Here is a 115,343-nt window from a genome sequence, read left to right as displayed (position 1 = left end):
GCTTATTAGACAAACAAATAATGTCGAGATTTTTCCATGGGACATAGTAGATTTTGTTGACTATTCACAGAATGTAGTGTCTATTAGAGATTATAAAGTTATTAGAGACTATGCAAAGCCTCAAATTATGCCTAAATATAAAAAACATACAAATAGGCAAGAATAATGTTATAATCAAGAAAAATAAGGTTAGAAAAATAGTAAATGAAGTACTAAATAGTGAAATGGTTGACAGATTTTATGAAGCAAAAACTTTAATTAGATAATGGGAAATTTTATAAATTTTTTTGACATTATTATCTATGATTTTGTGTGGACTATCATTTTAGTATATTTCCCTACATCGCCGCTAAAATCGCCGCTGTTTCGCCTGTTCATAAAAGAATAAGGAAATAAACAAGAAAAGATACAAGATAAAAAATAAACGTTTTGTATTTACGTTACAGCATCGTGGTATATTCTACTAACGTACTATCTACAAAGTAAATTCAGTTTAGAGTTTTAATATACTATTTATCTCAATACTAACACAGTAGGCAGAATATAAAGACAGGTATTACTTGCTAACGTACGTAAGCAGTAGTACACGAAGCAAAATTTTAAAATATTTTGAAACTGCCCTTGATATAACAGGGGCAGTTTTCTTTTGCCACGAAGCAGGGAAGTGATTACAAAACAGCGTTTTAATAAGTGGTGCAGATGGCTTTCCTTTTTAGTCTGTCCGGAAAAAGAAAAACTCACTGCTTATGCAGTGAGTAAGTAGTGTACTGAATTTTGCTGTTCAGGTAAATCATGCAGGGCAAGGTGCTTAATGTCCGTGGTGACTATGGCTACCGCAGCCGTGTTCCTGTTCGTGGTGGTCGCATTTTACTGCCGGGTCATAGTTTAGTTTATTATTGAGCAAAGCATTTACTGCATCATCGGCTTTGCCGGTAACACCGCCATAAAGCTTGATACCTGCTTGTGACAATGCCATTTGGGCGCCGCCGCCGATACCGCCGCAGATCAGAGTATCGACGCTGTGTTCGTGCAGAAATTGTGCCAGCGCGCCATGGCCGCTGCCGTTGGTGCTGACGATTTCTGTTTTGACTATGTCAGTGTTTTCGATGTCGTAAATTTTAAAGAATTCGGTGTGTCCGAAGTGTTGAAAGATGTCGCCGTCCTGATAAGTAACTGCGATTTTCATTGTTATACCGCTCCTTTACTGTGATTGTTATGAGTTTGCGACATATGCCGTAAACATTTTTAGCATAGCACTGTTCGCAGCCTGTGTCAATAAAGTCGGGGATGACATAGTACCTGTTAAAATAAAAAGGCTCGCCGCCGTTGCCGACGCGAGCAGAAGAAGCTTGACTGTGAGAGATATTTTGATCTGTTTGTGCTTAGGTCGCCGGTCATCGATATGTCAGTGCAGTGGCTGTCGTTTACGCTGGCGACGCGTAAAATATTTTGCCAGTCGATAGGCGACGGTACGGTATTGTGTGGTCAGATAGACGCCGCCGAGGATAAGTGCGCCGCCAATAGCCTGGGAGATGAGCAGTTGTTCGTCAAGAAACAGCACCCCGCAGATGATGCCGACCAGCGGCATGATATTCATAAATACGGCTGCCTGACTGGGACCGACGATGCCGGTACCTTTGTTCCAGAAGATCATGGCAATCAGCCCGCCGGCAAAAATGACGAACAGATATGAACCAAGAGCCAGCGGTGAAAGCAGCGAGGGAAGTTCGAAATGACCAAAATAAGCAGCGCCGGCTGCCGTGGTAAGCGAACCTAACAGACCCGACCAGGCGACGATGGCAAAGGGGGAAACATCGTCGATGATGCGCACGACGATGATAGAATACAGTGCCCAGGCGACCTGACTGGTAAAAAAGAGTACGTCGCCGATATTAAAGCTCAGCGTCAATATGGCCGCAAGCGAACCGTTGCTGAGCAGGTACAGCGCGCCGCACAGGCTGCTGCAGATGCCGAGCCATTGCAGGCGGTGCAGACGTTCATGGATCAGCACAAAGCTGAGCAGAGCCGTCACGATGGGCGTGAGTGTGGCGATAATGGTAAAGTTGGTGACTGTCGAATATTGCAGCCCGGTAAATTGGGTAACGTTATTGATGCAGACGCCGAGGATGCCCATGGTAAATAAGGCCGGCCAGGTCCTGCGTGGCGGCAGCAGCTTTTCGCCGCGCCAGGCAAGCATAGCAAACAGCGTCAGGGCTACAATAGTGTAGCGAATGCTGACCATAGGTATGGGTGACATTTCCCTGACGACGAATTTGGCGAACATCGGTTGAATGCCCCAGATGATACAAGTGCAGATCAAAAGTGCCGAGGCGGTAAGCTTGTTCGTTTGCATTGCAGTGCTGACAGACCTTTCGATGATGATTTATAAAGTGCCGGGCATCTGCCCGTAACTTAAAAGCTTAACAGTCGTTCAATGATTTCTGCCGCCGGCGTTTGACCAGATATCTGGCCAGTTTATAGGCCAGCAGGCGGTACTGCGTAGTCAGATACACACCGGCGATGATAAGAGCGCCGCCAACTGCTTCAGAAGTATAGAAGCTTTCGTCGAGAAAGGCGATGCCGCAGATGATGCCTACTAACGGCATCAGATTCATAAACACGGCGGCCTGACTGGGGCCGATAACGCGGATGCCTTTGTTCCAGAACAGCATACCGACCAGGCTGCCGATAAAAATAACGTAAAAATAGGACCCCCAGGCTAAAGCGGAAAGGTCATAGGGCAGTGCAAACTGCCCGGTCAGGATACTGTAAGCAGCCGTAGTCAGCGAGCCAAGCAGCCCGGCCCAGGCTACAGCGCTGTAGGCAGATACATATTTACTGACCTGCGCGACAAGAATGGTATAAAAAGCCCAGGCGACCATACTGACGCAGAACAGGATATCACCGAAATTAAAGTTCAGGTTGATAATCGTTGAAAGCGAACCTTTGCTGATCAGGTAAACGGCGCCGATGATACTGGCGGCGATACCGAGCCATTGCAGCTTATGCAGCCGTTCATGCAGCAGCACCAGACTTAAGAGTGCGGTCACGGCAGGCGTCAGCGAGGCAATAATAGTAAGGTTGGCTACGGTCGAGTATTGCAGGCCTGTAAATTGCGCAACATTGTTGCCGCCAACGCTGAGGACGCCCATCAAAAACAGCGGCAGCCAGGCCTTGCGTGGTGGCAGCAGTTTTTCGCCGCTGTAAGCCAGCGCTGCCAGCAGCACTACGCCTACTGTAAAATAACGGATACTGACCAGAGGGATCGGGTCGAACTCGCGGACGACAAAAGTGACGAACATCGGCTGTGCGCCCCAAATGATGCAGGCGAATAAAACCATCAGTGTTGCTGCGGAAATATTTTTGGGCATAGGAACGCCTTCTTCGCTGTTTATTTTACCAGCTGCGGTGTAAAACCCTGCGTGTCACAGCTGACAAGCTTATAGGTGATGCCGTTGCGGATACCTTCAAAAACCATGCTTGCATCGCTGCCGTGGATATGGCCGAAAACGCAGTGCCTGACGCCGTAACGCTCCAGCAGTTCGGCAAAAACAGATTCATTTGCAGCGTCATAAAGAGGCGGATAATGCAGTGCGGCTATGATATCGCTGTAGCCGGCTTGTCTGGCAGCTTCCAGTGAAGCCTCTAGGCGCAGTCCTTCACGGCGGTAGATAGCGGCATCGTCCGCGTTAAAATTGTCAGATGAAGGCAGGAGCCAGCCACGACTGCCGCAGATGGCAGTCGTGCCGCAGGTAAAAAAGTTGTTTTGCAGAAAGCTGAAATTATTTTCTGTCGCAGTCTGCATCTTTTTTAAAGATGACCACCAGTAGTCATGGTTGCCGCGCAGAATGATTTTGCGCCCGGGCAGGGCGGCGATCCAGTTCAGGTCGGTCAGCGCGTCTTGCAGGTCCATGGCCCATGAGGTGTCGCCGCAGATGATGACGGTATCGTCGCTGCGGATAAGTTGATGCCAGTTGGCTGCAACCTTGGCGGCGTGGTCTGCCCAGTGTTCGCCGAAGATTTCCATAGGCTTGGACGGAGGCTTTCCGGAAAGGTGCAGGTCGCCGATAGCGTAAATTTTCATGAATTATGCTCCATTTTTGCTGCTTAATGTTAACTTAATGTTAGCTTATTTTAAGAAGGAATGCAAGGAATTGCTGACAGGGTTGACCTCGGCGCGAGAATAAATGCCTGTGTTTACTACCAAAGTTTGATTAATCCGTTTAATATAGATATGAAGGCTGAATTAGGATGCTAGAATCTTTTTCCTTTCTATCTCTGGTTGCTGTTGCCGCTTTCAGCATTTTTATACAATGAAAGTATCAAAACGCAGGGGAGGGGCAACTATGACAAAGCAGCAGGATTTCAGTATGTGGTCAGTGAATTTTATTTTGTTTTGCCTGGCTAATTTTTTGTATTATGGAGCTTTTTATTTGTATATTCCGGTATTGCCGCAGTATGTGGAGATGTTGGGCGGTACACCTGCCGATATCGGGCTGGTTGGTGGCGCTTTCGGCCTGTCGTCCTTTATTATACGGCCGTATTTGGGTAAACTGGCCAACGAATGGGGTCGTAAGCGTATGATGCTTCTGGGTACGATTTCTTTTGCACTGTTGTTTCTGCTGTTCGGCAGAGTTACCGGCGTGGTGCCGCTGGTCGTACTCAGGCTTGCGCATGGTGTTTGTCTGGCGATGTATCTGGCGGCATCGGCTGCCTATATAGCCGATTATGCGCCGGTAGACAGGCGCGGCGAGGTGCTGGGGATTTATCAGACCTGCAGTGTGGTTTCTATGGCTGTTTTTCCAGCAGCAGGCATTTGGATCCTTCAGCATACACAAAGTTATCCTTTTTTGTTCAACGTGACTTTTGTTACGGCATTAGTATGCTTTTTCGTGTTACTGCCGCTCAAGGAAACGAATCCTGTTTATGATCAGGAACAAAAACTGGATCTGCTGCCGATTTTCAGGCGGCGGGTAATTTTTATGTCTTCGCTGTGCCTTTTGGGTGCATCACTGGTCTATGGAGCGATTCTTACTTTTTTACCGATTTATGCGCAGCAGCGGCATATAAGTGATTATGGTATTTTTTTCGTAGTCTATGCTTTGGCGACGATGGGCAGCAGGGTCTTTGCCGGTAAGCTGTCCGATCATGTCGACAGGCGTCTGGTGATTTTGCCGTTTTCACTTTTGGTTGCACTGGCGGCTATGTGTTTCTTTATTATGGATAACGTTTGGACGCTTGGGCTGATCGCAATATTATTCGGACTGGGATATGGAGCTTTAGTGCCGGCGCTTACTGCACTGGTCGTTGATGTTACCCGGCCGGAAGAACGTGGACCGGCACTGGGTTTTTTTACTGCTTTTATTGAAGTCGGCATCGTCGTCGGCGCTATGGGTCTGGGGTTTATTACCGAGATATTGGGCTATGCCAATATGTTTGCATTGTCAGGTATCATCGTACTGGTGATCACACTGGCATTTTGGCTGTTGGTGCAGCAGCGTCATACTATTAAGCTTGAGGGAGAGTAAGCAGGCTCCAGATGAGCGCAGAGCATTAAAAGCCGCCTGCAGTGCGTACTAGGCAGATGGGGAAGAAAAGACTTGAAACTCCGCGGATTTGTGATATAATGGTTAAAGTATTTGCAGAATGAACAAATTCGGTGAAGCGGAGTAGTAACCACAGATCCCTGTTGCAGAAAGTTGACGGCAGCTGCGAGTCAATACGGGAGCAAGGTGAACTCGCCGCGGAGGAGCCGCGTCAAAAGCGCGGACGCATAACTGGCGTTACAGTTTCGAGTGGCCGAGATTTTTTTCGGCAATCAGGGTGGTACCGCGAAAGCTATTTCGTCCCTGGCCTAACAGCCGGGGACTTTTTTATTTGCCGCGCTGCGGTGGTAAGAAAATTTTAGGAGGTTATGAGAAGAATGATCGAAGAAAAGTATACTCCCCATGCCATAGAAAGCAAATGGCAGAAATATTGGGAAGATAACAAGGCATTTAAAACTGATATTGATGCAGGCAAACCCAAGTCTTATGTGCTGGAAATGTTCCCGTATCCTTCGGGCAACCTGCATATGGGGCACGTACGCAATTATTCCATCGGCGACGTAGTTGCCCGCTTCCGCAGTATGAACGGTTTTAACGTGCTGCATCCGATGGGCTGGGATTCTTTTGGTATGCCGGCTGAGAATGCCGCGATCAAACATGGTATCCACCCTGCTAAATGGACGATGGAAAATATCGCCAACATGACCCGTCAGCAGAAGGAACTGGGACTGTCCTATGATTGGGACCGCGAAGTTGCCACCTGTAAGGAAGATTACTATAAATGGACCCAGTGGTTCTTTGAGCTGTTTTATAAGCGCGGTTTGGCCGTCAAGAAAAAATCTGCTGTCAACTGGTGTGGTGAATGCAACACTGTTTTGGCTAATGAGCAGGTTATCGACGGACGCTGCTGGCGCTGTGACCATGAGGTCGTCAAAAAAGATCTGGAACAATGGTTCTTCAAAATTACCGATTATGCGGAAGAACTTTTGGATGATTTGAAACTTTTGAACGGCTGGCCGGAACGCGTTAAGACGATGCAGAAAAACTGGATCGGGCGCAGTGAAGGTCTGGAATTCAGCTTTGACGTGCCCTGCATCAATGCTAAGCTACCTGTTTACACTACCCGTCCGGATACGGCATTTGGCGTTACCTTCGTGGTCCTGGCTGCCGAGCATCCAATGGTAGAGCAGTTGTGCCGGGATAATCCGAAGGCAGACGAGATCAGGGCTTTCTGCGCCCGTGTGCGCAACCAGTCCGATATTGAACGTACTTCCAGCGAGTCGGAAAAAGAAGGTATCTTTACCGGGAAATATGCTGTCAATCCTTTCAATGGCCGCCAGGTAGAGATCTGGGTCACCAACTATGTCCTGTACGATTATGGCACCGGAGCTGTTATGGGTGTACCTACAGGTGATCAGCGCGACTGGATGTTTGCCGATAAATACGGTCTGGATAAGATCGTTGTCGTTACTCCTAAAGACCAGGAATTAAAAGTTGAAGATATGACTGCCGCCTATGAAGAAAAAGAAGGCGTGCTGGTAAATTCAGGCAAGTTCAGCGGCATGGAGATGCATGCTGCAATCAAAGCTATTATGGATTATGCGGAAGAACAGGGCTTTGGTTCCCGCCATGTCAACTACCGTCTGCGCGACTGGCTCATCAGCCGTCAGCGTTATTGGGGGGCTCCGATCCCGATTATTTACTGTCCTGACTGCGGCGAAGTTCTTGTGCCGGAAGCAGAGCTGCCGGTACGTTTACCGGAAGACGTCAAGTTTGATGCGGGCAGCGTTTCACCGCTGGCAACCAGTGAAAGCTTTGTTAACTGCACCTGCCCCAAATGCGGTAAGCCGGCCCGCCGCGAGACCGATACTATGGACACTTTCCTGTGTTCTTCCTGGTATTATCTGCGGTATACCGATCCGAAAAACGATATTGCTCCATTCAGTAAAGAAGCTGTTGATTACTGGGCTCCGGTCGATCAGTACATCGGGGGTATCGAGCATGCGATCCTGCATTTGCTGTATTCACGTTTCTTTATGAAGGTATTGCGTGACGCAGGCCTTGTAAAATACGACGAACCATTTACCAACCTGCTGACTCAGGGCATGGTCATTAAAGACGGTGCGAAAATGAGTAAATCTTTAGGTAATGTCGTTTCTCCGGAAGAGATCATTTCCAAATACGGTGCCGATACTGCTCGTCTGTTTATTATGTTTGCTGCTCCGCCTGAAAGAGAGTTGGAATGGAGCGATCAGGGCGTGGAGGGTTCCTTCCGTTTTATCAACCGTGTCTGGCGTGTCGTCAGCCACTTCCAGGGTGAGCTGGCCCAAAAGGTCACCGGCTATGATACTTCAAAACTGGATGAAGCTGATAAAGAGCTGCGCCGCGTGCTGCATAATACGATCAAAAAAGTTACCGACGATATCGAGCAGCGGTTTAATTTCAATACTGCAATCAGTGCGATGATGGAGTTGGTCAATGCTTTATATGTTTATAAGGAAGCTCAGAAAAATTACAATGCCGGTCTGGTTTATGAAACCGTTTCCGCTTTGCTGCGGTTGCTTGCTCCTTTCGTACCGCACGTAACCGAAGAATTGTGGCATGGCGTCATCGACGCTGACAGCAGCGTGCATGCACAAAGCTGGCCTAAAGCCGAGGCAGAGGCCATGAAGGTCGATAATGTCGAGATCGTGCTGCAAGTCAACGGTAAGGTCAAAGGCCGTTTGGTTGTACCTGCGGAAGCCGGCAGGGAAGAACTGGAAAAACTGGCTTTGGCGGATGAACATATCGCTGCTATGGTCGATGTCGGCAAGATCGTGAAGATCGTCTGCGTACCCGGACGTTTGGTCAATATTGTTGCCAGACCTTAAATCGCAGAAAAAAATTAAATAGCTGTATCAGTAAGATCAAATCATAAAGACGCTATGGCAGAGTTCCTAAGGTATAACGAATTTATTGTTGACCTCAGGAACTCTGCTTTTTTGCGTTTTAAAGGGGCTGGATAGCGATGATGGAACGAGGGCTGAGAGGAAAAGTAGCAGCTTTGGGGGCTGCCGTAGTTTTATGTGCCGGCGGCAGTCTGCTGGGAAGCAGCCCGCAGGATACTGCTGCTGTTGTGCCTGTACCGGCAGCTGGTATCAGTGCGGTACAGACTCGGGGAGTTAAGGTATATGTAAGCGGTGCGGTAGCAAAGCCGGGTTTATATGAAATCCCCGCAGGGAGCAGAGCTACTGCGGCTATCGCCGCTGCCGGAGGAATGACACTGGAAGCTAATCCCGATAAAGTTAATTTGGCAAAGCTGCTGAAAGATGGTATGCAGGTAAATGTGCCGCGGTTAAGTGCCAGGCAATTGCGTGAGCAGACTGCGCCGGTAAATGCAGGTGCAGCTGCTGAGGCAGCAGGCGCAAATACTTTGGTCTCGGTAAAGACTGCTGCTGAGAGTGGCAGGGGCACAGCAAAAGCCGGCGGCAAGGTACATTTGAATACGGCTACGGCTGCCGAACTGACAGCGTTGCCTGGGGTCGGTGATATTACCGCGCAGCGTATACTTGAGTATCGGGCGGCGCATGGGTTTGCCAGTATCGAGGATGTTATGAAGGTCAAAGGGATCGGTAAGGCCAAGTTTAGCAAAATGCAGCCTTATCTGGAGCTGTGATGCAGCGTCAGCTGGAACAGATCATTGTCGCCGCCACACTGGCATTTCTGCTTGGCTGCCACGCAGGGCTCAGTAAGCTGTTGCCGTTGATACCAGCATTGATACTGGCGGCACTTTTTCTGCTGCTGCTTGCCTGGTGCTGCCGCCAAAAGGCTGGAGTAAAGTTGTTGGCCGCGGCAGGTATTGGTTTGTGTTTTTGTTGTGGCGCTGCCAGCGGCAGCGGGGCCATGCGTCAGCCGCAGCTGCCTTTGCAGACTTTTACCGGTCAGGAAGTACGTATTTTCGGCAGAGTGGAAGCTGGCAGTGTCAAAGTAACGCCGCAGGGAACCAGTCTGGTGCTTGCCTGTCAAGCGGTGCAGACAAATAGTGCGGAACTTGGCAGCTCTTTACCCGATACAGCAATCGCAGTATCTGGTAAAGTACGTGTGTTCGTCCAAGGGCAGGATCTTAGCGAGAAAATAACCGGTGGCGTTATTGTACAGGGAACGCTTAAACCAATGACTGATTTCGCCAATCCGGGTGGTTGGGATAGCGGGCTGTGGAACGAATTGCAGGATTTACAGGGGCGAATGTCTATAAAAGGCAGTGAGCTGTATTTGTCCGGGGACGGACAAAGTATCAGGCAGTATATCGGCGGACTGGCTGCAGGGCTGCGTTCAAATCTGCAGCATACTGTACCGGGACAGGCCGGAGCTGTTTTAGCCGGTATGACTTTAGGGGGGTACGACGGTATCAGTGCGCAGACGCGGGAAGATTTTGCTGCTGTGGGATTGGCGCATCTGCTGGCTGTATCTGGTACGCATATAGCAGTGGTGACAGGCTTTCTGCTTGTACTGCTGCGGCGCCGTAACCACTGTACTATGGCGCTGCTGGCAGGGATTTTATTTTTTTATGCGGCTTTGTGCGGGTTCAAACCGCCTGTACTGAGGGCTTTGCTTATGTCGCTGGCACTATTTGGAGCCGGCGTTAGCGGCAGGCTGCCGCAGCGCAGTAATATTTTCTGTGCTGTGGTCATACTGTTGCTCTGCTATGAACCGCGCTGGCTTTGGGACGCAGGTTTTCAGTTATCATTTACCACAACAGCAGGGCTGCTGTATTTCTACCCGGTACTGAGCGGCCTGTGTACCCGTTACTTACCTGTGGGGATTGCCGAGATCCTGGCAGTATCTTTAACAGCACAGCTGGCGGCTTTGCCGTTTTTGATCCATTATTTTCATCAGCTTTCACTGAGTGGGCTGGCAGCTAATCTGCTTCTAGTACCGCTGCTGGAACTGGCACTACTGCTGACACTGGCGGGATATGCCCTCCTGCCGGTATTTGGGTTGGGAAAGCTGCTGTTTTTACTGGCAGGGCTTTTACTGCACCCCTTGCTGAATATCATTCACTGGCTGGCATCCGGCGGCTGGGCAACTGTCACTGTTGGCAGCTGGCCTCTTTTATGCGGCGCTGTCTATTATTTACTGTTGTTGCTGCTTTTCGGCAGCAGCGACTGGGATGATTTCACTGCTTGCGAAAGACGGTTGCTGATCGGTTTATGCTGCTGTATGCTGGTGGGGATCGGGCTTTATGATAAATTCAGGCCGCAGCCTCTGACCGTACATTTTATCGACGTGGGACAGGGGGATGCGGCACTGGTCGTAACACCGCAGCGTCAGACGCTGCTGATTGATACCGGTGGTCTGCGTGGTGACTATGATACGGGCAGCCGTATCGTTCTGCCCTATCTGCGTTACCTGGGGATTCGCAGTCTGGATATGCTGCTTTTAAGCCACGGACACCACGACCATGCAGGAGGAGCGGCCGCAGTAGCTAAAAATATACCTATACGCAGGCTCATTATGCCTCAGGAACAGCCTTCAGCAGATATACAGGCACTGCTGAAGAATACCAAAGCGCAGCTTATATATGCCGAGAGCGGCACAAATTATTCCCTGGGCAATACTGCAATACAGATCATCAGCGCGCCTGTCGGCAGCGCTGACAGCGATGCAAATGAAAGCTCGCTGATCGTGAGGGTTGTATCTGCTGACGGCAGCATTGTTTTTACAGGTGATGCAACAGAAACGGAGGAACTGCTGGCAGCGGGGCAGATTCAGCCCGGTCAGGTATTGAAGGTCAGTCACCATGGCAGTAATGCTTCTTCTTCAATGCCGTTTTTAGCGGCAGTCAGTCCGCAGCTGGCGGTTATCTCAGTCGGTGCGGCCAACAGCTACGGCCATCCTGGCAGTGAAACGCTGCAGCGTCTGGCAGCCTGCGGGGTTCAGGTGCGGCGTACAGATCAGGACGGAGCGCTTAAAATCACTTTTGACGGCAGCCAGGTAAAATGTTATAGTTATCGGTATCAGAAGGAATTTTTTTAGTGGCTTGAAGGAGTACAAACATGGAAATCACGGCAGAAAAAATTATGCAGCAATTAAGTGCCGGTACACAGGTAGCTGGTGTAATCGCAGTGTTCGGCGAAGAAGGCTATTATAAAGATAAAATAGCCGCCGCTTTACCGCGGGCTGTTTTTGGCGACGCCGCGCCGGAAGACAGGGAAATAACTGTTTTTGAGCGTGATACGGATATAAAGGAAATATCTGCTGCTGTCAATACCTACCCTTTTTTCTCAGGACGCAGTCTGGTTATCATTAAAGATGAAAAGCTGTGGGGAGGTAAGGATGGCGGCGAAAAACGCAAACAGCAGCAGGAAGAGCTGGCAGAACTGCTGGCTGATGTACCTGAACATTGTCAGGTACTGCTGTTAGGCGAAAAAATCGATAAACGCGGTAAACTTTATAAAAGCCTGCTTAAAACTGCTGCGATGGTGGAATGCAAGTCTCTCAAATCCTATCAGCTGAAGCCCTGGCTGGACGAACAGGCTGCGCTGCGCGGCTGCCGTTTTGATTATGAAGCGTCACAAACGATCATGGAATATCTGTCGGTAACTGACAATGCGCCGCTGCTGCTGCTGGAACAGGAAATCGAAAAACTATCGGTTTACGCCGGTGAACGTAAGATTTGGACCAAAGATGATATCGAGCAGACTTTCGCTGCGTTGCCTGAAGTTTCGCGCTTTGCGCTGCTGAACGCCATTGCCGAAAAGAAGCTGGGGCAGACTTTGGAGCTTTTGGGTGAAGAACGTAAGCACGGTAATACTGTGCTGGCGCTATGCGGCCTGGTTTCGTTCCAATTGCGACGTCTTGGACGTGTCAAAGAACTTCTGGAAGGAAGGGCCTCGCAGGCCGAGATCGCTTCAGAGTTAAAAGCCGCGCCTTTTGCTGTAAAAAAAATGGCGGAGCAGAGCCGCCGCTTTGGCTTGGGTGAACTGGAACGGGCACTTTTGGAACTATCACAGCTCAATATCGAAATCCGCTATGGCGGCCGGCAGTTTGAAAAGCTGGAAGAAATATTGATCCGGCTTTTGAGCAAGTGATATTTGGTGTTTGGTTAAAAAAAGTGTTTAAAGTTTGTTTTAAACACTGGACAAGCCTGACTGTTGTTTGTTATAATGATGGCGATAGATCAATGGGGATCTTTCTATTTTATTGCTTAAAAATAGGAAGGTCCTTTTTATATTTGTATTTCAGCTTCAGCATTGGGAAAGGAGCGCGGCACAGTGCCGCAAGTGATTGCTATGATGAACAAAGAAATGTTGTATTACATTAACCCTGAACAGCAAACCCCGGAGGAACTGAAGGCTTTGCTGGAAATGCACCCGGAAATCAAATTTGTTTCTTTTATGGGTGTGGACTTTGCCGGTAACGATACCGACGAAAAAGTGCCCATCAATTTATTTATCGAAGATATCAACAGCTTCCTGGAAGGTATGGCTGCTCAGACTGATGGTTCTTCCGTTGTTTTGCCGGGCATTGCTACTTTAAATAACGCCCGCGTCGATATGAAGGTCGACAAAAGTGTCAACTGGTATATTGATTATAATTACGAGCATTTTGATGCTCAGACAGGTAAAATGGTCGGAACCCTGCGCATACCCTGTTTCCTGATCCACAACGAAATCTTTGTTGATTCCCGTTCGATCCTGCAAAACAGTCTGGATTATGTGGAAGCACAAATGCTGGAAATGTTTAAAAAACATCCGCAGATCGCAGGTCTTGAGCATGTTGACCTGTCTCAGATCGAAAAACTGGTCTTTACCTGTGCTACCGAGCTGGAATTCTGGGTCAAATCTCCGCGTGAAGACGCACCGATCGAAGCCCTTTCTTCTTCGCAGATGATGCAGGAGCAATACTGGCAGCGTACCCGCGGTAACGTGCGTACCGCTTTAGAACAGACTATAGAAATGATGGAAGCTTATGGTCTGGAACCGGAAATGGGCCATAAAGAATGCGGCGGCGTACGTGGACAGATCGACGGCGCAGGTCATATGACGCATGTTATGGAACAGCTGGAAGTAGACTGGAAATTTAACGTCGGGCTGCAAACTGCTGATAACGAACTGCTGGCCCGCATTATCGTTAAAGAGGTTTTTCGGATGAACGGTCTGGAAGTTTCCTTCCAGGCTAAACCGATCCCCGGCGTTGCAGGAAGCGGAGAACATACCCATGTCGGTATTGCCGCAAAACTCAAAAATGGTAAAATGGTCAATCTGTTTGCGCCCGGCGATATGAAAGCGGATTTTCTGTCTGCTATCGGTTACGGTTCAATGATGGGCCTTTTGAAGAACTATGAGGTCATCAATCCTTTTATTTCAGCTACGATCGATTCATTGAACCGCTTGAAGCCAGGTTTTGAGGCCCCTGTCTGTATCGTTACCTCTTTGGGTATCAGTCCGCAGGTCCCTTCCCGTAACCGTACGATTCTGGCAGGTTTGATCCGCGATATCGACAGTCCGATGGCGACCCGTATAGAAATGCGTTCGCCTAATCCTTATACTAATACCTATATTGCTATCGCTGCTTTCTATCTGGCAATGTGGGATGGAATCAAGGCTTGTGTGGAATCAGGCAAAAAATTGAAGGAACTGGAAGCCGAATTGTCCAAAAAGGCCGGCGTTGAAGGCTTCTATCTGGAAAAAGACCGCGAATACCGCAGCGAAGATGATGTTTTTGAAGACTTCAGCGAGGAAGAACGCAGCCGTCTGTTTGGTAAACCGCCTGCAACTGTGTGGGAAAATATGTGCGGCTTTAATAAATATCCTGAAAAGAAAGCTGCTCTTACCAGCGGCAATATCCTGCGCGCAGAATTTATCGATTCTTTTGCCAAAGGTGCCTTGGTTCGCTGGCAGACCGAGCTCTTAAACAGGATCATCCCCGAATTCCATGCTGAGATCGTGGCAATGAAATGTCTGCATGACACTGGCTTCTATAATAAATGTGACGATGAGCTGTGGGAGAAGATCGCAGCGCTGCGTGTTATGTTGGCTAAAGATTCTGTCGAGGCTCCGTGTATCTTTACTATGATCCGCGATGCTTTTAGCCGCGGCGATTTTGATGCCGCCTCCAAGTTAAAGCTGGAAATGGTAAAAACAATGGAGAAGCTGAGAAGCTGTTATCACGATTACAAGCAAAATATCATCGACTGATAAAGCATATACGTTTTGGATCCGCCGGAAAATATTATCGGCGGGTCCTATTATTTTTCACAAAATGTTTTCTTGACTGGAGCGCAGACCAGACCTATATAATTTAAACAAGGAAAAAGAAGAGGGCGCTGTTGTCGTCCTTTTCCGCAATGATATCAACATTTTTTACGGAACTGCTTTTTATGCGGCAGGTAATTACGGTCTTTTGGGAGCGGTATAGCTTGGCATAAAACAGTATGGTAGCGGGAGAGAGGGGAAAAAATGAGATGGAGTAAAGCTTTTTCAAAAACTGGCCTGCTGGCATTGATGCTTGCCGTGGTCGGGATCGGTATCTTTTTTTATGAACGTCAATATTGCGGCGCCGAACAGCCTGCGCGTTACGAGCCGCAGCAGCTGCGGCAGGTGATTACTGCCGACAGTAAAACCTCGCGGACTATTATGTGGCAGACGCATGCGCCGGAAAGCGATGCCTGGGTGGAATATAAGCTGCAGGGCGAAAATGAGCTTCACAGGGTGCGGGCGCAGGGCAAAGAATTTGCAACAGATTCAGGGACGGTTTATCAGCAAAGTGTGACGCTGACAGCTTTGGAGCCGGGAACTGTTTATGAATACAGGGCTGGCGGCGGCAAAGAATTTTCTGCCTGGCAAACGTTGAAAACAGATACCGGAGGCGCTTTTACGGCTTTGATCTTCGGCGATTCGCAAAGCCTTGATTATAATGTCTGGCGTAAGACTGCCGTTTATGCTTACAGTCACGATCCGGAAGCCGCCTTTTTCATCAATATGGGCGATCTTGTAGATAACGGCGAGCAATACAGCCAGTGGCGCAGTTGGTTCCGTGGAGTGTCCGGGCTGTTGCCGCAGATTCCGGTTGCTCCTATCAGTGGCAACCATGAAAATTATTCGCTGCAATGGAAACCTTACCGCGGCGATTTATATCTTAATTTGTTCGATCTGCCCCTGAATGGGCCGGAGGGTTTGCAGAAGCAGGCTTACAGCTATGATTACGGCGATGTACATTTTTCTGTAATCGATACGCAGCAGGAGGAATTAAACGAGTGGCAGCCTGAACTGATCGCAAGTCAGGTGAGCTGGCTGGAGCGCGATCTGGCCGCCAGTGATAAGAAATGGAAAATCGTGTTGGTGCACCGTAATCTGTTCCGCTATCAGGACGGCAGACCCAATGAATTGGGTGCGGCACTTTTACCAGTTATTGACCGTGGCAATGTCGATGTAGTTTTTTCTGCTCATAATCATACCTACGGCCGTTCTGCTCCGTTTAAAAACGGTAATGTGGCATCACAGGGAACGATCTATATTTCTTCGGGCCGCAGTGGTGATAAAACCTGGGCCGGTTCGCGTTCCAAGCCGCAGGAGGTCGCTTTTGACGGCGTGCTTGACCAGCCTAATTATATGAAGCTGACTGTTAATGACGGTAAGCTGACAGTGACCAGCCTGAAGCAGGACGGTAAGCTGATCGATACGGTGACGCTGACGAAATGACAAGCTCCCGATTTTTTGATATAATGTTATTATTAACAAATCAATGAATGGAGTGACATCATGGCTAAAGACAGTTCTTTTGACGTTGTATCGCAGGTCGATATGCAGGAAATGGACAATGCGGTCAATCAAACGAAAAAGGAGATCGCCCAGCGTTATGATTTCCGCGGCAGTGATGCCAGCATCGAATTAGAAGAAAAATGTATCAAATTGGCAGCTGAAGACGAATATAAGCTGAACGCTATCATCGATATGCTGCGTGCCCGTATGGCTAAACGCGATATCCCGCTGCGCTGCCTGGAGCTGGGTAAGGTAGAGCCGGCATCCAAAGGCACAGTTCGCCAGACACTTACTATCCTGCAGGGTATACCGAAGGAAAAAGCCAAAGCGATCGTAGCCGCGATCAAAGCGACTAAATTGAAAGTCAATGCTCAGATGCAGGACGATCAGGTACGCGTCAGCGGAGCTAAAAAAGACGATCTGCAGGCTGTTATCCAAATGCTGAAAGCAGGCGACTTCGGCGTAGATTTACAATTCATCAATATGCGCTAAACTGGATTTTGATACTTCCTACGTAACGTAGGAAGTATTTTTTTATTTTATTGTTTTTGCCAGAGTTTGCCTATATAATAAATATAATCCATATTGCAAACTTGCAATAAATTTGGTGACAAGGAGCTGATTTGTTGAATTGGAGAAAGAGGTAAAGAGATTAAAGCTACATGGTTTCAATAATCTGACGAAAAGCCTGAGCTTTAATATGTACGACATTTGCTACACTAAGACGGTAGCAGACAGGGAGGCTTACCTGCAGTATATCGACGAGCAGTATAATGCCGACCGTCTTACGGAAATTTTAACAAATGTTTCCAACATTATCGGAGCAAACATTCTGAACATCGCCAAGCAGGATTATGAGCCGCAGGGCGCCAGTGTCACTATCCTCATTGCCGAAGGCTGTCTGCACAGCGTTGGTGCTGAAGATAACAGTTCCGCTCCGGGCCCTTTACCGGAAACAGTTTTAGCCCATCTAGATAAAAGCCATATCACGGTGCATACCTATCCCGAATATAACCCTATCGGTGGTATCAGTACCTTTCGGGCCGATATCGACGTATCTACCTGCGGTGAGATCTCACCGCTGAAAGCGCTTAATTATCTGATCCACAGTTTCGATACCGACATTATGACTATCGATTACCGTGTGCGTGGTTTTACGCGTGATATTACAGGACATAAACTGTTTATAGATCACAATATCACTTCAATTCAAGATTATATCCCTGAGCTGGTAAAGGAACATTACCAGATGATAGACGTGAACGTGTATCAGGAAAATATTTTCCATACCAAGTGTAAGCTCAAAGATTTCGACCTTGATAACTATCTGTTCGGGCTTAGCAAAGAACAGCTGCATCCAGGCGAAGTAAAACGGATTGAGGCCAAGCTGCGTCATGAAATGGACGAGATCTTCTACGGTAAAAATATGGACCGCATCAATCTTTAAGGAGGAGTAAGTATGCTGGATTTATGGTTTTCTGAATTTCACGCTCCCGACGCCAAACTTTCGATTTTGGTCAAAGAGCAATTATATAGCGAGCAGACTCCCTTTCAGAAAATAGACTTTTTTGATTCGGAAACCTTTGGTAAATTTTTCACTTTAGACGGGCTGATTATGATTACCGAAAAGGACGAATTTATTTATCATGAAATGATCAGTAATGTGCCGATGGCAGTTAATCCGGACATCAAAAAGGTCTTGATCATTGGCGGCGGTGACGGTGGTACTGCACGTGAGGTCTGCCGCTTTAAAACAGTAGAGCAGGTAGATATGGTCGAAATCGATGAACGTGTCGTACGTCTGTGCCAGAAATATTTTCCACAGACTGCTTGTGCGCTGGATAATGATCCGCGGATCAATCTGATTTTTGGCGACGGGTTAAAATTCGTACAAGACGCGCCTGAGGGTGCATATGATTTGATACTCGTCGATTCTACAGATCCGCTTGGACCTGGCGAAGGTCTTTTTACGACCGAGTTTTACCGCAATTGCTACCGGGCGCTGAATGATAAGGGTATCTTGATCAATCAGCACGAATCACCTTACTATAAAGAATATGCGTATGAAATGCGCCGGGCGCATAAAAAACTTGCTTCGGTATTTTCCATAGCAACAGTTTATCAATTTTATATGCCTACCTATTCTTCTGGACACTGGTTGTTCGGGTTTGCTTCGAAAGGTCTTGATCCAGTGAAAGATGCTGACTTTAAACGCTGGTCTGAATTTGGGCTGCAAAATCGTTATTATAATCCCGGGGTACATCTCGGTGCTTTTGCTCTGCCTAATTATGTACAGGAAGAACTTCAAAAAGAAGATTAATGATTCGTAACAAGGTATTCAGGTTTGTCTGCAAAAGCGGCAACACATTTATTGTGTTGCCGCTTTGTGATTTTATAACATAGATGGCTTTGTTTGAAAAATGTGTGATAAGATTATTTTTTTGTAATTTTATTTTAACAGTATTGCTGGATATATGTATGTGTGTTATGATTTATTTATAAAAATACAAGCAAAACTTTAAAGTGTATTTGCATAGTATTTTTGCTGTAAGAATAATAATTGGGTGAAGTTTTTTACCTGTAGAATTAAGAGGTGATAAATTATCAGATACAGTAAAGAATTTATGGAAGTCCATAAAAATAAGAATGGTGGGATAATGGTGAAGAAAGTAATTTTGTATTTATTAACTATGATCTTTGCACTCAGCACAGCTACGGCACTTGCTGCAGAACCTGCTGACGCTCCTGTGTCTATGCGTGAAAGAATGGAAAAAATCAGGGTGGAGAGCGACCCGGTATATCAGGCAGAAAAAGCCAAAAGAATGGAAAATATGCCTAAAGTAGCTGTGCTTTATGTAAATAATGCCGAGACTACTTATAATGACGAAGTAGATGGAGTGGTTTTAGGCAATTTGGAAAAATGCATCAATGATGATAAATATATTTATATCAATGGTGAACCATATATCGAAAAGTTAAACAAAGTTGGTATTGTTGATATTACTACGGCTGAAAGAGCCGATATAGTTGATGCTTTTGAAGGTGAAGATGTTGATTATGTCGTTTTTATTGAAGTGCAGCCGTTTATAGCAAGAGACAAAGTGACGTTCTTTACAGTTGGTAAAGATATAACGACTACTGTACCATTGAAAATCATTGATTTGGTAAATGGTAAATATTTATATAATGGCAAGTTTACTGAGAAAGCTTCCGACAGAACAATGATCGGCGGCATAGGTAATAAATCGGTTGCCATGAAAGCCCTGAATAAGATCAACGAACAGATCACTTCTGTTTTAACTGTCAGATTGCCGGAAGAAAAATCTGTTGCGGTAGCTGCTGATAAAAAATAGGTTCTATAATGAAAAAATATTTTGATAAAAGGCTTATGGGGGTCTTTTTAATGATATTTGTATTTTTTACTGCGGCCTGCGAAGCTGAAGCGGCTAAAAGCTTGCGACAGAAAAGCAGCGTGCTTTTGGTGTTTAACAATATCGCCGGAACACGTTATGATGAAAAGCTTACCCAAATAGCATTGGAAAAGCTGCAGAAGAAAATCGAAGGAATTTATCTTGAAATCGATGCTGAACCTTATGGTGAAAACTTCAAAGAAAAGTCATTCGAAAAAGCTTCATTTGCAGAATTGACGGCGCAGGTTGATGGCTGCGGGGCAGATTATTTTGTTTATACCGAGCTGCAGCCCATTACAAAAGAAACACATTTTAATTTTATATATTTTGATAAAAATGTGGAAACCGGGCTGGTTTTGCGGATCGTGGATTTAAAGAATGATAAAGAACTTTATAATAAAAAATATTTGATAAAAGCTGAAGATTCTACTGACTATTTCTTTATCGGCAGCGGATCAGTTGCACAGAAGGCGTTAGATACCATACTGTTCAGAGCTGGCGAAGCGATTTCAGTCAAGCTTCCGCTTTAAAAATAATCTTTAACAGCCTCCAACAAGTTTTATTACTTGTTGGAGGCTGTTTTTTGTAAAACAGTTCGTTTTACAAACTTTACATTGATTTTACAAAACTGCGCTAACGGATTTTACTTTGCTGGGATATGCTATAGCCATAGTCAGAAAACTAAAAATAAATCATAAAAATTTTGGAGGCTATAGTGATGAAAATGAACAAAAAAGCAGCAGGTATTTTATTAGCAGCAATGAGTACGATTATTTTTACCGGCTGCGGCAGCAGTGAATCGGAAAAGAAGGCTGATAATGCGGCAGCAGGCAGTAAGATCGTTGTTATCTCCCGTGAGGATGGAAGCGGTACACGCGGTGCCTTTATAGAATTGTTCGGTATTGAGAAGAAGGATGCTGACGGCAAAAAAATCGACCATACTACTGATAATGCTGCCATTACCAATAATACTTCGGTCATGATGACTACTGTCGCCGGTAATAAAGACGCTATCGGCTACATTTCACTGGGCTCTTTAAATGATACAGTAAAAGCGCTGAAAATCGATGGTGCAGAAGCAAGTGCAGCCAATGTAAAAAGCGGTGCTTATAAAATCGCCCGTCCGTTCAATATCTGTACGAAAGATGGTTTGAGCGAAGTTGCCCAGGATTTCGTTGCTTTCATTATGTCAAAAGAAGGCCAGGAGGTAGTAGCTAAGGCCGGCTGCATCGGCGATGACAAAGCTGCGCCTTATAAAGGAACCAAACCGGCAGGTAAAGTAGTTGTAGCAGGTTCGTCTTCCATAACTCCGGCAATGGAGAAACTGAAAGAAGCGTATATGAAAATCAATCCGGCTGCTAATATCGAGATCCAGAGCAGTGATTCCACTACCGGCGTTAAATCTGCTGTCAGCGGTATATGTGACATTGGTATGGCTTCACGCGACTTGAAGAAGAGCGAGCTGGAACAGGGCTTAAAAGCAACTGTTATCGCTACTGACGGTATTGCGGTAATCGTAAATAAAGATAATAAAGTCGGCGATCTGAAAAAAGAACAGGTCGAAGCGATCTTTACCGGCAAGATTACTGAATGGAATAAACTGTAAGCAGATAAAACTGAACACTGTAAACTAACGGCTGCCTCTAGGGGCAGCCGCCTGTATAATGTGAGGGAGTATGGAGAAGCGTAAAGAAGAAATAATGAAGTTTGTTTTTCTGCTGGCGGCGTGTGCCTCTATCGCTACAGTAGCTATGATTTGTCTGTTTTTGTTTGCCAACGGGCTGCCGACTATCGGCAAAATCGGCGCTGCAGATTTTTTCTTAGGAGAAAGATGGCGTCCTGCCAACGATGTCTACGGCATTCTGCCGATGATCCTGGGCAGCTTGTACGTTACGCTGGGAGCGATCGTCGTTGGAGTTCCGGTCGGGATTTTGACGGCTGTCTTTATGGCGCGTTTCTGTCCTGAGAAAATATACAATGTGCTGAAGCCTTCTGTAGAATTGCTGGCTGGTATTCCTTCAGTTGTCTATGGTTTTTTCGGACTGGTAGTGATGGTCCCGTTTATCCGTGAACATATCGGCGGTACCGGCAGCAGTATGCTTACGGCTTCACTGCTTTTAGGCATGATGATTTTGCCGACACTGATCAGCGTCGCTGAAGCCGCGTTGCGTGCGGTGCCTGACAGTTATTATGAAGGGGCTCTGGCTTTAGGAGCAGGGCATGTCCGCAGTGTATTTTTTACAGTCGTGCCGGCTGCCAAGTCGGGGATTATGGCGGCGATCATTCTGGGAATGGGACGGGCCGTCGGCGAGACGATGGCTGTAATTATGGTCGCAGGCAATCAGGCCAGAATGCCTATAGGTATTTTAGAAGGCGTGCGCACGATGACAACAAATATTGTCATTGAAATGGGATATGCTGCGGATCTGCACCGTGATGCGTTGATTGCAACGGCTGTCGTTCTGTTTGTATTTATCCTGATTATTAATTTGACTTTTTCGTACCTGAAAGGTAAGGTGGTGCAGCAATGACGGGTTTAAAAGCGCAGCTTAACCGTAAGCTGCATGAATGCGGACGCGATCCGCTGTCGTTGTTTTTACTGGGCTGTGTGATTGCTGCAGCGCTGATTACTTTCATGGTGTTGAGTTTTTTACTGGGGTATATTTTGTGGCAGGGGCTGCCAAATATAGAAACAGGTTTGTTTGCTTTGCAGTATAATTCAGAAAATGTTTCTCTGTTTCCTGCTTTGGTTGATACAGTGCTGATGGTAATAATGGCGCTGGCTATTGCGACTCCGCTTGGTATATTTGCGGCGGTCTATCTGGTCGAATATGCCAGCCGCGGCAACAGGCTGGTAAGCTTGGTACGTGTAACTGCTGATACTCTTGCCGGTATCCCTTCGATTGTATATGGTTTGTTTGGTATGCTGTTCTTCGTTACTTATTTGAAATGGGGCTATTCCTTACTTGCCGGCGCCTGTACTGTTGCGATCATGATTTTACCTCTTATCATGCGCACGACAGAAGAAGCATTAAAAGCGATCCCTGACAGCTACCGTGAAGGCAGTTATGGCTTAGGGGCAGGCAAGCTGCGGACCGTTTTTGCCGTAGTTCTGCCTTCAGCGGTTCCCGGTATTCTGGCGGGCGTTATTCTTTCCATTGGCAGAATCGTAGGCGAAACGGCAGCGCTTATTTATACAGCCGGTACGGTGGCGGCACTTCCTGACGGGGTGCTGTCGTCAGGACGAACTCTGGCAGTACATATGTATGTGCTGGCCAGCGAGGGTTTGTACATGAAACAGGCTTATGCGACGGCTGTAATTTTAGTTGTGATCGTTGTTGCTATCAACGCTCTGTCGAGCAGACTGGCAAAACAATTGATGAAGGGAAAATAATATGGATACGAAAATAGCTATTGAAACTTTGGATTTATATTACAGTGAATTCCATGCGCTAAAAAATATCAATATGCGGATACCGGAAAAAGAGATTACTGCATTTATAGGTCCTTCTGGCTGTGGCAAATCAACACTGCTGAAATCTTTGAATAGAATGAACGATCTTATCGAAGGCTGCCGTATTACAGGCAGGGTTTTGCTGGACAATGATGACATTTATGCCAATGACGATGTTAATTTGCTGCGTAAACGTGTGGGCATGGTTTTTCAAAAGCCGAATCCTTTTCCGATGAGTGTGTATGATAATATTGCTTTCGGACCTCGAACACATGGCGTCAAAGGCAAAGCTAAGCTGGATGATATGGTGGAGGAGGCTTTGCGTAAGGCGGCAATCTGGGATGAAGTCAAGGACAGGCTTGATAAAAGCGCTTTGAGTTTTTCTGGTGGTCAGCAGCAGCGGCTCTGCATTGCCCGCGCGCTGGCGGTACAGCCGGAGGTTTTGTTAATGGACGAGCCTACTTCGGCACTGGACCCGATTTCGACCCTGAAAATAGAAGATTTGGCATTGGAATTGAAGCAAAATTATACTATCGTGATTGTAACGCATAATATGCAGCAGGCGGTGCGTATTTCTGATAAAACAGCCTTTTTTCTTTTGGGTGAAGTGGTAGAGTTCAACGATACTGATAGTTTGTTCTCGAACCCGCAGGAGAAAAAGACTGAAGATTATATTACAGGGAGGTTTGGCTGATGGTAAGGAGCAGATTTGCGGCTCAGATGGAGCTTTTGAACACAGAACTGATCGTAATGGGCACTTTGTGCGAGAATGCTTTGGAGCATGTGATGCAGGCTTTGCAGGAAGATAATGATGCTTTGAACAGAGAAATTATTATTTTAGGCAAACGCACAGAGGAAAAAGAGCGGGAAGTAGAGAATATTTGTATAAATCTGCTTTTGAAGCAGCAGCCTGTCGCTTCTGATTTGCGTCAGATTTCAGCGGCGCTGAAAATGATTACGGATTTGAGCCGTATCGGCGAACAGGCGGGCAATATTGCTGAGATTTTAGGCAAGGCTGAATTTGGCAGGGATTACGATACAACGCTTTTGCAGCAAATGGCGACAGCGGCGAAAAAGATGGTCAGTACCAGTCTGGACGCTTTTGTGAAGGGCGATCTGCGCCTGGCTCAGCAGGTAGAGCGTGACGATGATGTCGTTGACGAATTGTTCAGCAGGGCAAAAAAAGAATTGATCCAGGTCATACGCAGCACGCAGGATAGCGGAGAGCAGGCTATTGATTACCTGATGATCGCCAAGTATTTTGAAAAAATCGGCGACCATGCGGTAAACATTTCCCAATGGGTGCTGTTTATGATTACAGGAGCACATGAGGAGGATACTGTGCATGATCTTTTGCGTGGAGGACGATCCTAATATTCGTGAATTAGAAGTTTATACATTGCAGTCAGTTGGTTTTAAAGCTCTGGGCGTAGGCAGCGGTGATGAGTTGTTCAAAGCGCTGGAATGCGGCAAGCCGACTCTGATTCTGCTGGACATCATGCTCCCGGGTGAAGATGGCCTTAGTCTGCTGAAGCGGCTGCGCAGCGATAAACGGACCGCACAGGTGCCGGTGATCATGGCAACAGCCAAAGGCTCAGAATTCGACAAAGTTCATGGTCTTGATAATGGGGCTGATGATTATATAGCCAAACCTTTCGGCATGATGGAAATGGTGTCGCGGGTCAAAGCCGTACTGCGGCGTTATAAGCAGGAGGATAAGCAGAGCAGGCTTACTGCCGGCGAGTTGGTAATGGAGATCGATAAACACCGCGTGATGGCCGGTGGTCAGGAGGTAGTTCTGACATTTAAGGAATTTGAGCTTTTACATAAGCTGTTAGAGCGGCCGGGACAGGTTTTTACGCGCGAACAGCTTTTAACTGATATCTGGGGTTATGATTTTGCCGGCGAGACACGTACTGTCGATGTTCATGTGCGTACGCTGCGGCTGAAACTGGGCGAAGCAGGAGCATTGGTAGAAACTGTACGCGGCGTCGGTTATCGTATAGGAGCTGGCTATGAGAAATAAAATTTTCAGCGGTCTGCTGTTTTTGTCAACGGCGGCTGTTATCATTGCTTCCGTGCTGATTGCGGTTATTATGTACCAGGGGTCGATGACCACAATGCAGCGTGATTTGAGACAGGAAGCAACTTTTATAAAAATGGGTCTGGAACAGAGCGGGAAAAGCTATCTGCAGGCATTGACCATGGAAAGCGGTAAGCTGACTCGTGTTACTTTGATTGCTCCTGACGGCAGGGTCATCTATGACAATCATGTGGCAGCCGAAAAAATGCTCAATCATAAAGATCGTGAGGAAGTACAGGAAGCGTTAGCAAGTGGAATTGGTTTGGCCGAGCGTATGAGCGATACTCTGTCAGAAAAAACTTTTTATTTTGCGCTGCGGTTGGATAATGGTGATATACTGCGTGTTGCAAGAACGACAGACTCTGTTTTTGCGACGGTGGCCGGCAGTATTCCCTATATGATCGCGGTAGTGCTGGTGGTGGCTTTGGTGGCTATGCTTCTGGCACGGCGGATTACTGATAAAATGGTTTTACCGCTGGATCAGGTGGACCTGGAAAATCCACTGGAAAATGATACTTATGATGAACTGGCACCGTTTTTAACACGGATCGCCCAGCAGCAGAGGCAGGTTTCAGAAGGCTTAAAGCAGCTGCGGCAGAAGCAGAATGAACTGGCGGCTATTACTCAGAGTATGAATGAGGGTCTGATCCTTTTGAATGACCGGCAGAATATTTTATCGATCAACGACAGTGCCGCCAAATTATTTGGTTTGCAGGATCATGAAGTAGTTGGTAAAAATATTCTGACTTTGGAGCGAGGCCAGGAAGTGCAGGAGCTGCTGCAGAAGGTAGCTGTGGGCGGCAGCGGTGAAAGTCTGTATCAGAAGGACGGGCGCTTTTATCAGCTATGCGGCAGCAGTGTTGGCGGTAAAGGCAGCGTATTGCTGATTTTTGATGTTACTGAAAAGCGTGCAGCAGAAACACTGCGGCGTGAGTTTTCTGCAAATGTTTCGCATGAACTGAAAACACCGCTGCAGTCGATTTTGGGTTATGCTGAGATTATGAAAAACGGGTTAGTTCAGGAAGGAGATAAGCAGCGCTTCCTGGAAAAAATCTACAGTGAGGCCGGGCATCTGATTGTGCTTATCGATAATATTATGAAACTGTCGCGTTTAGACGAGTCGGCGAATAATATGAACAACCTGGAAATTATCGAATTGAAAAAGCTGGCTGAAGGTACAGTTCAGCGTCTGCAGGAACAGGCTGCCGGAAAAAATGTCGCAATAAGCGTCAGTGGCTGTGAAGCTGAGGTAGAAGGAGTACCTGCAGTTTTGAGCGAGGTTATTTATAACCTTATTGACAACGGGATCAAGTATAATCGTGAAAACGGCAGCGTTGAGATTACAGTAGCCGTAATTCCCGGTGAAGCAGTACTGACATTTAAGGATACCGGCTGCGGTATCGGCAGTGCTGATAAAGAGCGGGTTTTTGAACGCTTTTACAGGGTTGATAAAAGTCACTTTAAAGAAACCGGCGGCACAGGTTTGGGACTTTCCATAGTCAAGCATGGGGTGATGTTCCATAAAGGTCGCATTGAGCTGGAAAGTGAACTGGACAAAGGGACTACTATAAAAATCTTTTTGCCGCGTAAATAATTTAAACACCCTCCACCAATAATTATTTGATGGAGGGTGTTTTGTTTTTATTGTAAAATTAATAATAAAACTTATATTTAATTGCTCAAAAGATATAATTTTGTTAAAATGAATATAAATATTAAAAAACATAATAAACAAGCTTGATTGACAGGAAAGATAAGGTAGCAATTTTCATATGAAGCTTCTTAAAAGTACTTTTGTTTGGTTAGCGATAATAATATCTATTTGTGCCTGTGTGACTGCAAATGCTGCAGAAACACAGGCTAAAAAAGTTTTAAAGGTGGCATTCCCTGAAACACGCGGTATATGTGAGACATACGCAGATGGCACACGTGGCGGTGTTGTCTATGAATGGTTAGTTGAAATCGCTAAATATACAGGTTGGGAATATGAGTTTATTGGAGATTCCATTAGCCAGTCAATAAAAAATATGGAACATAATAAATATGATCTTATGGGTGCTGTGTTAAAGTCACCTGGATTTGGTGAAAACCTGTATTATCCTGAACATCTGATGGGTTATAGCTACAGTTTGCTGATTTATAACAAAAATGACCAGAATATCAAGGGATTTGATATCAAAAGTCTGGAAGGGAAAACGATTGGTGTTTTTGCCAAGGCTACTGATAAAATAAAGCGCTTAAATAATGTTTTAGAATTCAATGATATAAAAAGCGATATCAAATATTACGGTACTTCTGATGAATTTGAAAGTTCTTTGGATAATGGTGAAGTGGATCTGCTTTTAGTAAGCGATCTTTTTAACAAGCTGGCTGATTATAATGTCGCATTGCGTTTTAATTCTGAACCTTGTTATATCGTTGCCAGAAAGGACGATCCGGAAACAAGTGCGCAGCTGAATGAAGCTATAAAAAAGATTTATGCAGTCAATCCGAATTTTGGCGAAGCCCTGTTTCAAAAATATTTTCCTGTTAATTACAGTAACACTGCTGTATTCTCAGAACAGGAAAGTACGTTTATACATAAAAATGGCCCATTTAAGGTAGCTGTAGTAAAAAACAATTATCCTTTTTATTATATTAAGGATGGTGAACCTAAAGGTATCGTTCCTGAAATTTTTGCATTGATTGCTGCTCAGATCGGAGCGGAGTTTGAGTATATAACGGCTGCTTCCTATGGGCAGACTTTGGAATTGGTCAAAAGCGGTCAGGCAGATATCCTTGGTTATTATATCAATGAAAATGACGCCTTTAATCCTGATGGTTTAAATATCACCAAAAATTATATGATGCTTAATTCTATCATCATGCGTAATAAGTATACACCTTTCCCAAATGATAAAAATATTGCTGCAGTCATAAACGGCAGCTGTGCATCGCGTAATATCAAACATACAGACGTTGCGCATTTTGATACATATGAAGAATGTCTGAATGCAGTAGATTCGGGAGAAGCTTCTTATAGCAGAATACCTGTCGTTGTTTTGGAAGATCTGTATATGAGTGATTATTATACTAATATCATTCCTGTTATAGAGAGTCCTGAGATATATTTGTCTTTGGGGATCAGCAGCAGTAATGATATACAGCTGTATTCTATTTTGAATAAAAGTCTGGTCAACCTGTCCAATGAGCAGACTGCGCAGATTTTATCCAATAATACCTTGATGTCTGGCAAGAAAGAAATGTCTTTCAAGGCTTTGGTTTATTCTAATCCAGTCATATTTTCTCTGATCATAATTGGGTTTATTTTACTTGTGGTAACGATTGTTTTTATGTATTTTTGGTTTAAAATGAAAAATCAGGTCATTTATTTTAAAATGAAAAAAGTAGAAAACATCAGCAAGGTGCGTTCAGAGTTCCTTTCCAGGATGTCACATGAAATAAGAACTCCTTTGAATGCAATCATCGGATTGGCTAATCTGATGCGGCTTTCCGGTGAAGGGGATCCTGTGACGCAGAAAAATATTTCCAAAATTGATTCTTCTGCTAAATTTTTATTATCGATCGTCAATGATATCCTTGATATGTCAAAAATAGAAAGCGGCAAGATCCAGATCGAAAGCAGACCTTTTTCTATGGATAATCTGCTGCGGCAGCTGAGCAATATTTTTCTGGTGATGGCGGAAGAGAGGAAAATCAAATTACAGTTTAAATGCTGTTTTACACATAAAAATTTTGTTGGAGATGAGCTGCGTTTAAAACAGGTTCTTATTAATTTGCTCTCCAATGCCCATAAATTTACAGAAAACAATGGCGAGATAACGGTGACGGTTCTGGAAAGTGCTGCTGAAGAAGGGGTTTTTGAGCTGCGTTTCAGTGTTTGTGATACAGGCATTGGTATTCCTGAAACAGATCTGGAACGTATTTTTGGATCGTTTGAGCAGGTTTTCCGAAAAAGCCGCAGCAATCAGCAGGGAACTGGGTTGGGGCTGGCTATCAGCCGCAATTTGGTAGAATTGATGGGCGGTATTTTAAGTGTACGCAGTGAGGTTGAAAAAGGTTCTGAATTTTTCTTTACTATCAAGCTGCCTGTTTACGAAAAACAGTTTGATGAAATCCTGGAGAATAATAACGAAGTCAGAATACATAGTTATTTAGCGGGTAAAAATATTTTGTTGGCAGAAGATAATGATCTTAATGCCGAGATTGCCGTAACGATGTTGGAAATGCAGGGGGTACACGTTGAACGCGTTGTAAACGGACAGCAGGCTGTAGACAGGTTTCAGGAAACTTTGCCAGGCACTTATGACCTGATTTTAATGGATCTGCAGATGCCGCTAAAGGGCGGGCTTGAAGCTGCTGCAGAGATCAGGTCTTTGAGCAGGGACGACGCACAGGAAATACCAGTTATCGCTATGACCGCCAATACGCTGCAGGAAGATCGTGAGAAAGCGCTGGCTGCGGGAATGAATGCTTTTATTCCCAAGCCGTTCGATGTGGAACAATTGTATAAAAGTATTGAAAAGTTTCTGCATTAGCTGATAGTATTTGCTGAAGTCATAACAAAAGAAACTTTTATCAAGGAGAGGTTGCTTTGCAGCAAAAATATTTGTGTTTCTTGGCTATATTTTACCTGGTGCTTTTCTCAATGAAAACCGCGGCTGCAGCGGGTGAAGCGGAATTTTATTTGGAGCCGATGATAGTTACGGCCGCGCGTTATGACAATAGTGCAGGTAAACCAGGTTACTATAAAGTTGATGAAAAGAAGCTGGAAAACGGCAATTATGATAATGCTTTGGATGTGATTCAGCAACTTCCGGGTGTTACTTTGATGGCAAGGGGCGCCAGCGGTGGTATGAATGCCTATAGTAAGATTTTGCTGAATGGTTCTGATCGTTATTTGGTAATTATTGACGGTGTGCGTTCTAACTGGAACGGCAGCAGTTATAATGATTTTGATTTCGGTGTACTGCCGGCGGGAATGCTGGAAAGTGTAGAGGTTTTGCCGTCAGCGGCCGGAAGCGTTTACGGTAATGCTGCTAAAGGCGGTGTGATCAGGATAACTACAAAAAAAGCTGTTGAAGGTGTTAAAACCAGTATCAATCTGGAAACGGGCAGTTATGGACGTGAGCAAGAGAATATTTTACATTTAGGCAAAAGCGGTGAATGGAGCTGGTCGGTTTATGCCCGAAAAAGTATTATGGGCGATTACAGTAGTGCAAGGAAGAATATACCTTCGTACGAAAATGTTGAAAATGCTGGTATCAAATTGACCAAAGCCTGGGGTGAAACTGCTGATCTGACTTTAAGCTACAGCGTTTTCAGCGGCAGGTATAAATCAAAGATCTTCAATTATAAGAATACGGAACCTGATGAAACTAAGCCGCCAAAGTTAGTTAAAAATATTTTTATGACCGATGCCCGCAAGACAGAAGATAATCTAACTCTGGAATATGAGCGTAAATTTTCGGATACAGAAAATAATATTGTGGGTATTTACAGACGCAGCAGCAATGCCGCCTATGATAGAAGTTTAAATGTTGAACGACCATGGCTGCTTGATTTACAGACGGAAGGTTTTTTTGACCGTTACAGTAAACAGTGGCACCCCAAACATACTTTGACCGGCGGTGTGGAATATTACAAGGATCAGGTCCTTGATTATCAGGATCTGGCAGCAAAATATAGTGACGGAACTGTGATCAGTAAAGCTGTTTATCTGCAGGATGTCTGGCAGCTGGCTGACAGCGTCAAAGCTGTCGGCAGTCTGCGTCAGGATTGGAATTCTTATGCAGGGAGCAAGCTTTCTCCTGCTTTGTCGTTGGAATATCAGCCCTCTGAAAAGGTATTATATACTTTGGCCTATACAGAATATTTTGCGCCGCCCAAGCAGCTGCAGATATTTTCTCCTGATTATGGTGACGAGGCGCTGAAGCCAGAAGAAGGTAGGGTTTATGAAGCGGGATTAACTTATGTACCGAATGAGTCTTCGTCATTAAAAATGAATGTTTTTCATCGTGATGCAACTGATGTCATTGCAGTAGATATAAGTTTGCCCAAATATCTTCGTCGATATGCCAATATTGCGCATGAGAAAGCAACAGGATTTACTGTTTCCGCATCGAAACGGTTTTCAGAAAAGTGGCGTTCTCTGGTGGCTTATACACAGACGAAAGTGGATACGGAACGTAAAAACTCAAGCCCTGTAAGTACGATGATACCTCACGGTGAACTGTTGCTTGATTTGATGTACGAATATGATAAGTATAGTGTGCTGCTGCAGGGGCGCGGAGTTTTTGATCAGGCTAACGGCCGTGGTGAAAATCGTTTTGCCAATAATAATTACTGGGTATGGAATGCTTCATTGAACTATAAACTGCAGAAAAATACCAGGCTTTATGTCAAGGTCAATAATATTTTTAATCAGTTTTATTCCAATTGGGACAATGAAAGCGGCGGATTTCTTGGATTTGATGAGTGGTATGCCGAACCTGGGCGTAACTATCAAATTGGTATAAACTACAGTTTTTAATGCTTCAGGAAAACAGCAAAAGCCATCTGTGTATTTGCAGATGGCTTTTCTGTATTGTGGAATTCTGGTGCTCAGCTCAAAGTTAAAGAAAGAGAGATGTTTAGATTAAATTTATTAAATGTTTATCTACAAGTTGCTGATCGGTATGCAAAAAAAATCAGAAGACATCCGATGCAGATGTTGATTAATTGCTGTAGTGAAGGTGACAATAGAGGTGCGCTGCTGTTACCTAAAAAAGCAAGCATACAGAGAAATAAGAACGTTGCACTTATACAGCCACAGGTGAAAGAAAGAAGCTGCTGTCTGTTGAGCCGGTACTGGGAAACTTGTGCTGAAAGCATACCTAACCAGAAAATAATCGTCAGGGGATTGCTGAGCGTAAGCAGTCCTGCAGCGTAAAAACTGCTGATTTGTGGCAGCATAATAGTGGCAGTTGAAATCTGTGGATGAAAAACATCAGCTAAAGCAGTAACTGCAAAGTAGAGAAGCACGGCAGCACCGCAATAACGGTATGCCCGGATAATTTTTCAGGCAAGTTCCTAAACCATATAATGCCAGCAGGATATAGAAAGCGTCAACCAAAACTACTGCCAGTACGGCTTTCAACGCTTCGGTTATTCCCCGGGCAATAGCTGTTTGCAGAATAAAAAGACAAACCGGACCGATTGACAGCTGTAAAATTATACCAAGGCGCAGACCGCGTATAAAAGAGTTCAGCAATTTAACTCTTCCTTTAGCGTTGCCAGAGTAATAAAGGTATTAGAACTGCTGACGCCGGTGATTTTTTTTAGCTTATTAGTAAGAAAGCTTTCCAGAGCATCGGTATCGCTGACGCTTACTTTAAGCAAATAGTCGTAAGCTCCGGCAAGATGATGACATTCAAGTACACCCGGAAGAACGGTTATCTGACTGCGGAAAGCATTGATATGCTCGGTTTTATCAATATTTACAAAAATAAAAGCTAAAAGTTTTTGCCCGGTCTGCCGGCGGTCGAGCTTGATTGTATACTTTTGAATAATCGAATTTTGTTCGAGTTTACGTATTCTTTCGGCAACAGCAGGAATTGACAGTTTTACTTTTTTACTTATCTCAGAAGCGGTGACGCGCCCATTTTCCTTTAAACAGTCTAGAATTGCAGTATCAATATTGTCCATAAAAACCTCCTTAAGTAAATAATATAGCAATTCTTTATTAAAAGTAAATAATTTATTGAAAAACGATAAATATTTAAGTAAATAGGCAGATAATATAAAAAAATACCGTTGGACTAAGTTGTTCAACGGTATTTTAAGACAGTTATTTCTTTTTATCTTTTTTCAGTTCTACATCAATTTCAAAAAGTCTGTTCCAGGGGAAAGAAATATCAAAATTACTTTTTTCTGTAAATTTATAACGTCCTGATAAATCTCGGCAAACGCCTAAAGCCAGATCGTGAACTGGTTTCTGATAAGGGCCGAGAAGGTAAACTGCATTTTTTTGATTTTTGCTTTCCAAAAATGCAGTAGCACTGCGTCGGGCATTGGCCTGATAATACCAGTCGTCTATAACTCTGATACGCATCAGTTTTTCAGCATCCGGTTTTGACATCTGCGGAGTCAGTATACCCTGACAAATGGCGAATCCAACGGTATTGTCCGCAGTATTCCAGCCATTATAGGCTGTCAGCTGTTCCAACTGCCCTTGTTTAGCCAGTTCGTTCATAAAACCATTATCAGCTCCGTTAGAATAAGCTACGTCGGCCAAAGATACCCGGTAGCCGTTATCCATAAGCTGCTTGAGCTGTTTGATATAGGCACGGTTTTGCGGTGAAGAGAAAAACTGATTGGAAGGAGCGGTAGAATCCATCATTATGCCGTCAAAGGGCGTGTTTAGTGCCAAAACAACGTCTGCGTTAGCGGCACTGGTAGCAGTACGTCCGTCTACTGCTAAAATCTGCTGTGGCACTGATTGCCCCAAGGTCATATCAGAATATTGCGGCAGCGTTCGCGGTCCCCAGCCATCTGCATAATAGGCGTAAACACGTGGCTGATAACGCTTCAGTTCGTTTCCGGCTCTGGTCAGCAGCAGCAGCCCGAGCTGGTCGACACCGGGGATTATCTGAAAAGTTCGCTGCGTAAGATCATAGGTTTCCTGAGTGAGCTTGCGTGCTTCCATATGGGTATGCGATAACGGAGCATTATCGTCCTTGCCGATTGCGAGAAAGTGAAAACGGTTGCTGCGGGTCATTTCCGTCAGCTTGCTGTTGATATTGAGATTTTTTTGGCGGCGTTCCAGCCAGTCCTGCAAATCTGCTTTAGGCAGGTTGGTAGACAAAGTTTTTTTCGTTAAAGCATCTTTGAGGCTGAGTCCAATCAAATCTTCGGAGTCACAAAGCTCGGAATAACGAAAAATAGCCGGACCGATTTTCGAATAATATGGAGGCTCAACAGCGCCAAAACTGGCGCGCGGAGTTCTCATCAAGGTAGAGAAAGCATAAAGCCGTACTGGGAACTGATCACGCAGTGTTTCGAGTCGCTGCAGACGCTGCTCTAAAACTGCCTGCGGTTCGTGATGAGTACGTGATGCAACCAGACCGCCGTAGATCAGACTGTCTGTGGAAATGACGGCAGCGTCTGCCTGAGGCGCACGGCTGACGAGCCATTTCCATAATTCATCAGGACTGCCGTTTCGATTATATGAAGCCAGATATTTATCAGGCGGAAGCAGCACTTTGTAACCCGCTGCTTCCATTGTTTTGGCAACATAAGAGGAACAGACAGGACGGTTATCCAAAGGTAAAAACAACAGAGTTTCTTTTTTGTTTTCTTCTGCCTGAGCCGAACTAAAAGATAGAAGCAGCAGGGAAAACAGCAGTATTTTTCTGAATGGATTATTCCAGATCTTCATCGGGGCATCTCCTAAAACTATTACTAATCTTAATATAATTATAAGGTAACGATATAAATTTGGCTACAAGAATTTTACAAATCAAAATTATTGACAATAATTATTGTTAAGTTTATAATTAATCATAGTCACATAATCAATCGGTTATGCGAAGGAAGAGGCTAACATATCTTTCCTGCAGAGAGAGGCGCCCTGGCTGTAAGCGCTTTGGAAAAATGATAGACCTTACCACCTTCAAACCACATTGCGGAACCTCTGCTCTGGCAGTTAGTATGCAGTGTCGTATGCCGGCGTTAACGGTACCGAGTGGACTTGCCAGCGGCAGGTCAATTAGGGTGGAACCGCGGTCAACTCCGTCCCTTTCCAGGGAACGGAGTTTATTTATTTTTAGGAGGCTAGTAAAATGGCAAATGTTAAAGTAACCTTAAAAGATGGCAGTGTAAAAGAAGTTGCTGCCGGAACGACATTGCTGGAAGTAGCAAAAGGTTTGTCGCAGAAACTTGGCAAACAGGCGCTTTTGGCTGTGGTAGACGGTGTGAATAAAGATTTGACAGATAAATTGGAGCATGATGCATCAGTTGAATTTGTTGTTCCTGAAATCTCTGAAGGACTGCATGCGATTCGCCATACGGCGGCACATATCATGGCCCAGGCAATTCAGCACTTGTTCCCCGATACTAAATTTGCTATCGGACCTGCTATTGCTAATGGTTTTTATTATGATTTAGACAGCGAGCATGTTTTTGTCCCGGAAGATCTGATTGCTATTGAAAAAGAAATGGCTAAGATCGTTAAAGCCAATCTTCCGCTTGTACGCAGTGAATTGCCGCGCAGTGAAGCGTTGAAAATGTTTGCAGACAAAGATGAAAAATATAAGGTCGAACTGATCAATGATCTGCCTGAAGATGCAGTTATCAGCACTTATACGCAGGGGGATTTCACAGACTTATGCGCAGGGCCGCATTGTCCGTCGACCGGCAGGGTAAAAGCTTTTAAACTGCAAAGTATTGCCGGCGCTTACTGGCGTGGTGATGAAAAAAATAAAATGCTGCAGCGTATCTACGGCACCGCTTTTCCTAGTAAGGAAGAACTGGACGCTTATCTGCATATGCTTGAAGAAGCTGCCAGACGTGATCATCGAAAACTTGGCAAAGAGCTGGATCTGTTCAGTATCATGGAAGAAGGTCCTGGGTTCCCGTTTTTCCATCCCAATGGCATGGTAATCCGCAACGAGCTGATCAATTATTGGCGTGAAGTGCACAGACGTTATGGTTATCAGGAAATCAAAACTCCGATGATCTTGTCCCGTAAGTTATGGGAGACTTCTGGACACTGGGACCATTACCGTGAAAATATGTATGTTACTGAGATCGACAACGAAGATTACGCTATCAAACCCATGAATTGCCCCGGTGGTATGCTGGTCTATAAAACTCATCCGCATAGCTACAGGGAATTACCGATCCGTGCCGGCGAGCTTGGACTGGTACATCGTCATGAATTGTCCGGTGCTTTGCATGGCTTGTTCCGTGTGCGCTGCTTTACGCAGGATGATGCTCATATTTTTATGATGCCGAGCCAGATCAAAGACGAGATCCAAAATGTTATTCGTTTATTTGACGAGGTTTATGCAACCTTTGGGCTGAAATATCATGCCGAGCTTTCGACCCGCCCGGAAGATTCAATGGGTGATGCCGAAACCTGGGAAACTACAACTAATGCTTTGAAGAGCGCAATGGAAGATTTTGGACTTGAATATGTGATCAATGAAGGCGACGGAGCTTTCTATGGCCCTAAGATCGACTTTCATCTGACAGATTCTATCGGTCGTACATGGCAGTGCGGCACTATTCAGCTGGATATGCTGCTGCCAGAAAAATTTGATTTGACCTATACCGGCGAAGATGGTTTGAAGCATCGTCCAGTTATGATCCATCGTGTGGTTTATGGTTCTATAGAGCGTTTTATCGGTATCCTGATTGAGAACTATGCCGGTGCTTTTCCTGCCTGGCTTGCTCCCTGCCAGGTGCGTGTAATGCCGATTACCGACAAGCATTATGAGTATGCTAAAAAATTGAGTGATGAAATGTTTAAATTGGGGCTGCGCGTTTATCTTGACGATCGTAACGAAAAAATCGGTTATAAGATTCGTGAAGCACAGCTGCAGAAAGTTCCGTATATGCTTGTTATCGGTGATAAAGAAGTTGAAGACGGTACAGTTGCTGTGCGCCGCCGCGGCGAAGGAGATATCGGAGCTATGAAGCAGGAAGATTTTATTGCCATGCTGCAAGAAGAAATTGCCGATAAAAAATAATCAGATATGAATGTCGTGCTAGATAAGTGGCAACGGAAATAGATAATAATTATTGAAAAAACGAATGAAAAGTGTTATAATATACCCAGTAAAAACGGCATTTTAAGCTGTTAAGGAGGATGTTATCATGAATAAAAAAGTTTATAAGGTTTTTAATGAACAAGTCCAGGCTGAATTGTATTCTGCATATATGTATCTTGCGATGAGCCTGGATATGGAAGCTAAAAATTATAAAGGTATGGCTAAATGGCTTTATCTGCAATATGAAGAAGAACGTGAACACGCTTTGCGCTTTGTAAAATTTATGCAGGACTGCGGTGTGCAGCCTCAGCTTCTGCAGATTGATATGCCGGCGGCTGATTACAGTACCCCTCTGAATTTGTTCAAAAAAGTTTTAGAGCATGAAAAATATGTTACTTCCCGTATTTATGATATGTATGAAGTAGCTTTGAAAGAAAAAGATTACGCGGCTCAAAGTTGTCTTAAATGGTTTATCGATGAGCAGGTAGAAGAAGAAGCCAATGCTTCTGAGATTGTTGAAAAGCTGGAAATGATCGGCGATAATATTTCCGGATTGTTTTATCTTGACGGACAGCTGGGAGCAAGAAAAGGTTAATAAATATGTTGACACAAAGTTAACATTATGATATTATATCCAAGTAACAAAGCAGAAGCCGCTCGCTTCTCACCTTGCAGCAAAAGCTCGACAGGGTCGGATATGATTTTCAGCGCGGGCAGTATTATCTGCTCGCGTTTTTTATTTAATTTTGGAGGTGAACGGTTATTAGCAAAGAAAGCTTGCGTATCAATGAAGAAATTCGGGCACGGGAAGTGCGCGTTATTGCCGGTGAAGGCGAACAGCTGGGTATTATGTCCGGTCGTGATGCTTTGCAGCTGGCGCAGGAAAGACATCTTGATTTAGTGGAGATCGCTCCTACAGCGAAACCTCCGGTGTGCCGGATTATGGATTACGGCAAGTATCGTTACGAGCAGCAAAAACGAGATAAAGAAGCTCGTAAAAAGCAAAAGACCTTTGATATCAAAGAAGTCAAATTGCGCCCCGGTATTGAGGATCATGACTTCGGCGTCAAATTCAAAAATGCAGTGCGATTCCTGGAAGACGGCGACAAAGTAAAAGTCACCATCATGTTCCGTGGCCGCGAATTATCGCATCCTGAGCTTGGCGAAGTGTTGCTCAAAAAAATGGCTGAACAGCTCAAAGACATGGCTGTCATTGAGCGTGCACCTAAATTAGAAGGCAGAAACATGATTATGATTGTTGCGCCTAAAGCTACCAAATAAGGAGGACTTAACAATGCCTAAAATGAAAACCCGCAGAGCTGCTGCTAAACGTTTTAAAAAGACTGGTACCGGTGAATTCAAACGTGCTAAAGCTTTTAAAAGCCATATTCTTGAACATAAATCTCCTTCCCGCAAGAGAAACTTGCGTAAGGCTGCACTTGTTCACAAAACTGATCATGAACGCGTAGCAAAAATGCTGCCGTACGCATAATAGATAAGGGAGGCTGACTATAATGGCAAGAATTAAAGTGGGCGTTACTGCTCATCGTCGTCATAAAAAAATCTTAAAACTGGCTAAAGGCTATCGCGGTTCTAAACATTTGCTGTTCAAAAAAGCTAATGAAACTGTTATGAAAGCTTTGAGCTATGCTCGTCGTGACCGTCGTGCTAAAAAACGCGAATTCCGTCGTTTGTGGATCGCTCGTATCAACGCTGCTACCCGTGCTAACGGCATGAGCTACAGCCGTTTCATGAATGGTCTGGCTAAAGCTGGTATCGAAATGAACCGTAAAGTTTTGGCTGATATGGCTATTTATGATGCAGCTGCTTTCACCAAACTGGTAGAAGCTGCTAAAGCTGCTCTGTAAGAATTACTGCTTACAGTACAAATGAATTGAAGTGCTGCTGCGGCGGCAATAAAAAACAGTGTAAGTCTTAGGACTTACACTGTTTTATTTTAAGTTGTTATTTAATGTTATTAAGGATAGTAACTAATTCACCAGCGCTGATATCACCGGCAACAGGAGTAATAATACCTTTGCCTGCGATTTTTACAGTGCCGCCCTCAGCATAGGCATTTTGAGTATTCTGACCTGCATGATAGATCGCTGCAAGATTGCCTGCTACGAAGTAAGAACGCTGCATACCGCTCATATTGCCTGCAGCAGCCGGTGTCATAAAGGTCTTTCCGTTAATTTTCACTTCGCCGCTGTTAGCGTCAACAGTAACTTTGCCGTTACTGTATTCGGTAAGCTTTTTGGAATAATTATTGCGGCGGTCGCTGTCTTTCGGATGAGTAGACGGGTTGAGTATGTCGCTGAGAACATCTTTTTTAGAGCTGTCGCTGGAGCTTTCGATAACTGCCTGCCAAACAGCTGCAGGAGCGCCTACATTATAACCGGCATCAGCCATATAAGTGAAGGCGATATTGTCAGCTTCCCATTCGTTGGGTTTGGTAACGCCGGTGTTTTTGGCATGGACTGCTACTACTTGTGCTGCCAGACCGTTAGCACCGCCGATTTCAGAGCCTACAGTTTTCATCACGAAGTCAACGGACATCTTTTTCTTTGCGCCTTTGATTGGATGTTCTTTCTGACCGTGTACAAGCTCATGGGCGATAACGGCAGCCAGTTTATCTTCATTGTAGTCCAGGAACCAGAAAGCGCCGATATTTACGGACATATTGTGCCCTAATGCACAGTAAGCATTGAAAAATTCCTGATTATTAACGAAATAATTATATGGTTTACTATTGATGGTTGCGTCGCTTTTGGCGATGGCCGGGGTCATACGCTGCATAATGCGGCCAAGCATGGCATTGGCATTATAATCGCTGTTGACGCCGTCTTCCTGTTTCAGGGCTTCGAACAGCTCATGGCGGCCTTCGTTATCATAATAATTCAGTGCCTTGTTGATTTCCTGCTGTTCCTTGGCGGCGCCTACGGCTTTGCCGGCAATACTGCCAAGGTTGATGGCTTCAGCCTGCTGTGGCAGAGTAAAGCTCAGTACTGATACGGCTAAAAGAGCCGCACCTACTATTATTTTAGATTTTTTAAACATTGATATCCCCCTTTGTGTATATTCTGTGAACTATTATAGCAAACAAAATGGTAAAAGCAAAGTTTTGTTTAAGGAATATTTTTAAGATAAAAAGAATTTTGCTTAATTTTTACGTCAGCAGTATAATTTAAGGTGAGTTTTTTATGAAGCAGTAGATAAAGACAAGATCTCTTTTGATGAAAATGAGGGAACCATATGGAACAGGTTTTAACTAAGGCACTGGCGTTTGTAGCCGTTATTGCCTTAGGTTATTTCTTAAAGAAGCGCGGCTTTTTTAAACCGCATGACTATGAACTTATTGCCAAAATAGTCTTAAATATTACGCTGCCATGTGCCGTTATTACCAGCTTTGCAGCTTTTAAAATGGATTATACGCTGTTTATATTGACTCTGATCGGTTTTTGTGGAAATTTGCTGATGATTGCCTGGGGATTTATATTGACGCGTTATCAGACGAATGCGGCAAAGATTTTTTACGTATTTAATCTGGCCGGTTATAATATCGGCTGTTTTACTTTACCGTTTGCACAAAGCTTTTTGGGCCCTTTCGCTGTAGTAGCTACTTGTATGTTTGATGTGGGTAATTCGATTATGTGTACTGGCGGAACTTATGCTCTGACCAGTGGGCTGGTGCATACGGGTGAAAAATACGAGCCTGTGAATCTGCGCAGTATAGCTGCTAAACTGCTGGGATCTGTGCCTTTTGTTGTTTATATGCTGATGTTGGTCTGTGCGGTACTACAGCTGCATTTACCTCAGCCTGTTTATACTCTTACTGGTCTTATCGGCGGTGCCAATACTTTTTTATCGATGCTGATGATCGGAATGATGTTTGAAATGACGTTGGATTTAGATAAGCTGAAGCAAGTGCGAGAGGTAGTGCTGTACCGTTATGTTTTTGGAATTGCCCTGGCATGGCTGTGTTTTTATCATGTGCCGCTGAGTGCAGAGGTCAAGGAAGTACTGACGCTGGTTTTTTTGGCGCCTTCTACGGCTATCGGCCCGATCTTTATTGCCAGAATGGGCGGTAATGTGGAACTGGCCGGTTTTGCTAATTCCATAACTATTGTGCTCAGTATTATTTTGATGACGCTGTTTTTTACATTTCTGCACATTTGATTTGTAATTAAATAAAGCGGTCTTTTAGTAAGCAAGTAAAATTGACAAGCATAAAGTAATGAGAGTAAACTTGATTTATATTCAATAAGTAATATTTAGCGGCTTTTGTCGGGATGGTGAAAAATTTGTTGTTTTTGATCAATTTATTGCACAAATGGTTAAAGCTGCTTAATCGCAGTTTGAATGGCAGCCAGATGGTGGCGTTTACTTTTGCCATGCTTATCTTATGCGGTTCCCTGCTGTTGATGCTGCCAATGGCCAGTGCTGACGGCAGTAGTATGCGTTTTATCGACGCTTTGTTTACAGCGACCTCTACTTCATGCGTAACAGGACTTGTTGTTGTAGATACAGGGCATTATTTTTCCTGGTTTGGAAAATTAGTGATGATCGTTCTCATCCAGATCGGTGGGTTGGGCATTATGACTCTGACCACCTTACTGAGCGTGGCGGTTGGTAAAAGGATCAATCTGAGAGAAAGGCTGTTTATTCAGGAATCGCTTAATCTGAATGAACCTTCCGGGGTAGTACGGTTGTCGTTAAATGTTGTTAAATACGCTTTGACGATCGAATTTATTTTTGGGACTATTCTGGCCTGGCATTTTTATTCTGCTTTGGACATGGGGCTTACAGGTATTGCCTGGGGTTACTGGCATGCTATATCGGCTTTTTGCAATGCCGGGTTTGACTTGTTTGGAGATTATGCCAGTCTGACAGGGCATTATAACGATATAACTCTGAATTTGTGTATTATGGCGCTGATAACCATCGGTGGTATTGGTTTTACGGTTTTGGATGATCTGCGTCGTAACCGGAAATGGAAGAAGCTGCGTTTGCACAGTAAAATAGTGCTGACGGCCAGCGCGATCCTGACTTTTGGCGGTACGCTGGTGATCTTGGCTTTGGAATATACGAATCCGGCTACTCTTGGCGGCATGCCCAACGAATTGGACAAATGGATGGCGGCTGCTTTTCAGGCGGTTACCTGCCGCACTGCCGGATTTAATACGATCGATTTGACTGATATGCGGGCCAGTTCTCTGTTTTTTATGGTTCTTTTAATGGGGATCGGTGCTTCGCCGACGTCTACTGGCGGTGGTATGAAAACGACAACTGTGCTCGTTCTGCTGGTATCGACGTGGGGACTTCTGCATGGCAGGCGTGATACGGTGCTGTTTGACAGGAGGATAGCTTCGGAAACAGTCGATAAAGCTTATAATGTTTTTACAGTTTGCCTGTTGTGGATGCTTGGAGCGTATTTTCTGCTCCTGATCTGCGATGGTGGGCTGCATCGGGCGGATTACGTTTTATTTGAAGTGGTTTCTGCATTTGCGACTGTTGGTCTGGGAGTTGGGATTACGCCAGACTGGAACGACTGGGGCAAACTGATTCTGGTTTTGACTATGTATGCCGGACGTATCGGCGTGCTGACCTTTGTTTTATCCTTCCTTCATTCTAAAGATGATAAGATCAGATATCCTTCGGAAAATATTATGATTGGTTAAAGGCGGTAACGATAATGATTAAAAAACAACGTGAAAAACAATATGCTGTTTTCGGGTTAGGACGTTTTGGTACGAGCGTAGCATTGACACTTAACGAACTTGGTTATCAGGTCATGGGTGTTGATACTGATGAAGATAATGTTCAGCGTCTGGCACATGAGCTGACTCATGTTGTAACGGCAGATTCTTCTGATGAACGTACGCTGCGTTCTTTGGGCGCTCAGAATTTTGATGTGGCAGTCGTGGCGATCGGGGATTTGGAAGCGAATATGCTTACGACCTTACTGCTTAAGGAAATTGGTGTTCCTGTGGTTGTCGTTAAAGCTATCAATCAGGTTCATGGAAAAATGCTCAAAAAAATCGGCGCTGATAAGATCGTTTATTCGGAACGTGATATGGGACAGCGTGTAGCGCATAACCTTATTTCCAACAGTATCGTCGATTATATCGAACTGTCTGATACCATCAGCTTGATGAGTATCACTGTGCCGCCAAGTCTGGCAGGGAAAAACCTGATCGAATCCAATCTGCGCAGCCGCTATAATGTCAATATCGTGGCGATTAAGCACGGCAGTGAAACTCTGGTCAATCCCGATCCCAAAATGGTACTTAACCTCGGCGATGAAATGATCATTATCGGTGAGCATAGTAATATTAAAGCACTGGAGGAAGTGGTCTGATGAAAGAACTGAGCAGCGTAAGTAATCCGATCGTTAAAGCTGCCGCAGAGCTGAAACAAAAAAAATATCGGACAGAACAGCAGGCTTTTTTAGTGGAGGGAATGCGATCGGTGGAGGAAGCTGTAAACTGTGGCATAGTGAAACAGCTTTTTGTGCTTAAAGGAAGTAAAACTGCTTCGGCAAGGCAGACCGCTATTATAGCAGCGGCTGCGGCAGAAGGAGTTGAATTGTATGAGGTTACCGAACCTGTAATGAAAAAAATTGCCGATACAGAAACGCCGCAGGCTCTGACTGCCGTTGTTGCCAGACAAAGTGCGGCCTTAGAGGAACTGGCTGCTGCCGGTGGTATTGTGCTCGTATTAGACCGCATCGGCGATCCTGGTAATCTGGGAACGATGATTCGTACTGCTGATGCGGCAGGTATCAGCGGCGTAGTACTACTGGCTGGCTGTACTGATATTTTTGCACCGAAAGCAGTACGTTCTACAATGGGATCACTGCTGCATATACCGGTAGCTGAAGGTATATGCGAAGCAGACTTTATCAGCTGGGCACGTAAGAACGGTTATGAAATAACGGTAACTTGCCTGGAAAATGCAGACAGTTTATATCAAACAGATTTACAGGGCCCGGTAGCAGTTGTTGTCGGCAGCGAAGCAGAAGGTGTTTCAGACGGCTTGCTGGAAGCAGCCGTAAAAAAAGTTTTTATTCCGATGGAAGGGCAGGCCGAATCGTTGAATGCTGCTGTGGCAGCTGGAATCGTTATGTTTGAATGTCTGCGGCAACGGCTTGCAGGTAAAGGCAAGTTGTGATAAAATAAGTAACGTCAATTGAATACGCCCCATTTTTTCGACACTATGACCGAGAGAGTACGCCAGACGTGCGACACAGAGAGCGAGGCCACGGCTGCAAGCCTTGCGATACACTAAAGCGGAAGTTCACTCGTGAGTGTTTGCGCTGAAGGCTTTGGTTTGTAGGCGCAACGTCAGTCGCGTTAAGACAGCAGAGTACAAATTAGGGTGGTACCGCGGAAGCATAACTTTCGCCCCTTACCAGGGGCGGGAGTTTTATTTTTTTATAGGAGGAAGAATATGAGAGAAGAATTGCAGGCACTTAAGGAACAAGCGCTGGCAGAGCTGGGAGCAGTAACGACTCCAGACGAACTCAAAGATTTGCGCATCAAATATTTGGGTAAAAAAGGCCCGATGACAGAAATTCTGCGCGGTATGGGCGCACTGCCGGCAGAGGAAAGACCGAAAATCGGACAAATCGTCAACGAAGTAAAAAGCGCCTTGGAAACGGCTATCAATGCCAAAACCGAGGTTTTAGAAGCAGAGTCCTTAAAAGCAAGGCTGGCAAATGAAAAAGTGGACATTACTTTGCCTGGACGCACACAAAACTGCGGGCATCTGCATCCGGTGACACTGACACTGCGCGAGATCAAAAAGATTTTTATGCGGATGGGGTTTGATGTTATGGAAGGCCCTGAGATAGAAAGCGATTATTATAACTTTGAAGCTTTGAACCTGCCGCAGGATCATCCGGCACGGGATATGCAGGATACATTTTATATTACTGAAAAATTTTTGCTGCGTACCCAGACTTCACCTGTGCAGGCTCGTACAATGCAGGCCTGTGAGCCTGACACACCGATCAGGATGATCGCCCCTGGAACAGTTTACCGCAACGATTATGATGCTACTCATTCTCCGATGTTTCATCAGGTAGAAGGTTTGGTACTTGGTGAAAATATCAGCCTTGCTGATTTAAAGGGTACGCTGGAAACCTTTTGTAAAGAGATGTTCGGCGGCAGTGTGGAGATACGCTTGCGTCCCAGTTATTTCCCCTTTACGGAACCAAGTGCCGAAGTAGATATTTCCTGCGTTATCTGTGGCGGCAAAGGCTGCCGCGTCTGCAAGAATTCAGGCTGGCTCGAGATTTTGGGTTCAGGTATGGTTCATCCCAATGTGCTGCGGATGAGCGGTTACGATCCGGATAAAATTAATGGTTATGCTTTTGGAATGGGTGTTGAACGCATCGCTATGCTTAAATACGGCATTGACGATCTGCGCTTATTCTTTGAAAATGATTTGCGGTTTATCCGCCAGTTCAAATAAGGAGGAAGATTATGTTAGCATCTATTGACTGGTTAAAAAAATATGTTGATATTAATGTCACTCCTGAAGAGTTGGCTGAAAAACTGACACGCGTAGGTTTGGAAGTTGAAAGTGTGAACTATCTGGGAGCGGGGTTGGAAGGCGTTGTTACCGGCAAAGTAACACAGATTGAGCGGCATCCTAATTCTGATCATTTGTGGATTTGTATGATGGATTACGGCAGCGGTGAGATCGTACAGATTCTGACTGGTGCGCAAAATGTCCATCAAAACGATATCGTACCGGTTGCAGTTGTTGGGTCGCAGCTTCCCAGTGGGATGAAGCTTAAAAAAGCAAAAATGCGCGGGCTTGATTCTTTTGGAATGTTGTGCAGCGCTGAAGAGCTGGGCATTGATGCTAAGCTTTTGTTGCCGGAACAGCGCAATGGTATTTTCATCCTGCCGCCGGATACACCGATTGGCGTGGATATAAAAAAGATTTTGGGACTGGATGACGTGGTGTTGGATATTGACCTGACCGCCAACCGCGGTGATTGTACAAATATCATTGGTCTGGCACGTGAAGCTGCTGCTGTTTTGGGTACGGAATTCAGAATGCCAGATATGAGCGTACAGGAAACTGCCGGCGGCAATGCTGCCGAAATGGCGAAAGTAGATGTGCAGGCGGCAGATCTGTGCAGTCGTTTTGCTGTGCGGATATTGAAAAATATTAAAATCGGTCAGTCGCCGGAGTGGATGCAGAAACATCTGCGTGCCTGCGGTATGCGCCCCATCAGTAATGTTGTCGACGTGACTAACTATGTAATGCTTGAATTAGGGCAGCCGATGCATGCCTATGATTATGACAGGGTCAGTGGACATACGCTGATCGTTCGGCGTGCTGCTGAAGGTGAGAAGCTGGTGACGCTGGATAATCAGGAGCGGAGTCTTGATTCCAGCATGATCACTATTGCTGATACTGAACATGCGGTAGGCCTGGGCGGTGTTATGGGTGGTTTGGAAACAGAAGTTACTGTCGATACCGTAAATGTTATGTTAGAGGCCGCTACTTTTAACGGACCTTCGATTCGCCGTACTTCGAAAGCATTGGGATTACGCAGCGAAGCGTCAGGGCGCTTCGAGCGCGGTGTTGATACCGTGCTGACTCATAATGCGCTTAATCGTGCAGCACATTTGCTGGAACAGATGGGTGCCTGCGAGACTGTCTGCGGTATCGTAGAAGCTTATCCGACTGAGGCGCAGCCGGCTGTTGTTAAAGTTAATCCGTCTGCTATCAATACCCGCATTGGTGTAGAGATAGAGACAGGGGAAATGATTTCTATTCTGCAGAAGCTTCAGTTCGAAGTACATGAGGAAGGAGAAGATCTGATCGTTACAGCGCCCAGCTGGCGTTATGATGTGACCTGTGATGCTGATATCAGTGAAGAGATCGCGCGTATGCATTCGTATGACAAGATTGCCTCACATATGCCTGCGCTGCCTTTGGTACAGGGGCGTCAGGATGTGATTGAGGACGTACGCGACAGTGTGGAGGATTATTTGGCTTCGGTCGGACTGAGTGAGGTTATGACTTACAGTTTTATCCATCCATGTTCTTTTGACAAGCTGGAATTACCTGCAGATGATGAACGCCGTCGGTTTATTGAAGTAATGAATCCGATCAGCGATGAATTCAAAGTTATGCGCACTACTTTAGTACCAAGCATTTTAAGTACAGTTGCTTATAATTTGGCACGTCAAAGTGAAAGTGTCAAAATTTTTGAAGTCGGGCGCACTTATCTGCCGAAAGCGCTGCCTTTGACAGAGTTCCCGGTTGAAAAGCGTGTATTGTGCGCTGCAATGAGCGGTAAACGTAATGTGTTAAACTGGACTGAGGGAAAAGATAATGTAGACTTTTATGATATGAAAGGTGTCGTAGAAGGGCTTTTGAGCAAATTACAGGTCACTGATTACAAGCTGATACTGGCAACACAGCCATATCTGCATCCGGGAAAGAGCTGCGCAATCGAATATCAGGGAGAGCTGATTGGTTATTTCGGTGAAGTGCATCCCACGGTTGCTGCTAACTTTGAACTGAGCAGTGAAACCTATGTTCTGGAGCTGGCAATCGAACCTTTGGTCGCTGCTGCTGTTAAGGTGCCTAAATATAAACATCTGCCTAAATTCCCCGGTACTTCGCGTGATATAGCTGTCGTTGTACCGTTGGAAGTAAGTATGCGCGAGCTTGAAGGCGTGATTCGTGCTAATGCAGGCGAGCTTTTGGCTGATGTAAAGGTGTTTGATGTGTATACCGGTAAGCAGGTAGCAGGCGGCTGTAAATCCATGGCCTTTAATCTTACTTTCCAGGCCGGTGATCGTACCTTGACTGATACGGAGATAGATACGGTAATTAAAAATGTAGTTGATAAAGTAGGAGAAGAATATAAAGCTAAATTAAGAGCCTGATAAATGATTTTTTAACAGCCCTTTATAAATAAGGGCTGTTTTTTCGTAAATAATAAAACTGCATCGGCTATCGTCAAAGGTGTTATAATGGAATTGTATGAAAGAAGGTGCATTTTATGAAAATCATTGACGCGCATATGCATTATTATGATATAGACAAGTTTTATGAGGTCGCAGAAAATGCAGGACATGAAAATACTGCGGCTTGTTGGCAGCAGATATGCCAAGAGAATAATATTGTTTTTGCTGTGGCGATGGGTAATTCTGAAGATGCGCCCAGTCGTTACGGCGGCAGTACACCGAGACTGATTAATCTAAGTGGTCCTTTTGATGAGAAAAATTATAACCAGCCTCTTTCAATGGGGTATTGTTTAGGCGTCAAAAGTGAAGATATTACACTGGCAAATGCTGAAAAAACAGCTCAGGAATTTGAGCACTATCTGAGTGATCCTCATTGTCTGGGCATAAAGTTTTATCCAGGTTACCGGCCTGTATTTATTTATGATGAACGTCATTATCCGCTGTTTGAATTGGCCCGGCATTATAATGTGCCTGTGGCAGTGCATACAGGCGATACAGCAACGCCTGCTGCTAAACTGCGTTATGCCCACCCGTTGACGGTGGATGAGGTAGCTGCGGATTTCCCGGACGTGCAGTTTGTTATCTGTCACTGCGGAAATCCATGGCTGCTTGACGCAACTGAGGTGGCTACGAAAAATGATAATGTAGCTGTAGATCTGTCCGGTTTACTGGAAGGAATACCGGGGCCGCATTTTTATAGGCAGAATCAGGGTTATTTTGATTATTTGGGTATGTGGCTGCGTTATATGAACCGCTGGGACAAATTGATGTATGGCAGTGATTGGCCGTTAATCAATATTCCTGATTATATAGCGATAATGCGTCAACTGATCCCGGAAGAACATCAGGAAGCATTTTTTTACAGCAATGCTTTGCGGGTTTATAGTCGTATACAGAAAATTTTATAAAATCTACAAAAATCCTATTTGCGTATGCAAATAGGATTTTTTTGTATTAACGTAGATTTTACAAGGGTTTGTTAATATTTATGAGTGCTAAATTATGAAGAATGTGGTATAATATATACGTTTTTTTATGAGCTTTTTTGAGTTTTGAATGTGAGGTAGATGGGAATGGAACTTATATATATAACGCTTGCTGTGTATGGTATGGGTGCCGCTACGGCACTGTTTCCTAAAAAAATGGAGATGGCGGCACATTACTGTGCGGTTTTGGCAGCAGTATTTGGCAGCGGAGCTCTGCTGTATCAGTCTGCGGCTTATCTGATGCAGGGAAGTGGGAGCCTGCTGAGCGGCAGCTGGGCATTTTTTACTTTCAATGCTGATCGGTGGAGCGCAGTTTTTTTATTGATTACGGGCTTGGCAGGAACAGTGACGAGCATTTATGCTTGGGGTTATGCGAAAAGCTATCTGGGTAAAAGGCTGAGACTTTTGGGAGGACTCTGGAATGCATTTTTGCTTTCTATGGTGCTGGTTTTACTGGCTGCTGATGTTTTCAGTTTTTTACTGGCTTGGGAGCTGATGGCCGTAGTAAGCTTTCTGCTGGTCAACCACGAAGCTGAAAAAAAAGCTGCACATAATGCAGCGTATCAATATTTGGTTATGACCCATATCGGAACAGCGGCAATCATGATTGCTTTTTTGATGATAGGCAGTCAGGCAGGGTCTTTAGATTTTGCTGTGCTCGGTCAGGGAGTGTTGAGTGATAATGTTCGTAATGCGGCGTTTATCACTGCTTTTGCCGGTTTTGCATTAAAAGCGGGGTTATTGCCGCTGCATGTGTGGCTGCCTAATGCGCATCCTGCTGCACCAAGTCATGTTTCGGCGCTGATGAGCGGCGTTATGCTGAAAATAGCCTTATATGGTTTCGGACGTTTTGTTTTTCAGTTTCTTGGCCCGACAGAATTCTGGTGGGGGGCTTTTGTGCTGGTGGTAGGTCTGCTATCAGCAGTTTTGGGTGCTTTATATGCACAGATGGAAAAAGACATCAAAAGGATCTTAGCATATTCATCTGTAGAAAATATGGGGATTATTTTCGGAGCTTTTGGTTGTGGGATGGTACTTATGACAACGCCACGGCATGACTATGCATTAATTGGTTTTTTGGCCGCTGTTGTACATTCCTTGAACCACTCGGTGATGAAATCACTGTTGTTTATGTCGGCAGGGGCTGTAATGCATGCTACCGATAGTAAGGATATTGAAAAAATGGGTGGCTTGGGTAAATTGATGCCATGGACTGCGGTTTTTACACTGGTAGGTTCGATGGGCTTGTCTGCCCTGCCTCTGACAGGTGGTTTTGTGGGGGAGTGGCTCGCACTGCAGAGTTTTGTTACTTTGGCCGGCAGCAGTGAAGGACAGGGGCTGCGGCTTTTAGGAGCACTGGCTTTTGTTCTGTTCGGTTTAGCAAGTGCTTTAGCAGTTGGTTGCTTTGTGCGTCTTTATGGAGTAGTTTTTTTGGGCCGGAATCGAAGCAGGCTCGTAGAACGTGCTCACGAAAGCGATTGGTCGATGCGTTTGGGAATGGGGTTGGCGGCAATATTGGTATTGCTGCTTGGTATTGTCCCGGGGCCGGTAGTTGCTGTGCTGCAAACGGCAGTGCAGAACCAGCAAACTCTTTGGCGCAGTTTTGCAGATATGCAGAAGGTTTGGTGGTTTGGCAGCGGAAGTTATGCAGTTTATGCACCGTTACTGCTATTGACAGTATTGTCGGTTGTTTTACTGGCTGTGGCCCTTATGACCTGCGGCGATAAAAGCTTTGTTCATCGTGAAGTTACTTGGAACTGCGGTACTTATCCTACAGCGCGCCAGCAATATTCAGCTACTGGTTTTTCCAAGCCGCTCCGCCGGGCTTTTGATTTTTTGCTGAAGCCAAAGCGAACGGCAACCTATCTGAAAAAGGGTAATCCGTATTTTGGGCGGCAGCTGGAATATAAATTATCGATCCCGGATCAGTTTACAGAAAAGCTATATGTACCGATTCAGCACTATATGGTCTGGTCTGCTTCTTTTCTGCGTCGTATTCAGCAGGGCAGCGTACGTCTGTATATCAGTTATGTAATGGTGGCTATGCTTTTGGTTTTGATTTGGGGGGCGATGTAAATGGCTATGCATATTTATGATTTGGGCTGGATGCTGGCACAAGTGTTGCTGCTTTTGTGCAGCGCTCCTTTAGTTGCCGGTATCATAAAAAAAGTGAAAGCCTTGCTGCAGAATCGTATCGGTTCCAGTATTTTCCAGGAATATTTCGATCTTTATAAATGGTGGCAGAAGCCTACAATACTTACGCCTTATACCAGTCTGGTTTTTATTATTGCGCCGCTGGTATATTTTGCCAGTGTAGTAGTGGCAGCGGCGATGCTGCCTAACTTTTTTGGAACTCAATTCAGTTTTGGAGATGTCTTTGTTTTTATTGGCGTTCTAACGCTGGGGCGCTTTTTTATGACTTTATCGTCTCTGGATACGGCTACGGCGTTTGGCGGCATGGGCGGATCTCGTGAAATTTATATTTCTGTTTTAGCAGAACCTGTAATTTTGCTGGCTGTACTGGTGAATGCGCTGCGCAGTGGCAGCACAACTTTAGCGGGAATGGCGCTTGATTTTCAGGCGGTTTATTTAAGCGTAGCCAGCGTGCTGACATGTATTGCTTTCTTTTGCCTGCTGCTGGCTGAGAATGGAAGAATTCCTGTCGATAATCCTGATACGCATTTGGAACTGACAATGATTCACGAGTGTATGCTCCTTGAATATTCCGGACGGTTGCTGGCAGTGATCCATTGGGCAAGCATGCTGAAAACATTAGTATTTTTGGTCTTGTTTTCGTTGTTGTATCTGCCGCTTTCACTGCCGCTGGCAGTGAAAGTGCTCTTGGCAGCGACAGCGGTAAGTGTTATGGAAACTCTGAAGAATAAAATGCGTCTGTTCAAAGTTCGCGTATATCTGGCCGCAGCCGGTATTTTACTGCTGCTGGCAATTGTAGCGCAGTAAGGAGGGGTATGATGAATTTTTTGGTAATCGTCTTATTGTTCGTTGTCTTTTTGCAGACCCGTATTATGGACCTGCGCCAGGCAATCATCTGCCTTAGTGTTCAATCGGCTGTTATTGCTCTTGCCTGCTTTATTTCCGGTATTGCGCATGGCGAGGGTATTCATATTTATGCTCCGGGACTGCTGACAATTATCGTAAAAGTCCTTTTAGTGCCTTATGCAATGCTGCGGCTTGTCAGTAAGCTGGCTGATGAGCGTGAGCTCATTTCAGAGATCAATGTTAATTATTCAACTGCCGCAAGTGCAGTTTTTCTGGTTCTGAGTTATCTTATTGTTGATAAAATGCTGCCCGGAGTGGAAGGTCGCGATATTCTGGCGCTTTCCATCGTAATGATTTTGACTGGTCTGACGTTGATCGTTATGCGCAGCCGAGCTATTATGCAGATGGTAGGCTTGATAACAATGGAAAATGGCATTTACCTTTTAGGGATGGCGATGACGGAAGGTCTGCCTCTGGTTATAGAAATGGGTATCTTTTTGGACGTGCTGATTGCTGTCATGGTACTGGTAATACTGACTAACCGTCTGCGTTTGTCGTTTATGACGACAGATACCAATGTGTTGAGAAAGCTGAAGGGGTGACGGGATGCTGGAGCTGATTTATATAATTTTTGCTTTGCCGGTGGTTTGTGCGGCTTTAGCTATCAGCGGCGTTTTAGGCAGCGGCAGTTTGCTGCACTGGCTTAATCGATTGACTGCTGCTGCTGTAGGCGTTGCAGTTATTCTTTTAGCACAGAGTTTTACGCCAACACAGCCTTTTAACAGTGAATATGTTTATCTGGACGCGCTTAATGTCTGGGTAATACTGATCATTACAGCTTTATATGTAGCGGCAGCATGGGTTTCCAAGTCATATCTGCTGCGCGAGCACAGCCGTGGCTATCTTAGCCGTACGCCTGGTTTGATTGGCCGTTATTATGCTTTGTTCCAGATGTTTGTTTGGACTATGTTTCTGGTACTGATGGTGAAAAATCTGGGATTGATGTGGGTCGCTATCGAGGCGACAACGTTGGTGTCTGCTTTTCTGGTATCATTTAAATTTACCCGCAGTGCTCTGGAAGCGACCTGGAAATATGTGATGGTTTGTACTGTTGGTATTTGTCTGGCACTTTTGGGAACAATGATCCTGTATTATGCGCAGATTTCGGCACTTGGGGCTGAAAAGGCTTTGAGCTGGCTGTGGCTGACCGAACATGCAGAACTTCTTAACCCGTCGCTGACAAAGCTGGCTTTTTTATTTATTTTTATTGGTTATGGTACTAAAATCGGTATGGCTCCGATGCATACATGGCTGCCTGATGCTTATTCAGAAGCTCCGTCTCTGACCAGCGGCCTTTTATCCGGAGCTTTATGTACCTGCGCTATTTATGTATTGCTGCGTAACATAGTAGTTGTGATACCGACTGTAGGTGTAGAATTTATCAGTACGCTGTGCCTGGCATTTGCGGCACTGACCATTGCTGTAGCTGTACCGTTTGTAGTAGTGCAGCGCGACATCAAGCGTATGCTGGCTTATTCCTCAATGGAAAATATAGGTCTGATGATAGCGGGTATCGGTGTTTTCAGCCAGCTTTCTATTGGCGCGACCTTAGTGCATATGTTTAATCATGCACTGATCAAATTTGTATTGTTCTATATAGCTGGTACTATAGTGCAGGAATATCAGACTAAAAATATGATGCGTATTCATGGAATGATCGGTGATGTACCTCATACTGCGACGTTTTGGCTTCTGGGTATTATTGGAATTTTAGGTATGCCGCCGTTGGGTTTGTTTTTTAGTAAATTTTATATTTTATACAGTTTGTTTTTAAGCGGGCACTATCTGTTGGGTATAGTGATCATTGTTCTGCTTGCCGGGATACTGATCGGTATTTTGTACCATGCCTTACGAATGCTGTGTGATAAAGCTAAACGAAAGCCTGTCGGAGACTTGCTTGAGCATGCGGATACGCCGTTTCTGGCAGCGCTGCTTTTAGGCAGCGTCATCATAGGTGCCGGAATCGGTGAAATACCTTATTTGGAAAAACTGCTGGCTCAGGCGGTACGGATAGTAGGAGGCGGTCAATTTTGATGAAGGTTAAACCAGAAGGCCTGCGGGGGGCTGCTAATATTTGTTCACGCGGTGGCAGGCATCCGCTGACAGCAATGTTCGGGGCCGATGAAACCAGCTTCGGCGGCGGGTATGCTGTTTACTGTCTGTTTGAAAATAAAGAAAAGCATGATATAGATATCTTAAAGGCTGAATTTGATGCAGGCAGTGATCTTCATTATCCAGCATTAACACCTGTTTTACCGGCTGCTGCCTGGTATGAACGTGAACTGCATGATATGTTCGGGTTTATACCGGATGATCATCCGGATCTGCGGCCGTTGGTTTTGCATGAAACTTATCCTGAAGATTTTCATCCGCTGCGCAAATGTGTTGATATTGATGCTGATGTGCGTGGAGAGCGAAAGTATGAAATGGCTGTTTCGCACGGCGATGGGCTGTTCGAAGTACCTGTCGGTCCTATTCATGCAGGTATCATTGAACCGGGGCATTTTCGATTCAGCCAGGCCGGTGAAGCTATTCTGCAGTTAGATGCCAAGTTGTTTTTTACTCATCGGGGAATCGAAAAAGCAGTAGAAGGTAAAACTCCAGAGGAAGCACTGCTGATTGTAGAACGGATTTGCGGTGCCTGTTCTGTGGCCAATACCTTGTCGTATTGTCAGGCACTGGAAAAGCTGTCCGGTCAGAATGTACCCAGGCGAGCCTGGCTTATCCGTACAATAGCTGCAGAGTTGGAACGTCTTTATAATCACATCGGCGATACAGGTAATATGTGTGCCGGAGTCGGATTTGCGCCTGTTATCAGTATGGGCAGCCGCTTGAAGGAAATACTGCTGCGCTGTAATGAGGCGATAGCCGGCAATCGTTTTCTGCGTGGCCTGATAGTTCCGGGCGGTGTAAAATATGATTTAACTGAGTCTTTATGCACTGAACTAACAGTTGCTTTAACTAAAGTTGAAAATGAATACAACGATATTGTGCAGATCATTGCCGAGCAGGACGGATTTTTGAATCGTGCTAAAACTACTGGTATTATCAGTAAAAATGTAGCGCTTGACCTGGCGCTGGTCGGAGTTGGAGCCAGAGCTTCGGGTGTGGACTGTGATTGCCGCAGGGATCTGCCATATGGTTTATATGCCGAATTGCCTTTTAATGTAATTACGAAAACCGACGGCGATGTCTATGCCAGGCTGCAGGTACGGATGGGTGAGGTTGCCGAATCGATCACTTTGATTAGAAAAGCATTGAAGCTGTTGCAGCAAGACGATTCGCAGCTGCATTGCGGTGAACTGGCGTATAAAACTCTGACTGGCAGCTGGGGGATCAGCGAATCAGCACGTGGCAGTAATCTGCATTGGCTGATGCTGGATGCAGACGGATGTATCGAAAGATTATTTATCCGTTCAGCTTCCTATCCTAACTGGCCGGCGCTTACCATAGCTGTGCAGGGAGATATTATTCCGGATTTTCCGCTGATCAATAAAAGCTTTGAATTATGCTATGCCTGTCTGGATCGTTAGGGAGGAACAATAATGCTTAAATTGTTACAGGGGATTTTGGCCAATAAGATAACAACAGAAGATGTAACGACCAGCGGTGCTCCAAGAATGCGGGGACAACTGACTTGTGGAACTGACTGTAATGGCTGTGCAAAATGTGCGGCTGTTTGCCCGACTGGTGCTGTTGCGCTGTGTGATGGCAAACCAGTATTGGATTATAAACGCTGCCTTTTTTGCGGTAAATGTGTAGAAGCGTGTGCTGCAGGTGCGCTGCTGCATACTGATATTGATACTTTGCCGGAGATATTGACAGATGTACAGATGACCATAGAACGAGAGATCAGGGCCAAGCTGGGGCGTTCACTGCATGTACGGCATTTGGATGCCGGCAGCTGTAATGCCTGCGATTTTGAAATGGGTGCTTTGAGTAATCCGCTGTATGATCTGCATCGTTTTGGTATTGCTTTTGTGGCTTCACCGCGACATGCTGATATGATAATGGTTACAGGCGTGGTAACACGTAATTTGGCGCAGGCAGTGCAAATGACTTATGAAGCAATGGAAGAACCGAAGCTGGTAATGGCCTGTGGTGCCTGTGCTGCCAGCGGAGGAACGTATGGGTCTACCTATGCTATTGTCGGTGCATTGGATAAAGTATTGCCGGTAGACATAGCTGTGCCAGGCTGTCCGCCAAGACCGTCGGCTATGCTTATTGCTTTGACAGCGGCTGCCGACTTGCTAAAAAAACGCTTATAAAAATATATTGTGTTTACGGCTCAATAATGGTAATATTGAGAAAATACAAAATGAAAGGAGTGCGCCCATGGTTATTTATCGCTCTGCTACTTTTGATGATGTAGAGAAGCTTCATAAACTGCTCAATGATTATGCTGCCGAAGGCCTGATGCTGCCGCGTTCGCGTAATTCCATCTATGAAAATCTGCGCGATTACGTGGTGGCCGTTGAGAACAATCATGTGATTGGCTGCGGCGCACTGCACTTTGTTTGGGATCGTCTGGCTGAGATTCGTTCTTTAGCTGTTGATCCTGAACGTAAAACACAGGGGATTGGACGAAAAATGGTTGAACTGCTGGAAGCTGAAGGCATTGAACGCGGAGTGAAGATGTTCTTTACCCTTACTTATCAGCCGGGATTTTTTGCAAAATGTGATTATATCGAAACGGCGAAAGAAAAGCTCCCGCAGAAGGTTTGGAAAGAATGTGTATATTGCCCGCAATATCCGTATTGCAACGAATTGGCCTTTGTCAAAACGACCGTTGATTATGAACCCGGCGACATAATGTTCTAGATCAGGTATCGTTTGCTGCAAGCTGAAGGTGCTGCGGTGAACAGGAATGCAGAATTTTCCGGAGGAAGTCGACATAATTATAAAGGCTTTTTGGTGAATAAATACTGCTATTTGTGTTTGCATATTATAGGCTGCCGGAGCGGCAGAATTTGATATTGGTTAAATGATGAGAATGTCGTGATGGTAACTTCTGTCGCGGCATTTTTTATAATGTTAACTGATGTGCAGGGAGGAAACTATGGAAAAAGCAAGGTTTAAGTGGGTGCTGCGTGAGCGCAACCGGAAAATTGCAGCGAAAACGGAAGTTTTTACTGAGCAGCAGGCACGTCGAGTGCGGAGTTTTCACAGCAGTTTCAAAGAGTATAGTCCAACACCGCTGATAGAACTTACCAGTCTGGCGCAGCATTTGGGTATCAAAAACCTTTTTGTCAAAGATGAATCCTATCGCTTTGGACTCAATGCTTTTAAAGTTCTGGGCGGCAGTTTTGCTATTGGTAGTTATATCGCTAATGAATTAGGTGAAGATATAGATGATTTACCTTATATGCGTCTGGTCTCAGATGAGGTGCGCAGTTTGTTGGGGAGCAAAACATTTATTACAACTACTGACGGTAATCATGGGCGTGGTGTTGCCTGGACAGCCAACAGATTGAAGCAGCAGGCTATAGTTTATATGCCTCAGGGCTCTGCGGCAGAACGTCTGGCCAATATTCGTGCCGAAGGTGCGCAGGCCGAAATCACAGATATGAACTATGACGATACAGTACGATATACCAGTGAGCTGGCACAGAAAAACGGCTGGATCATTGTACAGGATACAGCTTGGGATGGGTATACAAGGATACCTCTGTGGATCATGCAGGGCTATATGACAATGGCTTTGGAAGCGTATGAGCAGCTGCCGGTCAAGCCTACGCATATCTTTTTGCAGGCCGGGGTCGGCTCTTTGGCAGGTTCTGTACAGGGATTTTTTGCTGATATTTATGGCAGTTCCTGCCCGCTGACTTTTATAGTTGAACCCAAAGGGGCAGATTGCCTTTATCAGACAGCCGCGGCAAATGACGGCAGCTTGCATAGTGTAACAGGCCGTCTTGAGACGATTATGGCTGGACTGGCCTGTGGAGAGCCAAACAGTATTGCTTGGGAAATACTTGGAAATTTGAGCGATGGTTTTATCAGCTGTCCTGATTATACCGCTGCTCAGGGAATGCGTATTTTGGGAAATCCGCTGGCGGGTGATACGAAAGTCAGTGCAGGTGAAAGCGGTGCGGCGACCGTGGGACTGGTGGCAGAAGCCATGCGCGACGAGCGCTTAAGTGATCTGAAACAGGCCTTGCAGCTGGACGAAAACTCGGTGGTGTTGTGCTTCAATACCGAAGGCGATACTGATAAAGAAAATTATCGTCGTATCGTTTGGGACGGAGCATGGGGGAGAGAATAAATAAAACATAAAGTTTTTTCTTTCTAATTTTATCAGCCTTTAGTATAATAAAAGCAGCCAGATTACTAAGCAGATAATCATTCATTTTGCATATCAAAAACTATTGATATGACAGCGTTAAAATATTGTTCTTATTACATTGTTTTGCAGAACTTGAGGAGGTTTTATGGAACGAACTCATCGTATCATGTTTGTTTGTCACGGTAATATCTGTCGTTCGCCAATGGCAGAATTTTTGCTGAAGGACATGATCAAAAAAGAAGGGCTTGCGGACAGGTTTGTGATTGCATCGGCAGGTACAAGCAGGGAAGAAATAGGTAATCCTGTGCATCAGGAAACACGTAAAAAACTGGCGCAGGATCATATCAGTGCGGCGGGTAAATATGCTGTGCAGCTTACCAAAGAAGATTATGAAAAATATGATCTTATTTTGGGTATGGATCGTGCCAATATCAGTAATATTCTGCGGATCATAGGCAGTGACCCGCAGGAAAAGGTGCATCGTCTGCTGGATTTTACCGAGTTGCCGCGTGACATTGCTGATCCCTGGTATACTGGTGATTTTGAAATTACGTATGCGGAGATCAAAGCGGGATGCGCAGCATTGCTGAAGCACTTGCGCCGATTTTAAAAAGTTAAAGGCTCCCGAATTTTCGGGAGCCTTTTGTTTTTTTAGTTAAACATTCTGGGGCAGACAGTCTTTGATAAAATCACTGACTGTTTGATTGAATTTTTCTGCTTCTTCATAAAAGAGCATATGACCGCTTTCTGTAAAAGCTACAAATTTACCATTGGGGATTAGAGACGTCAGGTAAGTGCCCTGCTTGATTCCCCAGGCAAAAACAGGTCCGTCGGCGTTGACGACCAGCGTGGGAACAGTTATTGTTGGCAGAACGTTAGTGAAATCTGTTGCAATATAGTCGCTGTAGATGGCTGCTGAGAGCCAGGGCGGCAGCTTGCGGAATTCTTCAATTACCCAGTCTGTGCCGGCTGGTCGTTTGCCGTCTTTAAAAATTGCGTTTGCAAAAAATTCAAAATATTCTTCCCGTTCGTTGACCAATCGGTTGACCTGTGCATTGAACCCTTCCATATTGTAGTTGCGCAAACCCTGACTGTTCCATTCCTCAGGACTGAAAGGGAATGGCGTCATATCTATCAGCCCCAGACCGATCAGATTGCTGTCGGTTTTATATTGCTGCCAATAGGAAAGCACTGTAGGTCCGCCTAAAGACCAGCCCATGAGGATAAAATTTTTCAGACCCAGAAATTCAGAAAGTTCGCGGATATCCTGTGCGTAACGGGCAACGATTTGGCCCTGCAGACCTTTGGAGGATTTGCCGTGCCCGCGGTTATCCATAACTATTACCTGAAAGTGCTTGGAAAGTTCTGGAATATTGTGCTGCCAAAATCTGGAAGAACACTGCCAGCCATGTACAAGAAAAAGTGGCTGGCCTTTACCATGAACTTCATAATAAAGATGCGCCTGGTCTGAGGTAGTAAAAAAGCCGTTCGTCTGTGTCATAATATCACACTCCTTTTCTTTATTATAACTCTTTTCCTGCTTGATAGATGCTGTTTTATTTGTGAAATAAAAATGCGCAGTTAAAAAAACTGCGCATAAATTTGAAAATGGATTATTTAGTTTGTGCTGGAACCAGAAGTTTCCAAAGCAATCCTAATAAAGCGCCACAGACTGAAGGTACGATCCAGCCGAAGCCGTCGGCATAAAGGGGGATTGTGTTGCCAAGTATGGTTTCTAAGGCTGAAAGTTTGATACCTGCTGCCTTTAGTCCATCCAGCAAGGCAAAAATAGTTGTAAAAAACAGGCAGCAGCGATAAACTCGCTTATCGCCATGGAAAAGCTTAGAGGTTACTCCCAGCAGAACTAAAGCAATAATAATCGGATAAAGGGCGCAGAGAATAGGTATCGAAAAAGAGATGATATTAGTCAGACCAACGTTGGAAACAGCAAAGCTGAAAACACAGATCGCCACTACAAACCTCTGGTATTGGACCTGTTCGTGTGTTACTTTGGTAAAATAAGAGGCTGCAGAAGCTGTCAGGCCAATACTTGTGGTCAGACAGGCAAAAAAGATCATTAGACATAAAACAACATTGCCGGCCGCACCAAGATAATAGTTGGCGATATCAGCTAAAGCTACACCGCCGTTAGGAGAGATTCCAAGAATGCTGACGCTGGTAGCGCCGGTATAAGCCAATGCTACATAAATAAGAGCTAGGAAAAATGCTGCGATCAAACCGGAGTAGACACAGATTTTTGTCAGCAGACGGTCATCGGTGATACCCTTGAGTTTAATGGCATTGATGACGGTTGCGCCGAAGAGAAGCGTCGCCAGAAGATCCATTGTGTTATAACCATCCTGAAAGCCGCTGAGAAAAGGAAGGTTTATATAACTGCCTGTTGCCGGCTGCATAGGACCCATTGGAGCAAGCAGAACGTTGATGATAAGTACAGCCAGACTTAATAGCAGCATTGGCGTTAAAACTTTTCCAAGCCAGTCTACCAGTTTAGATGGATTTATAGATAAGACATAGGTTACGATGAAAAAGAAAAGCGAATAAATAGCCAAACCTGCGGTATAGTAGTCTTCAGGGACAAAAGGTCTGATACCGACGTCATAAGACACCGCACCTGTACGAGGAATCGCAAACAACGGGCCGATCGTCAGTACTGCCAGCATAACTATGATTTTGGCAAAGTCCGGATGAACAGGATCTGCCAGGGCATTGGGGTTATCGTTTTTAGTTAGTGCCATAGCAATAATACCCAAAAGCGGCATACCTACGCCGGTAACGCAGAAGCCAATCGCAGCTGACCAGAAATGGTCGCCTGCGGCTTGGCCTAATGCCGGTGGAAAGATTAGATTGCCGGCACCGAAAAAGGACGAAAAGAGCATCAACCCTACTGGTAAGATTTCCCAAAACGTCAGGTTCTGTTTCATAAAAAGTCTCCCATCGTGAATAGATATAAAATTCTGATAATTCTACTATTAAGTAAAGGCTGCCCTCAGGCAGCCTTTAAATTACTGGATGATGAGGCGGAAATACTTCTTTTTACCCTTACGGATAAGCAGGCTTTTTTCTGCATCAAACATTGAAGGCGCAAAGCTTGCCTCAGGATCGGACACTGTATTTTCGCCAATATAAAGTCCGCCTTGCTGGATCATTTGCCGGGCTTCACGTTTACTGCTGAATATTTTACCTGCGGTCAAAACATCAATTATTTTACCTTCGGCGTCAGCAGCAGTGATTTCAATAGTCGGGACATCGGTAAGTGCGCCGCCTCCTCCAAACAGTGCTTCAGCAGCCTGTTGTGCTTTTTCAGCTTCAGCTTCTCCGTGTACCAGCTTTGTTACCTCATAAGCCAGAACTTTTTTTGCTTCGTTGATCTCAGCATCCTGCAGGGAGCTTAAGCGGCGTACTTCTTCCATAGGCAGGAAGGTAAGGAGTGACAGGCAGTTTTCAACGTCGCTGTCGTCGATATTACGCCAGTATTGGTAGAAATCATATGGTGAAGTCTTTTCTGGATCGAGCCACAGGGCTCCTTTTTCTGTTTTGCCCATTTTGCGTCCATCGCTGGTTGTAAGTAATTTACAGGTCATGCAGTATGCTGGTTTCTGTTCTTTGCGGCGAATCAGTTCAACGCCGGCCAGCATATTGGACCATTGGTCATCACCGCCGAGCTGCATGATACAGCCGTGTTTTTTAAACAGCTGCAGGAAGTCATAAGACTGCATGATCATATAGTTGAATTCGAAGAAAGACAGGCCTTTTTCCAAACGTTTTTTAAAGCATTCCGCTGTCAGCATACGGTTTACTGAGAAATGTACACCGACATCGCGCAGCAGTTCGATATAATTCAGTTCAAGCAGCCAGTCGGCGTTGTTGACCATAATAGCCTGGCCTTCAGAAAAATCGATAAAGCGTGCCATCTGTTTTTTAAAGCAGGCTATGTTATGAGAGATAAATTCAGGAGTCAGCATTTTACGCATATCGTCTTTGCCGCTGGGGTCGCCAACCATACCGGTCCCGCCTCCTAAAAGACAGATTGGACGATGTCCGGCACGCTGCATATGGCTCATAACCATCAAAGCAATAAAATGACCTACATGCAGGCTGTCGGCTGTGGGGTCGAAACCAATATAAAAAGTGATTTTTTCCTTTTCCAGCAGCTCTTTGATCTCATCTTCGTGGGAGAGTTGCTTTAAAAAACCACGTTCCTTTAATACGTCATAAACGGACATGAAATAACCTCCTAATATTACTGGAAACTTCCTCGTGATAAAGTGAAGAAGCAAATCTTCTAAACATTATACAACGAATGGGCTGGTTTCGCAAATAAGAAAAGACGCTTCCTGAAAGAAGCGCCTTTGATGCACAAAAATGAATTGTTTTTATAATTGCGAAGTACAGTGCGGGCAACGGGTCGCATCGTCAGCGATTGCAGTTTTGCAGAAGGGGCATAAACGCGGTTCTGGAGCCGGAGCCGGCGGAGGCGTAAGCCTGTTGATTTGTTTGATCAGTACAAAAATAGCAAAAGCAATGATCAGGAAATTAACGATAGTATTTATAAAAAGACCGTAGGCTAAAATAGGGGCATGTGCATCCTGAGCAGCCTTTAAAGTATCGTAATGCTGTCCGTTCAGGCTGATGAATAGTCCGGAAAAATCCACTTTGCCAAATAAGAGACTCAAAGGGGGCATAATAATATTATCTACTAAAGACGATGTTATTTTGCCGAAGGCGCCGCCGATAACAACGCCGACTGCCAGATCGATAACATTTCCGCGCATAGCAAATTTTTTAAACTCTTCAAAAAAAGACATATTAACAACTCCCATCATAAATTCAAAATATTTTATATATATTCGCTTTAAGTTATAATAATCCTGCCGGCTTGACTGCAAATCGTCAATAATTTATAATAATTCTGTAACAATTAGGCAGTGAAGGAGGGAAAACCATGAGAGATGACTTAGTAGTACCAGGCGAGCATGAGGAAAATTTTGTACTGGCTAAAGATGCGCGTGTAGTTACAGTTCCGTTTACTCCGCTGGAACAGCGTATGGCTAAAGAAAAGCCGTATCTGATGGAAGGCCTTGCCAAATTGAAAGAGAGCTTGGGAGAAGACAGTTTCAAACGCTTGATCAGTAATGTGCATAATATCAATTTGAGCGGACCGAGGATCATGCTGGTCGCCGATAATGAGCTGCACCGTACTAATATCGAACGCGAATGCCTGCCTGCTATCGCAGAAGCATTCAACGTTACTAATATTCGTGTAGTTACACAAGGCTGATGTCTGAAAAGCTTCTCTGGCAGCAGGGAAGCTTTTTATTTTAAAAATATAAAAAATATCATTGACAAACTATTTGTTATTTTATATAATATTTACGTTGCAGTAAGTGATGTAACTTAAGTCGGGGCGTGGCGCAGTTTGGTAGCGCGCTTGTTTCGGGTACAAGAGGCCGTGAGTTCGAATCTCGCCGCCCCGACCACTTAAAAAGTTAGCCGCAGAGCGTATCTGCGGCTTTTTTATTTTGTTTTAAAGGAAGTATTTAAAGTGATTTTTGCTGGAGCAGTGAAAAAATTTCCCATAGTGTTTCTTTTCAAATAGCTATCTGAATTTTACCAGATACGCCATATAACAAAACCATAATATAAAAACATAAATGATCAGTCTTGAAAGAGAAATCATAAAATAAACCCTTCTTTATTTCAAAAGTTAAGCTATATTGTTGTAGCTATTAATGGTGACTTCTTGTTTATCAATTATGATATCATGCTCTTGTCAAAGAAAAAAGCCGACATTCTGCTTTTATTTATTTACTAAATGTTGGCAAAGCTGTTTCACTGTCTGTGGTTTTCCCCAAAACTGCAGTTTGTATCAAGATTGATTTCGAAAATACGTGCCCAGGGCAGGTTTACATTGATGTCGATACCTGTTAAATAATAATTGCTGTCGTTATTGCGATAAAAAGGTGTACGGCCAAGGTCTCCATATAGAAGCTGAATCTTTTGACGCTGTAAAAAGCCACGAATAAGCGTTTCTGCAAAAAACTTGTTGTCTCCCAAATCAGTTGGCTTATAGCCTTTCAGTTTCAGTAATGTAGTTAACTGTGCATGCATTAATTTCTGATAGGCATAATCATCAAGTAAACGTTCAACTGTGAAGTTCAGATTTTGGGCATACAGTGACGGATGTTCTGATTGCGGTAATCGGTGCAGCTGGCCGGTAAATAATGTTGCTTGACTAAGCGCGGTTCCCAGTGAATTACTTAAAGTATTCCAGCCTGAAAAAGCTGCCAGCCTGCTGAGCGGTACTTTAGCCTCCAAAAGCTTAGGTATTAAAAGTTCGTTTTCAGTATAGTTGGCCGTAAGATCAACCAGCGCAATGTGGCGGTCTGATATAAGCAGGGGTTTAAGTTTTTGCAGCATAGCTTTATTAGGCTGATTGTCGGCGTCGCCGCAGTGTACGAATAAAATAAAGTCGGCGACAGCAGCATCATCTGTAAGCTGACCGCCGATAAAATTTATTTTGTCCCGGATGCTTGCGTCAACAGAACAGGGCATATAGGGCATGATTTTAGCTGCGACTTTAGGCGAGGAATACTCTACAAAAATGCGTGGCTTGTAATTATACAGTTTATTATAATATCTGGTCAGCAGTAAAACTGATATTTCATCAGCTCCACTTGTAATAAGCCCGCTGGAACCTAAATCTGCATGTTTCATATATGCCAGCGCATGATTAGCATTACGATTAGGAAGCCCGAATGGCTGGGCGTCGTCCTGCCCTATAGCCAAAGTCAGACCGTCTGCGCGTGCCAGCTGGACCAGTTTTTTGTTAAAACTGTCGTTATCGGCATACAGACTGCTGTACTTCGTTTTAATATCATCCGGTATGCGTGCATCGATCGCCAGCAGCTGCCTGGTAAAGTAAGGATCGCCGAATGTTTCTGCCATATCCTTTAATGTTGCATAACGCATCAGATGCCATTGATACCAGCTGTCCGGTATAAGCTGATCGCTGACCAGCAATCTTGGAATGACGGAAAAAAACACCATATCGATTTGTGGGTTGAGAGCATGCTGTTTGTTTACGAAAGTCAAAAACTTTTCTTCATCGTTAATTGTTCCTAAAGGTACGCGTGAGCCCAGCAGACTGCCGTGTACTAAAAGATCAGCTGATAAAATTGCGGCTGGATGCTGCGGCATTTCATTTTTCAGCCAGGCAAACAGTTTTTCTTTATCAGCAGGTGTGTTATAATTGTCAAGAAGTTCTTGCGGCGGTGTAATTACGTTGATAGAAGCCAGTGCTCCCAGTTTTCTGACCATAGCGCTGCAGGGAGGGCGGCTGTCTAACGGAGCCAGCAGCAGCGAAGTATCGGCTTTTACAGGCTGAGGCGCAAATGGGACAGTTGCAGGCATACCGCCGAATAATTCATAAAAATAGGCGCAGAGCAGCAGTAATGCGAGCAGAATAAATTTTTTCTTGTTCATAGGCTGTCTCCTTTGCCGTTCTTGTTATATTTATTATATTACAGATACGGAGTTTTTTGAATGCGGATAATTACGGGAAAGGCACGGGGGCTGAAATTGACTGTGCCAAAGAATATGGACGTACGTCCCACGGCTGACAGGGTCAAAGAATCTCTGTTTAATATTATTGGCACTAAAATTATTGGCGCACGTGTGTTGGATATGTTTGCCGGAACAGGTAATCTGGGGTTGGAGTCGTGGAGCCGCGGCGCTGCTGCGGTTACTTTTGTCGATGAAAGCCGGGAATCGCTGCGCCTGGTACAAAGCAACATCGTTAAATGCCGGGCGGAGGCTGATGTTCAGGTTCTCAAAGGCAGCGCGGTAAATATTATCGAACATCTGCATCATCAGGGATTAAAATTTGATTTTGCATTCTGCGATCCTCCCTATAATAAAGGCTGGGTTCAGAAAGTTCTGCAGAAAATGGAACACTTTCAAGTACTTGAAGACGGAGGCTATCTGATCATCGAACATTCGAAGCACGATGAAATAGGCGTGCTGGCAGCGTGCTTTGAGCTTGTGCGTCAGGAACCCTATGGTGAAACTTTACTTTCGTTTATAAGATTTGCCAAAGTATAATAAAATGTTGTAAAATAATAAAATAAATTTGTAAAAAAATAGCAGGAATACAGAAACGTACGTCGAATAAGGAACAAGATAATTGAATTTATGACCAGACTGCGTTGCAGCTTCTAGGAGGTTAAACAGTGCGTAGAGCGATCTGTCCGGGTAGTTTTGACCCGGTTACTAATGGCCACCTCGATATTTTTGAACGGGCGAGCCAAATGTTTGACGAGATCATTATCAGCGTTTTTCATAATCCGGGTAAAGATAAAGCAATGTTCACCATGGAGGAAAGGGTAGAAATGCTCAGGGATGCGACAAAACATATCCCTAATGCCAGAGTAACCTGTTTTTCCGGTCTTTTAAATGAATTCTGCAGGCAGGAAAAAGCTCCTTTTATTGTAAGGGGCTTACGTGCGTTTTCTGATTTTGAATATGAATTTCAGCGCGCTCTGCTCATAAAAAAAATAGACAATAACTTAGAAACAGTCTTTATTATGACTAATGCTAATTACTCTTTCCTAAGTTCCTCTGGAATAAGAGAATTGGCAACCTTTGGCGGTTGTATCCATGGTCTTGTTCCTGAATGTGTGGAAGATCGGATCAAAAGCCTTGTTATAAGCAAAGAATAATATTAGAAAGAGGTTGAGTTTGATGATGATTGATAGAAGTACAAGTGCGACTTTGGACAGAATTTTTGATGAAATGTATAACCTTATTTCTGAGGCTAACCGTATACCTCTTACTGATAAGATCATTATCGAAGAGAGCGATTTGGCGGGTATCCTGGATGATTTGAAGGAAGCGATTCCCAAAGAAGTCAAAAGCGCTACCAGACTGCTTGAAGAACAAAAAGCAATCGTCACCAAAGCTCATGAAGAAGCTGACAATATTGTTTTGCAGGCTAAAACCGAAGCTGACCGTATTTTAGAATTGGCAAAATCCGAATCTGAAAGACTAATGCGTCAGGAGGAAATTTCCAAACAGGCAGAAGCCTTTGCTGAAGATGTAAAGAGTACTGCTTTGCGTAATCAGCAGGAAATGAAAGACGAAGCTGATGCTTATGTTGAGCGTGTAAAACACGATGTGTTGCAATATGCCGATGATATGCTTGGCTATTTGAGCGGTAGTCTGCAGTCCGCTTTGCAGGCTGTAAACGATAACCGCGCTTCCGTTAATGCTGAACGTGAAAGCGTTATGTCTTCACGCCCTCAGCGTGATATGGAACTTCTGGCGATGGAAGAGGAAGAAGACGAAGAATAAGCTTTTGAAAAAAAGTAAGCCTTCCGCTCAAGCGGAAGGCTTTTTGTTTTGTTGCTTTATTATTTTTGAATATAGATCGGAGAGACAGTATAATCGTTGTTGTATTGTGGTTGGTGGTTCTTTTGCAAAAGTGTCAGCAGATTAGTTGCCGCAATATCAACGGAAAGCTGCTGCTCGACTTTCTCTCCGTATTTTTCCAAGACGTTGCGGCCCAGTTTGATAATTACAGGCAGCTGAGCAGAATCCTGCATTTCTTTCAACAGTTCGCGGCCGCGGTCGTTAAAGGCCAGAACACGGATGTAAGCTGGGTCTTTGGCATTATCGAACATAGCGCGATACTGCTGCAGTAAAAGCTGCATCAGCAGTCTTCTGACACGTGAAGCGGGATAACGTTTGGTAACTGTGGCGCTGACTACGTCTTGGAATGTAGTGCAGGAAGCAGCTTCTGCCAGACGGTTTTCCAATCCTTCGCTGCATTGGCAGGCTGCGGCTATTTGGGCCGGTGTCAAAGAACGCAGCTTGTATAAAAGCAGATGGTTCAGAATTTTATCACTGATATCCATTCGGTGCTGAAGATCTGCCTCACGCAGCAGCTGGGCTGTAGTTGCCGGAACTGTGCTGAGCAGCGCTTCATCGATGCCATAGCCGCGATAATGCTCACGAATGGCTGTTGCGCCGGCAATAGGCCCGTTGATGGTTTTATCTTTATAGCCGCTGCCGCGGCGTTTAACGACGACAGGTTCGATCTCGTAACCGCCGTGCAGAAGCTGGCGGCAATATTCTAAAGCCAGGATATTGTTAGGATGTTCAGCAATCGTCAGCATGGAAGGGTCTTCCGCCAGCGTAAGCTCTAAAGACTTGGCATAACTGTGCCCTTCATCCAGATAATGATGCAGTGCATCCTGAAAAACAGGTTCGTTCAAAAATTCTGCGGTCAGCATCAGCTGCTGCGAATTGGCTGCTTCCGCACCAAAAGCAAGATGCGATACCATCCCGGTAGCAGCCAGTAATTTTACAGCTCCTGCAGCAAAAAATTCCGCACTGCGGCAGGTGAAAACTGTCGGCAGCTCTAAAACAAGGTCAACGCCGCCTAAAACGGCCATTCTGGCACGGGTCCATTTGTCAGTCAGGGCAGGCAAGCCGCGCTGTACAAGGCTGCCGCTCATAGCGGCAATGACAGGCCTGTTGCCGGCTATCCGCTTTGCTTCGCGCAGATGATGGGCGTGGCCGTTGTGGAAAGGATTATATTCTGCTACGATTCCTATTGCTTTGCTCATTCATATTCTCCCTCATTTATAATGTTTATACTAGCGATTATCATTTAAATAGTGTATACTATATGATATAATAAAACGTGCTATGAGCGCAAGCTAAATTTTGCACAAATGGAGGAAAACTGTGATTATTTTCGTTGTCAACTGCGGTAGCTCCTCAATTAAATATCAGCTTCTTAATATGAACGGCGAGCAGGTGCTGGCCAAAGGTCTGATCGAACGGATCGGTATGGAAGGTTCTGTTCTCAAACACACGCCTACGGGCAAATACACAGTAGATATCAGCGCCGAGATACCTGACCATTCCGTTGGCATCCAGATGGCGCTGGATGCTCTGACTAATGAAGAATATGGCGTTATTGACAGTATGGATGAAATCGATGCTGTTGGCCACCGTGTAGTGCACGGCGGCGAACGCTTTACCGATTCGGTACTGATCAGCGATGATGTTTTGAACGGGATCGAGGCCTGCGCTGAGATTGCGCCGCTGCACAATCCGCCGAACCTGTATGGTATCAAAGCCTGTATGCGCCTGATGTATAATACTCCTCAGGTAGCTGTTTTTGATACGGCGTTCCATCAGACTATGCCAAAGGTTGCCTATTTGTATGGCCTGCCTTACGAAATGTATGTCAAATACGGACTGCGCCGCTATGGCTTCCATGGAACTTCCCATAAATATGTAGCCCAGCAGGCGGCCGAAATGATGGGCGAGCATATGAGCGACCTGCGTTTTATTACCTGTCATTTGGGTAATGGCGCCAGCATTGCTGCGATCAAATATGGTAAATCCATTGATACCAGCATGGGGTACACACCGTTGGAAGGACTTGTCATGGGTACACGTTCCGGCGAGATCGACCCTGCTATCATTCCTTTTTTGATGGAAAAAGAAAATATGAATGCACAGCAGATCGACGATTATCTGAATCGTCGCAGCGGTATTTTAGGTATCTCAGGGCTATCCAGTGATTTCCGTGATCTGGAAAGTGCCGCTAACCGCGGTGATGAACGCAGTCAGCTTGCTATAGACATTTTTGCTTATAAGGTCAAAAAATATATTGGCGGTTATGTTGCTGCCATGGGTGGCGTTGATGCCATCATCTTTACAGCAGGTCTGGGTGAAAACTCTCCGTTTATGCGTGATAAGATCTGTAATGGTCTGGAATATCTTGGTACGCGTATTGATCCGGAACTTAACAAGCTGCGCGGTAAACAGATGGAAATCAGTATCAAAAGGGCGCGGGTCAAGATCTTTGTGATTCCCACGAATGAAGAACTGGTCATTGCCCGTGATACTCTGAATATCTGCCGCCGCATCATTAAATTATAATAAAAGTTACGCTTTTTTCTTGACAAAGATTTAGAGCATAGCTATAATTGATACGATTGGTGAAATATGATAAAGATAAATGTCGCAGAAATCAAGAAAAGACTGGTCGGTAAAAAAGACTTTTCCTATGAACTGAAACCAGCAGAATTGAACATTACCGAAGCGGATCTTCCGCTGACAGGAACGGTGACCGTAAAAGGCACGATATCCAATGCTGGTGATGTTTTGCTTTTGGAAGCTATGGTTGAAGCCATGGTCAACAGGACCTGCGGACGCTGCCTTAAAGCCTTTACAGGTAAGAGTACGGCTGAAGTATTGGAAAAATTCTATCCGGCAAGTGCTGAGAATATCGAAAATGATGCTTTTATTTATGAATCTGATATCGTCGATCTGACGGAACCGATTCGTGAAAGTCTCCTGCTGGCAGAGCCCCTTCAAGCTTTGTGCAGGATCGATTGTCAGGGCTTGTGTCCGGTCTGCGGCGCCGATAGAAATAAAGGCGACTGCGGCTGTGATACTACCACAGTCGATCCCAGGTTGGCGGCATTAAAGCAATTCATCAAAAATTAAATTCACATTCATTAGCTTGAGGAGGTGTATCAAAGATGGCAGTACCAAAGAGAAAAATGTCCAAAGCTCGCCGCGATTCCCGTCGTGCGAACTGGAAACTTACAGTTCCTGGCTTAGTCGAATGTCCGCAATGTCATGAGATGAAAATGCCGCATCGCGTTTGTCCCGAATGTGGTTATTACAACGGCAAACAAGTTATCGTTAAAGAACAATAATCTTGCAGCTTTAAATCCCCGTACCTTAACGGTACGGGGATTTTTGCTTTTTATTGGCTGGTACTAAAGTGATACAGGCAGAGTAAAAAAAGCTGTTTGAAAACCGTCGGGCATTTGATTGTGACTAACTTGTGAATTATTAGGAAAATTAAGCATGGAATTAAAATTTTTACTTGCTTTTTTTATTGTGAGCTTTTATAATACCTCTAGATATTAATAGTTGGTACTAAAGTCGGGTGATAAAATGAATTCTTCCAAAAAAATAATACGGCAGGAAAATCTGTCCAAGATGTTGGAACGCAATCCATTTTTGACAGACGAGCAGCTTGCTAAAGCACTTGAAGTCAGTATCCAGACAATCCGTTTGGATCGCCTGCGAATGAATATTCCGGAAGTACGTGAACGTACACGTCAGATGGCCGAAAATGCGCAGACAAAATTGAAAGCCATCGACAAAAAAGATATTGTCGGCGATCTTATTGATCTGGAATTGAATAAGATCGGTATTTCGATGCTGAAAATAACGCCGGAAATGGTGCTGGAAAAAACAGGCGTCGCACGCGGTTACTATATGTTTGCGATGGCCAATACCCTGGCTCTGGCTGTAGTCGATGCAGATGCGGCCTTGACAGGGGTGGGTAATGTTAAGTATAAAGTACCGGTCTATGCCGGTGCAACCTTAGTCGCTAAGGCGGAGGTGATCCGCCGTGAGCATGATAAATATGTTATCTGGGTCAAAGTTCGCAACAATAACGAAGAAGTGTTTCGTGCTAAATTCATTATTGTATCACTGCCCAACGAAAGGATCGAGAAATAGTGAAAATTGCGGTTGATGTGATGGGAACTGACTATGGACCTCAAGAACTGGTTTTGGGAGCTGTCCAGGCTGTCAGAGCGTATGACTGTGAAGTCGTTCTCGTAGGCGACTCCGAAATTATAAAAAAACTGCTGGAGGAATATAATGCTGCTGATGAACGAAAAATCACAGTACATCATTCCAGCGAAGTTATTAATATGGATGAACATCCAGGTATAGCAGTAAAAACTAAAAAAGATGCGTCTATCGTCGTTGCTACGAAGCTGCTGCGTGATAAAGAGTGTGATGCGCTGGTATCGTCCGGAAGCACAGGGGCGGCAGTAGCCGCAGCATTGTTTGGACTGGGACGCATCAGGGGCATCGAACGTCCGGCTATCGCGACTCCTATCCCAAGTCTTACCGGGACGACAGTAGTTTTAGACAGCGGTGCTAAAGTCGACGCCAAACCCGAACATATGGTGCAAAGTGCTATCATGGGCAGCGTTTATGCTGAGTTGATGCTGAAAATAAAAAATCCGCGCGTCGGGCTTTTGAATATCGGTGAAGAAGAAACAAAAGGTAACGAGCAGGCTCTTGCTACTTATCCTCTGCTCAAGGCTGAAGAACATATCAACTTTGTCGGTAATGTAGAAGGCCGTGACATTAACAAAGGCACTGTTGACGTAGTCGTCTGCGACGGGTTTGTCGGCAATGTAGTCCTGAAGTTTGCAGAAGGTCTTGCAAGTGCTATAATGAAGTTAATGAAAGAAGCTATTTTGAATGGCGGTTTTCTGGCCAAGCTGGGCGGACTTTTGATCAAACCGGCTATGAAGGGGCTTGCCAAGCGGCTTGATCCGGCTGAATACGGCGGTGCGCTGCTTTTGGGTGTCAAGGCACCTTTTATTATCTGCCATGGCAGCAGTAAAGCAAAGGCTATCAAAAATGCAATCGGCGTGGCTATAGATTTTGCTGAGCGTGATGTAGTTGAACATATTGCCGGCAATATCGTGAAATCAAGAAAAGGAAACGAGGAAATATAAATGGAAAAAGCAGTTGGTATTTTAGGTCTGGGCTGCTATGTGCCTGAAAAGGTGCTGACCAACCATGATCTTGAAAAAATAGTAGAAACCAGCGACGAGTGGATCGTTGAACGTACAGGCATTAAAAACAGGCATATTGCCGCTGAAGGCGAAGCTACATCCGATATGTCCGTTATTGCGGCAGAACGTGCTTTGGCTGACGCAGGCGTAAGCCCTGAAGAAATCGAACTGGTCATCGTGGCAACTGCTTCTGCTGACCATGCTTTTCCCTCTACCGCTTGTCTGGTACAGGACCGTATCGGCGCTAAAAATGCAGCCGCATTCGATCTGTCCGCAGGCTGCTCCGGCTTTGTTTACAGTCTGGGCGTAGCAAGCCAGATGGTAAAATCCGGTTTGTACAAAAAAGCGCTCATCATCGGTGCTGAAACTTTAAGCCGCATTATGAACTGGGAAGACCGCAATACCTGCGTTCTTTTTGGTGACGGTGCAGGAGCGGCGGTCATTGGTGAAGTCGAGGATGGTCTTGGTGTTTTGGGTATCGATCTCGGCAGCGACGGCAGCGGCGGTAAATATCTGTTCCAGCCGGCTGGAGGCAGCCGCAGACCGGCTTCTCACGAAACAGTAGATGCAAGAGAGCATTTTATCCATATGAACGGCAATGAAGTATTTAAATTTGCAATCCAGATCATGGGTAAAACGGCTAAACGAGCTTTAGCTAAAGCAGGTCTTGAACCGGCTGATGTCGATCTTCTGGTTCCGCATCAGGCTAATATCCGCATTATTAACAGTGCTGCTAAACGTTTGAAAATGCCAATGGAAAAAGTTTGGGTAAATGTCGATAAATACGGCAATACTTCCGCTGCTTCCATTCCCATTGCCCTGTGCGAGGCGCAGGAGCAGGGCGTACTTAAAAAAGGCGGTACAGTACTGTTGGTTGGTTTCGGTGCTGGCCTCACATGGTCTTCCATTGTGCTTAAATGGAGTAAATAAACCTGCAAGAACAATTGAGCAAAAGACGAAAGAGAGGTTTTCCCAATGAGCAAAATTGCATTTGTATTCCCGGGACAAGGTTCCCAAACTGTAGGTATGTGTAAAGATCTTTATGATAACTATACTTGCGCTCGCAAGGTTTTTGAAGCTGCTGACGAAGCTTTGGGTTTCTCCATCAGCGATATGTGTTTTAATGGTCCGGAAGATCAGCTGCGTCTGACCTTTAATACTCAACCGGCTATCCTGACTGCCAGCGTAGCCTGTGCTGAGGTGCTGAAAGAAAACGGACTGAGCTGCGAAGTTGCTGCTGGCCATAGCCTGGGTGAATATTCTGCTTTGGTTTTGGCAGGTGCTTTGGACTTTGCTGATGCTGTCCGTATCGTTCGTAAACGTGGCCAGTTCATGCAGGAAGCTGTTCCTGTTGGCGAAGGCAGCATGGCCGCTGTCTTAGGTCTTGAAAGCGATAAAATCATTGATATCTGCCGTACTGTTGAAGCTGAATGCGGTGAAGCTGTACAGGCAGTAAACTTCAACTGCCCTGGCCAGGTCGTTATTGCAGGCTCTGTAGGCGCAGTGGACAAAGCTTTGGCGGCGTTGAAAGAAGCCGGCGCCAAACGCGCTGTTCTTCTTCCCGTAAGCGCACCTTTCCACAGCACTCTTATGCAGCCGGCTTCCAAACGTCTGGCTGAAGTTTTTGAAACTATTACCTTCCACGACGCTAAGATTCCTGTCGTCGCTAATGTAACTGCAACTGAAGTTACCAAAGGAGAAGAAATCAAAGAATCTCTGATCCGTCAGGCTGCTATGCCTGTACTTTGGGAAACCTCTGTCAACCATATGATCGCAGGCGGCGTCGATACTTTTGTCGAAGTCGGCCCAGGCAAGGTTCTGTCCGGTTTTACTAAAAAAATTGCCAAGGGTATGGCTGCTTTGAACGTCGAAGATGAAGCAAGCCTTGAAAAAACACTTGCTTATTTTAAGGAGGTTCGTTAAAATGCAGTTAGAAGGTAAAATCGCACTGGTTACAGGTGCTTCCCGCGGTATCGGTAAAGCTATCGCAGTGGCGCTGGCTGCTGCAGGAGCTGATGTCGCTGTCAATTATGCCGGTAACAAAGCTGCTGCTGAAGCAGTGGCTGCTGAAATCGAAGCTATGGGACGCAAAGTTCTGCTGCTGCAGGGTGACGTTGCCCAGCTTGAAGTCTGCACTGAAATGATCGATGCCGTTATCAAAGAATTCGGCCGTATCGACATTTTAGTCAATAATGCAGGCATCACTCGTGACAATCTACTGATGCGTATGAAGGAAGAAGATTGGGACGCAGTGCTGAACACTAACCTCAAAGGTGTTTTCAACTGCACTAAAGCAGCTGTCAAATACATGATGAAACAAAGAGCGGGCCGTATCGTCAACATCACCTCTGTCGTAGGTGTAATGGGCAATGCCGGTCAGGCCAACTATGCTGCAGCAAAAGCAGGCTGCATAGGTTTCACCAAATCTGTAGCTAAAGAAGTTGCAGCCCGTGGGATCACTGTTAACGGTGTTGCACCTGGTTTTATCAAAACTGATATGACCAGCGTTTTACCAGAAAAAGTAGTAGCCGATATGGAAGCCGGTATCCCGCTGGCGCGTCTTGGCGAACCTGAAGATATTGCCAAGGCAGTATTGTTCCTTGTAAGTGACGATGCTGCTTACATAACCGGTCAGACTTTACATGTTGACGGTGGTATGGTAATGTAATTATGCAATTCTTAAAAAAAGACCTTTGGAAGGAGGTGAATCGTAAATGAGCACTTTCGAAAAAGTAAGAGACATTACTGTCGAGCAATTGAGCGTTGACGCTGATGAAGTAAAGATGGAATCATCCTTCATCGATGATCTGGGCGCTGACTCCCTCGACATCGTTGAATTAATCATGGCTTTCGAAGAGGAATTTGAAGTTGAAATCCCTGACGAAAAAGCTGAAAAAATCCGCACCGTGGCTGATGCAGTCAAAATGTTGGATGAAGAAAAATAATCTTTTAGCAGCTCAAGGGAAAGCTCTTAGGAGCTTTCCCTGACAGTTGCAGTAGTCCTGAAATGGGGGATATTTGTTGAAACTACCAGTACTTAAAATAGGTGATTTGACAGCCGAAGTACCGATCATACAAGGCGGAATGGCTATCAGACTGTCTACCGCGCGTTTGGCGGCAGCCGTTGCGCAGGAAGGCGGAATAGGACTCATCGCAGCGTCCGGCATGGCGTTTGACGAGCTGCGTAAAGAGATCCGGCTGGCCAGAAAGCTTACCGGCGGGAAAGGCATCATCGGCATTAATGCCATGGTTGCGGCCCGCGAATTTCTTGGGCTAATTACCACTGCTGCCGAAGAAAAAATTGACCTGATCGTTGCCGGTGCCGGTTTTTCAAGAGATATTTTCGCCGTGGGGCGTGAACATAACGTAGCCGTAGTGCCCATCGTTTCCTCTGTCAAACTAGCTAAAATATCTGAAAAGCTCGGTGCAGCCGCTATTGTAGTGGAAGGAACAGAGGCGGGAGGACATCTTGGGACTCAACAGTCCATCAAAGATATTCTGCCTGACATTGTCAAGGCGGTCAATATTCCGGTTATCGCCGCCGGCGGAGCTACTGACGGCGCAGCTGTAGCGGAGCTTCTTAAATTAGGTGCCAGCGGTGTGCAGATGGGCAGTCGTTTTGCCGCCAGCGAAGAATCCAACGGTGCTCCGGCGCTGAAAGAATTATATCTCAAAATGACCAAAGAGGACGTTGTACAGATCGACAGTCCCGTTGGCTATAAAGGCAGGGCGATCCTTAATCCTTTTGCCAAACAGGTTCTGGAAGGTACGCAGCCGCGTCCCCGCACCTGTGATAACTGCCTTAAACAATGCTCCCGCAGCTTCTGCATCATCCGCGCGCTCACCAGAGCTCAGCAGGGCGATGTTGAAACCGGCCTTGTTTTTACAGGTGCCAATATGTGGAAGATCAAAGAAATTTTACCCGTGAAAGAAATTTTCAGAAGACTGAAAGAAGAAATAGCAAAAATTTAATTTGAGGTGATTTATTTTGAAAAGACGAGTCGTTATTACCGGTGTTGGCCCGATTACTCCAATCGGCATCGGCAAAGATGAATTTTGGGGCAATCTGATCGCTGGTAAATCCGGTATCGGTCTCATTACCCAGTTTGATGCTTCTGATCCTGGCTTCACCACTAAAATTGCAGGCGAAGTTAAAGATTTTGATTTCGCTAACTATGGCGATAAAAAAGAAGGCAAACGTATGGATCGTGTGACCCAGTTTGCTGTAGCGGCTGCTAAACTGGCAGTGGAAGATGCTGAACTCGATCTGGAAAAAATTGATCCCGTTCGTGCCGGCGTTTGCGTTGGCAGCGGCATTGGCGGCATCCATACCTTCCTCGAGCAGTCTTTAAAATATGGCGAAAAAGGTCCAGGCAAAATCAGTCCCTTCTTCATTCCGATGGAGATCCCGAATATGCCTGCCGGCCAGATTTCTATTGCTTTAGGCTTTAAAGGCCCTAATACCGCTATCATCACAGCTTGTGCTACCGGCACTAACTGTATCGGCGACGCTCTGCGCACTATTCAATATGGCGATGCCGATATTATGATCGCAGGCGGCACAGAAGCTGCTGTTTCTCCTGTTGCTATAGCAGGCTTCGGTAACATGAAAGCTCTTTCCACCAACAACGAACATCCTGAAAAGGCTTCCTGTCCGTTCGATAAAAAACGCGACGGTTTTGTTATGGGTGAAGGTGCCGGCGTAGTAGTTATGGAAGAGCTGGAACATGCTTTGGCACGTGGAGCTCATATCTATGCTGAAGTAGTAGGCTTTGGCATGAATGCCGACGCTTATCACATCACTGCTCCTGATCCGAGCGGTGAAATGCCTGCCCTGTGCATGCAGCAGGCTATCGACGATGCTGGTATGAAACCGGAAGACGTTGATTACATCAACGCTCATGGTACTTCTACCCATCGTAATGATTTGAATGAGACTTTAGCTGCTAAAAAGGTTTTTGGCGATCATGCTTATAAAATGACTATCAGCTCGAACAAATCCATGACAGGACATTTGCTGGGCGCTGCAGGCGGCGTAGAAGCAATTGCTACCGTCATGACCATTGAGAATGGTATTATCCCTCCGACGATCAACTATGAAGACCCTGATTTAGAAGAAGGTCTGGACCTCGACTATGTTCCTAACGTAGCCCGTAAAGCAGAAGTAAGAGCGGCTCTGTCCAATAACTTCGGCTTTGGCGGCCATAATGCCACCATTCTCTTCAAAAAATATCAAGCTTAATTGAGAATAGAGTGATTTAAATGCAAGACACGCGCAAAGAGCAGCTGCTGAAGTTCTGTCAAAGCCTTGGCATCGAAATGCACAAGCTGGAACTTCTAAACAGCGCTCTGACGCATACATCATACGCTCACGAATCTAAAGAATTACCGCGTCCGGAACATAACGAACGCGTAGAATTTTTAGGCGACTCCGTGCTCAGCGTTATCGTCAGTACATATATGTACTGCACTTTCCCCAACCTTAACGAAGGAGAACTTACCAAGCTCAGGGCCCATATCGTCTGCGAAGCATCGCTGGCTGAATATGCCCGTAAAATAAATCTTGGTGATTACCTGCTTTTAGGAAAGGGAGAAGGTTTGTCGGGAGGACGCGAACGCGCTTCTATCCTGGCCGACGCTTTTGAATCTGTACTTGGGGCTTATTATTTAGACCAGGGTATGGAAGCAGCCCGTGTATTTTTACTGGGGTTAATGAAAGCCGAGCTGGATTTTATCTGTACGCACGGCATTTGCAGTGATTTTAAAACAAGGCTGCAGGAAGTTGCGCAGCAGGATGGCGATGTTGATATCGTCTATGAGCTGATCGGTTCCAAAGGTCCTGAACACAACAAACATTTTGCCACCATTGTTTCCGTTAACGGTAAACATATCGGTTCAGGCGAAGGCAGGACGAAAAAGGAAGCGGAACAGCAGGCTGCTAAAAGCGCTCTTGAAAAAATGGGCGCGCCTTTGACAGGCTTTCCTAAATAAAAGAAAACCCTTGCCGGTTTACCGGCAAGGGTTTTCTTTGTCTGCTGTTCAGCTCAGTGTGAAGGTCCATACAGGTTCAGCAGAACTACGCCGCTGACGACCAAAGCCATACCGACGGCGCCGATGGCGTTGATGCTTTCGTGAAAGACCAGCATTGAAATGATGGCTGCGGCAACGACACCGATACCTGCCCAGGTTGCATACGCAATGTTCAAATCAATAAACTGCAGTGAACGGGACAGAAAATAAAAAGCGCCTGTGTAAGCTGCAACTACTACCAGCGAAGGTGACAGCTTAGTAAAGCCCAGTGTGTATTTCAAAAATGTTGTGCCCAGTAATTCCAAAACAATAGCTAAACCTAAATATACAAATCCCATGATATCCTCCTAATCATCTATGGCGTCACGTAAAGCCTTCATCCAGGCAAAGCCGCCTTCCAGCAGTGCGTTGCGCTGGGCGTCGGTCATATTACGCAGCGCCCGTTCTTCAAAATCATCCATTTTTTGTAAAAGCCCGTCGGCATAAGCAGCACCCTGACTGGTAAAAACCAACAGCTTGACGCGTTTATCAGTAGGGCTGATTATTTTTTCGACGAAGCCTTTGTCTTCCAATCCGGACAGAATACTGTTGACCGTCTGTTTGGGCAGCATCAGTTTTTCGCAGATCAGATGCTGGGTACAGTCATTTGGAAATTCCTTCAGCAAATACAGGGTCAGTAGTAAATTGTTATTGAGTCCGTGTGATTTGGCCCAGCGTTCATAGACGGCGTTTGTGCCGAACCAAAGGTCGTAGTAGCCGTGGCGTATCCGTTGCAGATCTTTATGCATAAGCGCCCTCCTTTTTTAATAAAGTCCGAAATCGGACTAATTGAATTATAACAACATTTTCTAAAAAAGGCAAGTAAAATTTTGTGAATGACACCAGGGCGGATGGCGGGCATTGACCGGGAGCGGTGATACGGGTATAATGCAATTATCAAGCATGTTGATAAAAATGCAGGCGCACTAATAAGCCGCATTATAATAAACGTTTAATGCAAGGAGGCAGGGCAGTGGCAATCATACCTGTGTTTATACCGCATGCGGGCTGTCCGCACCAGTGCGTGTTCTGTAATCAAAAAACTATCAGCGGTCAGCAGACTGCGTCGTCGAGAGACGTAGAGCAGCAGCTCGAACGCTATCTGCAATGGATCAAACCGGGCCCTTCCAACGAAGCGGCTTTTTACGGTGGCTCGTTTACAGGTTTGCCGGCCGACTTGCAGACAGAACTTTTCCGACCTGTAGATAAACTTTTGGCGGAAGGTGTTATTGGCAGTGTTCGCTTATCTACCCGACCAGATTATATTGATGCCGCCCGGTTAGAGCTGCTGCAGGCACACGGCGTAAAAACGGTAGAACTGGGTGTGCAGTCGCTGGACGATAATGTTCTGGCAGCGGCAGAGCGGGGGCATCAGGCTACCGATGTTTATAAGGCTGTTTCTTTGCTGAAACAGTATGGCTTTGAGATCGGTCTGCAGTTAATGGTAGGTATGCCTGGTCAAAACTTTGACAGCGTCAAAGCTACGGTTGAGCAGGTGCTCAGGCTCGGTCCTTCTTTTGCCCGTATTTATCCCTTGCTGGTAATAAAAGGCACGCCGCTTGAGCATATTTACGAACGTGGTGAATTTGAGCCTCTGACACTGGAAGCAGCAGTTGAGCAAAGTGCTTATGTATACAGCAAATTAACCCTGGCGGGGATAAAAGTCATTCGTGTTGGCTTGCAGTCCGATGAAGAGTTGTGCAGTGAAGGTAATATTGTTGCTGGACCGTTCCACCCATCTTTTGGTGAACTTGTGCAAAGCTTTTTGCTCTATGCCGAACTGACTCCGCAGCTGCAGAGGCTGCTTTGCCAAGGCGCGGGAAACATAGTAATAAACTGCCCGAGCAAGCTGGAATCAAAGCTGCGCGGGCTGAAAAACAATAATCTGCGGCGCTGGCAGCAGCTTGCAGGACCGGTTCCTGTAAATATCAAGGCCAGGCCTGATGCAGAACTTATTATGATAAGCTGGAGGTTGGACGATGAGTGAATGTCAGAGCTTTGACCCGGTCGCTGATACAGACAGCAGGCTGCTCATTCTCGGTTCCATGCCCGGTATTCGTTCCTTGCAGATGCAGCAGTATTACGGACATCCGCAGAATCGTTTTTGGCCGTTGGTGACGATGCTTTTAGGCTATGCTGAGGTTCCTTTGGATTATGCGGATAAAAAGCAGATGCTTTTAGATAACCGTATAGCTCTTTGGGACGTACTGGGTTACTGCGAACGTGAAGGCAGTCTTGATTCGGATATTACCTGCGAGCAGCCTAACGATCTGGCCGGATTTTTGCAGAATCATCCGCAGATACATACTATCTGCTGTAATGGAGGCAAAGCTGCCGCCGCCTTTAAAAAATATACCAGACAGCTCGATTTGCAGAGGATTACTGTGCATTTCCTGCCTTCTACCAGCCCTGCTAATGCCCGCTGGAGCCTGACTAAGCTTTTGGAAGCGTGGCAGGTTATCAATACCGGCCGTTAAAAAATAAAAAAGCCTTGAATACTTTTTGTATTCAAGGCTTTTACTTTAGTTATCAGTTAGTTTTTCCTGGATATGTCTTCAGTGCTTCACCAAGGATATAAATTGCCTTTTTCAAATCATCGCAATTGAGAACATAGGCCAGCCTAGCCTCATTAACCCCCAACTCAGGGTCGCTGTAGAAACCGTTGCCGGGAGCGAACATAACAGTTTCGTTATCAATAGCAAAATTTTCCAAAGTCCAGATAGCAAACTTTTCAGCATCGTCTACGGGCAGCTGCACCATAATATAAAAGGCTCCCTTAGGATCGGAAGCAACTACGCCAGGCAGCTCTTTAAGCGCGGCAACGATCGTATCGCGGCGTTTTTTGTACTCTTGATTCACTTCCTCCAGATAGCTGACGGGAGTAGTATATAAAGCGGCTGCGCCGACCTGTTCCAGAATCGGGCTGCACAGACGGCCCTGGCAGCATTTGATAATCTGCTTGGCAAGCTCTTTGTTTTTGCTGATTATGCAGCCGATACGGGCGCCGCAGGCACTGTAGCGTTTAGAAACCGAATCAATGATGATCAGGTTGTCGGCAAGCTCGGGCATTGTGCCAAAGCTTCGGTAAGCGCCGTCATAAACAAATTCACGGTATACCTCGTCAGCGATCAAAGCCAGGTCATATTTGCGGACGATTGCTGAAATCATATCCATTTCTTCCTGTGTATAAACAACACCGGTCGGATTACCGGGATTAGTCAGTAAAACAGCTTTTGTTCTGGGCGTGATCTGCGCTTCGATAGCAGCAGCGTCAGGCAGATGGTAACCGTCAGTCACATTTGTCTGTACAGCGTTGATTTTAGCGCCGAACTCTCTGGCAAAAGTAGTATAGTTAGCATAAAACGGCTCGAATACCATGATCTCGTCTCCTGGATCACATAAGGCCATGACAGCAAAAATCAAAGCTTCGCTGCCGCCGTTGGTAATAAAAATATCATCGGCAGCAAAATCCATACCTTTTTCGGCATAGTATTTGCGTATCGCTTCGATCAGAAAACCTTCGCCTTTGGAATTGCCATAAGCAATTACCTGCTCGTCATAAGTGCGGATGCTTTCCATAAACTGGTCAGGAGTTTTGATATCGGGCTGTCCGATATTCAGATGGTAGATTTTTTTACCCTTCGCTTTAGCTGCATCTGCATACGGCGACAGCTTTCTGATAGGTGAAGAAGTCAAACTTTGGATACGTGCTGAAAGTTTCATGTAAAATCCCCTCACTGCTGATAAATTTTGTCCGGGCGCCAGGACCCGGGGTTATTCTGGCACTTGGCAGCATTTCTGCTGTCTTGCCAAGTGTTCATATTATATCATAATTAAATCGTTATTTTTAGCATCAGGATAAAAAAATGTAAAAATATTTTACAAAACGGCCTGAAATACAGCAAAAGTGTTTCAAAAAATACTTTTTGCTTCTTAAGCATAACGGCAGCATTTGATTAAAAAAGTGCGTTGAGTCATATAATTGTATGAAACCTTCATCTATGGTAAAATATACTGATAGAATATTGCAGATTGGGTGATTTTGTGCATTTAAAGTCATTTTCGACTTATGGATTCAAATCCTTTGCAGATAAAATTGAATTAAGCTTCGGTTCGGGCATTACGGCAATCGTTGGACCTAACGGCAGCGGCAAGAGCAACATTTCTGATGCGATCCGCTGGGTACTGGGCGAGCAAAGCGCCAAATATCTGCGCGGCAGCAAAATGGAAGATGTTATTTTTTCCGGCAGCGGCAAGCGCAGGCCTTTGGGTGTTGCCGAAGTGACGCTGGTTTTTGACAACAGCGACCATCGCCTCAGCCTTGATTTTGATGAAGTAAGCATTACCCGCCGCGTTTTTCGCAGCGGTGACAGCGAATACTCCATCAATAAAAAGAACTGCCGTTTAAAAGACATTCTTGACCTTTTGGCAGATACTGGTCTGGGACGTGGTTCTATGTCTATTATCGGTCAGAATAAGATCGATGAAATACTGAACAGCCGTCCTGAAGAACGCCGTGCTTTGTTTGAAGAAGCCGCTGGTATTGCCAAGTTCAGGATGCGTAAAAAAGAAGCTATGCGGCGTCTGGACGATACCGCTGCCAACCTGACCCGCATCAACGACATCAAAGCCGAAGTCGAAGGTCAGGTCGAGCCTCTGCGCCTGGCTGCAGAACAAACACGCAAATTCAATCTGCTGGATAAAGAACTGCGTGCCTGCAAACTGACCCAATTTGTGCACAAGATAGAAAATATTGAAAATATTCGGCAGAAGCTGAACACACAGGATGCCGAACTTGAAAATAAAGTACTGGAACGCGCTACTGCCGTCAGCACACAGGAAGCTGAATGCAGTGCCTTACAAATGGAGCTGGATAAGCTCAGTGAAGCCTATAACCGTATTCAGGACGATATCAAAGAAAAAGAAACAGCTCTGGAAAAACTGCGTGGTCAGGAAGCTGTGTTGGCAGAGCGTGTTCGGCAAAGCGAAAAATCAGGACTGCGTTTGGAAGAGCAGGGCAAAAAGCTGCAGGAACAGATCGCAGCTTTGGATACTCAGCTCAAAACGATGGTCGTGGATTATGACCGTTTAGAAGCGCAGCAGGCTGCCGCACAGCTTTTGGTAAGCAGGCTGACCGGAGAACAGGCAGAAAAAGAAACACGTATCAGCGAAGCTGAAGCGGCAATGGAAGATATGAAAACAGCTGCTTTCGATAATATGCGTACAATGGTCAATCTGCGGAATGAGATCCGTAGACTGGAGCAGGAGCAGGAACAGTGGATGCGTAAGCGTGACGCCCTTAAAAAGAGCATCGCCGAAGCAGAAACCGCAGGCGAAGAACTGCAGACCCGTTACCGTAATATGAACGATGAGCAGAGCAATGTAGAAAACTCTTTGGAGCTTATTAAACGCGATGGCAGGGAAGTGAGCGCGAAAGCTGCCGAAGAAACCGAAGCGCTGAATAAAGTTCTGTCGCAGCATAAAGACTGTCAAAACAGGATCACAGCGCTGGAAAGTCGTTTGAACCTGCTGCAGAATATGCAGAAAAGCTATGAAGGCTTTGGCTATGGGATCAAAACAGTGCTGCAGTCGCAGGAACCCTGGCGCAGTGACGTTATCGGTGTTGCCGCCGAACTGATCGAAGTGCAGCCTGAATATGTAGTTGCAATAGAAACTGCATTAGGAGGAGCGGCGCAGAACCTTGTTATGGGCAGTTCGGAAGCCGCCAAAAAGGCTATCTCCTATCTTAAACAGCGTCAGGCCGGCCGGGCGACCTTCCTGCCGCTTGATACTATCAAATATTATGAACGCCGCAGTGAAGAAGAGGCACTGGCAAAACTGCCGGGTATTCGGGGATTTGCTGCCGATCTGATCGGTTATGATATAAAACTGGCGCCGATCTTTAAATTTTTGCTGGGTCGGGTGCTGGTAGCGGACAATATGGATGCCGCTTTGGCAGCCGCCAAAAAAAGCAGCTTTCGTACCAGAGTCGTTACTTTGGCGGGAGATGTCGTCAATGCCGGCGGTTCGCTGACCGGCGGCAGCAGGCAGCAGAAGGAAGCCGGCTTTCTGTCGCGCGGCAAAGAGATCGACGAACAGGAAAAAAAGGCAGGTGTCTTGCGCCGTGAGCTGTTGGGATATCAGGAGCTGCTTGAAGAACACGAAGGCACCTTAAAAGTTTATAACAACAAACTGGTGGAATTGCGCCAGGACCTGCAGCAGAAGGAAATCCGCAAAGCTGAACTGGGCGTAGCTCTGGAGCGTTTAAGCGCAGAGCAGCGTCAGGCTGCGGAACGGCTGGAGCTTCTGCTGGATGACCGTAATCAGGTTTCTCAGGAATATATGGCAGCTCGCCAGCAGCTTACCGACCTGCGCCCGCAGCTAACGGCTCTGGAAGCCGAAGACGCACAGGGCAAACAGCTGCTGGATGATCTGCAGAAACAAACGGCCGCAGACCACAGCGCGCTGGCATCTATCCGCAATCGTCTGCAGGATGCCAGGGTCGAACTGGAATCGACTGCCGCACGGACTACGATGATGGCCGAGCGGATGCAGCAGCTTGATGCCGATATGGGGCGTATGCAGCAGGAACTCGCTGCTAATGAAGACGAGCAAAAGCATTTGCTTGACGTGATAACGGCCAGCAAAACCAGCACTGAACAGCTGGCTGCCAGCAGTACCGCATTACTGGCCGAATTACAGACCGTTGTCGGCGGTAAAGATGAATTCGGGGCCAAACGTATTGCCATTACTGAAAAGCAGGCAGTGGCAGGCGAGAGGCTGGATTCTTTGAAAAAAGAACTGACTGTTGCTGAAACCAGGCGCAATCAGGCAGCGATGGAAATGGTACGTCAAAACAGCGACTATGACCATGCTCTGGAACAGCTGGCGACTGAATACCGTATTACTCTGGACGAAGCACGTGCCAGCGGTGATCTGCTGGATGAAAGCGATGCGGCTTTACGTCGGCGTGAACTGCGTCTGGAGCGTGAAATTGAAACCTTAGGCCCGGTAAATCCTGCGGCAATCGAACAATATGAAGCTGTCAGCGAGCGCTACGAATTTTTACAGCGTCAATACAGCGATCTTTCAGAGGCCAAAGCCAATCTGGAAGCAGTTATCAGCGAAATCAACTCCGGTATGGCCAAACGCTTCAAAGAGGCCTTCGGAAAAATAAACGAATATTTTTCCGACTGTTATGTGCGTTTATTCGGCGGCGGTACTGCTGCTTTAAAACTTACTGACCCTAATAATGTTTTAGGCAGCGGCATCGATATCGAAGTGCAGCCTCCCGGTAAAAAACTGCAGAGCCTCTTCCTGCTATCAGGCGGCGAGCGGGCCCTGACGGTTATCGCCCTGCTGTTCGCTCTGCTCAGCTATCAGCCTTCGCCCTTCTGTATCCTTGACGAAATAGATGCGGCGCTTGACGAAGCTAACGTTGACCGCTTTGCGAAATTCCTGGCAGCCTATGCCGAAAGCACGCAGTTTATTGTTATCACACACCGCAAAGGCACTATGGAAGCCGCGCATGTTCTGCACGGCGTTACCATGGAAGAATCCGGTGTTTCTAAATTACTATCTGTCAAATTGAGCGAAAAGGAGTGAGAACATGGGATTTTTAGAACGACTGAAAGACGGACTCAGCAAGACCCGCCGCAACTTTACTGACCGCATCGAAGAACTTGTAGGTATGTCGGCTAAAGTCGATGAAGACTTTCTAGAAGAACTGGAAATGATCCTTCTGAGCGGTGATGTTGGTGTCAAAACCACAGAAAAGCTTATCGATGCTGTTCGTCAGGCTGCTAAAAAGAAAGAAATCGAGGGGACGGAGCAGGTTATGCCGTTCCTCAAAAAATATATTGCCGAAATGCTGCAGGACGAAGGACAGCGTACCCGTATCGGTGCCAAACCTACGGTTATTCTTGTCGTGGGCGTCAATGGTGTTGGTAAAACCACTACTATCGGCAAGCTGGCCAACTATTTTCATCTGTTCAAATACAAAGTCATGCTGGCTGCCGGCGATACCTTCCGTGCCGCCGCTGCCGAACAGCTGCAGATTTGGGGGGAGCGTGCCGGCTGCGAAGTTATCCGTCACGAAGAAGGCGCTGATCCGGCTGCCGTGGTTTTTGACGCTGTCAAAGCTGCTATTGCCCGCAATGTCGACGTACTTTTTATTGACACTGCCGGACGGCTGCATAATAAAACCAATCTGATGAACGAGTTGGAGAAAGTACACCGCATCATCAAACGCGAGATACCAGAAGCTCCGCATGAAACCTTTCTCGTGCTGGATGCAACGACAGGGCAGAACGCTATCAATCAGGCCAAAGTCTTTATGGAAACCGCCAACGTCACCGGTGTTGTGCTGACCAAGCTCGACGGTACGGCTAAAGGCGGTGTCGTTATTGCTATCAAAGAAGAACTTGGCTTGCCTGTTAAGTGGATCGGTGTCGGCGAAGGCATTATGGATTTCCGGCCCTTTGAAGCCGATAAATTTGTCGACGCCTTGTTTGATGGTGACAAGTAAAAATGCTTGACAGCCTCTACGATTTTCGATATAATACCAAAGTCGGATAAAATATGTAAAGATTTTGGTGATTGAAATGCAGGAAAACAGTTTGGAGCAAAGAGTACGGTTAGGACGTTTGTTCGATGCCTACGGCTGCCTGCTCACCGAAAAACAGCAAAAATGTCTGGAGCTGTATTTCTGCGACGACCTTTCGCTGGCTGAGATAGCCGATGAACTTGAAGTATCAAGACAAGCGATACATGACCTTATCAAACGGGTAGAGCATACTCTGGAACGCTATGAAAGCAAACTGGCGCTGCTGGCCCGCGATGATCACGATAAAAAGCTGCTGGAAGAAATGAGCCGGCTGCTGGCTGACCACCTTGCCCAAAGCGGTGGTTCGGTAGAACTTCAACAAGTACGCCGCATTTTAGACGAATTGAGCGGCGAAAGTAGGTAAAAATGGCTTTTGAAAATTTATCTGAAAGACTGCAAAATGCGATAAAAATGTTCCGCGGCAGCGGCAAAATAACAGAAGACGATCTTAAAGCGCCTCTGCGCGAAGTGCGGATGGCTCTGCTTGAAGCCGACGTCAACTTTAAAGTCGTTAAAGATTTTGTTGCCAATATCAAAGAACGCGCGCTGGGCGAAACAGTTCAGCAAAGCCTGACTCCCGGTCAGCAGATCATCAAGATCGTCAACGACGAACTGACCCAGCTTTTGGGCGGCACACAAAGCAAGCTCACCGTAGCGGACAAACCGCCTACAGTCATTATGCTGGTAGGTCTGCAGGGCGCTGGTAAAACTACTACCGCCGGCAAGCTTGGCAGCCTGCTGCGGAAAAAAGGCAAAAAGCCGTTGCTTGTAGCGGGCGACGTTTACCGTCCTGCGGCTATCAAACAATTACAGGTTCTGGGCGAACAGCTCTCACTGCCTGTCTTTGCTCTTGGCGATCAGGTATCACCGGTCGAGATAGCGCGCAAGGCAATGGATAAAGCATTCTCACTGGCTTGCGACACGGTAATCATCGATACCGCGGGCCGCTTACATATCAACGAAGAACTGATGGACGAACTGCGCAATATCAAAGCTGCCGTCAATCCGCATGAAATATTGCTGGTTGTCGATGCGATGACAGGCCAGGACGCAGTCACTGTAGCCGAAAGCTTCAACGGCGAGCTGGGCATAGACGGACTTATCGTTACCAAGCTCGACGGCGACGCCAGAGGCGGTGCTGTATTGTCAGTAAAAGCAGTTACCGGACGCCCGGTCAAATTTGTCGGTATGGGTGAAAAGCTTGACGCTTTGGAACCTTTCCATCCCGACCGTATGGCATCCCGTATTCTGGGCATGGGCGATATCCTGTCTCTGATCGAAAAGATCCAGTCCACGACCGACCTTGCCAAAGCTTTGGAAATGGAAAAGAAACTGCGCAAAGACGAATTCACGCTCGAGCAGTTCCTGGAACAAATGCAGCAGGTCAAAAAAATGGGCTCGCTGGAAACTATTTTGGGGCTTATCCCCGGTATGAGCGGCATCAGCCAAAAGCTGAAAGAAGCCAACGTTGACGAAAAAGAATTCGACCGCGTTGAAGCCATCATCCGTTCCATGACCCCGAAAGAACGCCGTCATCCCGATATCATCAACGGCAGCCGCCGTAAACGTATCGCAGCAGGCTGCGGTATGCGCGTGCAGGATGTCAACAAGCTTCTCAAAAACTTTGAAGAAAGCAAAAAGATGATGAAAAAGATGCAGGGTATGGCTAAGTTTGCTTCAAAAGGCGGTTTCAAAATGCCTTTTATGAACAAATAAATTTAAATCAACATCTGGTTTAAGGAGGTGAAATAGACATGGCAGTTAAAATCCGTTTAAAACGTATGGGCTCTAAAAAAGCTCCTTTTTACCGTATCGTTGTTGCTGACTCCCGCTCTCCGCGTGACGGCCGCATCATCGAAAGCATTGGTTTCTATGATTCCACTGTACAACCCGCTACCGTAAAGATCGACGAAGAGAAAGCTCTTTCCTGGATGGCTAAAGGTGCACAACCTACTGATACCGTTAAAAACCTTTTCAGCAAAGACGGCATCATGAAAAAATATGCTGAATCTAAAGCAAAATAAGAAATGAGGCGTGATTTGCATGAAAGAATTGGTAGAAGTCATGGCCAAGTCTCTAGTGAGTAATCCGTCTGCAGTAGTCGTGGAGGAGGAAACCACCGGAACATCAACGGTGCTTCGCCTCCATGTTGCTCCTGAAGATATGGGTAAAGTTATTGGAAAACAGGGCCGCATTGCTAAAGCAATCAGAACTGTCATGAAAGCTGTTGCAACCCGTGAGAATGTAAAAGTTGTCGTAGAGATTGTCTAAGACGTATAAGGATGGTAAACGATATGGATAAAATGTTTGTACGTGTTCCGGTTGCAATAAAAGCAAAAGTAACAGAAGATCTCAAGTTGAAAATTATTGGAGATGTCCAAAACACCATAAAAACGATTAATCTGGATATCGAGCACTTCGAATTCCAAGCCAAAAAAGCTCTTTCTCAGGCCGCCAGCGACCTGAGCGTACTTCCTTCACTGCGTGAGCAGATTGAAATGGAAAGAAACAAGATCAATGCCGCTAAAGCAGAAGCCGAAGATAAACTTAAACGCGCTGAAGCCTTGGAGATCGGTGCGGAGATCGGTCACGGTACACTTGAACGTACTGTCGAGATCACCATAGGCACTGATATCGACGCTCTGATGGGCGCTGAGATCCTCACTGAGGATGGCAAGATCATTGCTTTCCGCGAATGATATGGAAAAACAAGTAGTTATTGGCACTATTATCGCTCCGCACGGTGTGCGGGGCGATATTCGTATTCTGCCGCAGACAGATCATCCTGAACAATTTTTAGAGCTTTCCTCTTTGCTGCTCGAAGACGGCCGTTCGCTTCAGATCACCTCTGCCCGGTTCCATAAACGTATGGTACTGATGAAATGCAGGGGTGTGGAAACAATGAACGATGCCGAACTGCTGCGCGGCAAAAAGGTTTTAATCAACAGTGAAGATCTGCCTCAGCTTGAAGAAGGCGAATATTATGTAGCCGACCTGCTCGGACTGCCCGTATTCGATACGGCAGGAACACAGCTCGGCACATTGAAAGACGTGCTCAGCACCGGCAGCAACGACGTTTACGTTATTGCTGTACCGGAAGGCAAGGATATCCTCGTCCCGGCCCTCAAAAAGCACGTTAAGGAAATCAATATTACAGACCGTAAGATCGTGGTCGAATTACCTGAATGGACAGATGCACCGTGAGATTTCTCTTTATTACCTTATTTCCTGAACAAATTGAACAAGCGGCTGGTCACAGCATTATCAAACGCGCCGTCGATGCGGGACTTGTAGAAGTCAGCTGCATCAATCCGCGCGATTTTGCAACTGACAGGCACCGTACAGTGGACGATACGCCCTTTGGCGGCGGTGCCGGCATGGTTTTGAAGCCAGAGCCGATGGTAGCGGCTATCCGCATGGCCAAACAGCAGCTGCCTGCAGCGAGGGTTATTGCCATGTGCCCGGGCGGGCGCACATTAAAGCAGGATATCGTTGAAGAATATGCCCGCAGCGGCCAGGATCTAATTCTGGTCTGCGGTCATTATGAAGGCTTCGATGAACGGATCTTCAACTGGGTCGATGAAAAACTTTCCATTGGCGACTATGTACTTACCGGCGGCGAACTGCCGGCACTGATAGTTATGGACGCTGTAGCGCGCTTTATACCGGGCGTGCTTGGAAAAATGGCCAGTGCCGTTGAAGACTCTTTCAGTACGGGACTGCTGGAATATCCTCAGTACACCCGGCCGGTGGAATTTGAAGGACTGGAAGTACCGGAAGTGCTGCGTAACGGCAATCACGCTCTGATCAATCGCTGGCGCCGTAAAGAAGCCCTTAAAGCTACTTATCTGCACAGGCCTGATCTGCTTGCAGAGCTTGGCAAAGAGGATGTGTTGCTGCTTAACGAAATCAAACAGGAACTCGCAGGTGATAATAATGGCTAACCTTTATCTGGGGCTGGTGCATTATCCTATTTACAATAAAAATATGCAGGTCATTGCTACTGCCGTCACTAACTTCGATATCCACGATATTTCGCGTACCGCTCGCACCTATGATGTCAAAAAATATTTTTTGATCCATCCGCTGGAGGTACAGGCTGAAATCATCAAAAGGATAACTGACTATTGGCAGCATGGTTACGGCAAAACCTATAATCCTGACCGCAGCAACGCGCTGGAACGTGTAACCTATACGTCCAGCATTGAGTCGGCTATTGCCGCGGTTACTGAAATAGAGGGGCAGGCGCCGGTTACGATTACTACCGATGCCCGCACCTATCCTAATACAGTGACCTATGGCTTTGTACGAAAGTTGCTGCACTGCGGTGATAAACCTCTGCTGCTGCTTTTTGGCACCGGCTTTGGTATGGAACAGGAAACAATGAACAGTTTTGATTATGTACTTGAACCTGTTTATGGTCCCTGCGACTATAATCACCTGTGTGTGCGCTCTGCGGCTGCGATTATTTTAGACCGGCTGGCCGGTGAGGCCTGGTGGGAAAAATAACTGTCAAAATGCTCAAAAAATAATTGCAACTAATTGAACAGTATGATATAATGTCATTTGTGTAAAACGGACGGTCCGCTGTGGTGTGTTCGCACATGAACGTCTATGATTCGAGGAGGAAATTATGAATATTATTGAAGTATTGGAACAAGAACAGCTTCGTTCCGACATCCCTGACTTCCGTGCAGGCGACACCGTAAAAGTTTATGTAAAAGTAGTCGAAGGTACTCGTGAACGCGTACAGATGTACGAAGGTGTAGTAATTGCACGCAGCGGCGCCGGCGTTCGTGAAATGTTCACCGTTCGTCGTATTTCTTACGGCGTAGGCGTTGAAAGAACATTCCCGATCCACAGCCCACGTTTGGAGAAAATCGAAGTTTCCCGTCGTGGTATCGTTCGCAGAGCAAAACTCTACTATCTGCGCAGCCTTACCGGTAAAGCTGCTCGTATTCGCGAACGCAGATAATCGGTATCAAATTACAGATCGTAAATCAAGAGACCCTTTCAGTTCAGCTGAAAGGGTCTTTTTGTATTTTAATCAAGATAAATTCTACCATAATGGATAAAAACAGCATTACCATATAGGTAAGTAAAAATGTGCATCTTACTTAATAGTTATTGAAAAGTAGCGGCTGAAATATCAATAGCATTACCGCAATAATTGAGCAATTTGCAGTTGTCTAAATAAAAAAACAGACATTCACGTTTCGTGAATGTCTGTTTTTTATTTGCCTGATCCTTAATGCGCCAAAAGCTGCCGCATTTTATCAAGTGCTTTTAGCCGGTGCTTAGTAACGTTGCGTACAGTGCAGCCCAGACGTCCTGCCACCTCGGTCGGCTTCAGGTCATCTAAAAACAGCAGCGTCAGTATTTTCCTCTGTTCTGCACTTAACTGCCGCAGCGCTTCCTGCAGTTCCAGTGAAAGTAAAAAACGTGCCAGCTCGTCCAGACGCTCACCTGCTGCACAGCCTGTCTCCAGCAGGGCGATTCCGGCTTCGCTGTCCGTATCTGTCGGGGTTTCGTTTTCCCAAATTCTGCCCTGCTTCTGCATCGCGTCAAAAACAGCAAAATGCACCTTACAGCGTGCCAGTCCGGGCCAGTTTTCAAAATCAGCGCCCTTATACTGCAAAACCAGCTCGATAAAGGCCAGAACGGCGATACCTTCTGCGTCTTTTCCCAGCGACCGGTAAAACATCTCACGGCGGGCCTCGCTTTTTAAAAGCGGCTTAAAATCCGCGCATAACTGCAGCAGTGCTGCTTTATCACCAGCCTGGGCGGCGGTTATCAATGCTTTCAATCTCTCTGCCTGTTCAGGTAAATTTTTTATAACGATCAGTTCTCTCTATAATTTTATGATACCCGGCTATACTGTAAAACGTCGCGCGCAACAACAAACAGTCTAAACTTTTGCGACGAAAATTAACACCCTATACAATCAGGTGTTAATTTTATGCCTTTACTGCTTAAAATAATGGCGGGAGGGATAGCATGCAAAAATATATAGGCCGGCAGCTGAAAACAGCGCGGCTAAATAAAAAGCTGACCCAGGAACAGATCGCTGAAGCAGTAGGCTTATCGGCCAAGCACTATGGCTGTATCGAACGCGGCGAGGTCAGCACAACTGTGGCCGTACTGACACGGTTGCAGCAGGTGCTGGAATTTGAAGTGTCTATAATGATCAAAATTTAGTCTGCTTTGGCAGGCTATTTTTTTTCGATGTTTTCGCCGGGCTGCTGGTGAAGTACGTACACGCACTTGCGCTGCAGCGCAAGTGCCGCGGAGCGTAATAACGCGGCGCAGAAAAAAATTTAAAAATAGCCTTCTCGTGTCTTGTCGGGGGGGACATCTGTGATAAAATAACTAAAGAATTATATAAAATAGTTAAAAAATACAATATAAAACAAGTTAAATATGACTTTTGTTTTAAAATATTGATTTAAAAACAGCGTATTGAAGTCAGGCAAAAGCTTTGGTTCCTGCGGCGTCAGCCGAAGAAATATATTGTTCAACAAATTTTAAGGAGTTGATTTTGGTGTATTTGAAAACAAGTAATAAAAAACAGCTGGCAGCAGCAGTAACGCTGGCTGTAATGGGAATGGCATGGGTGGCTGTGCCGAGCCAGGTATGGGCGGCCGACGGCGGTTTTGGCGCCATAAATAATCCTATCAGTCTGGAAATTTACGCAGAGCAAAATAAGAGTGGCGGTAAACTGGATACTGCTCGTAAAAACTATGAAGGATCAAATGTTTATGTATCCCAATATCACTCTGCTTATACCGATAACGAAAAAATCTTCGCCAGCGGTGATATGACAGGTAAAACTATTTCTCTGAGCAATATGACAGTCCGGGCTGTTGTTGGGAAAGACGGTATAGGGCAAGCTGCCGATCTGGCACAGCATGCAACACAGGGTCAGGACGGCGGTTTTGGTTATGGCGCAGGGCTTGTCAATCAAAACGGCATGTCTAATGCTGTTATCGCAGTTGGTTCTGCTGAGATAAATGTTACCGGCAAAGCCCTACAGTTGACAGTCAGTTCAGATACCGGCGCCGCTTTGGGTCTGCTGGCGCATAAATATATTGACGATACGGAAGGCAAAGGCCGGATAACGCTTGGTGAAACCGGCGGTGCAAATCTTATAAAAGTTACTGCTGGCGGTGGGAATGCCAGGGCTGTTGTAGCTGATGCCGAGGGCGTTATTACTTTTAAAGAACAAACTGAACTGGCGGCTCAAAGTACTGACTACACAGAAACGGTTTCTGCTTTAAATGGCGGCAAGGTAGTTTTTGAAGATACTGCCGTAATAACTGCGACCGGTACAGGCTACGTTTACGGTGTCAGCACTTATTTTGATGGTAGCTCGGTTACTGAAGACAGCTCGATCGATTTCCAAAAAGGAGTATACATCAATGCGGCAGGAGGTACGGCTATCTCTGCCGCGGGCAACAGCGATACCAGCGCTGAAGGTATTGTAACTATCAATCAGGGTTCAGCAGCCGGTGCTAATGAGGTTGTTATTTTCGGTGACATTGAAAGTGATATTAAAGGGGTGGTCAATGTTAACTTGAATACTGCCGGCTCTGTTTTTAACGGCAGCACAAGTTTGTATGATGACGGAGTTATTAAGCTTGCTGTTACGGACGGTGCAGCTTGGCGTCTTACAGGAACTTCGAGCGTTACCGATCTGAATGCGGCTGCTGGCGGCAAAATCGATCTGAGCGGTGACCGGGGTGCGTTTAGTACTCTTGCTATTCAAAAGCTTACTGGTACAGGCGGCAGTTTTATTGTTGATAACGACGGGAGTGACAGTGACAAAATAACCGTTGCCGCTTCTGATAAAGGCATTCATGGGATAACGATAAATAATATCAGTTCGCTGGTGGGGAAAGAGCTGAAGCCTGAAAATACTTTTATTACTGTTACCGGTGATGCTGACTTTGTGGGTGAAACTACTTATGGCGGCGGTATTTACGAATATACGCCGGTACTTGATTCTGCTGTGGCAGGCGGACAGAAGAACTGGTACGTCAGAGATTTGGACAGCAGGGTTGTTGGTGACGCACTGGCGGTAGCAGGGGCAAATGCACCTTTATATTATGCCTGGGTCAACGGCAATGGTAATCTGCACAGCCGCTTGGGTGCACTGCATCAGAACGCTGAGCAGGGAGCATGGGCACGCATCTTTGGGGGTAAGTTGGATGGAAACGGTTTCAGTGATAAATATCATACTTATCAGGTTGGTTATGATATAAAGGCGGGAAACTGGAAAGTCGGTGCGGCGTATGAATATACGCAGGGTAATGTTAAAGGCAGCGGCAGCAGCGGTGAGAATAAAATCGGAGCTTTGAGTCTGTATGGTACCTTACAGCAAAATGATGGTGCTGCTTGGGATATCATATTGAAACACGGTCGTATCTATGGCGATATCAATACCTTCATTCAGTATCCTGACAGCGGCGATTATGAAACTGATGCAACTTCGTTGAGTGTTGAATATAACAAACGGATTGCGCAGAAAAACGGAATGTTTTTTGAGCCCCAGGCACAGTTCACTTATGGGCATATCAATGGCAACAGTTATGGTACATCTAAAAATATTGCTGTTGCTAATGAAGGTATTGATTCTTTAGTTGGACGATTAGGGATAGCTGTCGGCAAGCAACTGGAACAAGGCTGCATTTATACTAAAGTTTCTGTACTGCATGAATTTTATGGGGACGGCAGTGCAAGTATGCAAGATAGGAACGGTGCTGCTTTGAGTAATGATTTTGATTACGGCGATACCTGGCTCGAAGTAGGCATCGGAGGCAATATCACTTTAGGTAAAAACTTTGAGCTGTACGGTGATGTGGAACGCAGTTTTGGCGGTGACGTAACTAAAAACTGGGGAGCCAACGTAGGCTTCCGTTACAGCTTCTAAGGCAGGACGGCAATGAAGATATAAAATTATTTTAAAAAATTATGTTATCAGCCCCGCTTTTAGAGCGGGGTAAAGCGGATGCGATTTATAAAACAATTTAGGGAGATTGGTTCGATGCAGAAATATAATCAAAAACAAAACAGTGAATTACGTAAGAAAGTACTGCAATCGTTGATTATTGCAAGCACCGCGTATGTTTGCACATTCGGGGGGGACAACGCAGCCTGGGCATCTGATTATACCGGTACTGATACTTTAAGTACAGGAACTTGGGGCGCAACTTACGATAAAATCACGATTACCATGGATGATCCGGGAAAAAACTGCGCCGGCATTTATACTTATGGCAGAAATAATACGACAACGGCTACTGAACGGGTGACGGTTACGCTGTCGGATGCTGGGGACACTTATGGTTATAACGGTATTTTTGTGGACGGCGTATCAAAATTGGACGCTAAAAAGGGTATCGAGCTGACTATTAACGGACTTGGCACGAATAATCAGTCCGGCGAAGCTCAGGCCTGGCGCCATGGCCTGCGTGTCGAGACGCAGGGGAAAGTAGATTTAGGAACAGATATCGGCTCTGTGATTACGATAAACAGTAATGCTGCTGAAAGTTATGCCAATGGTGTTTTTGTTGATGGATCCAGCGCTGGTACTGGCAGTGAAGCCAGTATTAAAGGCGGAGATTTAACAGTCAATATCAATAAAGATAATGTAATGCAGCAGATGGATTATGCTGCCGGTGTTACTTTGTACAATGGTTCTAAAATGGAGCTGGCGGGTGACCTGGACATACATTTGGAAGCTGCCGGTGTCGATGGCATCAGAGCCAATAACTTAAATTATTCTGGTGATATCAATACTTTGCAGGTCAAAAACCTGGCTATCTATGGCAAAGCAGTGAATGGTTCCGGTTCAGGGATATACCTGATGGGTGAGCACGATTCAGCTAATGTCAGTGACAGTACTAAGATAGAAATATTGGGCGAATATAATGTTTATGGCATTAACATAGACAGCACCGGTGTTACGGGTAGTTTTGGCGATACTGAACTTACCCTTACCTCTAACACGGCAAACAACACTGACGTTCGTGGTGTGAGACAATGGGAATCTGCAACAGAGTATGGGGATTTAACGATTACAGCCAGGTCCGTAGGGGCTGACATTACCAGTATTGAATTAAATGGTAAGGGTACGATAAACATCCAGGGCGATTTAAAAATTGATGCTCAGGGCAACGGAAGGTATGTTGAAGGAATAGAAGCCAATTCTTTGGGCGAAGTGAAGGTTGCGGGCAAGGCGGACATCGCTGTAGGCGGTGAGAATGACGGCTCCGTTATGTACGGCGTTTATGCCCAGGAACACAGTAAAGTAGCTTTTGCCGATGATGCGAGGATTACAACGACCACCCATGCCGGGAACAGCAATACCAAGATGTATGGCATTTACAGCCGTACCGATGCGGAAGTTGCTTTTGCCAAAGGCTTGACTGTTAAAAACGGTAATCTTGGCGCGGCCATGATTGCTGAAGGCGGCAAGGTGGAAGTCAACATGGCCGGTGGTAATGACGTCAAGCTGGAAGGCACTGTTGGTTCCAGTGCGATGTATAACAGTGCCCATGAGTTAACATACGGAACGGTAAAAATAAATTTTGATACGGCGCAGTCCTATTTTTCTGGCAGAAGCTATAAGACAGAGGGCAGTATCAATGATTTGCAATTTACCAATGGCTCTTATTGGGATATGAAGGGCAATTCTTCGCTCACCGACCTTACGGTAGGCAAAGGCTCAGTAGTCAATATGACTGCCGACAGCGGGCGTTACTGTAGCCTGCAGGTTGATAATATGACTGCTGCAGACGGAACCTTTGTAATGAACGCAGGTGCTGTTGACGGTGGCGGCAGTTACAGCGACAAGCTGACTATTGATAAAAATTCTGCGGCCGGCACTAATGCTATTAAAATCGTTTCGACTGGCGGGTTGGAGGCTGCGGCAAGAAACCATGCGGTTTTGGTAAAGGGAGCAGCGGCTGATACCAAGTTTGCCGTTTCAGATTCTGTTTATGCTAATGGCTTGTACGAATTTGATATTACCCTGGCAGATAAGGAAAATGATGGCAAATATGATTGGGTAATCGGTTCGCTTGGTAAAACTAACGTCAACAGCGTGGATGTTATGTCCGGCAGTCATCGGGTTGCTTACGGCGCCTGGGTCGAAGGTAACGGTACGCTGCGCCAGCGTTTAGGCGAGCTGCAGAGCGGCGCCGATAACGGTGTTTGGGCAAGAATGTTCGGCGGTAAGCTGGGCGGCGATGAATTTACTAATAAATATAAAACTTATCAGTTTGGTTATGACGCTCAGGCTGGTGACTGGCTTGTGGGCGCTGCCTACGAATACAGCGACGGCAGCCTGAATTATACCAGCGGCAGCGGCAAGAACAAAATTGGAGCTGTAAGTTTGTATGGAACGTTGCAGGGCAAAGATAACAGCGCTTTAGACATTGTAGTTAAACGCGGCCGTATTTATGGTGATATGGATATCTATGGTAAATACAGCGATCAGGGCGATTATTCGACCGATGCGACTTCGATAGGTGTTGAGTATAGCAAACGTTTTGACGGCGGTAATAATGTTTATTTTGAGCCGCAGGCTCAGCTGACTTTTGGTCGTATCGACGGCTATGATTACATTAGTAATAAAGGTGTAAAAGTGGCTTATGACGATCTTAACAGCTTTATCGGTCGTTTAGGTATTGTGGCCGGTAAAGCCTTCAGCAGAGGTGATGTTTATGTCAAGGCTTCGGTTCTGCACGAGTTCAGCGGCAACAGCAGTGTCACCATGCTGGCTGCTAATGGTGAAAGTTACAGCGCAGACAAAGATTACGGCAATACCTGGCTCGAAGTAGGCATCGGAGGCAATATTACTTTAGGTAAAAACTTTGAGCTGTACGGTGATGTGGAACGCAGTTTTGGCGGTGACGTAACTAAAAACTGGGGAGCCAATGTAGGCTTTCGTTACAGCTTCTAAGGCAGTAAGTTGAGTAGTTGGCAGGCAGTATGGCAGCAGAAAAATAATTTGATGCTGACGATACTTCTTACAGCTGCTGAGAGCGGAGGAAGAATATGGAAAAAATAGATTACAGAAAAATGGGGATGGAAATCAAGATTCGCAGGCTGCGTGCTGATATCAGCCAGTCTGATTTGGCAAAACAGATAGGTGTATCGCAGTCGCATTTATGTAATGTGGAAAATGGTCGCCTGTCGCCAAGTTTACGTTTGCTTTTGAGTTTGCGTAAGCTGCTTGGCTGTACGATTGATGAACTGCTGATAGGAACAGACACTGAGTCTAAGGGGAATGGATAAAGGTTGGTTGATTTGAAGTACAGCTTTTAAAAGGAAGGCGTTTATTTCAGAAGCCTGTGCAGGATAAAACAAAACCCCGGCGCATTGCGCCGGGGTTTTTATGTTTGTCCAAATTGTCAAAGGGCAGTAATTATTTTTTGTCTACAAGTTTGAGCGGTACGCCTATTTTAGCTTCAACTTTTTCGCCTTTGGCTACTTTTACAGCAGCGTCCAGACCCTGCTGGCCCATCAGTTCGGGCTGTTGAGCGATAGTTGCGGCCATAGTGCCTGCTTCTACTGCTTTCAGGCCGTCTTGGGTGCCGTCAAAGCCAACGATAAAGATTTTTTTGTTAGCACTTTTGGCTGCTTCGATAGCGCCCAGTGCCATTTCGTCATTTTGAGCGAAAATAGCCTGGATATCAGGGTTGGCCTGCAGCATATTTTCAGCGACAGTCAGGCCTTTGCTGCGGTCAAAATCAGCAGATTGTTTGGCAACAACTGTAAGTTTTTGGTCGGCTACTTTATGGAAGCCTTCGCCGCGTTCGCGGGTCGCAGATGCGCCGGGGATGCCTTCGAGCTCGGCTACTTTTACTTTTTCACCAAGTTTTTGGATGATGTATTCGGCTGCCATTTCGCCGCCTTTGACGTTGTCAGAAGCGATGAAGGAGGCTACTGTGCCTTTATCGGCGCTGCGGTCGAGCGCCAGAACGGGGATGCTGGCTTTGTTGGCAGCTGCCACAGAAGTTGATACTGCTGCGGAGTCGACCGGGTTGATGAGCAGTACGTCTACTTTTTGCTGGATCAGGTCAGAAATATCATTGGCCTGTTTTGCGGGATCGTTTTGCGCATCGACGATTTTAACATTGACTCCGAGTTTTTTTGCTTCTTCTTCAACGCCTTTACGTACGGATACGAAGAAGGGGTTGTTGAGTGTGGAGATGGAGAAGCCGATGGTAGTTGTTTTTTTGCCGTCAGCGGGTTTTGCAGCTTTGTCACTGCTGCCGCAGCCGGAAGTGAGCACTGCCAGTACTGTGATGGCAGCTACTAAAAGAGTCCAGATTTTTTTCATTGGTGAGTGCCTCCTAAGCTTTTTTGCGGTCCATAAGTACCGCCAGTAAAATTACAATACCTTTGACAACTTGTTGATAGAAGCTGGATACGTCGAGAATATTGAGGCCGTTGTTGAGTGTGCCGATGATAAGCACGCCGACCAGTGTACCTGTGATATAACCTTTGCCGCCGGAAAGACTGGTTCCGCCTAAAACTACGGCGGCGATGGCGTCAAGTTCATAACCGGTGCCGGCAGTCGGCTGGGCCGAATTGAGACGTGAGGTGAGGACTGCGCCTGCCAGAGCGCAGAAGAAACCGGTGATTGCATAAACAAAGATTTTGACACGTTCTATTTTGATGCCGGCGATGAAGGAAACTTTTTCGTTGCCGCCTACTGCGTAGATTTTACGGCCCAAAGGGGTTTTCCTAAGGATGAACCAGGAAACGGCAAATGCCAGCAGCATGATGATTGCAGGTACTGGCAATCCCATGAAAAAGCCCTGGCCGAAGTCGTGGAACATAGTGTCGTCACTGAGACCGCTGATAGGGTTACCATTGGTATATACCAGTGTCAGACCGCGATAAATGGTCATGGTGGCGAGCGTAGCGATAAAGGGTGCTACTTTGCCGTAAGCAATGACTAAGCCGTTGACAGCGCCAAGGCCCATGCCTATGAAGCAGGCAGCAAGGATCGCCAGCATCGGGTTCATGCCGCTGACGATCAGGCTGCCCATCAGGGCGCTTGAAAGTGCCAGCAGGCTGCCGACAGACAGGTCGATGCCGCCTGTCAGGATGACAAAGGTCATACCGAAAGAAATAAGGGCGTTGATGGAAACCTGACGCAGCAGGTTTTTCAGGTTATTGGGATCGACAAAACTGTCGTTTAAGGCGGCTATGACGATAAAGGTTACGACAAGGGCAATAAAGGGGCCCATTTTACGGATACGTTCTTTAATATTCATTATTTACTGTCCTCCTGTGGCAAGGGTGATTATTTTTTCTTGTGTCGCTTCTTCGTGGTCCAGCTCTCCGGCGATCTTACCTTCGTGGATAACGAGGATGCGGTCGCTCATGCCGATAACTTCCGGCAGTTCGGAGGAGACCATGATGATGGCGACGCCCTGAGAGGTCAGTTCGTTCATTAGATCGTAGATGTCGCGCTTGGCGCCGACATCGATACCGCGTGTCGGTTCATCCATAATAATGATTGATGGATTCATACCGATCCATTTGGCAATGACGACCTTTTGCTGGTTGCCGCCTGATAGTGCGCCTGCTTCCAGGTCGATCGATGCGGTTTTGACACCCAGTTTTTTAGAAAGCGCTTCGGAGAAGGCTGTTTCGTTTTTGGCGTTGATCACGCTGCGTTTAGCAAAGGTATCGACACTGGGCAGCGCAATATTTCTGGAGATGGAGAAGTCGAGGATCAGGCCCTCACTTTTACGGTTTTCGGTGATGAAGCCGATGCCTGCTTTGATGGCGTCTTCCGGTTTTTTGATACAGACTTTTTTCCCATGCAGGTAAACTTCACCGTGCTTGCAGGAATCAACGCCGAACAGGGCCCGCATGATCTCGGTCCTGCCTGCTCCCATCAGCCCTGCTACGCCGAGGATCTCGCCTTTACGCAGTTTGAAGGAGATATTGTTGAACAGTCCGTCTTGACAGAAGTTTTTGACTTCCAGGACTATTTCGCCGGGTTCGTTTGTGCGTCCGGGGTAATATTCGGTAATAGAACGGCCGACCATGTCGCGGACCACCTGTTCCATATTGGTTTCGCGGGTGGGTTTGCTGCTAATAGCGTAGCCGTCGCGCATTACGGTGATGGTATCGCAGTGGGCGAATACTTCTTCCATTCGATGCGAGATGTAGACGATGGCAACGCCTTTGTCTTTAAGCGCGTGCATTACGGCAAACAGTTTTTCTGTTTCACGTTCTGTCAGGGCGGCCGTAGGTTCATCCATGATGACGACTTTGGCGTCAAGCATCAGGTTACGCATGATTTCTGTCATTTGCTGCTGACCCACGCTGCATTCGCCTGCTTCTGCGTCAAAAGGCAGTGTAATACCCATTTGACTGCATTTTTCTTCGGCCAGCCTGCGCATTTTTTTGAAGTCAAGCATTCCGAAACTGTTGGTTACGTTCTGCATCAAAAACAGATTTTCGAGAATAGAGAGATTGGGCCAGATATTAAGTTCCTGATGGATGAAAGCGATGCCGCATTTTTCGGCTTCGAGTGCGTTTTTGAAGCTTATTTCCCGTCCGTCTACGCAGATCGTGCCGCTGTCGGCTTTATGGATACCCGTAAGGATGTTCATAAGGGTGGATTTACCGGCGCCGTTTTCACCCATCAGAGCGTGGATCTCTCCTGATTTTAAGGTCAGGTCGACGCCTTTGAGTACTTCGTTGGAGCCGAAGGCTTTTGAAATACCCTTCATGGTGATTTCCATTAGTCGCAAAACTCCTTTGCTGTAAAATCGATTTTAGAAAATAACGCCTGCGTGCAGGATAATGTTGGCGTAGGGGGTGATCTCGCCGGTGCGGATCACTGCTTTAGCAGTTTTGGCAGCGGCTTTGAAGGCTTCGTGGTCGCTAAGGATCTGTTCCTTACCTTCAAAAAGCTCCTGCATTTTCTGCCATGTAGCAGGATTTTTACTTTCCATTTCGGAAGCGATATGTATTTTTTCGACTTCCATATATTTCAACACTTCTGTAAGGACATCTAAAAAGGAAGGAGTACCTGGTTTCAGAGCCAGATCGATTTTGGGGACACCGGCCGGAACCGGAAGGCCGCAGTCGCCGATAACGATAGTGTCAGTATGGCCTAAGTCAGCCAGGACTTTGGCGATGTCGCTGTTGAGGATTCCTATTTTTTGCATTCTCCAAGCATCCTTTCTACATCTTTAAGATAGGGCATACCGCCTTGTGCGCCCAGCTTCTGAACGGAGAGGGCCGCTGCGGCGTTGGCAAACCGTATACTGTCGTCTAGGCTGCGTCCTTCGCATCTTGCGACGGCAAAAGCACTGTTGAAGGTATCGCCTGCGCCTGTGGTATCCTGGGCATTAACGACGAATGCGGGAACAGTGTGTACTTTGCCGTTTTTAGCATAAGCAACGCCTGCTTTGCCAAGTGTCATAAAGAAGCGTTCTTCCTGCATCAGCAGGATTTCTTCGCTGGTCTTACCGGGATAAAGGGCTTCGGCTTCGTGTTCATTGGGGGTCACATAGGTGACTTTATCCAGCCATTCAGAAGGAACGGGCTGCACGGGAGCCGGATTTAAAAGTACGCTGATTCCTGCCGCTGCACATTTGCCGATGATGTAATCGATGGTGGGCAGCGGTATTTCGTGCTGGAGCATGACCAGGTCTGCGGCGGCAATGACGTTCCAGGCAGTATCGATATGTTTGGGCATGACCAGATCATTGGCGCCTTTGATGACGATAATACTGTTGTCGCCTTCGGCAAGGGTGATATGGGCAGTACCGCTGTTCTGTCCGGGCAGGACGCTGACATAACCAGTATTGACGTTGTTGGTTTTCAGGTTGTTGATGATCATGGTGCCGTAAGCATCGTCGCCTACGCAGCCTATCATGTGTACCTGGGCTCCTAAACGTGCGGCGGCAACGGCCTGATTAGCGCCTTTGCCTCCTGGTGAAACTATGAGCCTGCTGCCGATTATTGTTTCGCCGGCTGCAGGCCGTTTGCCTGCTTCTACTGTGAGGTCGATGGAACAGCTGCCGATAACAGCGATTTTGACCATGGTGATCTCTCCTTACATCTTGGAAACTTGTAATTTTGCTATAATAGTAACATTATAATATTCTACACAGGCGGGTTATATCCTGCCTATTTAATGATGATTTTGGAAAAGCTAATACTTATGTATTTTACCGCAAGCGACTGTTTTGGGCAAGAAAAAACACTATATTAATGTAAAATTTTTTCGACAATTTGCCTTTGGCGATTGACAAATCCACTAATGTTTGTTAACGTAGAAACGGTGTTGCGAACGTTGTGAGTACGTTTGCAAAAATAAAAGAGACCGCACCGATTCAGTTGATGCGTTGGAATAAGAGGGAGTATATATGAGTACTAAAAAATCAGGAACATCTTGGCAGGATACTATCAGCGACTGGCTGGTTTCGATCATTGTAGCCGTAGCGCTGGCTTTTTGTATCCGTACGTTTGTGGTAGAGCCTTATATGGTCGAGGGTACGTCGATGTATCCGACGCTGGAAAGCCACGAGCGCCTGATCGTCAGCAAGTATAAATATTTCTTTACCGAGCCGAAAAAGGGTGAGATCGTCGTTTTCCGTTATCCGAAGGATGAAAGCCGCGATTTTATCAAACGCGTTATCGCGACCGGCGGTGATACTATTGAGATGCGTGACGGTAAGGTTCTGGTCAACGGCAGTGTGATCGAAGAAAATTATATTTACAAGGATGATCCGAAGGGTCCGAATAAGTCTAATTACAGAAAATCTGTTGTGCCTCAGGGGCATATCTTCGTTTTAGGAGATAACCGTAATAATTCTGAAGACAGCCGTTTTGCCGATGTTGATTTTGTGCCGCTGAAGCTTGTAAAAGGCGAAGCAGTTGTTGCTTTCTGGCCTGTTGAAAGATGGCGTATGCTGCCTTGATAGGCGGTCGAGGAGATAATTATGGATTTTAAGATACAATGGTTTCCCGGTCATATGACGAAGGCGAAACGGATGATGGAACAGCAGTTAAAGCTGGTTGATGTTGTGGTTGAAATGCTGGATGCGCGGATCCCGCGTTCCAGCAGCAATCCGATGCTGATCCAGATGCTGGGGGATAAACCCAAGGTCGTTGCTTTGAATAAGATCGATATGGCTGATCCGGAAAAGACTGAAAAATGGCTGCAGACTTTTAAAAACAGCGGTTTGCCTGTCTGTAAGGTAGATTGCAGTACCGGTAAGGGCGTAAAACAGATGGTGGCTGCGATTCAGCAGGTGGCCAGGCCTGTCACGGATAAGTGGCTGAGAAAAGGTGTACGCAATCGTTCGATCCGTGTTATGATCGTGGGTGTGCCGAATGTAGGTAAGTCTACTTTGATCAATCGTTTGGTCGGTAAAAATAAAGTTGTGGCAGCGGACAGACCTGGTGTGACTCGAGGTCAGCAATGGGTGACTATCGCCAAAGGTCTGGAGCTTTTGGATACCCCAGGTGTTTTGTGGCCGAAATTTGAAGATCCGGAAGTAGGCTTTTGTCTGGCAGTAACGGGAGCGATCAAAGAGGATGTTTATGACAGGGAAACAGCAGTAGAGCTGTTGCTTGAACGTTTGATGCATATCTATCCGGAGGATCTGCGTGTAAAGTACGCTATTGATTTTTCAGAAGCTGAGCCTGTGCGTGAGGTAATGTCTAAAATAGCCGTCGCGCGCGGCTGCCTGAAGGCTGGCGGTGTGCTTGACATTGATAAGGTTATCCAGCTGGTATTGCGTGATTTTCGTACAGGACGCTTAGGGCGTTTTACTTTAGATGAACCGAGTGAAAATAATTAAGGCCGCTGCAACGCGGCCTTTTTAATTAGGGGTGGGAATAATGAAGATCAGCGAGGTAAAGGAGATTTTGGCGGGAGAGCCTGACCCGGATCAGGTGGCAGAACTTGCTTCCGATGAGCGCAGCGGTGTGCAGAAGCTGGTTGTCGCTTATCATAAAAGGCAGGAAAAGCTGCGTTTAGAGCAGCAGCGTTTTACGGAGATGCTGGCCTATGAACGTAAATATTACGATCAGGGGGCACAGTATATTGCCGGGATCGACGAAGCAGGACGGGGACCTTTGGCAGGGCCGTTGGTGATAGCGGCTGTTATTTTACCGCAGGAGGTATTTATCAGCGGACTTAATGATTCCAAGCAGCTTTCGGCAGTAAAGCGCGAGCAGCTTTATGACGAAGTACTTGCCAAAGCACTGTCTGTTTCTGTAAATGTAGTCAGTATCAGCAATATCGACGAGCTGAATATTTATCAGGCTACGAAGCAGGGAATGACTGAGGTTCTGGAACATCTTGCGATTAAGCCGCAGGTGGCGCTGGTAGATGCAATGCCGATCGTATCGGCCGGTATTGAAACAGTTTCCTTGATTCACGGTGACGCGCTGAGTGCTTCGATAGCTGCTGCTTCTATTATTGCCAAGGTCACTCGTGACCGGATGATGATAGAACTGGCTGAACAATATCCTCAGTATGGTTTTGCCGGTAACAAGGGTTATGGCAGCAGGGAGCATATGCAGGCAATTGCTGAGTTTGGAGCTACTAAGTGGCATCGCCGCAGTTATGAGCCCATTAAAAGTATGCATCTGCCTCCTGCTGAACATGAAGGTAACAGGCTGTTTTCGCCGGTGCCAGAGAAGTGACGGAAGCGCGGCAAAGGCTGGGTAAAAAAGGTGAGGACGCTGCCTGCGCTTATTTAGAACGTAAAGGTTACGTTATCTGTCGTCGTAATTACCGCTGCCGTTATGGCGAGATCGATATTATTGCCGCTAAAGGCGGCGAGCTTAGTTTTGTAGAAGTAAAAACACGCCGCAACCTGAATTTTGGGCTGCCCCGTCTGGCGGTTACATACGCCAAGCAGCAGAAAATCAGGAGTGCGGCGCTTTTTTATTTGCAGCAGGAAAACAGGCATCAGCAAATGCTCAGTTTTGATGTGATCGAAATTTTAGTTGAGGGCAATGTGGCAAGATTACACCATTTACCGCACTGTTTTTAAAATAAGAGGAGGCGTTTTTATGTACGCTAAAGTTTATGGAGAAACAACCTGCGGTATCAATGGTGAACAGATCATTGTCGAAGTGGATATTTCTAACGGGCTGCCGAGCTTTGATATTGTGGGTTTGCCTGATACGTCAGTCAAAGAATCTCGGGAACGGGTACGGGCTGCACTGAAAAATTCGGGCCTGATCTTTCCGATGACCAGGATTACTGTAAATCTGGCTCCGGCTGATTTGAAAAAGGATGGTTCCGGTCTTGATCTTCCTATTGCTGTTGGTATTTTAGTCAGCAGCGGTGTTTTACAGCAGGAGCAGGTTGATGATACTATTTTTGTGGGCGAACTGGCACTGGATGGGACAATCAGGCAGATTGCAGGCGTATTGCCAATGATTCTGCATGCACGTGACATTGGCAGGAAAAACATTGTGATCCCTGCAGGCAACTGCGCTGAAGGACGGCTTGTTGACGGTATTGATGTGCTGATACCTGCATCGCTGCTTGAATTGGTAGAGCATCTGCGGGGTGAAAAGGTTCTGGATGTACTGGATAAGGAAGCTATCTGCGCGGCAGCAACCAGTGTCTATGATGTGGATTTTGCGGAAGTGCGCGGGCAGCAGGTAGTAAAAAGAGCACTGGAAATTGCAGCGGCAGGTGGACATAATATTTTGATGGTAGGATCTCCCGGCAGCGGTAAAACTATGCTGGCACGTCGGCTGCCAACTATTTTACCGCCGCTGACAGAGGCTGAGGCGCTGGAGGTAACAAAAATCTACAGTATTGCAGGTTTGCTGCAGCGGCAGGAACGGGTGATGCTGGAACGTCCATTTCGCAGTCCGCATCATACGATTTCTTCAAGCGCGCTTATAGGTGGCGGCAGTGTGCCGCGGCCTGGAGAAGTGACATTGAGCCATCATGGTGTTTTATTTTTAGATGAGTTTCCTGAATTTTCGCGTACTGCTTTGGAGGTGCTGCGTCAGCCGCTGGAAGATGGTTATGTGACGATCAGCCGCGTACAGGCATCGCTTACTTTTCCTGCTAATTTTATTATGTGCACAGCGCAGAACCCGTGTCCCTGTGGCTATCTGGGTGATAGAAAGCGGGAATGTTCGTGTAAGCAGTTTGAGATCGAGCGTTATCACCGTAAACTGTCGGGGCCTTTATTAGACCGTATTGATTTACAGGTGTATGTGCCGCGGCTGGAATACGCTGATCTGCAAAGCAGGGAAGCCGGTGAAAGCTCGGCCGTGATTCGTGAAAGGGTGATCAAAGCGCGTCAGCTGCAGCTGCTGCGTTTACAGGGTACTAATTTGTATTGCAATGCGCAGATGGGGCGGCGTGAGCTGAACAAGCACTGCCAGATGGAAGCTGCTGCAGAAAAGCTGCTGGCGAAGTTTTTTACGGCGTTGGGGCTCAGCGCCCGCAGCCACGATCGGATCATTAAAGTAGCGCGTACGATAGCCGATCTGGACGGCAGTGATATCATAACGGCCGCCCATCTGGCAGAGGCGGTACAGCTGCGGACAAGTTTAAATTCATAAAAAAACAAAAGATGTTTTTAGAAATAATGAGAAGCAGGCATGAGATAAAAGTTATCTCATGCCTGCTTCTTTGAGCGTTTTTTATACTGCGGTACCGTTATACAGGAAGATGCTGAAGCTCCAGTCGTTATTATATGTTCCGGAGAAACTTTCAGTCTTTTGATTTTCTTTGTTTCTGGCAATAATGTTGTATTTTTTGTCGTTGGATAAATGGGGGAAGTTAGTTTGCGTAGCAGAAAGACATAAGATTTTACTGGAATCATCATACCGGCCAAGAGCGATTGGGGTGCAATTCATTCCGTCGAATTTACTTTGGGGATTAGCTGACATGTCTTCTACTACAGATAAAATTTGATAATCAATATACATTTTTATTCCTCTTTTCTTTTTTGATATCAAGTATATGTGCACACTTACTTTAACCATATGATACTTGATATTATTACTACTATGGTGGATTTTACAGAGAAGAGAAAAATTTAGCCTAACGGCTGATTATCGCAGATAAATTCAATGAGTTTTTGTTCGTCGCCGTAGATTTGCCGGCCGCGTTTGGTGACGATGCCGGAATTTATAAAAAGCGGCTTTTTAAGTGAAAGTGGAATGATATTGTCAGAGGCCGTAATGGCTTGACGCATTAGAAAAGAGGAGGCTATTTGGCTGGAAATGAGGTTTTTGACCGTATGAAGCTGCGATGAATGCAGAATTACCTTAGGCGCTGTTAAAGCCTGCTGAAAATTTTGATAGATGAGGCGATTGACGAAAAAACCACCGTTAAGCAGTACCAGAGGTTCGTTGGCAATATCTTTGGTATCGACATATTTTTTCTGCGCCAGCGGATGGTCAGGATAGGTGCAGAAGCAGGCTTCGCTTTTAAAAAGCTTACGGTAATGCAGATTGGGTGAAAAGCTGTCGTCATAATTGGTGACGGCTAAATCAAGTTCTTCATTTTCTATCATACGCAGTGAATCTATGCCGCCTGCTTCTACTACTTCCAGCTCTATTTCAGGGTACAGATTTTTGAAATCGCGGAAAAGAGTTGGCAGCAGCTGTACGCCGATTTGTAAAGGTACTGCCAGGCGGATGAGGTTTTTATTCTGTGCCATATCTTTGATATCGCGGTCAAGCTGCTGTAGGTTAGCCAAAATAGGAGTGATTTTACTTAACAGCAGGCTGCCGTCTTCTGTAAGCGAAAGTTTTTTGCCTTCGCGCCGAAAAAGGTTCAGCCCGCTTTCTTTTTCCAGATCGGCCATGGCGATGGAAACAGTTGGCTGAGAGATATGCAGACTGGCGGCAGCTTTAGTGATACTACGCCATTTACAGACTTCATAAAAATAACGCATCTGTGTCAGTGTCATAGTTAGTACTCCTTATTGTAGCTTATAACTCATTTTATTATAGCATTGTTTAATAGCTAAAAACTATATTTATATTTAAAATTTGTATTTTACTTTATTGTTATCGTAGCGGATAATGAAAGCAGAGAAATAGAACGCTAAATGTGGTGTGAAAATTTACGGAGGTGGGGCAGATGAATATTGACCAAAAGTATTTTCCGGAATTCAAACAGCAACTTATCGATGTAGGTGACGGTATTAAGATCAACACTTTAGTTGGCGGCAAGGGCAGTGAAGCTATTTTACTGCTGCACGGGCATCCAGAGACACATTTGATCTGGCGGTTTTTGACGCCGGGTCTAACCGGGCTTTATACGGTAGTTATTACAGATCTGCGTGGATATGGCGACAGCAGCAAGCCTGAAGGACTTCCGGATCATGCTAATTATTCCAAGCGGGCTATGGGAGACGATCAGTTTACAGTTATGAGCAAGCTGGGTTTTGAAAAATTCCATGGTGTCGGTCACGATCGCGGGGCAAGAGTACTGCACAGGATGGTGATGGATCATCCGGAACGGCTGCTGTCTTGTACGATGATGGATATTTTGCCGACTTATGATATGTACCGTGATACCAGTCAGGAGTTTGCGACTAAATATTGGCACTGGTTCTTTTATATTCAGGGCAAAGGGTTCCCTGAAAGAGTGCTGGCGGCAGATCCTGAGTATTTTGTTAATTATAATTTGAATTTGAAGATCGGGCCGGCCGCTAAAAGCAGGTTCCCTAAGGAGATTTTAGACGAATATGTACGCTGTCTGCGCGATCCGATGACTTTCCATGGTATTTGCGAAGATTACCGTGCCAGTGCTACTATAGATATGGAGATGGATAAAGCAGATCGTGAACAGATCATTCAGGTTCCTGTTTTGGCTTTGTGGGGTAAGGACGGTGTTGTCGGTAAGCTGTGGGATGTTATGAGCGGCTGGCAGGAAAGGGCGGCTAATGTAGAAGGGTTTGCTGTAAATGAGTGCGGGCATTTTGTACCGGAAGAACAGCCGGAGGTAGTTTTAGAGGCGATGCTGCAATTTTTAGCCAAATATCCGGCTTGAATTTGTTGCGGTGCTAATAAAAGAAAAGAAAGAAGTGTAGCTTATGCATGCTATTGAAAAATTATTGGCAGAAAAAGCTGGTAAACATCAGGTCGCAACAGGCGAGATAGTTAATTGCGACGTGGATATTGCAGGAATCAACGATTTATATTTGCAGACTGTACGTTCCTTTTATGAAATGGGCGGTGAAAAGGTTTTTGATGCTGATAAGATCGTGATGTTTTTTGATCATTACGCTCCCTGTGCTACGATAACACAGGCTGAAAATCATAAGCAGTTCAGAAAGTTCTGTTTTGAACAGGGTATCGAAAAATTGATGGATATAGATCAGGGTGTCTGCCATCAGGTTTTGGCCGATAAAGGTTGGGTACATCCTGGAGAGATAGTAGTTGTCACTGATTCGCATACGACGACTCACGGAGCTTTTGGCGCTTTTGGGACCGGTGTTGGCGCTACTGATCTGGCGACGATTATGATTACTGGCAAGCTGTGGTTCATGGTACCGGAGATTTTCAGGATCAATCTGGTTGGTAAGCTGCAGCCGGGTGTTTTTGCCAAGGATATCATTCTGCATATCATAGGTGATCTGGGTGCAGATTACGGTGTTTATAAAGCGGTAGAATTTGCAGGACCTGTTGTAAATGGGTTGAGTATTTCCGAAAGAATGTGTATGTGTAATATGTCAACGGAGATGGGTTGTAAAACCAGCTATATCCAGCCTGATGCTGTCACTATGGAATATTTGCACAACTGTGTGGCAAGACCTTATAAAATTTATGAAACAGATACTGATTTTCAATATGCTGCGGAGCTTACGTATGACGTAAGTAAAATCAGGGCTCAGGTAGCGGCACCATCAAGTGTTGATAATGTTTTTGAATTGGACAAATATGCCGGCACTCCTGTTGACGAAGCTTATTTGGGTTCGTGTACTGGCGGTCGTCTGCAGGATCTGGCTGTAGCAGCACAGATCTTACAAGGCAGGCATATTCCTAAAACAACGAGGATGATAGTCGTGCCTGCTTCTAAAAAGGTAATGGAAGATGCAATGGAGCTTGGGTATATCCAAACTTTGATGCAGGCAGGAGCCACGATAACGGCTCCGGGCTGTGCCGCCTGTTTGGGAGTACACCAGGGGATGCTTGCAGGAGGAGAGGTTTGCATAAGTTCTACTAACCGTAATTTCCCCGGTAGAATGGGACATGTAGATGGCAGGATATTTCTGGCCTCTCCTGCTGCTGTGGCAGCTTCGGCATTAGAGGGGAAAATTACTGATCCGGCTGTATATTTGAAAACCGGCGACTGCGGGAATGGACGGTGATGGTAATGAAAACGAAAGTCAGGGGCAAAGCATTTGTTTTTGGGAAAAATATTGATACAGATCAGATTTATCCGGGTCGTTTTGTAGAATATACGGATGTAGAAGATATAAAAAAATATGCGATGTACGGCGCTGATGAGAGCTTTGTAAAAAACTTCGATCCGGGAGATATCATTGTGGCCGGAACTAATTTTGGCTGCGGTTCATCGCGTGAGCATGCGGCAATAACATTGAAAGCAGTTGGTGCTGGAGCTGTACTGGCAGAATCTTTTGGCAGGATATTTTTCCGTAATGCTATTAATTTAGGCGTACCTGTTATTACCTGCAGCGAGATCACGAAAATTATTGCAGAGGGTGATGAAGTAGAGGTTGATATTGAGGCTGGAATAATCAAAAACCTGACTACGGGAGCAACAGCTGCAGCTGTTCCGATGTCGCCTTATATTATGAACATTCTGCAGAGCGGCGGGATCAAACCTATGATCAAAGCGATGCAGGAGACTAAAAAAAGTAAGAACCGGTGACGGCGCTGTAAAATTACAATGTAAAGATTTTTTTGAATTATAATTTGCAATGTATACACACAACTTTGCTGAAAATATGGTACAATAATAACTACCGTGTTAGACATGGTAGTTATTATTTGTTTTATGGGAAAGGATGACAACAGTATGCGTATCGTATTAACTATCGTTGGCAAAGACAAGGTCGGCATTATTGCTAAAGTAAGTAATATTCTCGCTGAGCATGGCGTAAATATCCTCAATATCAATCAAAATATTATGGAGGGTTTCTTCAATATGGTTTTGATTGCTGATATGACGGGTGCTGCTGTAAAATTACAGGATCTTAAGGATATCTTTACTGCTTTAGGCAGAGATATCGGCGTTGAGATCAGAGTACAAAGCGAAGAAATATTTACGGCGATGCACCGTATCTAGGAGGCTGTCTATGTTCACGATTAAAGATATCTTGGAAACTAACCAGATGATCACGCAGAACAACCTGGATGTGCGTACGATCACTATGGGAATCAGTTTGCGCGACTGCGGTCATCCTGATATAAAAGTAACGGCACAGAAGGTATATGATAAGATCACCAGGAAAGCTGAAAAGCTTGTTCAGGTCGGCGAGGAACTGGAAATGGAGCTCGGTGTTCCGATCATTAATAAACGTATTTCTGTAACTCCTGTTTCGATGGTTGGTGAAAGCTGCGACAGCAATGATTATGTTCCGCTGGCTAAAGCGCTTGATGAGGCAGGCAAAGCAGTAGGCGTTAATTTTATCGGCGGTTTTTCTGCCTTGGTTGATAAAGGTTATACCAAAGGTGATAGAAATCTTATTTGTTCTATTCCAGAAGCTTTGGCAGTAACTGATATTGTCTGTTCCTCTGTCAGTGTCGGTTCTACTAAATGCGGGATTAATATGGATGCAGTTGCGGAAATGGGCCGTGTAATCAAAATGGCAGCAGAACGTACTGCAGACCGTGATGCTATTGGCTGTGCAAAATTGGTTGTTTTCTGTAATGCAGTGCCTGATAATCCTTTTATGGCCGGCGCTTTCCATGGTGTTACAGAGCCTGAAACTGTCATAAATGTAGGTGTCAGCGGACCCGGTGTGGTAAAACATGCGTTGGAGGCAGTGCGCGGACAGGACATTGGCGCTGTAGCAGAAACGATCAAGAAAACTGCGTTCAAAATTACTCGTGTCGGCCAGTTGGTTGCACAGGAAGCCGCCCGTCGTCTGGATACGCAGTTTGGTATTATTGATTTGTCGCTGGCTCCGACACCGGCAATCGGCGACAGCGTTGCTCATATTCTGGAAGAAATAGGCTTGGAGAGCTGTGGCTGTCCTGGTACTACTGCTACTTTAGCTATGCTTAATGATGCCGTTAAAAAGGGTGGATTGATGGCTTCAAGTTATGTCGGCGGTTTGAGCGGTGCCTTTATTCCTGTCAGTGAAGACGCGGGAATGATCGCGGCTGTTGAACGCGGCAGCCTGACTTTGGAGAAATTAGAGGCCATGACCTGTGTTTGTTCCGTAGGGCTTGATATGATAGCCATTCCAGGTGATGTGACTGCTGAAACTATTTCAGCAATCATTGCTGATGAAGCGGCAATTGGAATGATCAACAATAAAACTACTGCTGTACGTCTGATACCGGTTCCGGGTAAAACTGTCGGAGAACAGGTAGAATTTGGCGGTTTGCTGGGATATGCTCCCATCATTGCCGTGAGCAAATTTAAGGCCGATGCCTTTATTGCCCGCGGTGGTCGTATTCCTGCACCGGTAAGGAGTCTGACCAACTAATGCGTAAACAACAACGTGAGG

The 115,343-nt window shown here is 45.8% G+C and carries 111 protein-coding genes, 1 tRNA gene, 1 pseudogene and 3 other annotated features (2 of these 116 only partly in view); of the genes and pseudogenes, 88 read left to right on the top strand and 25 right to left on the bottom strand.

What is annotated here, in order from left to right; genetic code table 11:
- Positions 1 to 166, top strand: partial view of an AlwI family type II restriction endonuclease gene (locus C8D73_RS02745; RefSeq protein WP_211305768.1) — the final stretch only. It extends 1,625 nt beyond the left edge of the window; only the last 166 of its 1,791 coding nucleotides appear in the window; its start codon lies beyond the left edge, outside the window; its stop codon occupies positions 164 to 166.
- 642 nt (positions 167 to 808) lie between these two features.
- Here C8D73_RS02745 and C8D73_RS02740 read toward each other — a convergent pair.
- From C8D73_RS02740 to C8D73_RS02725, 4 genes are all read right to left on the bottom strand, one after another.
- Complete coding sequence (locus tag C8D73_RS02740; RefSeq protein WP_113077235.1) at positions 809 to 1,186, bottom strand: NifB/NifX family molybdenum-iron cluster-binding protein; 378 nt, start codon at positions 1,184 to 1,186, stop codon at positions 809 to 811.
- Between the two features lie 219 nt (positions 1,187 to 1,405).
- Positions 1,406 to 2,353, bottom strand: a complete 948-nt coding sequence (locus C8D73_RS02735; protein WP_113077234.1) for a DMT family transporter — start codon at positions 2,351 to 2,353, stop codon at positions 1,406 to 1,408.
- A 67-nt stretch (positions 2,354 to 2,420) separates the two neighbouring features.
- Positions 2,421 to 3,371, bottom strand: a complete 951-nt coding sequence (locus tag C8D73_RS02730) for a DMT family transporter (RefSeq protein ID WP_113077233.1) — start codon at positions 3,369 to 3,371, stop codon at positions 2,421 to 2,423.
- 20 nt (positions 3,372 to 3,391) lie between these two features.
- Positions 3,392 to 4,084: a metallophosphoesterase gene (locus C8D73_RS02725; RefSeq protein WP_113077232.1), complete on the bottom strand. Its 693-nt coding sequence runs from the start codon at positions 4,082 to 4,084 to the stop codon at positions 3,392 to 3,394.
- A 262-nt stretch (positions 4,085 to 4,346) separates the two neighbouring features.
- Between C8D73_RS02725 and C8D73_RS02720 the strand changes: the two genes are divergently transcribed.
- The 21 genes from C8D73_RS02720 (at position 4,347) to C8D73_RS02620 (ending at position 31,767) form a co-directional block, all read left to right on the top strand.
- Entirely contained in the window at positions 4,347 to 5,528 is a 1,182-nt protein-coding gene (locus C8D73_RS02720; RefSeq protein WP_170123157.1) for an MFS transporter, read from the top strand.
- A 122-nt stretch (positions 5,529 to 5,650) separates the two neighbouring features.
- Positions 5,651 to 5,854, top strand: a binding site (T-box leader).
- A 69-nt stretch (positions 5,855 to 5,923) separates the two neighbouring features.
- Positions 5,924 to 8,416 (top strand): leucine--tRNA ligase, encoded by a 2,493-nt coding sequence (gene leuS / locus C8D73_RS02715; protein ID WP_113077230.1) that lies wholly within the window; start codon positions 5,924 to 5,926, stop codon positions 8,414 to 8,416.
- Positions 8,417 to 8,553: 137 nt separating this feature from the next.
- Positions 8,554 to 9,201 (top strand): ComEA family DNA-binding protein, encoded by a 648-nt coding sequence (locus C8D73_RS02710; RefSeq protein WP_113077229.1) that lies wholly within the window; start codon positions 8,554 to 8,556, stop codon positions 9,199 to 9,201.
- Positions 9,201 to 11,561 carry a DNA internalization-related competence protein ComEC/Rec2 gene (locus C8D73_RS02705; RefSeq protein ID WP_113077228.1) on the top strand — a complete coding sequence of 787 codons (2,361 nt, stop codon included), beginning with the start codon at positions 9,201 to 9,203 and terminating at the stop codon, positions 11,559 to 11,561. Before C8D73_RS02710 ends, C8D73_RS02705 begins: the two co-directional genes overlap by 1 nt.
- Before the next feature lie 20 nt (positions 11,562 to 11,581).
- A complete protein-coding gene (holA, locus tag C8D73_RS02700) occupies positions 11,582 to 12,616 on the top strand; it encodes a DNA polymerase III subunit delta (protein ID WP_021718907.1) in 1,035 nt (344 codons plus the stop codon).
- A gap of 204 nt (positions 12,617 to 12,820) precedes the next feature.
- Positions 12,821 to 14,725 (top strand): type I glutamate--ammonia ligase, encoded by a 1,905-nt coding sequence (locus tag C8D73_RS02695; RefSeq protein WP_113077372.1) that lies wholly within the window; start codon positions 12,821 to 12,823, stop codon positions 14,723 to 14,725.
- A 261-nt stretch (positions 14,726 to 14,986) separates the two neighbouring features.
- Complete coding sequence (locus tag C8D73_RS02690; RefSeq protein WP_113077227.1) at positions 14,987 to 16,228, top strand: purple acid phosphatase family protein; 1,242 nt, start codon at positions 14,987 to 14,989, stop codon at positions 16,226 to 16,228.
- Between the two features lie 60 nt (positions 16,229 to 16,288).
- Positions 16,289 to 16,780 (top strand): YajQ family cyclic di-GMP-binding protein, encoded by a 492-nt coding sequence (locus tag C8D73_RS02685; RefSeq protein ID WP_113077226.1) that lies wholly within the window; start codon positions 16,289 to 16,291, stop codon positions 16,778 to 16,780.
- 139 nt (positions 16,781 to 16,919) lie between these two features.
- Positions 16,920 to 17,735, top strand: coding sequence for an adenosylmethionine decarboxylase (speD, locus tag C8D73_RS02680; RefSeq protein WP_021718903.1), 816 nt, complete (start codon positions 16,920 to 16,922; stop codon positions 17,733 to 17,735).
- Positions 17,736 to 17,747: 12 nt separating this feature from the next.
- Positions 17,748 to 18,608, top strand: a complete 861-nt coding sequence (speE, locus tag C8D73_RS02675; protein WP_021718902.1) for a polyamine aminopropyltransferase — start codon at positions 17,748 to 17,750, stop codon at positions 18,606 to 18,608.
- 337 nt (positions 18,609 to 18,945) lie between these two features.
- Positions 18,946 to 19,641: a hypothetical protein gene (locus C8D73_RS02670; RefSeq protein ID WP_146739216.1), complete on the top strand. Its 696-nt coding sequence runs from the start codon at positions 18,946 to 18,948 to the stop codon at positions 19,639 to 19,641.
- Positions 19,642 to 19,691: 50 nt separating this feature from the next.
- Positions 19,692 to 20,228 (top strand): hypothetical protein, encoded by a 537-nt coding sequence (locus C8D73_RS02665; protein WP_113077224.1) that lies wholly within the window; start codon positions 19,692 to 19,694, stop codon positions 20,226 to 20,228.
- A 188-nt stretch (positions 20,229 to 20,416) separates the two neighbouring features.
- Positions 20,417 to 21,304 carry a substrate-binding domain-containing protein gene (locus tag C8D73_RS02660; protein ID WP_113077223.1) on the top strand — a complete coding sequence of 296 codons (888 nt, stop codon included), beginning with the start codon at positions 20,417 to 20,419 and terminating at the stop codon, positions 21,302 to 21,304.
- Positions 21,305 to 21,374: 70 nt separating this feature from the next.
- The gene (gene pstC, locus C8D73_RS02655) at positions 21,375 to 22,229 is read left to right on the top strand and encodes a phosphate ABC transporter permease subunit PstC (RefSeq protein ID WP_113077222.1); all 855 of its coding nucleotides are present in this window, start codon (positions 21,375 to 21,377) and stop codon (positions 22,227 to 22,229) included.
- Entirely contained in the window at positions 22,226 to 23,092 is an 867-nt protein-coding gene (gene pstA, locus C8D73_RS02650; RefSeq protein ID WP_113077221.1) for a phosphate ABC transporter permease PstA, read from the top strand. The genes pstC and pstA overlap by 4 nt, the downstream gene beginning before the upstream one ends.
- A gap of 1 nt (position 23,093) precedes the next feature.
- A complete protein-coding gene (pstB, locus tag C8D73_RS02645) occupies positions 23,094 to 23,846 on the top strand; it encodes a phosphate ABC transporter ATP-binding protein PstB (RefSeq protein WP_113077220.1) in 753 nt (250 codons plus the stop codon).
- Positions 23,846 to 24,526, top strand: a complete 681-nt coding sequence (gene phoU, locus C8D73_RS02640) for a phosphate signaling complex protein PhoU (protein ID WP_113077219.1) — start codon at positions 23,846 to 23,848, stop codon at positions 24,524 to 24,526. The genes pstB and phoU overlap by 1 nt, the downstream gene beginning before the upstream one ends.
- Positions 24,498 to 25,178 (top strand): winged helix-turn-helix domain-containing protein, encoded by a 681-nt coding sequence (locus C8D73_RS02635; RefSeq protein ID WP_021718894.1) that lies wholly within the window; start codon positions 24,498 to 24,500, stop codon positions 25,176 to 25,178. The genes phoU and C8D73_RS02635 overlap by 29 nt, the downstream gene beginning before the upstream one ends.
- Positions 25,168 to 26,829: a sensor histidine kinase gene (locus tag C8D73_RS02630; RefSeq protein ID WP_046430154.1), complete on the top strand. Its 1,662-nt coding sequence runs from the start codon at positions 25,168 to 25,170 to the stop codon at positions 26,827 to 26,829. The genes C8D73_RS02635 and C8D73_RS02630 overlap by 11 nt, the downstream gene beginning before the upstream one ends.
- A gap of 178 nt (positions 26,830 to 27,007) precedes the next feature.
- Positions 27,008 to 29,773, top strand: a complete 2,766-nt coding sequence (locus C8D73_RS02625) for an ATP-binding protein (RefSeq protein WP_113077218.1) — start codon at positions 27,008 to 27,010, stop codon at positions 29,771 to 29,773.
- 110 nt (positions 29,774 to 29,883) lie between these two features.
- Positions 29,884 to 31,767 carry a TonB-dependent receptor plug domain-containing protein gene (locus tag C8D73_RS02620; protein WP_146739215.1) on the top strand — a complete coding sequence of 628 codons (1,884 nt, stop codon included), beginning with the start codon at positions 29,884 to 29,886 and terminating at the stop codon, positions 31,765 to 31,767.
- A 122-nt stretch (positions 31,768 to 31,889) separates the two neighbouring features.
- Here C8D73_RS02620 and C8D73_RS11520 read toward each other — a convergent pair.
- The 3 genes and pseudogenes from C8D73_RS11520 to C8D73_RS02600 form a co-directional block, all read right to left on the bottom strand.
- Positions 31,890 to 32,487: pseudogene (locus tag C8D73_RS11520) on the bottom strand (LysE family translocator).
- The gene (locus tag C8D73_RS02605; RefSeq protein ID WP_113077214.1) at positions 32,481 to 32,921 is read right to left on the bottom strand and encodes an Lrp/AsnC family transcriptional regulator; all 441 of its coding nucleotides are present in this window, start codon (positions 32,919 to 32,921) and stop codon (positions 32,481 to 32,483) included. The pseudogene C8D73_RS11520 and the gene C8D73_RS02605 overlap by 7 nt, the downstream one beginning before the upstream one ends.
- Positions 32,922 to 33,063: 142 nt before the next feature.
- Entirely contained in the window at positions 33,064 to 34,653 is a 1,590-nt protein-coding gene (locus tag C8D73_RS02600) for a DUF4127 family protein (RefSeq protein ID WP_113077213.1), read from the bottom strand.
- 137 nt (positions 34,654 to 34,790) lie between these two features.
- Positions 34,791 to 35,017: a binding site (T-box leader), on the top strand.
- A gap of 39 nt (positions 35,018 to 35,056) precedes the next feature.
- Here C8D73_RS02600 and thrS point away from each other — a divergent pair.
- The 5 genes from thrS to rplT all read left to right on the top strand — a co-directional run bounded on the left by thrS (position 35,057) and on the right by rplT (position 38,856).
- Complete coding sequence (thrS, locus tag C8D73_RS02595; RefSeq protein ID WP_113077212.1) at positions 35,057 to 36,967, top strand: threonine--tRNA ligase; 1,911 nt, start codon at positions 35,057 to 35,059, stop codon at positions 36,965 to 36,967.
- A gap of 127 nt (positions 36,968 to 37,094) precedes the next feature.
- Complete coding sequence (locus C8D73_RS02590; protein WP_211305766.1) at positions 37,095 to 37,583, top strand: ferritin; 489 nt, start codon at positions 37,095 to 37,097, stop codon at positions 37,581 to 37,583.
- Positions 37,584 to 37,626: 43 nt separating this feature from the next.
- Positions 37,627 to 37,733, top strand: a sequence feature (ribosomal protein L20 leader region).
- Positions 37,734 to 37,765: 32 nt separating this feature from the next.
- Positions 37,766 to 38,269 carry a translation initiation factor IF-3 gene (infC, locus tag C8D73_RS02585; protein WP_021718885.1) on the top strand — a complete coding sequence of 168 codons (504 nt, stop codon included), beginning with the start codon at positions 37,766 to 37,768 and terminating at the stop codon, positions 38,267 to 38,269.
- Between the two features lie 13 nt (positions 38,270 to 38,282).
- Complete coding sequence (rpmI, locus tag C8D73_RS02580; protein ID WP_021718884.1) at positions 38,283 to 38,480, top strand: 50S ribosomal protein L35; 198 nt, start codon at positions 38,283 to 38,285, stop codon at positions 38,478 to 38,480.
- 22 nt (positions 38,481 to 38,502) lie between these two features.
- The gene (rplT, locus tag C8D73_RS02575; RefSeq protein WP_021718883.1) at positions 38,503 to 38,856 is read left to right on the top strand and encodes a 50S ribosomal protein L20; all 354 of its coding nucleotides are present in this window, start codon (positions 38,503 to 38,505) and stop codon (positions 38,854 to 38,856) included.
- 97 nt (positions 38,857 to 38,953) lie between these two features.
- Here rplT and C8D73_RS02570 read toward each other — a convergent pair whose 3' ends face one another.
- On the bottom strand, positions 38,954 to 40,048 hold the full coding sequence (locus C8D73_RS02570) for a M48 family metallopeptidase (RefSeq protein WP_021718882.1): 1,095 nt from the start codon (positions 40,046 to 40,048) through the stop codon (positions 38,954 to 38,956).
- A gap of 195 nt (positions 40,049 to 40,243) precedes the next feature.
- Here C8D73_RS02570 and C8D73_RS02565 point away from each other — a divergent pair, with 195 nt between their 5' ends.
- The 16 genes from C8D73_RS02565 to C8D73_RS02490 all read left to right on the top strand — a co-directional run bounded on the left by C8D73_RS02565 (position 40,244) and on the right by C8D73_RS02490 (position 58,930).
- A complete protein-coding gene (locus C8D73_RS02565) occupies positions 40,244 to 41,167 on the top strand; it encodes an AEC family transporter (RefSeq protein ID WP_113077210.1) in 924 nt (307 codons plus the stop codon).
- A gap of 113 nt (positions 41,168 to 41,280) precedes the next feature.
- Positions 41,281 to 42,669 (top strand): TrkH family potassium uptake protein, encoded by a 1,389-nt coding sequence (locus tag C8D73_RS02560; protein WP_113077209.1) that lies wholly within the window; start codon positions 41,281 to 41,283, stop codon positions 42,667 to 42,669.
- Between the two features lie 14 nt (positions 42,670 to 42,683).
- Positions 42,684 to 43,349 (top strand): potassium channel family protein, encoded by a 666-nt coding sequence (locus C8D73_RS02555; RefSeq protein ID WP_021718879.1) that lies wholly within the window; start codon positions 42,684 to 42,686, stop codon positions 43,347 to 43,349.
- The gene (locus C8D73_RS02550; protein WP_113077208.1) at positions 43,349 to 44,161 is read left to right on the top strand and encodes a TrmH family RNA methyltransferase; all 813 of its coding nucleotides are present in this window, start codon (positions 43,349 to 43,351) and stop codon (positions 44,159 to 44,161) included. The genes C8D73_RS02555 and C8D73_RS02550 overlap by 1 nt, the downstream gene beginning before the upstream one ends.
- A gap of 279 nt (positions 44,162 to 44,440) precedes the next feature.
- Complete coding sequence (pheS, locus tag C8D73_RS02545; protein WP_021718877.1) at positions 44,441 to 45,466, top strand: phenylalanine--tRNA ligase subunit alpha; 1,026 nt, start codon at positions 44,441 to 44,443, stop codon at positions 45,464 to 45,466.
- Positions 45,467 to 45,477: 11 nt separating this feature from the next.
- Positions 45,478 to 47,910: a phenylalanine--tRNA ligase subunit beta gene (gene pheT, locus C8D73_RS02540; protein ID WP_113077207.1), complete on the top strand. Its 2,433-nt coding sequence runs from the start codon at positions 45,478 to 45,480 to the stop codon at positions 47,908 to 47,910.
- 116 nt (positions 47,911 to 48,026) lie between these two features.
- Positions 48,027 to 48,899 (top strand): amidohydrolase family protein, encoded by an 873-nt coding sequence (locus tag C8D73_RS02535; RefSeq protein ID WP_021718875.1) that lies wholly within the window; start codon positions 48,027 to 48,029, stop codon positions 48,897 to 48,899.
- A gap of 165 nt (positions 48,900 to 49,064) precedes the next feature.
- Positions 49,065 to 51,053 carry a proton-conducting transporter transmembrane domain-containing protein gene (locus C8D73_RS02530; protein ID WP_249033571.1) on the top strand — a complete coding sequence of 663 codons (1,989 nt, stop codon included), beginning with the start codon at positions 49,065 to 49,067 and terminating at the stop codon, positions 51,051 to 51,053.
- Complete coding sequence (locus tag C8D73_RS02525) at positions 51,054 to 51,938, top strand: respiratory chain complex I subunit 1 family protein (protein ID WP_021718873.1); 885 nt, start codon at positions 51,054 to 51,056, stop codon at positions 51,936 to 51,938.
- Positions 51,939 to 51,946: 8 nt separating this feature from the next.
- A complete protein-coding gene (locus C8D73_RS02520) occupies positions 51,947 to 52,579 on the top strand; it encodes a hydrogenase (RefSeq protein WP_249033570.1) in 633 nt (210 codons plus the stop codon).
- A 4-nt stretch (positions 52,580 to 52,583) separates the two neighbouring features.
- Positions 52,584 to 54,071 carry a proton-conducting transporter transmembrane domain-containing protein gene (locus C8D73_RS02515; RefSeq protein ID WP_021718871.1) on the top strand — a complete coding sequence of 496 codons (1,488 nt, stop codon included), beginning with the start codon at positions 52,584 to 52,586 and terminating at the stop codon, positions 54,069 to 54,071.
- Positions 54,071 to 55,570 (top strand): hydrogenase large subunit, encoded by a 1,500-nt coding sequence (locus C8D73_RS02510; RefSeq protein WP_113077204.1) that lies wholly within the window; start codon positions 54,071 to 54,073, stop codon positions 55,568 to 55,570. Before C8D73_RS02515 ends, C8D73_RS02510 begins: the two co-directional genes overlap by 1 nt.
- A 12-nt stretch (positions 55,571 to 55,582) precedes the next feature.
- The gene (nuoB, locus tag C8D73_RS02505; RefSeq protein WP_021718869.1) at positions 55,583 to 56,305 is read left to right on the top strand and encodes an NADH-quinone oxidoreductase subunit NuoB; all 723 of its coding nucleotides are present in this window, start codon (positions 55,583 to 55,585) and stop codon (positions 56,303 to 56,305) included.
- A gap of 67 nt (positions 56,306 to 56,372) precedes the next feature.
- The gene (locus tag C8D73_RS02500; protein ID WP_021718868.1) at positions 56,373 to 56,858 is read left to right on the top strand and encodes an N-acetyltransferase; all 486 of its coding nucleotides are present in this window, start codon (positions 56,373 to 56,375) and stop codon (positions 56,856 to 56,858) included.
- Between the two features lie 238 nt (positions 56,859 to 57,096).
- Entirely contained in the window at positions 57,097 to 58,299 is a 1,203-nt protein-coding gene (dpaL, locus tag C8D73_RS02495) for a diaminopropionate ammonia-lyase (protein WP_113077203.1), read from the top strand.
- A 166-nt stretch (positions 58,300 to 58,465) separates the two neighbouring features.
- On the top strand, positions 58,466 to 58,930 hold the full coding sequence (locus C8D73_RS02490) for a low molecular weight protein-tyrosine-phosphatase (RefSeq protein ID WP_113077202.1): 465 nt from the start codon (positions 58,466 to 58,468) through the stop codon (positions 58,928 to 58,930).
- 45 nt (positions 58,931 to 58,975) lie between these two features.
- On the opposite strand, the gene C8D73_RS02485 is transcribed toward C8D73_RS02490, so the two are convergent.
- From C8D73_RS02485 to mscL, 4 genes are all read right to left on the bottom strand, one after another.
- Positions 58,976 to 59,821 carry an alpha/beta fold hydrolase gene (locus C8D73_RS02485; protein WP_046430141.1) on the bottom strand — a complete coding sequence of 282 codons (846 nt, stop codon included), beginning with the start codon at positions 59,819 to 59,821 and terminating at the stop codon, positions 58,976 to 58,978.
- Positions 59,822 to 59,933: 112 nt separating this feature from the next.
- The gene (gene brnQ / locus C8D73_RS02480; protein ID WP_113077201.1) at positions 59,934 to 61,262 is read right to left on the bottom strand and encodes a branched-chain amino acid transport system II carrier protein; all 1,329 of its coding nucleotides are present in this window, start codon (positions 61,260 to 61,262) and stop codon (positions 59,934 to 59,936) included.
- Positions 61,263 to 61,343: 81 nt separating this feature from the next.
- Positions 61,344 to 62,564, bottom strand: coding sequence for a tyrosine--tRNA ligase (gene tyrS / locus C8D73_RS02475; RefSeq protein WP_021718863.1), 1,221 nt, complete (start codon positions 62,562 to 62,564; stop codon positions 61,344 to 61,346).
- A 150-nt stretch (positions 62,565 to 62,714) separates the two neighbouring features.
- On the bottom strand, positions 62,715 to 63,146 hold the full coding sequence (gene mscL, locus C8D73_RS02470; protein WP_113077200.1) for a large-conductance mechanosensitive channel protein MscL: 432 nt from the start codon (positions 63,144 to 63,146) through the stop codon (positions 62,715 to 62,717).
- Positions 63,147 to 63,283: 137 nt separating this feature from the next.
- Between mscL and C8D73_RS02465 the strand changes: the two genes are divergently transcribed.
- The gene (locus tag C8D73_RS02465; RefSeq protein ID WP_113077199.1) at positions 63,284 to 63,619 is read left to right on the top strand and encodes a hypothetical protein; all 336 of its coding nucleotides are present in this window, start codon (positions 63,284 to 63,286) and stop codon (positions 63,617 to 63,619) included.
- Positions 63,620 to 63,741: 122 nt separating this feature from the next.
- Positions 63,742 to 63,818 (top strand) — tRNA-Pro (locus C8D73_RS02460).
- Between the two features lie 352 nt (positions 63,819 to 64,170).
- Here C8D73_RS02460 and C8D73_RS02455 read toward each other — a convergent pair.
- Positions 64,171 to 65,823 (bottom strand): DUF4127 family protein, encoded by a 1,653-nt coding sequence (locus C8D73_RS02455; RefSeq protein WP_113077198.1) that lies wholly within the window; start codon positions 65,821 to 65,823, stop codon positions 64,171 to 64,173.
- Positions 65,824 to 65,883: 60 nt separating this feature from the next.
- Here C8D73_RS02455 and rsmD point away from each other — a divergent pair, with 60 nt between their 5' ends.
- The 3 genes from rsmD (at position 65,884) to C8D73_RS02440 (ending at position 67,689) form a co-directional block, all read left to right on the top strand.
- Positions 65,884 to 66,441 carry a 16S rRNA (guanine(966)-N(2))-methyltransferase RsmD gene (rsmD, locus tag C8D73_RS02450; protein WP_113077197.1) on the top strand — a complete coding sequence of 186 codons (558 nt, stop codon included), beginning with the start codon at positions 65,884 to 65,886 and terminating at the stop codon, positions 66,439 to 66,441.
- A 128-nt stretch (positions 66,442 to 66,569) separates the two neighbouring features.
- Complete coding sequence (gene coaD, locus C8D73_RS02445) at positions 66,570 to 67,058, top strand: pantetheine-phosphate adenylyltransferase (RefSeq protein WP_021717223.1); 489 nt, start codon at positions 66,570 to 66,572, stop codon at positions 67,056 to 67,058.
- 22 nt (positions 67,059 to 67,080) lie between these two features.
- Positions 67,081 to 67,689 (top strand): ATP synthase subunit B family protein, encoded by a 609-nt coding sequence (locus C8D73_RS02440; RefSeq protein ID WP_021717224.1) that lies wholly within the window; start codon positions 67,081 to 67,083, stop codon positions 67,687 to 67,689.
- Between the two features lie 59 nt (positions 67,690 to 67,748).
- On the opposite strand, the gene C8D73_RS02435 is transcribed toward C8D73_RS02440, so the two are convergent.
- Positions 67,749 to 68,966: a tRNA(Met) cytidine acetate ligase gene (locus tag C8D73_RS02435; protein ID WP_021717225.1), complete on the bottom strand. Its 1,218-nt coding sequence runs from the start codon at positions 68,964 to 68,966 to the stop codon at positions 67,749 to 67,751.
- Positions 68,967 to 69,087: 121 nt separating this feature from the next.
- Here C8D73_RS02435 and C8D73_RS02430 point away from each other — a divergent pair, with 121 nt between their 5' ends.
- From C8D73_RS02430 to rnc, 12 genes are all read left to right on the top strand, one after another.
- Positions 69,088 to 70,296, top strand: coding sequence for an acetate/propionate family kinase (locus tag C8D73_RS02430; RefSeq protein ID WP_021717226.1), 1,209 nt, complete (start codon positions 69,088 to 69,090; stop codon positions 70,294 to 70,296).
- Positions 70,297 to 70,362: 66 nt separating this feature from the next.
- Positions 70,363 to 70,866, top strand: coding sequence for a YceD family protein (locus tag C8D73_RS02425; RefSeq protein WP_021717227.1), 504 nt, complete (start codon positions 70,363 to 70,365; stop codon positions 70,864 to 70,866).
- Positions 70,867 to 70,901: 35 nt separating this feature from the next.
- Positions 70,902 to 71,081, top strand: coding sequence for a 50S ribosomal protein L32 (gene rpmF, locus C8D73_RS02420; RefSeq protein WP_021717228.1), 180 nt, complete (start codon positions 70,902 to 70,904; stop codon positions 71,079 to 71,081).
- Positions 71,082 to 71,325: 244 nt separating this feature from the next.
- Positions 71,326 to 71,898 (top strand): transcription factor FapR, encoded by a 573-nt coding sequence (gene fapR, locus C8D73_RS02415; protein ID WP_113077196.1) that lies wholly within the window; start codon positions 71,326 to 71,328, stop codon positions 71,896 to 71,898.
- Positions 71,898 to 72,917, top strand: a complete 1,020-nt coding sequence (gene plsX / locus C8D73_RS02410; protein ID WP_113077195.1) for a phosphate acyltransferase PlsX — start codon at positions 71,898 to 71,900, stop codon at positions 72,915 to 72,917. The genes fapR and plsX overlap by 1 nt, the downstream gene beginning before the upstream one ends.
- On the top strand, positions 72,918 to 73,907 hold the full coding sequence (locus C8D73_RS02405; protein WP_021717231.1) for a beta-ketoacyl-ACP synthase III: 990 nt from the start codon (positions 72,918 to 72,920) through the stop codon (positions 73,905 to 73,907).
- Positions 73,908 to 73,952: 45 nt separating this feature from the next.
- Positions 73,953 to 74,900 carry an ACP S-malonyltransferase gene (gene fabD, locus C8D73_RS02400; RefSeq protein WP_113077194.1) on the top strand — a complete coding sequence of 316 codons (948 nt, stop codon included), beginning with the start codon at positions 73,953 to 73,955 and terminating at the stop codon, positions 74,898 to 74,900.
- 1 nt (position 74,901) lies between these two features.
- Entirely contained in the window at positions 74,902 to 75,645 is a 744-nt protein-coding gene (fabG, locus tag C8D73_RS02395) for a 3-oxoacyl-[acyl-carrier-protein] reductase (protein WP_113077193.1), read from the top strand.
- A gap of 46 nt (positions 75,646 to 75,691) precedes the next feature.
- Entirely contained in the window at positions 75,692 to 75,922 is a 231-nt protein-coding gene (locus tag C8D73_RS02390) for an acyl carrier protein (RefSeq protein ID WP_021717234.1), read from the top strand.
- Between the two features lie 76 nt (positions 75,923 to 75,998).
- Positions 75,999 to 76,949 (top strand): NAD(P)H-dependent flavin oxidoreductase, encoded by a 951-nt coding sequence (locus C8D73_RS02385; RefSeq protein ID WP_021717235.1) that lies wholly within the window; start codon positions 75,999 to 76,001, stop codon positions 76,947 to 76,949.
- A gap of 16 nt (positions 76,950 to 76,965) precedes the next feature.
- Entirely contained in the window at positions 76,966 to 78,219 is a 1,254-nt protein-coding gene (gene fabF / locus C8D73_RS02380; protein ID WP_113077192.1) for a beta-ketoacyl-ACP synthase II, read from the top strand.
- A 20-nt stretch (positions 78,220 to 78,239) separates the two neighbouring features.
- Positions 78,240 to 78,968 (top strand): ribonuclease III, encoded by a 729-nt coding sequence (gene rnc, locus C8D73_RS02375; RefSeq protein WP_021717237.1) that lies wholly within the window; start codon positions 78,240 to 78,242, stop codon positions 78,966 to 78,968.
- Positions 78,969 to 79,021: 53 nt separating this feature from the next.
- On the opposite strand, the gene C8D73_RS02370 is transcribed toward rnc, so the two are convergent.
- Positions 79,022 to 79,345 carry a DMT family transporter gene (locus C8D73_RS02370; protein ID WP_021717238.1) on the bottom strand — a complete coding sequence of 108 codons (324 nt, stop codon included), beginning with the start codon at positions 79,343 to 79,345 and terminating at the stop codon, positions 79,022 to 79,024.
- A gap of 9 nt (positions 79,346 to 79,354) precedes the next feature.
- Positions 79,355 to 79,795, bottom strand: a complete 441-nt coding sequence (locus C8D73_RS02365) for a MarR family winged helix-turn-helix transcriptional regulator (protein WP_113077190.1) — start codon at positions 79,793 to 79,795, stop codon at positions 79,355 to 79,357.
- Positions 79,796 to 80,019: 224 nt separating this feature from the next.
- On the opposite strand from C8D73_RS02365, the gene C8D73_RS02360 reads away from it, so the two are divergent.
- On the top strand, positions 80,020 to 81,033 hold the full coding sequence (locus C8D73_RS02360) for an elongator complex protein 3 (RefSeq protein ID WP_113077189.1): 1,014 nt from the start codon (positions 80,020 to 80,022) through the stop codon (positions 81,031 to 81,033).
- Positions 81,026 to 81,523, top strand: a complete 498-nt coding sequence (locus tag C8D73_RS02355) for a DNA-deoxyinosine glycosylase (protein WP_113077188.1) — start codon at positions 81,026 to 81,028, stop codon at positions 81,521 to 81,523. Before C8D73_RS02360 ends, C8D73_RS02355 begins: the two co-directional genes overlap by 8 nt.
- Positions 81,524 to 81,575: 52 nt before the next feature.
- Here C8D73_RS02355 and C8D73_RS02350 read toward each other — a convergent pair whose 3' ends face one another.
- Entirely contained in the window at positions 81,576 to 82,769 is a 1,194-nt protein-coding gene (locus tag C8D73_RS02350; protein ID WP_113077187.1) for a pyridoxal phosphate-dependent aminotransferase, read from the bottom strand.
- Positions 82,770 to 83,090: 321 nt separating this feature from the next.
- Between C8D73_RS02350 and smc the strand changes: the two genes are divergently transcribed.
- From smc to rplS, 11 genes are all read left to right on the top strand, one after another.
- Positions 83,091 to 86,651: a chromosome segregation protein SMC gene (gene smc / locus C8D73_RS02345; RefSeq protein WP_170123155.1), complete on the top strand. Its 3,561-nt coding sequence runs from the start codon at positions 83,091 to 83,093 to the stop codon at positions 86,649 to 86,651.
- Positions 86,652 to 86,655: 4 nt separating this feature from the next.
- Entirely contained in the window at positions 86,656 to 87,573 is a 918-nt protein-coding gene (ftsY, locus tag C8D73_RS02340) for a signal recognition particle-docking protein FtsY (protein WP_021717244.1), read from the top strand.
- 76 nt (positions 87,574 to 87,649) lie between these two features.
- Positions 87,650 to 88,015: a YlxM family DNA-binding protein gene (gene ylxM / locus C8D73_RS02335; protein ID WP_113077185.1), complete on the top strand. Its 366-nt coding sequence runs from the start codon at positions 87,650 to 87,652 to the stop codon at positions 88,013 to 88,015.
- 2 nt (positions 88,016 to 88,017) lie between these two features.
- Entirely contained in the window at positions 88,018 to 89,367 is a 1,350-nt protein-coding gene (ffh, locus tag C8D73_RS02330; RefSeq protein WP_021717246.1) for a signal recognition particle protein, read from the top strand.
- Positions 89,368 to 89,405: 38 nt separating this feature from the next.
- Positions 89,406 to 89,675 carry a 30S ribosomal protein S16 gene (gene rpsP / locus C8D73_RS02325; protein ID WP_021717247.1) on the top strand — a complete coding sequence of 90 codons (270 nt, stop codon included), beginning with the start codon at positions 89,406 to 89,408 and terminating at the stop codon, positions 89,673 to 89,675.
- A gap of 19 nt (positions 89,676 to 89,694) precedes the next feature.
- Positions 89,695 to 89,922 carry a KH domain-containing protein gene (locus tag C8D73_RS02320; RefSeq protein WP_021717248.1) on the top strand — a complete coding sequence of 76 codons (228 nt, stop codon included), beginning with the start codon at positions 89,695 to 89,697 and terminating at the stop codon, positions 89,920 to 89,922.
- Positions 89,923 to 89,945: 23 nt separating this feature from the next.
- Positions 89,946 to 90,350 (top strand): YlqD family protein, encoded by a 405-nt coding sequence (locus tag C8D73_RS02315; protein ID WP_021717249.1) that lies wholly within the window; start codon positions 89,946 to 89,948, stop codon positions 90,348 to 90,350.
- On the top strand, positions 90,334 to 90,855 hold the full coding sequence (gene rimM, locus C8D73_RS02310; protein WP_227202360.1) for a ribosome maturation factor RimM: 522 nt from the start codon (positions 90,334 to 90,336) through the stop codon (positions 90,853 to 90,855). The genes C8D73_RS02315 and rimM overlap by 17 nt, the downstream gene beginning before the upstream one ends.
- Positions 90,852 to 91,595, top strand: a complete 744-nt coding sequence (gene trmD, locus C8D73_RS02305) for a tRNA (guanosine(37)-N1)-methyltransferase TrmD (protein WP_021717251.1) — start codon at positions 90,852 to 90,854, stop codon at positions 91,593 to 91,595. The genes rimM and trmD overlap by 4 nt, the downstream gene beginning before the upstream one ends.
- Positions 91,588 to 92,160 (top strand): RNA methyltransferase, encoded by a 573-nt coding sequence (locus C8D73_RS02300; RefSeq protein WP_211305765.1) that lies wholly within the window; start codon positions 91,588 to 91,590, stop codon positions 92,158 to 92,160. Before trmD ends, C8D73_RS02300 begins: the two co-directional genes overlap by 8 nt.
- A gap of 124 nt (positions 92,161 to 92,284) precedes the next feature.
- A complete protein-coding gene (rplS, locus tag C8D73_RS02295; protein WP_021717253.1) occupies positions 92,285 to 92,626 on the top strand; it encodes a 50S ribosomal protein L19 in 342 nt (113 codons plus the stop codon).
- Between the two features lie 273 nt (positions 92,627 to 92,899).
- On the opposite strand, the gene C8D73_RS02290 is transcribed toward rplS, so the two are convergent.
- On the bottom strand, positions 92,900 to 93,457 hold the full coding sequence (locus tag C8D73_RS02290; RefSeq protein ID WP_170123154.1) for an RNA polymerase sigma factor: 558 nt from the start codon (positions 93,455 to 93,457) through the stop codon (positions 92,900 to 92,902).
- A 191-nt stretch (positions 93,458 to 93,648) separates the two neighbouring features.
- Between C8D73_RS02290 and C8D73_RS02285 the strand changes: the two genes are divergently transcribed.
- The 4 genes from C8D73_RS02285 to C8D73_RS02270 all read left to right on the top strand — a co-directional run bounded on the left by C8D73_RS02285 (position 93,649) and on the right by C8D73_RS02270 (position 99,951).
- Positions 93,649 to 93,849, top strand: coding sequence for a helix-turn-helix domain-containing protein (locus C8D73_RS02285; RefSeq protein WP_113077182.1), 201 nt, complete (start codon positions 93,649 to 93,651; stop codon positions 93,847 to 93,849).
- Positions 93,850 to 94,192: 343 nt separating this feature from the next.
- Positions 94,193 to 96,580, top strand: a complete 2,388-nt coding sequence (locus C8D73_RS02280; RefSeq protein ID WP_113077181.1) for an autotransporter outer membrane beta-barrel domain-containing protein — start codon at positions 94,193 to 94,195, stop codon at positions 96,578 to 96,580.
- 114 nt (positions 96,581 to 96,694) lie between these two features.
- A complete protein-coding gene (locus tag C8D73_RS02275) occupies positions 96,695 to 99,616 on the top strand; it encodes an autotransporter outer membrane beta-barrel domain-containing protein (RefSeq protein ID WP_170123153.1) in 2,922 nt (973 codons plus the stop codon).
- Positions 99,617 to 99,711: 95 nt separating this feature from the next.
- Positions 99,712 to 99,951, top strand: coding sequence for a helix-turn-helix domain-containing protein (locus C8D73_RS02270; protein WP_113077179.1), 240 nt, complete (start codon positions 99,712 to 99,714; stop codon positions 99,949 to 99,951).
- A gap of 130 nt (positions 99,952 to 100,081) precedes the next feature.
- On the opposite strand, the gene rbsB is transcribed toward C8D73_RS02270, so the two are convergent.
- From rbsB to rbsK, 5 genes are read right to left on the bottom strand one after another with little or no spacing between them, the layout of a single operon-like run.
- Positions 100,082 to 100,999, bottom strand: a complete 918-nt coding sequence (rbsB, locus tag C8D73_RS02265) for a ribose ABC transporter substrate-binding protein RbsB (protein WP_113077178.1) — start codon at positions 100,997 to 100,999, stop codon at positions 100,082 to 100,084.
- A gap of 13 nt (positions 101,000 to 101,012) precedes the next feature.
- Entirely contained in the window at positions 101,013 to 101,942 is a 930-nt protein-coding gene (locus C8D73_RS02260; RefSeq protein ID WP_021717551.1) for an ABC transporter permease subunit, read from the bottom strand.
- Positions 101,943 to 101,945: 3 nt separating this feature from the next.
- A complete protein-coding gene (locus C8D73_RS02255; protein ID WP_113077177.1) occupies positions 101,946 to 103,427 on the bottom strand; it encodes a sugar ABC transporter ATP-binding protein in 1,482 nt (493 codons plus the stop codon).
- A gap of 33 nt (positions 103,428 to 103,460) precedes the next feature.
- Positions 103,461 to 103,856, bottom strand: coding sequence for a D-ribose pyranase (rbsD, locus tag C8D73_RS02250; protein ID WP_113077176.1), 396 nt, complete (start codon positions 103,854 to 103,856; stop codon positions 103,461 to 103,463).
- Positions 103,844 to 104,737, bottom strand: coding sequence for a ribokinase (rbsK, locus tag C8D73_RS02245; RefSeq protein ID WP_113077175.1), 894 nt, complete (start codon positions 104,735 to 104,737; stop codon positions 103,844 to 103,846). Before rbsK ends, rbsD begins: the two co-directional genes overlap by 13 nt.
- A 325-nt stretch (positions 104,738 to 105,062) precedes the next feature.
- Here rbsK and lepB point away from each other — a divergent pair, with 325 nt between their 5' ends.
- From lepB to C8D73_RS02220, 5 genes are read left to right on the top strand one after another with little or no spacing between them, the layout of a single operon-like run.
- Positions 105,063 to 105,617, top strand: a complete 555-nt coding sequence (lepB, locus tag C8D73_RS02240) for a signal peptidase I (RefSeq protein ID WP_021717555.1) — start codon at positions 105,063 to 105,065, stop codon at positions 105,615 to 105,617.
- Positions 105,618 to 105,638: 21 nt separating this feature from the next.
- Positions 105,639 to 106,502, top strand: a complete 864-nt coding sequence (gene ylqF / locus C8D73_RS02235) for a ribosome biogenesis GTPase YlqF (RefSeq protein WP_113077174.1) — start codon at positions 105,639 to 105,641, stop codon at positions 106,500 to 106,502.
- Positions 106,503 to 106,542: 40 nt separating this feature from the next.
- Complete coding sequence (locus tag C8D73_RS02230) at positions 106,543 to 107,352, top strand: ribonuclease HII (protein ID WP_113077173.1); 810 nt, start codon at positions 106,543 to 106,545, stop codon at positions 107,350 to 107,352.
- On the top strand, positions 107,349 to 107,705 hold the full coding sequence (locus tag C8D73_RS02225) for a YraN family protein (RefSeq protein WP_021717558.1): 357 nt from the start codon (positions 107,349 to 107,351) through the stop codon (positions 107,703 to 107,705). The genes C8D73_RS02230 and C8D73_RS02225 overlap by 4 nt, the downstream gene beginning before the upstream one ends.
- A 19-nt stretch (positions 107,706 to 107,724) precedes the next feature.
- The gene (locus C8D73_RS02220; RefSeq protein WP_113077172.1) at positions 107,725 to 109,245 is read left to right on the top strand and encodes a YifB family Mg chelatase-like AAA ATPase; all 1,521 of its coding nucleotides are present in this window, start codon (positions 107,725 to 107,727) and stop codon (positions 109,243 to 109,245) included.
- An 81-nt stretch (positions 109,246 to 109,326) separates the two neighbouring features.
- Here the strand turns inward: C8D73_RS02220 and C8D73_RS02215 are convergent, their stop codons facing one another.
- Together C8D73_RS02215 and C8D73_RS02210 are read right to left on the bottom strand one after the other, a co-directional pair.
- Positions 109,327 to 109,614 (bottom strand): hypothetical protein, encoded by a 288-nt coding sequence (locus C8D73_RS02215; protein ID WP_113077171.1) that lies wholly within the window; start codon positions 109,612 to 109,614, stop codon positions 109,327 to 109,329.
- Between the two features lie 110 nt (positions 109,615 to 109,724).
- A complete protein-coding gene (locus C8D73_RS02210) occupies positions 109,725 to 110,603 on the bottom strand; it encodes a LysR family transcriptional regulator (RefSeq protein ID WP_021717561.1) in 879 nt (292 codons plus the stop codon).
- A 173-nt stretch (positions 110,604 to 110,776) separates the two neighbouring features.
- On the opposite strand from C8D73_RS02210, the gene C8D73_RS02205 reads away from it, so the two are divergent.
- From C8D73_RS02205 to nth, 6 genes are all read left to right on the top strand, one after another.
- Positions 110,777 to 111,691 (top strand): alpha/beta fold hydrolase, encoded by a 915-nt coding sequence (locus tag C8D73_RS02205; protein WP_113077170.1) that lies wholly within the window; start codon positions 110,777 to 110,779, stop codon positions 111,689 to 111,691.
- Between the two features lie 43 nt (positions 111,692 to 111,734).
- On the top strand, positions 111,735 to 113,012 hold the full coding sequence (locus tag C8D73_RS02200) for a 3-isopropylmalate dehydratase large subunit (protein ID WP_113077169.1): 1,278 nt from the start codon (positions 111,735 to 111,737) through the stop codon (positions 113,010 to 113,012).
- 5 nt (positions 113,013 to 113,017) lie between these two features.
- Positions 113,018 to 113,536, top strand: a complete 519-nt coding sequence (locus tag C8D73_RS02195; protein ID WP_044491651.1) for a 3-isopropylmalate dehydratase small subunit — start codon at positions 113,018 to 113,020, stop codon at positions 113,534 to 113,536.
- A gap of 147 nt (positions 113,537 to 113,683) precedes the next feature.
- Positions 113,684 to 113,953: an ACT domain-containing protein gene (locus C8D73_RS02190; protein WP_021717565.1), complete on the top strand. Its 270-nt coding sequence runs from the start codon at positions 113,684 to 113,686 to the stop codon at positions 113,951 to 113,953.
- A gap of 10 nt (positions 113,954 to 113,963) precedes the next feature.
- Positions 113,964 to 115,322, top strand: a complete 1,359-nt coding sequence (locus tag C8D73_RS02185) for a PFL family protein (RefSeq protein ID WP_021717566.1) — start codon at positions 113,964 to 113,966, stop codon at positions 115,320 to 115,322.
- A protein-coding gene (gene nth / locus C8D73_RS02180) for an endonuclease III (RefSeq protein ID WP_113077168.1) crosses the window boundary here: on the top strand, positions 115,322 to 115,343 show its start. Its footprint extends 611 nt past the window's final position; only the first 22 of its 633 coding nucleotides appear in the window; its start codon is at positions 115,322 to 115,324; its stop codon lies beyond the right edge, outside the window. The genes C8D73_RS02185 and nth overlap by 1 nt, the downstream gene beginning before the upstream one ends.

Source organism: Phascolarctobacterium faecium DSM 14760 (assembly GCF_003269275.1).
GTDB classification, from domain to species: domain Bacteria; phylum Bacillota; class Negativicutes; order Acidaminococcales; family Acidaminococcaceae; genus Phascolarctobacterium; species Phascolarctobacterium faecium.
This window is presented reverse-complemented; position numbering and strand designations above follow the sequence as displayed.

Coding starts and splice junctions, on each gene's coding strand:
- fapR (WP_113077196.1), top strand. CDS start 71,326: ATGAATTCTTCCAAAAAAATAATACGGCAGGAAAATCTGTCCAAGATG.
- C8D73_RS02195 (WP_044491651.1), top strand. CDS start 113,018: ATGAAAACGAAAGTCAGGGGCAAAGCATTTGTTTTTGGGAAAAATATT.
- C8D73_RS02520 (WP_249033570.1), top strand. CDS start 51,947: ATGATGAATTTTTTGGTAATCGTCTTATTGTTCGTTGTCTTTTTGCAG.
- C8D73_RS02270 (WP_113077179.1), top strand. CDS start 99,712: ATGGAAAAAATAGATTACAGAAAAATGGGGATGGAAATCAAGATTCGC.
- rplT (WP_021718883.1), top strand. CDS start 38,503: ATGGCAAGAATTAAAGTGGGCGTTACTGCTCATCGTCGTCATAAAAAA.
- rpmI (WP_021718884.1), top strand. CDS start 38,283: ATGCCTAAAATGAAAACCCGCAGAGCTGCTGCTAAACGTTTTAAAAAG.
- C8D73_RS02350 (WP_113077187.1), bottom strand. CDS start 82,769: ATGAAACTTTCAGCACGTATCCAAAGTTTGACTTCTTCACCTATCAGA.
- rplS (WP_021717253.1), top strand. CDS start 92,285: ATGAATATTATTGAAGTATTGGAACAAGAACAGCTTCGTTCCGACATC.
- C8D73_RS02705 (WP_113077228.1), top strand. CDS start 9,201: ATGCAGCGTCAGCTGGAACAGATCATTGTCGCCGCCACACTGGCATTT.
- C8D73_RS02535 (WP_021718875.1), top strand. CDS start 48,027: ATGAAAATCATTGACGCGCATATGCATTATTATGATATAGACAAGTTT.
- ylqF (WP_113077174.1), top strand. CDS start 105,639: ATGGATTTTAAGATACAATGGTTTCCCGGTCATATGACGAAGGCGAAA.
- fabD (WP_113077194.1), top strand. CDS start 73,953: ATGAGCAAAATTGCATTTGTATTCCCGGGACAAGGTTCCCAAACTGTA.
- C8D73_RS02320 (WP_021717248.1), top strand. CDS start 89,695: ATGAAAGAATTGGTAGAAGTCATGGCCAAGTCTCTAGTGAGTAATCCG.
- C8D73_RS02185 (WP_021717566.1), top strand. CDS start 113,964: ATGTTCACGATTAAAGATATCTTGGAAACTAACCAGATGATCACGCAG.
- C8D73_RS02500 (WP_021718868.1), top strand. CDS start 56,373: ATGGTTATTTATCGCTCTGCTACTTTTGATGATGTAGAGAAGCTTCAT.
- pheS (WP_021718877.1), top strand. CDS start 44,441: ATGAGAGAAGAATTGCAGGCACTTAAGGAACAAGCGCTGGCAGAGCTG.
- pstC (WP_113077222.1), top strand. CDS start 21,375: ATGGAGAAGCGTAAAGAAGAAATAATGAAGTTTGTTTTTCTGCTGGCG.
- ylxM (WP_113077185.1), top strand. CDS start 87,650: ATGCAGGAAAACAGTTTGGAGCAAAGAGTACGGTTAGGACGTTTGTTC.
- C8D73_RS02390 (WP_021717234.1), top strand. CDS start 75,692: ATGAGCACTTTCGAAAAAGTAAGAGACATTACTGTCGAGCAATTGAGC.
- C8D73_RS02730 (WP_113077233.1), bottom strand. CDS start 3,371: ATGCCCAAAAATATTTCCGCAGCAACACTGATGGTTTTATTCGCCTGC.
- C8D73_RS02275 (WP_170123153.1), top strand. CDS start 96,695: ATGCAGAAATATAATCAAAAACAAAACAGTGAATTACGTAAGAAAGTA.
- phoU (WP_113077219.1), top strand. CDS start 23,846: ATGGTAAGGAGCAGATTTGCGGCTCAGATGGAGCTTTTGAACACAGAA.
- holA (WP_021718907.1), top strand. CDS start 11,582: ATGGAAATCACGGCAGAAAAAATTATGCAGCAATTAAGTGCCGGTACA.
- C8D73_RS02210 (WP_021717561.1), bottom strand. CDS start 110,603: ATGACACTGACACAGATGCGTTATTTTTATGAAGTCTGTAAATGGCGT.
- C8D73_RS02605 (WP_113077214.1), bottom strand. CDS start 32,921: ATGGACAATATTGATACTGCAATTCTAGACTGTTTAAAGGAAAATGGG.
- C8D73_RS02300 (WP_211305765.1), top strand. CDS start 91,588: ATGGCTAACCTTTATCTGGGGCTGGTGCATTATCCTATTTACAATAAA.
- rsmD (WP_113077197.1), top strand. CDS start 65,884: ATGCGGATAATTACGGGAAAGGCACGGGGGCTGAAATTGACTGTGCCA.
- rbsD (WP_113077176.1), bottom strand. CDS start 103,856: ATGCAAAAAATAGGAATCCTCAACAGCGACATCGCCAAAGTCCTGGCT.
- C8D73_RS02625 (WP_113077218.1), top strand. CDS start 27,008: ATGAAGCTTCTTAAAAGTACTTTTGTTTGGTTAGCGATAATAATATCT.
- fabG (WP_113077193.1), top strand. CDS start 74,902: ATGCAGTTAGAAGGTAAAATCGCACTGGTTACAGGTGCTTCCCGCGGT.
- C8D73_RS02735 (WP_113077234.1), bottom strand. CDS start 2,353: ATGCAAACGAACAAGCTTACCGCCTCGGCACTTTTGATCTGCACTTGT.
- C8D73_RS02510 (WP_113077204.1), top strand. CDS start 54,071: ATGAAGGTTAAACCAGAAGGCCTGCGGGGGGCTGCTAATATTTGTTCA.
- C8D73_RS02560 (WP_113077209.1), top strand. CDS start 41,281: ATGGTGAAAAATTTGTTGTTTTTGATCAATTTATTGCACAAATGGTTA.
- C8D73_RS02695 (WP_113077372.1), top strand. CDS start 12,821: ATGAACAAAGAAATGTTGTATTACATTAACCCTGAACAGCAAACCCCG.
- pstA (WP_113077221.1), top strand. CDS start 22,226: ATGACGGGTTTAAAAGCGCAGCTTAACCGTAAGCTGCATGAATGCGGA.
- C8D73_RS02630 (WP_046430154.1), top strand. CDS start 25,168: ATGAGAAATAAAATTTTCAGCGGTCTGCTGTTTTTGTCAACGGCGGCT.
- C8D73_RS02550 (WP_113077208.1), top strand. CDS start 43,349: ATGAAAGAACTGAGCAGCGTAAGTAATCCGATCGTTAAAGCTGCCGCA.
- C8D73_RS02465 (WP_113077199.1), top strand. CDS start 63,284: ATGAGAGATGACTTAGTAGTACCAGGCGAGCATGAGGAAAATTTTGTA.
- C8D73_RS02725 (WP_113077232.1), bottom strand. CDS start 4,084: ATGAAAATTTACGCTATCGGCGACCTGCACCTTTCCGGAAAGCCTCCG.
- C8D73_RS02570 (WP_021718882.1), bottom strand. CDS start 40,048: ATGTTTAAAAAATCTAAAATAATAGTAGGTGCGGCTCTTTTAGCCGTA.
- C8D73_RS02555 (WP_021718879.1), top strand. CDS start 42,684: ATGATTAAAAAACAACGTGAAAAACAATATGCTGTTTTCGGGTTAGGA.
- C8D73_RS02435 (WP_021717225.1), bottom strand. CDS start 68,966: ATGAGCAAAGCAATAGGAATCGTAGCAGAATATAATCCTTTCCACAAC.
- C8D73_RS02230 (WP_113077173.1), top strand. CDS start 106,543: ATGAAGATCAGCGAGGTAAAGGAGATTTTGGCGGGAGAGCCTGACCCG.
- C8D73_RS02720 (WP_170123157.1), top strand. CDS start 4,347: ATGACAAAGCAGCAGGATTTCAGTATGTGGTCAGTGAATTTTATTTTG.
- C8D73_RS02285 (WP_113077182.1), top strand. CDS start 93,649: ATGCAAAAATATATAGGCCGGCAGCTGAAAACAGCGCGGCTAAATAAA.
- C8D73_RS02315 (WP_021717249.1), top strand. CDS start 89,946: ATGGATAAAATGTTTGTACGTGTTCCGGTTGCAATAAAAGCAAAAGTA.
- rbsK (WP_113077175.1), bottom strand. CDS start 104,737: ATGGTCAAAATCGCTGTTATCGGCAGCTGTTCCATCGACCTCACAGTA.
- C8D73_RS02685 (WP_113077226.1), top strand. CDS start 16,289: ATGGCTAAAGACAGTTCTTTTGACGTTGTATCGCAGGTCGATATGCAG.
- C8D73_RS02190 (WP_021717565.1), top strand. CDS start 113,684: ATGCGTATCGTATTAACTATCGTTGGCAAAGACAAGGTCGGCATTATT.
- C8D73_RS02665 (WP_113077224.1), top strand. CDS start 19,692: ATGATATTTGTATTTTTTACTGCGGCCTGCGAAGCTGAAGCGGCTAAA.
- C8D73_RS02525 (WP_021718873.1), top strand. CDS start 51,054: ATGGCTATGCATATTTATGATTTGGGCTGGATGCTGGCACAAGTGTTG.
- C8D73_RS02740 (WP_113077235.1), bottom strand. CDS start 1,186: ATGAAAATCGCAGTTACTTATCAGGACGGCGACATCTTTCAACACTTC.
- rpsP (WP_021717247.1), top strand. CDS start 89,406: ATGGCAGTTAAAATCCGTTTAAAACGTATGGGCTCTAAAAAAGCTCCT.
- rbsB (WP_113077178.1), bottom strand. CDS start 100,999: ATGAAAAAAATCTGGACTCTTTTAGTAGCTGCCATCACAGTACTGGCA.
- C8D73_RS02455 (WP_113077198.1), bottom strand. CDS start 65,823: ATGAACAAGAAAAAATTTATTCTGCTCGCATTACTGCTGCTCTGCGCC.
- C8D73_RS02710 (WP_113077229.1), top strand. CDS start 8,554: ATGATGGAACGAGGGCTGAGAGGAAAAGTAGCAGCTTTGGGGGCTGCC.
- lepB (WP_021717555.1), top strand. CDS start 105,063: ATGAGTACTAAAAAATCAGGAACATCTTGGCAGGATACTATCAGCGAC.
- C8D73_RS02565 (WP_113077210.1), top strand. CDS start 40,244: ATGGAACAGGTTTTAACTAAGGCACTGGCGTTTGTAGCCGTTATTGCC.
- C8D73_RS02405 (WP_021717231.1), top strand. CDS start 72,918: ATGGAAAAAGCAGTTGGTATTTTAGGTCTGGGCTGCTATGTGCCTGAA.
- pstB (WP_113077220.1), top strand. CDS start 23,094: ATGGATACGAAAATAGCTATTGAAACTTTGGATTTATATTACAGTGAA.
- C8D73_RS02590 (WP_211305766.1), top strand. CDS start 37,095: ATGAATAAAAAAGTTTATAAGGTTTTTAATGAACAAGTCCAGGCTGAA.
- dpaL (WP_113077203.1), top strand. CDS start 57,097: ATGGAAAAAGCAAGGTTTAAGTGGGTGCTGCGTGAGCGCAACCGGAAA.
- rnc (WP_021717237.1), top strand. CDS start 78,240: ATGCAAGACACGCGCAAAGAGCAGCTGCTGAAGTTCTGTCAAAGCCTT.
- tyrS (WP_021718863.1), bottom strand. CDS start 62,564: ATGTCCGTTTATGACGTATTAAAGGAACGTGGTTTTTTAAAGCAACTC.
- brnQ (WP_113077201.1), bottom strand. CDS start 61,262: ATGAAACAGAACCTGACGTTTTGGGAAATCTTACCAGTAGGGTTGATG.
- C8D73_RS02440 (WP_021717224.1), top strand. CDS start 67,081: ATGATGATTGATAGAAGTACAAGTGCGACTTTGGACAGAATTTTTGAT.
- C8D73_RS02690 (WP_113077227.1), top strand. CDS start 14,987: ATGAGATGGAGTAAAGCTTTTTCAAAAACTGGCCTGCTGGCATTGATG.
- C8D73_RS02200 (WP_113077169.1), top strand. CDS start 111,735: ATGCATGCTATTGAAAAATTATTGGCAGAAAAAGCTGGTAAACATCAG.
- speE (WP_021718902.1), top strand. CDS start 17,748: ATGCTGGATTTATGGTTTTCTGAATTTCACGCTCCCGACGCCAAACTT.
- thrS (WP_113077212.1), top strand. CDS start 35,057: ATGGCAAATGTTAAAGTAACCTTAAAAGATGGCAGTGTAAAAGAAGTT.
- ftsY (WP_021717244.1), top strand. CDS start 86,656: ATGGGATTTTTAGAACGACTGAAAGACGGACTCAGCAAGACCCGCCGC.
- C8D73_RS02255 (WP_113077177.1), bottom strand. CDS start 103,427: ATGGAAATCACCATGAAGGGTATTTCAAAAGCCTTCGGCTCCAACGAA.
- C8D73_RS02515 (WP_021718871.1), top strand. CDS start 52,584: ATGCTGGAGCTGATTTATATAATTTTTGCTTTGCCGGTGGTTTGTGCG.
- pheT (WP_113077207.1), top strand. CDS start 45,478: ATGTTAGCATCTATTGACTGGTTAAAAAAATATGTTGATATTAATGTC.
- C8D73_RS02425 (WP_021717227.1), top strand. CDS start 70,363: ATGATAAAGATAAATGTCGCAGAAATCAAGAAAAGACTGGTCGGTAAA.
- C8D73_RS02670 (WP_146739216.1), top strand. CDS start 18,946: ATGGTGAAGAAAGTAATTTTGTATTTATTAACTATGATCTTTGCACTC.
- C8D73_RS02370 (WP_021717238.1), bottom strand. CDS start 79,345: ATGGGATTTGTATATTTAGGTTTAGCTATTGTTTTGGAATTACTGGGC.
- C8D73_RS02365 (WP_113077190.1), bottom strand. CDS start 79,795: ATGCATAAAGATCTGCAACGGATACGCCACGGCTACTACGACCTTTGG.
- C8D73_RS02355 (WP_113077188.1), top strand. CDS start 81,026: ATGAGTGAATGTCAGAGCTTTGACCCGGTCGCTGATACAGACAGCAGG.
- C8D73_RS02490 (WP_113077202.1), top strand. CDS start 58,466: ATGGAACGAACTCATCGTATCATGTTTGTTTGTCACGGTAATATCTGT.
- C8D73_RS02530 (WP_249033571.1), top strand. CDS start 49,065: ATGGAACTTATATATATAACGCTTGCTGTGTATGGTATGGGTGCCGCT.
- rpmF (WP_021717228.1), top strand. CDS start 70,902: ATGGCAGTACCAAAGAGAAAAATGTCCAAAGCTCGCCGCGATTCCCGT.
- C8D73_RS02260 (WP_021717551.1), bottom strand. CDS start 101,942: ATGAATATTAAAGAACGTATCCGTAAAATGGGCCCCTTTATTGCCCTT.
- leuS (WP_113077230.1), top strand. CDS start 5,924: ATGATCGAAGAAAAGTATACTCCCCATGCCATAGAAAGCAAATGGCAG.
- C8D73_RS02215 (WP_113077171.1), bottom strand. CDS start 109,614: ATGTATATTGATTATCAAATTTTATCTGTAGTAGAAGACATGTCAGCT.
- C8D73_RS02660 (WP_113077223.1), top strand. CDS start 20,417: ATGAAAATGAACAAAAAAGCAGCAGGTATTTTATTAGCAGCAATGAGT.
- C8D73_RS02485 (WP_046430141.1), bottom strand. CDS start 59,821: ATGACACAGACGAACGGCTTTTTTACTACCTCAGACCAGGCGCATCTT.
- C8D73_RS02620 (WP_146739215.1), top strand. CDS start 29,884: ATGAAAACCGCGGCTGCAGCGGGTGAAGCGGAATTTTATTTGGAGCCG.
- mscL (WP_113077200.1), bottom strand. CDS start 63,146: ATGTCTTTTTTTGAAGAGTTTAAAAAATTTGCTATGCGCGGAAATGTT.
- ffh (WP_021717246.1), top strand. CDS start 88,018: ATGGCTTTTGAAAATTTATCTGAAAGACTGCAAAATGCGATAAAAATG.
- C8D73_RS02635 (WP_021718894.1), top strand. CDS start 24,498: ATGATCTTTTGCGTGGAGGACGATCCTAATATTCGTGAATTAGAAGTT.
- C8D73_RS02220 (WP_113077172.1), top strand. CDS start 107,725: ATGTACGCTAAAGTTTATGGAGAAACAACCTGCGGTATCAATGGTGAA.
- C8D73_RS02600 (WP_113077213.1), bottom strand. CDS start 34,653: ATGAAGATCTGGAATAATCCATTCAGAAAAATACTGCTGTTTTCCCTG.
- C8D73_RS02205 (WP_113077170.1), top strand. CDS start 110,777: ATGAATATTGACCAAAAGTATTTTCCGGAATTCAAACAGCAACTTATC.
- nuoB (WP_021718869.1), top strand. CDS start 55,583: ATGCTTAAATTGTTACAGGGGATTTTGGCCAATAAGATAACAACAGAA.